The following is a 115,343-nucleotide window of genomic DNA, read 5'->3' as shown; positions in this document are numbered from 1 at the left end:
CGTGAGTATCATGGGAGCATCAGGTTCAGGGAAAACGACATTGCTCAATGTTCTCTCCTCGATTGATAAGATTAGCAACGGGAGCATTATAATCGATGGAAAAGAAATTTCCGGTATGAAAGAAAAGAAACTGGCCGAATTTCGAAAGAACCATTTAGGCTTCATCTTCCAGGAATATAACTTATTGGACACACTGACTGTCAAAGAAAATATCCTTTTGCCCTTATCCATTACAAAAACACCCAATAATGAAGCCGCACAAAAGTTTGATACCGTGGCGAAGGAACTGGGCATATATGAAGTGAAGGATAAATACCCAAATGAAATTTCCGGTGGTCAAAAACAGCGTACGTCTGCAGCACGGGCTTTCATCCATGATCCAAGCATCATTTTTGCGGATGAACCGACTGGGGCGCTAGACTCCAAATCAGCTTCCGATTTACTGAACAAACTGAGCGAAATGAATAAAAAGCGCAAAGCGACGATCATCATGGTAACCCATGATCCAGTGGCGGCCAGTTATTGCAGCCGAGTCATTTTCATTAAAGATGGACAAATCTATACGCAATTGAATAAAGGTGAAGAATCCAGACAAACCTTCTTCAAGGACATCATGAAAACACAAGGTGTTTTGGGAGGGGTTCAAAATGAGCATTAATCAACTCATCTTTCGAAATCTGAAAAAGAATCTGAAGAACTATTACCTGTATGTGTTTGCCCTAGTCTTCAGCGCTTCCCTTTATTTTGCCTTTGTCACCTTGCAATATGACCCATCGATGGATAAAACGGAGGGTACAGTGAAAGGGGCCGCCTCCATCAAGGCTGCATCGATCCTGCTTGTTGCGATTGTTTCCATATTCCTTTTATATGCCAATAGCATTTTCATAAAAAGACGCAGTAAAGAAATTGGCTTATTCCAATTGATAGGCATGACCAAGAACAGGATATTCCGTATCCTGAGTGTGGAAAACCTGATTTTGTATTTCTGTTCCGTATTCCTGGGAATCTTTGTAGGGTTTGCGGCTTCAAAATTAATCATCATGATTTTATTTAAAATTACTGGTGTCCAGGCGATCGCGACCCTTCAATTTTCTTTTCAGCCGCTTGTTCAAACCGTGCTCGTTTTTAGCGCCATCTATCTTTTCATCATGTTAATGAATTATGCCTTCATTAAAAGGCAGACCATTTTATCATTATTTAGAGTGACTTCAATGACGGAAGGAAAAGTGAAAAAGGTTTCGATTTTCGAAATGATCATCGGGATATTCGGGATCATCCTGATCATTGCTGGCTATGTCGTTTCATCCAAATTATTCGATGGAGCTTTTTCAGAGATGACCGAGCTTTTTATGGCCATGGTCTTCATTCTGGCATCCGTCATCATCGGGACCTACCTATTTTATAAAGGTTCCGTAAGCTTTATTTTTAATATCGTCCGTAAAAAGAAAAATGGATATTTGAACATCAATGAAGTATTGTCCCTTTCATCCATCATGTTCCGGATGAAATCGAATGCGGTATTATTGACGATCATCACGACCGTTTCCGCTTTGGCGATTGGATTATTATCATTAAGCTATATCTCCTACTACTCAGCAGAGAAGAGTGCACAAAGCAGTATCCCTACCGATTTTTCCATGACGAATATGAAAGATGCGGATGCATTCAAAGAAGCTTTATCAGACAGTAAAATCGATTATAACGAAAAGGTGATTGATGTCATTCAAGTGGATGTCAATGTAAAGGAAATAATGGAGACCAGCCTGGAAGCTGTAAACTTTGATCCAGACATCATGACTGTCCCCGTCATCAGTGATGAATCCGTTAAAGGAATCAACCTTGCTGAAGATGAGACCCTTTTCAGCGGATACAGTAATATGATGGAGAAGGTCATGTCCTTGAAGGATTCCGGAAAGATTGAACTGAAAGGAAAACACGAAGTCATTCCGCAAACATATATGGGATTGAATGATGATACCTTCTTGTCCTACTATTTTACGAGTGGCGGTTTGCCCGTTGCCATTGTAGACCAAACGATATTCGACCGTTTGAAAAAGGATATCAACCCGAAAATCCAAAAAGTATCATCGGTGAATATCGGGATTGATGTGAAGGATGAAGCTGAACTTGAAAAGGCGAATGATATTTTCAATAAAATGAGTTTCAGAGAAGAATATGGAAATGGTTCCCAATTAGAAATGTTCAACACCCAGAAGAAGAATATGGGCCTTATCATGTTCATAGTCGGCTTCTTGGGATTAACCTTCCTCGTCACATCCGGTTGTATCCTATATTTCAAACAAATGGATGAAAGTGAAGGCGAAAAATCCAATTATACAATCTTAAGAAAACTGGGATTCACTCGAGGTGACTTACTAAGAGGAATCCAAGCAAAACAAGTTTTCAATTTCGGTATTCCTTTAGTCGTCGGGTTGCTTCACAGTTATTTCGCAGTCCAATCAGGATGGTTCTTATTCGGGACCGAAGTTTGGACACCGATGATCATCGTCATGGCATTATACACGGCATTGTATTCGATTTTCGGAATCCTATCCGTTTTTCATTACAAAAAGGTTATTAAAGAATCACTATAAAAAGAAGTTAATAAAGCTCCATGCCAAAAAGGGCACTGGAGCTTTTATTAACAGTTAAAGAATTTTAGATGGTTTCATCATTTGTTTAACTAATTCTCTATTGCGCTTTTTAAAGATTTCATTATGTGACGAGACCATTCCAATTTCATTAGCGTCAGGCTGGATAAATTGTTTTGCCTTGTTTACAGCATTTGCTGCATCTTGGAAGGTACCTGCTATTAAATTTAACTTCCCATCGTGCTTTAGAATATCCCCAGCGGCGTAAATTCCATCTATCGAAGATTCACTAGTAGCATTACCTGCAATAAAGTAATTATCTGCTTTAGCAATACTCACTTTACTATTTTCAAGTAGAGAAGTATCACGCTCATATCCATGATTTATAATCACTTCATCAATGGGCAAGTACGAAACCTCTCCAGTTTCATGATTTGTCAATTCAACATGTTCAATTAATTCATGATTAGCACAGGCTACTAGTTTTGTAATCGAAGTATTTAAAATACAAACTGCGGAACTGTTCATTAATTGTGTTGCTTGTGATTCATGACCTGCTAAACTATCTTTTCTGTATGTTAAATAAACTTTTTTGGCGATAGGCTCTAATTCATTTGCCCAATCTATTGCAGAATTTCCACCACCGGAAATGATCACTGTTTTATCTTTAAATCGTTTAAATGACTTCACTGTGTAGTTCAAATTAGAGACTTCAAACCTTTCGGCCCCATCTATCTCTAGCTTTTGAGGATTCAATATTCCACCGCCTACAGCCACAATTATTGTTTTTGAAAAGTGCTTTTGGCCTGAAGCAGTAAGTAATACAAAAATACCTTCTTCATTACGCGTGATTGACTCCACTTTTTCATTCAACACTACTTCTGGGTTAAATGTTAAGCCTTGCTCTACTAGCTGTTCAATTAATTTTGCTCCCGTAATTGGTGTCAGCCCTCCCACGTCCCAAATCATTTTCTCTGGATATACATGAATTTTCCCGCCTAATTGTGGTTGATATTCAATAAGCTTTGTCTTCATTTCTCTTAATCCACTATAGAAAGTGGAGTAAAGGCCTGCTGGCCCTCCTCCAATAACAGTTACATCGAATAAATCTTGCTGTTCCATTTACACTCACTCCTCGGTAACCAATTGTGATTGATTATCATTCTCATTTAATGGTACACTCTTTTCTTACTTTTTACAATAAGGCTTTGTTAAATAACTCTGTTCATTTTAAAAATCAACAGAGTTGTTTATTTCCAATTACTGAAACTTATCATTCATTAAGAGTGTATGAATGATAAATGGCGTATTACCATTAGAATGAAAAATTAGGTTAAATGGAGTAGGTGGTATGGGACGTCAATGAATATTATTGCTAAATTGTTTTTAATCCTCGGAGTCTTAATATTATTATAGAAAGTATTCCCAATAGGTTCGAAATCTTATTTTTTATAATATGGAAATAAAACTTGAAAATGATGGGTGCTACGACATACTCCTACATGTAAATATCATTATGCTTTTATCTCAAAATAACGTATTAGATTTACTTCTGTAGGTGTAATGTTAAAGTTAACCTGCCATATTCATAGATACAGCAGTTTAACAGGATAGGTCTCTCTATTCGTATCATTACTCTTAGAAAGTAGATAAGAGATATTGCGGAACACAATGTTGCCTATGCGCCCTTTGGTTGGACAATGACAATCATATACTCCCCCCTCAACTTCTACTTCCATAATAAATCGTTTTAGAATCCCCCCTCTATGAGACATAAAAATCATATTATTAGCTTGGTGAATATGTAGCGTTACCTCTTTAATATTTTTCCTGTAACAGTAAGTTGATGTCAAGCCATTTCAAGATGGTCACTTTGTTAGCATTCTTAGAGCCATCTTTACATTTAATAACATTTACTTTGCGGTTGATAACTACTTCGTAGGTACTCCCCCTTGTTGTATAAGTTGATATGCTTTCAAAGCCATTTCAACGTTTAATCTGTTCTCCGGCATATCAAAATCAAAATCAAGAATCTTTTTTATTTTTTCCATCCGATGATAGAGTGTTTGTCTTACAATATGCAATTTTTGAGCCGTAAGCTTCTTTGAGCGATCAAACTCAAAGTATTTCGTTAAAGTCAGAAGCAATTCCGTTCCATATTCCTTATCATAGTTTATTAAAGGAGAGAGATAGTCCTCAATAAAATGTGCTGTATCTTGATCATGCTGAATTAATTGAATTAGCCGAAATATGCCAAGGTCTTCGTAAAAGGCACTTGTTGAAAATGAACGATAATTTAAAGCTAACTGCGCTTCTCGATAACCAGTATGAGCATCCAAAAGTAACTGGTATTGTCGCCCAACGCCTATACGGATTTGGCTAGATTCACCTTCTCTAACATATAGCAAGGTATCGATCACTTTCAAGAAGCGTTCCTTAGAGGAATCGGCAGTTCCCAGATCAATAGCTAATACAATAATTTGATTTCTTATTGAAGTGATATAGGGTGTAAAAGAATATTTTCCGAACCCAGATCGAATTTTTAAAGAATAATGATAAATAGCAGATTCATTTTCTTCATCCGATAAACTTAATGAAGACGGATGAAAAACATCTTCGATATCTATGATTGCAATTCGATAACGTATACAAGAGTGTTTAGATTTTAACGAAATAAATCCCCTTGCTTGTTCCTCATTATTGATGCGTCTATAAAGTAAATCATTTAACCATGTGGATTCTAGACGCAATCGTTTTTCATCCAAATAATGTTTGCGCAATAAGTCTTGTGAGATTGCTAGGGAAGCGCGATCAAGGATTAGGAAATCAAATTCATCCGATTCACGATCTAAAGCCATAACAAGGTACGCCCAGATTTGATCCATTGCCCCGATCGGTTGGAGAAGAATAGTATGGTTTAATGCCTTCCATTCAACGGGCGAATCATTTGTAATTCGGTCGTGCCAGTGTTCTTTATCTTCGTAAATGGTTTGGAGTAGCTGTTCCATAAAGTCATTTTTCAATCCTGGAATCGAAAAAGGTGTTCCATCTATAGGAAGATAGATAATTGGTGCTTCTGTCTTCTGTTGCAACAACTTTAGAATATTTGATAACCCATGAGTAGTGAGTGACAATGAATGGAACTCTCTTGAAATCGAATCTAATGTAACCAACTTCTCATGATGAGCATTAATGAAAAACGAATGTAGATCCTGTGCTATTTCGACGAAGTTTATGAATTCTTTGAAAATAATAATCGGAAAGTCATACTCATTTGCCATCTCGATCATTTCTTTAGGAATATTTTCGAAGTAATGTCCAAGTTCTATACATAAACATGAGGCGTTGCGTTCGATAAGATTTAACAAAAATGAAGTATTAGAGGAGTCTTTCCATTCAAACCCAAACCCGGTAGAGAGTATCAGTTCCCCTCCCTGAAAGATGGTATCATCAAAAAACGGAATTTCAAGGACATGTGTCCATTTGACTTGACGGTGCAGCCCGTTTTCCCCTGCAACTACCTCCGTCTTTGAAAAGAGTGAGCGCTTAAGAACATCTTGTACTGTAAGCATATGTACCTCCTCATTTTATAATTGTTAGCTGTATCATATTATAACTATACTAGAAAGTCTAAGCCCATAAAATATGGATCCCTTTCTCTGTTTACCCCCAAGTAATACGATCAGTGTCTATAAGTACGTTCTTTTACGTGCTTTGATGAAATAACTTAATCAACCTGAGAATCTTTCATAATAGTATCCATTTATACCTTTTTTCATCTATTATAGGTGCGCATGAATCTATTCTATAGAATAACAGTGGAGTACTGAAACTGAAAACAACCAAAACACTAGATGAAAAATGTAAAAATTATCACCTTTTACCAATTTTGCATTCTTGAAAGTCCAGATGATCTGTCCTAAGGGATATAAATAAACGTGCTTGGTTAAAAAAAAACTAATATAAATTTAACCTCGTGTCTAATGTAAGGGTTATCATTTTCCTGTAAGATTTTAGAATGTTCAATTAATTAAATGCAAATAAAAAGGAGAATGAACAATGATAGTAGGAGTTCCTAAAGAATTAAAAACTGCAGAGACTAGAGTGGGATTAAATCCAACATGGGTAAAAAAATTAACAGCTTCCGGTCATGAAGTACTAATACAAAGCATGGCAGGGGAAGCTAGTGGTTTTTGTGACGAGGAATATGTTTTGGCTGGAGCAAAAATAGTAAACACGATTGACGACATTTATGAGAAGGCAGAATTTGTTGTTAAAGTGAAGGAACTTCAACCCTATGAATACGGTCTTCTTAGAGAAAATCAAATGATAATGGCATGGTTTCATTTGGCGGAAGATGTTAATCATGAAATGACACAGGCATTACTAGATACAAAAGCAATTTCATTATCAATGGAATTAATCGTTTTACCTGATGGGACAAGACCTACTATTAAACCAATGAGTGAAATTGCAGGAACATTAGCAATGCTCGAAGCAGTCAAATATGCACAATATGGTTATGGTGGAAAGGGAATACTTCTCCGGAAACTGGCCGGTTTGCCGTCGAGCAAAGTATTCATACTTGGTGGTGGCAATGCTGGACTCAATACTGCGCAAGTTGCTGTGGGTCTCGGATTGAATGTAACAATCATGGAAGCATCAATGAAACGCATTGATTATTTGAACAATCAGTTGCCACAGGTGGACATTTTGTGTTGGGATAAAGATACGATGTTCGAAGAACTTATTCAAAGTGATGTTTTAATTAATACAATTTATCCGATGCCAGGGGTAACCGAACCTCTCATAACACGAGAGATGGTCAGTAAGATGAAACCTAATTCTATTATTATTGATATTGCAGGAACGGGTATAATTGAAACCTCACGTTATACGACTTTAGAGGAACCAGTATATTATGAACAAGAAGTCCTACATTACTGTGTCCCGAATATGCCGGCTCTATGTCCACAAACCTCGACAAACATGATGTTGATGACAACCGGCCCATATATTATGAATATTGCGAATAATGGATTGAAGGACGTTATAGTAAATGATGTAATCGTAAGAAATTGTATCAGCACTTTGAACGGTGAAATTGTTCATCACGAAGTTGGGATCAATCATAACATGCCTTATACAGATATAAATACAGAGTTACTATTGTCCAAATAATAAAACGTCCTTAGAGTCATCTCATATTTCTACGTTTCATTTCTATGAATAGAAATCAGTATACAAGATATTGAACGAGTCGCTACTAAAGAAATTCCAGGAGTCAGTAAAGATGCTAGCGAGAAGATTTTTCCAGGAATTATATAAGATATAATATACATTCCAATGAATTATCCATTCTGCAGCCGGAATTCTTTACGAGGAATGGGGAGATAAGTTCTACACAACAAATTCATGGATAATTCAAATTAGGCTCCCTAGCATCTTACTGACTTTTTTATGATTTCTAGAAAACCACGTATTAAAAAAGCTACGGAAGTAACAATATAGATCCCATTTCTTGTAAAAGGTTAAATCAGGTAAAGGAGGAGAGTATTTTACATGTCAAATTTAAGGAAAACAGATAGAACACTTACACTCATTCCAGTTGTGTTGTTTGGTTTTTCATTTATGGGGTTAACCACAGCTTTTACTACGTATGGTATTGCGGCTAATATTTCCCACGGTATGGTTCCGGGGGCAATGATAGTTGCTCTAGTGGTAATGATGTTTACTGCTTACAGTTATGGGAAAATGGCAATTGCGTTTCCATCTTCCGGTTCTGCTTATGTTTATACGCAAAAATCGATCAATCCCTCTGTTGGATTTCTTGTCGGATGGGTGATCTTAATGGATTATTTATTTATGCCAATGGTAAATTATTTAGTATTTGGTATTTTTTTCTCAGCAGCCTTTCCTACAATTCCAAGTTACATCTGGATTGCAGGTATGTTGATGCTCGTCACTTATATTAATATTAAAGGATTGAAGTTTGCTACAAATGTAAACGCATTCATAACGATTTTTGCTTTTCTTTTTATCCTTATCTTTATAGGTTTTTCTATTAAGGAAATTTTTATGGGAGAAAGCACGGCCACTCTTTTATCTCTTGAGCCATTCTATAATTCGAAAGAACCCTTTTCTTATACAATAGCTGGAGCAGCATTATTATGCTTTTGTTTCCTTGGGTTTGAATCAGTTACAGCGTTTGCGGAAGAGACAGTGAACCCTAAGAAAACAATTCCCCGAGCTGTTATTTTAATTACTCTTGGTGGTGGTTTAATCTTTACAAGTGTTTCATATTTCTCGTTTCTTGTATGGCCAGAGTATAACACATTTAATAATCCTGATTCGGCTGCCTACGAAATTATTAAACTTGTTGGTGGAAAGGCGATGTACTCAGTATATCTTGCGCTTTACGCATTAGCTGTATTAGGTAGTGCCATGTCGTCCCAGGCAAGTGCATCACGAGTCCTCTATACGATGGGGCGAGATGGACAGTTCCCTGAAAGGTTCTTTGGCACCCTGCATCCGAGATATAGAACACCCGTAAATAATATACTGATCATTAGTTCTGTCTCTTTGCTTGCTTTATTTTTAAGTTTAGATCTTGTAGCATCATTTATTAATTTCGGGGCGTTTCTTGCGTATACTTGTGTTAATATTGCCGTAATTGCTCATTATTATATTAGAAATAGAGAACGTTCGGTAAAAGGAACTGTCTTATATTTAATTATTCCTATTATTGGAGCTCGCTCTTGATATTTTACTACTTGTGAATCTTGATGTGCACTCAAAAGTTCTTGGAGTAAGTTGGTTAATAATAGGCTTCATTTATTTACTTGTATTGACAAAAGGACTTAAAAAACAGCCACCAGTATTGAAAATTGAAGAAAATATAGTGTAGATTTAAAATAAAGTCACGATGTTTATAAGAAAGATGAAAAACGGCTTAGACACAACTATTATCGGTATGAGACCTACAGGTCGTCATAGATTAATCTAACGAAAAGATTGATGTCGTAGGTCAATCCTCACCTTGTAAAAAGAAATAAAGAGAATCGAGATAACACTCAGTCCAAAAGTGATAAAAAAGACGCTCTCGTGATTGCGGGTATGAAACAATCAATGGGATTGTTGTTACACTCTCGATTCTTCCCAATCAATCCGTTTTTGACGTTGGTGAGCACTACGGTTCTCTACAACTTCTCTGGAGGAAATCCAGTGGTAGAAAAGGATTTCTTGGCGCTTAATTACTCTTTCTCTTATTATGATAAAATTAAGAGAAAGGAACCTTTTGTTATCACCAGAGGAAGAGAAATCAAAAAAAGTGCAGTCATATCTCATTTCCATCAAGAATAGAGTATATGCTACACTTTTTTTACTGTCATTAATGTTTAATTTGTATGAGGTCTCTTACCATCTGAAATAAGACTATTAATTCTTTCGATAATATCGGGAAGTTCACTCATCGTTTTAATTGTAAAATCAGCCCCATTTTGCATAAAGGAGTTTGCAGTTTTAGAGATTACATTTTCTTTATCAAATTCTGATAGATTAGTAAACTCATCTAAACTTAATCCCATCTCAGAGCTTCCAATAATGACTCCAACTGACCAAACTCCTGCATTTACTCCCTCTTTAATATCTGAAATGGTATCGCCTACTTTTACTACTTTCCATGATGCCGATAGCTTTAATTCTTCCATATTTCGATAGATCATATAAGGATATGGTCTTCCAATAGAATTTGTTTCATCAGGGGTAATATAAAAATCTGGCTTATACCCTTTTTTCAACGCATTAGGTACGACGACGTCCATCATCATATTTGTATACCCTGTTGTCGACCCTATCCTCAACCCTTGATTTCTTAATACTTCCAGTGTCTCGATAACTCCTGGAATTGGATCTGTATAATCCGACAATGATGCCATAAGTGCTGGCTCGAATTCAGCATACAAATTTTCAACATCTTGTTCATTAAATGATTTTCCGTATTTTTCTTCCCATAAGGCAGATACTCTAGGCATGGTCAGCATAGCACGGATATGGTCAATTTTCAGCATACCCATTGGAGCCCTTGCTTCTTCCATCGTAACTTCAATACCAGCATTTTTAAATATATCAACAAATACATTTACTGGCGCAAAACATCCAAAATCCACTGCTGTCCCAGCCCAATCCAAAATTACTCCTTCTACTTTGTTCATATTGTCACCACTTTCATATATTTTTCTACAATATTACATAATTTTTGGATATCTTCTTCATAGATTTCACCGATGTTGCCGATCCGGAATGTATCTATGTCAGTCAGCTTTCCCGGATAGATTACATAGCCTTCCTCTTTAATAAATGAATAGAAATCTTCAAAGTTAAACTGTTCATCTGGAAAAAGGAATGTTGTAATAATAGGAGATTGTTTTTCAGGTGTGATATATGGATGAATGCCCAATTTACCCATCAACTCTCTTAACCTATCATTATTATTTTTATATCGTGCAAATCTAGCTGAAATGCCGCCTTCTTCATTTAGCTCCTCTAACGCTTTAGCAAATGCAGCCACTACATGTGTTGGAGATGTGAATCGCCATTTCCCATCCTTATCCATCTCTTTCCACTGATCATATAGGTCCAGTGACAAACTGCGTGCTTTTCCTTCACACTCTAAAAGTTTATCAAGCTTCGCAATGGCAAATCCAAATCCCGGGATTCCTTGAATACATTTATTTGCACTACTAATTAAATAGTCAATTCCCAGTTCAGGTACATTGATGTCTATTCCGCCAAAGCTACTCATGGCATCTATAATTAATGTTTTTCCTTGTTCCTTCGATAGATTTGAAACCATTTCAATCGGATTTAAAATACCTGTTGTTGTTTCACAATGAACCATTGCAATGTGTGTAATTGCCTGATCTTCTTCTAAGATACTCCTGATCTCAGCTTCTTTTGGATATTCATTGTATTCCACGCTATATTCCGTATAATTCAGTCCAATACACTGTGCCATTTTCACAATACGTTTACCATACGCTCCATTCGTTACAATCAGCACTTTATCGCTTTTAGATATAGCAGTCGTCAACACCGATTCAACAACAAACGAACCACTTCCTTGCATAAGTACAACGGTATACTCCTCTTTTACAGCACATGCTAATTCGAGTAGCTGGGATCTGATTTTTTGTGTAATTTCTTTATAATCCTTCTCCCATGTGCAACGGTCAACAAGCATTTCTTGTTTCACCGTACTTGTAGTAGTCAATGGACCAGGTGTTAAAAGTTTATAGTTATTCATATTCCTTCACTCCTTACAGAATTATTTAGCTGATTTAAAGTAATCTTGATGCTGCTGTAATAGTTCAACTGTTAATGGTTGTTTATATTTCATTGGGTGGGCCGGTTTGTTCATATCTTTCACCGTTTCTCCTTCATAAAGAGCGACCGGATAATGTGTCAATAAATCTTGTCGTGCATCTTTAGTGATTGTTTCTGCCATTTTCATTGCTAAGCTCGACGTTGCATTGTCTTTATTCACGACAGCCACTGATTCTGTATAGGAAAAGTTCCCCTCAACCGGATCGACATACTTTATCGGTAAGCCTGACTCTTTTGCCATCACAGCTTGGTAGCGCAAACCAAAACCTGCAGCCACTTCCCCAGATTGCACTTTATTAATTGGACCCGAGCCTGAGCTTTCAAGATGCGGACCGCAATTTGCAATTAAATCATGGAGAACCTTTTTCCCCTCTTCCTCCCCGTATTGGCTAATAATTGCTTGAACTAACAGCCACCCTGTCGAAGAGTCCAATATGTTTGGAATCGAGACGGACCCTTTAAACTCTGGTTTTGTTAAATCTTTCACTGTGGCTGGCATAGGTAATCCCTTTTGTTTGAGTACTTCGGTATTTACGAAAATTGAACCTGTATTGGCTAAAATCGGCGTATAATAGGCTGGATTTTGCTCCAGTGGTTTTGTACTAAATGTTAGGTCTTCAAACATGGAGTGTTGCTGCTGAGCACTTTCGATGAAATAAGAGCTCATCGTCACTATATCAGCCTCAATTTTATCTCCCTCTGCCAACAGTTTCCCGCCTAATTCAGACGTACCAAACGATTGAAGAACATATTTCCCCTTGTATCCAGCTTCTTTCAATGATGTTTCTATAGCTTCAGTAGCTTCTTCATCACCATTTGTGTAGATGACCACTTTTCCTTCATCTGCTTTGCTACTGGTACGACCTACCAGTAAAAAAATTAATCCTATAGCAACTAGAGATAATAATGCTACTTTCATCGTTTTAAACATAATATCCTCCTCATTAATGTTTGAATTGTCTTTTTTGATAATGATCACAAAGCAACTTTACGATTAAATTTGTAAAAAAGATGAGTAAAGATAAAATGAATATTTCATTGAATTTGGAGAAATGCTGCAGCTCTTTAATCTTGCTCGCTACTAATGTGGTTTGAGCTGTGACTAAAAAGATAATCCCGCTAATGGTGACCATGCTATTGATAAAATAGTAGCTAAACATCTCAATCACCGTCGATGCTGAGTTTGGAAGAATGACCCGATAGACTGTCTTAATCCAGCTATCTCCTAACAACTCTCCAGTTGTTTCCCAACCAGGATTCATTTTAGATAAAGAGTTTTTCGCCATTAAATAGGGTGTCGTAAAGAAGTGGACAATGTTACAAAGAACAATGATTGTAAAGGTTCCCTTCCAACTGCTTCCGTTAAAAAGCAGTAAATACGATAAACCTAAGACCATGCCTGGAACCGTATTCGTCAACATTGAAATAACATCAATAGACGATTTCCACTTTAGAGGTGTACGGACATTTAATACGGCTGAGCAAAATGCGATTAACGTGCCAAATACTGCCGTCAAAATGGCAACAAATAAGGAGTTTTTGTAAACCGCTGTTAAATCGCTCGATTGGAATGTGTCAATAAAGTGCTTAAGTGTGAACGAAAGATCGTATGGAAAACTGTTTAAAAATGGTGCAATGAACATGACAGCAAAAACGGAAAGCATCCCTATTAAAACCAGTAATGAAACCATCCCAAAACATAAATCTCTACCTTTATGTTGAGACAATTCTATATCGCTAAACTTGTCATAATGAAAATTAAATTTTCCAAGATAGTTTAATAGTAAAACGCCAAATACTACTGGAATTAGCATCAGAACGGCAATGGCCGCACCATTATTAAAATCTGGGATGGAACCAAGCATCACTTGATACAGTTGAGTCGCAACTACGGTATACGTCCCGCCGACTGAAGCCGGTATTCCAAAATCCGTAAAGCTCAAAATAAAGGAAAGTACAAATGCTCCACCCAAGGTTCCCAATAACGGACGAACGATGGTATTCATGAAACTTCTTATTGTTCCGTCACCCATTAGCTTTGAAACGACCATAAACTTTTTATCAATATACTTGAAAGAATTATTAATAAGCAGAAAGGCTGATGGTAATGTATAAATCACATAGCCAATCAATAATCCGTTAAACCCATATATATCAAAGAGATTTCTACCGAAAATCTTTGTTATGATTCCTTGATTACCAAAGGAATAGATAATCGCAAACCCAAATGTGATTGTTGGAAGTAGCATTGGAACAAGGATCCCCGTTTTAATCGCACTTTTTATTGGCCTATATATTCTTGTACAATGGATGGAATAGGCAAGAGAAAATGCTAAAACAGTCGTAATAACAGCAGTAAGACTGGATATTTTAATGCTGTTCCCAATTGACTCCAACAGTTCTTTATTTGAAAGAATTGAAAGATAATTTGATAGATTGAATCCTTCGCTAGTTTCAAATGAACGAACAAATAAAATGCCAAGCGGAAGTAATAGAAAGGCGGTAAATAACAATAAGATAGGTATATAAATTACTCGCATTGCCGGTTTTACATCAGGCATACTTTTCACCAAATAAGTTAAGTATATTTTCTCTCTTGATCTGTAATTGCTTGAGTATAAATTCCTTTACAAAATCATTGGTGGGCTGATTTATAATTTCTTGAGGTGTTCCAAATTGAGAAATATTTCCCTTATTTATAATTAAAATTTTATCGGACATCGTTAAGGCCTCTTCTGGGTCATGTGTCACAATAATCGTCGTTAACTTAAATTCTCTCGCAATAGATTTAATACGTTGCTTTATGGATTCCTTAATAACACCGTCCAATGCACTCAATGGTTCATCTAGTAATAAAACTTTCGGTTTCATTACGAGTGTTCTTGCAAGCGCTACCCGCTGTTTTTGACCACCCGATAATTCACCCATTTTCTTTGTTAAATGAGGTTTTAGCTCTAAGAAATCAATATATTCCTGCAATTCTTTCTCAGACACTAACCCCTTCTTATTTCTTAAACCATATACAATATTTTCGTATGCATTTAAATGAGGGAAAAGTGCATAATCTTGGAAGACTATATTAAATCCCCGATCCTTCATCGGCACGTTACTCAAATCGGTATCATTAAAATTGATTTTTCCATGATTCATACTCGTTAATCCTAAGATAATATTCAATAAAGTAGTTTTACCGCTCCCACTTGGCCCTAGCAGTGAAACGATCTCTCCTGTTTTAATTTCAAGATTTATATTATCTAAAACTAATTTATCATCGAATTGCTTGCTAATATTTTGTAATTTTAGCAAACTGTTCACCTCCTTTAATACACCCTCAGTATAAAATCTATATGTAAATCGAATTTGAGATTCATGTAAATGCTTTGTAAATATTGAACACTTTATTACCAATTTGGTACTATATTTTGACCAACTAGTGATATAGTTATCATTAAGTCCCCTAGCGCATGTTGAATATGTTATGGGCAAACAGTAAACTAAAATCAATAGAGGGAAAAAGATTACGTTGAATAGGCGGGTGAATCCATGCTTCCACTTGAAAGGCAAAAGAAAATCATTGAATTATTAACGATAAAAAAAGTTATGAAGATAGCTGAGCTTACAGAAGAACTAAAAGTTTCTATTGAAACCCTTAGAAGAGATTTAAACTTTCTTACAAAACAAGGAAAAATCGAAAAAATTTATGGTGGAGTTAAGCTAGTTAAATCACAGTTTGGTGAATCGACAATAGATGAACGTATGTTTAGTCAATTAAAAGAAAAAGAAATGATCGCACAAAAATGCAGTGAGTATATCAACGATGGTGATTGTATTTATATCGATAGCGGTTCGACAACCTATCAAATAGCTAATTATATAAAACAGAAAAAGAAACTAACCGTGATAACCAGTTCGATCCCTGTTGTAAATGAGCTAATCAATAGTGATATCGAGTTATTGATTATCGGGGGAAAGGTAAGGCAGAATGAACAGTCTATTGTAGCTTTTGATTACTTATTTAATTTTAGCGAATTGAATATATCGAAAGCCTTTATATGTGCAAGTGGTATTACAATTGAAAAAGGTATTTCCGACTATAATTTAGATGAAGCAAACACTCGGAAAAAAATCATTGAATTATCTAAAGAAGTCTATGTTGCCGCTGACAGCACTAAATTTGGGAAAGACGTAACCATTGGGATTGCATCGCTGGATAAAATCGATTACATTATTACAGACCATCATTTACACAAAGATTTCATCAATACGTATAAAGAAACGAACACAAATTTAATTATTTCTTAAATGCATAAAAAAAAACGGAAATTATACTTTGTTGTATAATTTCCGTTTTTTATTTCCTTGTTTATTCCCCCTCATAGAAGCTGTAGCTTTCGGTGTGTATAAGGGAGATGTGGTGAAGTACTTATATCAGAATTTTCTGTTTTATTAACATCTGTTTGTTCTGATATTGCTTTTTCTTGATCCGCATTGGACTTATCATCTGTGTTTGCACATCCACTAAAGAATTCGGCTAAGGGGATCCCTAAATCGGTGTGCTAGCCTTCGGTAAGAGCTAAGTAATACTTTACTTTCCCGTTATATTCAACGATTAGCACGTCATCACGCTCTTTTGTTGAGTATATTTTTGCTCCTATGGGTAATTGATTGGCCATACCATCTTTTAACGATTTACTGAAACCATTTGAGAATACCTCTGTAATTTCTCCAACAGATTCGTTCTTAGTCAGTTTAAGCTCATTCACCCATTCAATATCCGTTTTATAAATTATTTTTTCCCATTGGAGAATGTCTGCATTTTTATCGAGTTTTAAAACTTCTTCTGCATCTGGATTTTTAGATGTCACGGTTTTGATTTCTGTATTAAAACAACCAGACAAATAAAAAATGCATACCATAAACATGAAAACCACTATGTTTTTCTTCATCAAACACCTCCATTCAATTAGACGTATGGATTTAACTTTCGTTACTGAATATAGAGCAATATATTGCGTTTGAAAGTTCCGGCTTATGGCAGCCATCTATTTTTTAGGTTATTCATTCATTTTTATCCGAAAAATGCAAATGCCCTTGTTACCAAGGGCATTCGCTCAATCAGATTTAATTAACAAATAGAAATAACTTCCTATGATATTCCTCAAACGTTTGTTGACTCTTTTCCGTATAGTCCATCCACTTCACCTTTTTACATCTTTCCTCTAATCTTTCATTCAGTTCTTCTTCAATTTCATGCATGAAACGAATGATTTCACCATACGGCATATTAAAATGACGAGCAGCGAGCCGGGGTGGGGAATGCTTTACCAGTAATCTCATAAAGTGATCGACCGTGTCCGCTTTTGAAGCGAGATAATCTTCTTCATTCACGATGAATTCATACACTTGTTTTTTCACGCCAGAAAGTTTGGTCACCTCGTCACGCAATAAAAACTCCATTAATCTTTCGTTCATATGACTCTACCTCGAATTTGATTATATTTAAACTCCTTGAGATTATGTATGAAAAAGCTATACTGCTCAACACCTCATTATGACATCGTAAACGTTACCCATCAAGTAAATCCTATCCTTAAACACAAAGCGTAATAATTACGATTTAAATTCTATATGTAAAGTAACATGTATACTCCCCTTAGTCAAGGTTACTCAATGGTTTAAGCTGAACAAGGTTCTAAGATTGATTAAATGATTGGCTTTTTCATGTAAAAAATAGCCCATACCATGTTTTATGTTCATTTAATTATGTAAAAATCTACTGAATGCATATTTTGCATTGTTTAATGTCAAAATATGAGTATGCAAAAGGTGATATGAAATAAAAAATTACCTCTATTATCATTTACTGTAATATTTTTGTTAAAATTTGATATAATAAATGTAATATTTAGTCAATTGTCATTTTTTTATAGAATTTAGTTTTGTAAAGGGGTAAAATATAGCTAATGACATCTTGTTTTTTCTAAATGTTTCCGAGGAGTTATAGGGTGGGTATAGCAAGTACATAGTGACAGCTGAAATGCTGTCCGACATATCGGTTGTTTTCATTTGTTCAGAATAACAATGAAAAGAATAAGGAGTGATTTTTTGAAACCTTCAACAAATCGCATGTTAACCCGTATTAAATCCGTTTATATGTTCATTAGTAATAACGGTACGGTTTCTACTCAAGAGCTTGTAGAAGAATTTGGCATCACTCCTCGAACTGTGCAGCGCGATTTAAATGTCTTAGCTTACAATGACCTTGTTCAAAGCCCAAGCCGCGGCCTTTGGACGACAACAAGTAAAAAGGTAAAGATGTCATCTTAAAAAGAACGACCACCCGAACGAAAATCGATATGTAAAATAAGTTTGAGGCGGACATAATTGTTCGCCTCATTTTTTCTTGCTTATTTATTATTCAGTCGGCTGGCCAGCTTTCAGTTGTTCGAGCTCTTCTGCTGTTAACTCCCTGTATTCGCCAAGTTCAAGTTCTTCATCAAGCTGCAGGCTTCCCATCGAGAGACGCTTTAGATACACGACCCGTTTCCCTACGGACTCAAACATCCGTTTCACTTGATGAAACTTCCCTTCCATAATCGTTAGCTCAATATCCGATGTAAGCCCTGATTTTAAAATATTTAATTCACCTGGTTTTGTTTCGTACCCATCATCTAGGGTAACGCCGTTGCGGAATGCAGCAATGTCTCGCTCCGTTACTTCGCCGTCAATGACCGCAAAATACGTTTTAGGGACGTGTTTTTTCGGGGAAAGTAGTTGGTGGGCAAGCTTTCCGTCATTCGTGATCAGCAATAGGCCTTCTGTGTCTTTATCCAAACGCCCGACTGGGAATGGTTCGAAAACCGAATCCTCTGGCTCTAAGATGTCAATGACCGTCTCCTGGTGTTTATCTTCAGTAGCCGACAACACACCTGGCGGCTTATTCATCATTAAATATATAAATTCTCTATATTCAACCCGTTCACCATGAACCGTTACGATTTCTGTATCAGGATCCACTTGTTCCTTCGGGTCCTTCAGTAGCCGTTCATTGACCTTCACGGCTCCAGATTTCAAGAGTTTTTTTACTTCTTTTCTGCTTCCGTAACCAATATTGGATAATATCTTATCAATTCTCATTATTTCCTCCTAAAGCCTATTCAGTAAAAAGCCTTGCCCACTTTTATGACAGGCAAGGCCAGTATATTTTAATCAGGGGATTACTCCATTCATAATACCCTTTTTTTTACATCGTAAACTTCTATCTTATAATCCCAATTTCTGCTTTAACCTGTCGATCCGGCTACCGAATAAACGATGTGCAAGCTTGCTTTTCAAGGAAAGCGCCGCATAAATGAGGGCTCCAAAAATCGCACTAACCGCACAAATCAAAATCGCCTGGAATCGCCCTTCCGTTGTAAGCCACAGTGATAATAAACTGAACATGCCCCATGCAGCCAGTCCCATTATAATTGAAAAAACAGTTATCAAAACAGATCTTCTGATGGTAAGGCTGTAACGATATCCAGTAAAGTAGGTAATGACATACAAATTCAGCAGCACAGCAGCCAAGTAGCCGAATGCCGTGGCATAAACGGATCCTTCCGTTTCAAACAACTTGATCATCGGGATATTCAAGCTCAATTTGATTAAAAAGCCAACAAGCAGGCTGAGCACCGTATATTTTTGCTGATTGATGCCTTGTAAAATGGCCGCCGAAACGGAAAAAAGCGCAAATAAGATGGAAACGGGCGCATATGCCTTCAGGACACTGATTCCAAGTGGATCATGGCTGTAAAAGGCGCTATAGATTGGATCCGCTAGCACCGACATACCAACAACCGCTGGAATCGTAATGAACAACAAAATTTGGAAGGCTTGGTTCAGCTGGCGGTTTAACTCTTCCGAATCCTCGCTTACATATGCCTTCGTCACCGAGGGAAGAAGCGCCATTGAAAACCCGGTTGCAAGCGTCATCGGAATCAAGACAAGCTTTTGGGCATATACATTCAAAACTCCAAGAGCATCTTCTGCGACATGCTGTAATCCGATGGATGCCATCGCTTTATTAAAAGACAACAAGTCTGCAAACTGAAACAATGGCATCGCGATTCCGACAAATATGAAAGGAATCGACGAAAGAAATATTTCTTTATAGATCTCCTTCAGGGAAATTTCCATCGTCCCCCGGTCTTTCTTCATCAAGCTGTCCAAATGGGGTTTTTGTTTTTTCCAATACCAAAATAACACCACTAAACCGCCGACAGCCCCTACCGTCGCCGCGAACGTAGCTACTTGGATGGCTCTCACTAACTCTCCATCTAGGACATTCAAAACAACATACACACCAGCCAAAAGGAACACGATGCGGACAATTTGTTCGATAACCTGAGATATGGCCGTTGGTTCCATCGCTTCATGACCTTGAAAAAAGCCGCGGATGATGCTCATGAACGGTACAAAAATCAAGGCGAAGCTGACTGCCCGTATGATCTCCGTGACATCCCTGACATCTTCCTGCCTGACCCCAAAGACTCCAGTAAACAGCGGGGCCATCGTATAGAGAATCAAAAAAGCGAGAAAACCGGTGACAACCATTAATTTCAGGCTCGATTTAAATAACTTCTCACCGACGGCGTACTCCTCGAGCGCATTATACTTCGAAATGAATTTAGAAACAGCAAGCGGCATGCCTGCCGTTGCAAAGCTAATGAAAATGGTATATGGAACGTACCCATATTGATAGAGGGTAGCCCCTTTATTCCCAACCATATGTTCAAATGGGATGACGTAAAATAAACCAAGTATCTTGGAAATGATCGCTCCCAGCGTTAATATAAAAGCCCCTTTTAAAAACTTAGATGACATCTAATCCCTTCCTGCCTCTGTCAGTTACGTTTCACACGCTCTTTATCTTATCATATTAAAGTATTTTTTCTATAGAAAACTACACTCAAGTTTATCGTTTTCGAAGATAATACACAAACAAATAATTCCTTTTTTTCTACATTCGCAATCTGACGGGCTCTTGCTATATAATGAAGGGACTGAAAATGATAAAGTGGTGATCAATTTGAAATATGATGTAGTGGTAATTGGCGGCGGTCCTTCCGGATTGATGGCAGCAATTGCAGCCGGAGAAAAAGGGTCACATGTATTGTTAGTGGATAAAGGCGAGAAGCTTGGAAGGAAACTTGCGATCTCTGGCGGCGGACGCTGCAACGTGACGAACAGGCTCTCGATCGATGAAATCATTCAGCATATCCCTGGAAACGGGCGATTTTTATACAGTGCTTTCTCAGAATTTAATAACGAAGACATTATTCAGTTCTTTGAAAAATTAGGTGTGGCTCTAAAAGAAGAGGATCATGGCCGGATGTTCCCGGTCAACGATAAGGCGCAAAGTGTCGTAGATGCACTTTTGACACGCCTTTCGAATTTGAAGGTGACCATTTACAAGAACTCTCCAGTTGCTGAGGTTCTCTATGAAAATGGAAAAACAAGCGGAGTTCGGTTAAAAGATGGACAGACATTTGACACAAATGCGGTCGTGATTGCAGTCGGTGGAAAATCAGTCCCTCACACCGGCTCAACTGGCGACGGCTACGCTTGGGCAAAAAAGGCGGGCCATACGATAACCGACCTCTTCCCGACTGAGGTACCTGTACTTAGCCATGAAACATTCATAAAAGATCGAACGCTTCAAGGGCTCGCACTTCGGGATGTTTCATTGAGTGTGCTGAACCCAAAAGGCAAGGCTCTGATTACACACAAGATGGATATGCTATTCACCCATTTTGGTGTCTCTGGTCCAGCGGTTCTAAGGTGCAGTCAATTTGTCGTGAAAGCGATGAAAAAATGGAACCTATCCGAAGTTACAATGAAACTCGATGCCCTTCCGGATCGAAACAAGGAAGAAGTCTTCCAGGACATCATGAAAGAAATCAAAGCTGAGCCGAAAAAAGCCATAAAGAATACATTAAAAGGCCTGGTTCCGGAACGCTATCTACACTTCTTACTTGAGCGGAGCGGCATCGACCTTCAGGAACAGGGAGCGACGATATCCAATGAAAAAATTCGCCGCTTTGCCGAACTATGTAAGGACTTCCAATTTGGAGTACATGGCACCCAGCCGCTTGAAAAAGCCTTCGTCACAGGCGGCGGCGTATCCGTGAAAGAAATCCATCCAAAGGAAATGGCCTCCAAACTAATGGACGGACTATATTTCTGCGGTGAAATTTTGGATATACACGGATACACAGGCGGCTATAACATCACATCAGCATTAGTAACCGGAAGACTAGCCGGCATGAATGCTGCCGTATATGCTCGTTCATAATTTAAGAAGAGGCCGATCCGTTGGGATCAGCCTCCTCTTTTTTGAGGAAATTCGGCCTTCACGTCGACTAATTCGACCTTCGCGGATTTATTCCGGCCTTCACGTCGACTAATTCGACCTTCGCGGATTTATTTCGTCCTTCACTTAGAGTAATTCGACCTTCGCGGATTTATTTCGTCCTTCACTTCGAGTAATTCGTCCTTCGCGGATTTATTTCGTCCTTCACGTCGACTAGTTCGACCTTCGCGGATTTATTTCGTCCTTCACTTCGAGTAATTCGTCCTTCGCGGATTTATTTCGTCCTTCACGTCGACTAATTCGACCTTCGCGGATTTATTCCGGCCTTCACGTCGACTAATTCGACCTTCGCGGATTTATTTCGTCCTTCACTTAGAGTAATTCGACCTTCGCGGAATTTTTCCGACCTTCACGTCGAATAATTCGACCTTCGCGGATTTATTTCGTCCTTCACTTCGAGTAATTCGTCCTTCGCGGAATTTTCCCGACCACAAACCCGATTATTCAATCCACCATTAAAAACTCTCAGGATGATAGCGATATACTTCTAAATCAATTGTGTCCCGCTCTGTGAATGTGACTCCTTCACTTTCTAGCATCCATTTCTGGTGGGACGCGGCGCCTTCTGCTTTTATACCAATCTCACCTTTGGCATTGATCACCCTATGCCAAGGAAGGTTATATTTTTCGCTGCTAGAATGAAGAATCCTAACAACCTGTCTTGCACCGCGCGGACTTCCAGCCAGCTGTCCAATCTGCCCATATGTCATCACTTTTCCGGCGGGAATATGTTGAATAATCGTAATCACTCGTTCAGTAAAACTCTCCAAATCCCTCTCCCCTTATTAGTAATTTCAGTTAGCCAAAATCGTAATTTTTTCATCGGTTATGAGAACTCTATGATATTTAATCAAGATTGATTTAAGCGCGGCAGGTACTCTGTAATCATCATAAGCACATACAGAAATCAAACCTCGTTCAGTAATCAATTTATCAATACCTTTTTCATATTCACCTATTGCATCCATAGCTTGGTCGTCATTTCCCCATTCAACATGGCCCCAGGTTCTGACGAAAATATTCCTTTCAGAATATGTATCGATATTTTCCAAGAAATAATTAACCATCGTTGAAGGATGGAAATCGCCATGAAAACAGTAAAAATCAAAATTATTAATATGATGCACTTTCGCCAATTGCTCCTCATTTAAATGAAGTTGCAATTTCTTATATACGAAAGGAAAGATTCGATCATTTTCGACGACCAAGATATGATCCCCCTGCTCAACACCGGAAATAATGAACATAGCCTCTTTCTCCATGTAGGTTTCCAGTTCATTAAAACAGTATAATATATGGGCCCCGTTCGATTGCTGTATATCTTTAATCAGTTGTTTCATATTGTTATCCAAAATGGATCTCCCCTTTTAATACATCAGTCACCACAGTGTATTATGTTTAACTTTACCTATTATTCGCGTGTTTGTAAAATTCATTGTATACTATAATCTGTTTTCACTAAAAAATATACAAAATTTATGTAGAAGCTAGTGTGAATATTTGCAATATAATAGTATAGCGAACTACCTCTGTCCGCTTGTCTACGAAGCAAAGGTAGCCTAATCCAGTATGATATATTGCTTAATGTACAAATTCCGATGTTAAGCGTCTCTCTTTAAACTACTAATTTATTTAGGCTGTGCACTATAATCACAATTTAAATCACAGGATAATAGGGTACATAACGTGGATTACAATAATAAGGCTGTCTAGGTCCTATGAGGGGCATTTCAAAAGTGTAGGAATCAGAATCGTATAACAACTCTACTTTTTCATCCGACTGTCCGACCAAGAGCAACTTCACTTCTTCACTAAAATAATATTGCATAATGATGCCTCCAAATCTTTTTTTTCTACCCTTCAGCATATTCAAATTGCACAGCAATGAGCCGGTACTTAAGCTGGTTTATTCGATTTTATCATGCACGGCAATAGCCTATTTGACATAAGGTAAACCGACTATATTCTTTTTAGGAGGATTCCTCATGTCACAAGACATTCAAAAGAAGTCATCCGATCAAGACTATCCCATGTATCCCAACTATGGAAAGATCACACGTTACCAAGACCTTCCTATCACGGTTCCGGAACAGCGCCAATATCGCCAACCCGGTGTAGAAAAACTAATGGTGCCCCAACCAATCATTGAAAACCTTAATTACTGCGGCAGCGGGAAATTAACAGGAAAGGTCGCACTTATAACAGGAGGTGACAGCGGAATTGGTGCAGCAGTAGCGATTGCTTTTGCAAAAGAAGGCGCAGATGTTTCTATTGCTTATTTGGATGAACATGAGGATGCCAATCGAACAAAATCGAGAATTGAAGAGCTTGGACAACATTGCTTATTATTGCCTGGTGACTTAAGAGAAAAACAGCAATGTATCCATATCGTGGAAGAAACCATCGAAACATTTGGAAAGCTAGATATTCTTTGTAACCACGTCGGTATTCAATTTCAGCAATTAAGCTTGCTAGAGATCACGGATGAGCAGTTCGATAATACCTTTAAAGTAAACATCTATTCACACTTTTACACAACTCGAGCAGCCCTTCCGTACTTAAAAGCAGGAAGTTCTATCATTAATACATCTTCCGTTGTGGCCTTTAAAGGGCATAAACAATTGATTGATTACACAGCAACTAAAGGGGCTAACATTGGTTTTACTCGTGCACTGGCAAACAGTCTAGTAGATAAAGGCATCCGGGTGAACGCTGTTGCTCCTGGACGGGTATGGACGCCCCTCATCCCCTCTAGTTTCTCCGCAGACGAAGTTACCCAAGTTGACAATCCAATGGAACGCCAAGGCCAGCCCTTTGAACTAGCCCCTACCTTTGTCTATCTCGCTTCCGATGATTCACGTTTTGTTACCGGACAAACACTTCATGTCAATGGCGGGGAAGTGACATCATCCTAACGGCTCTCTATAAATCTAGGATTTACGCAACTTAGACGACATGCCCCCCTTTTTCATTTGACTACTCCAATGATTATGTTAGTACCTTAGGAGTATATCTTTTGCGATTCCTTACAAGATCGCTTTCGGTTTTGAAGGTTGTAGAGCTACAAAATTAGACTACCTCAGTCCGCTCGGTTAAAAGCAAAGGGTAGTCTAATAATGGTTTTATTTATATGACTTAAAATGATAGGGCAGTTCAGCCTTTATCTTTTCTTATAAATAATCATCGCGCTAAAGCAGTAAATCTGTTTCTCTTCCTCTTCACCTGTAGTGGCGACATTGTATTTGATATCGACAATTTGATTATCACGGATGTCTTCAAGGAAGACATTCATTTCATCTTCTAAGTCCTGTTCATGCTCATAATCAAATAATTTCACTTGAATCATCGGCTCTCCCCTGCCCTTTTTACTATAATGATAGTTATTGAGCAGGATTCCCATTTTTCCTTAAAATTATACCTGACTGGTTTTCAAAGCGGATAATAAAGCCACTACTTCATTGCCGACTTCTTCTGTAGAAGACACCCCGCCCATATCAGGAGTCAGGGTCTTTTTATCAACCATTACCTGTTCGATCACATCTAATACTTTTGCGCCCCAATTTTCATGCCCAAAGAAATCAAGAATCTGACTCGCTGACCAAAGAGCAGCAAGTGGATTGGCAATGCCTTGATGAGCAATATCCGGCGCTGAACCATGAATCGGCTCAAACATCGAAGGATAGACTCGTTCCGGATTTAAATTGGCACCGGCCGCCAGACCCATCCCACCTGCAATGGCTGCACCTAAATCGGTGATGATATCACCAAACAAATTGGATGTGACAACGATTTGAAACCGTTCCGGCTGTTTAACAAAAAACATGCTTGCCGCATCAACCAAATAGGAGTGTGTTTCTACATCAGGATATTCCTGTCCGACTTCTTCAAAAACCTGATCCCAAAAAACCATCGAATAATTCAATGCGTTCGCCTTACTTATACTAGTTAGTGTTCTTCCTGTTTTGCGCGCCAGTTCATACGCATAGCGGATGATCCTCTCCGTTCCTTTTCGCGAAAAAACCCCCGTCTGCAGCACGACTTCTTCTGGCTTCCCTTTGAATAACCAATCACCAGCACCTGCATATTCGCCTTCGCTGTTCTCACGGATGACTACCATATCGATTTGATCACGCGTCACGTCTTTTAACGGACAAGGTGCTCCCTGAAGCAATTTAACAGGACGAACATTCACATATTGATCGAATTGCTTTCTGATTTTCAGCAGAAGTTCCCTTAGTGAGATATGGTCCGGAACTCCAGGATAACCGACAGCCCCAAGATACACGGCTTCATACTTCTTCAACTGCTCCATACCATCTTCGGGCAGCATCTTCCCATGCTCGAGATAATATTCGCAGCCCCAAGGAAAATATGTAAACTCGAACGAAAAATCCCCAGCTAATTCAGCCACCTTGTTTAGTACTTTCACGCCTTCATTGATCACTTCGGGACCAATTCCATCTCCCGCAATGACCGCTATTTTATAAACATTCATTCAGCGGACGCTCCTTTATCTATATTTTCAGATTTCAGCACCCTAATTTTAACATATATCACCATTTCCCTCTTTCAAACTCAGCCAAATATCCGTTTTCCGCTGCTTCACCTATAAAGCCGCAAATCTTCTATTTGAAACAGCCATGAGTTGGGTGAGAGAAAAAAATCTATCTCGGAACCACTACGCTATTTTTATGAAAAAGCATGGGTTTAAGAGTATCTGCGTTAAGGATTTTCCGGAGAATTCCCTAGTTATAACCTTGATAAAAGGTTATATAGATATAGGATTGACTAAAGACAAAAGAGCCCTTTCATGGTGAAAGGGCTCCTGCGTCATGCTTTTAAATATGCACGTCTTTCCGCATATTCCCGGCATTGTGAACAAACAGTAATCTTTTTTCTTTCTTTATTGTAATAAAACGTTACGTTCTTAGATTTCCGCTTACAAAAGTAACAAGTTTTTTTGAAAAAACCCATTACTTAACGATAACTTCGCCGTCCCATTCAAGCATTCCGCCAACCATGTTTGCCACTTTATAGCCTTGTTCCTGAAGATAATGGCACACATTTTCACTGCGGCGTCCTGAACGGCAGATAAAAATATATTCTTTTTCTTTATCAAAATAGTCAAGGTTGGCTGGGATATCATTCATACGAATATGTTTAGCGCCTTCAATCATGCCTTCTTGCACTTCTTCGTCTTCACGTACATCAACAAGCTCCATAGCTTCGCCTGCCTCAAGCTTAGCTTCCACTTCTTCTGTTGTAATGATTTTGATTTCTTCCATACTTAGCACCTCAAATTATTGTTTAATTTTTCTTATTTATTATAACAAATATTCCAGCCAAACATTACTTTATGGATTATGGACATTTAAGGTTCACATACAACCGACCAGCTAATTGAAAATGCATTTTCACTTTTTTCTACCATAGGCATTCCATTATGATCAAAACATTTATTACTGGCATCCATTATACCACGATGACTATAATAAGAATTAATAAAAAGCATGCACATTATCATAAGAAATGTTAAAAAACATGCTAATCCTAGAAATTGTTTTTTATTTTCCCCCATGTTACTCCTCCTTCCATTAACTAAAGTCCTTTCGCGAAGTACATGTCTAATAGTATGGTATATACCCTCGGATGTTCGGCCTTATTTGTAATATGTTCCCATATTTATACTACATGAAAAAAGTCCAGTCCTCCATCCATTTAGATGGTGAGGAACTGAACCCCTATTTTTAAAAACACTCATCTTTTTATTATGTCTATAAACCATTCTGATAAAAGCGCACCTAACAAGGCAGCTAATTTAAAAAATAAAACGCCAGCGAATATCATTTTCGCTAGCGTTTTATTTTGAACTAATGAATCATTCTTAATGTCTGAAACCTAACTCATATTGTTTAGGAATCTCAACTTGTTTATTCAAAGTTTTAGATGCTTCTAGAGACCAGTAAGGGTTGCGCAACATCCCTCTTCCTACGGCCACCAAGTCTGCTTCTTCATTTCCAATGATTGAGTTTGCAAGAATTGGATCATCTAATCTACCTACAGCAATCACTGGAATATCCAAAGCTTTTTTAATTTCCCTAGCCAATGGCGTTTGATAGCTAGCATGCGTGCCCGGTCTTCCGTCTGCTCCAATTGGGCCTTCTCCGCCAGAGCTGACATGGAACATATCCACACCGGCTTCTTTAAAGACTTTGGAAAACTCAATACTTTCTTCCAGACCGTATCCTCCTTCCACGTATTCTTTTGCAGAAATACGCATAATTAAAGGCATATCAGCTGGCATTTCGCTTTTCACTGCTTTAATTACTTCTACTCCAAATTTAGTTAAGTCTTTTCCGTATTCATCTTCACGTTTATTCGTAAGTGGCGATGTGAATTGGTGAATTAAATATCCGTGTGCCCCATGCAATTCAATAACGTCAAAGCCTGCTTGAACGGCTCTTCTAACTGAGTTACGGAATTTATCGACCATTTCCCTAACTTCTTCCGTCTCCAAAGCTTTTGGTGTCTTAAACGTTTCGTCAAACGCGATGGCTGATGGTGCTACCGGCGTTTCTGCATCCTGCGCTTTACGCCCTGCATGAGCAATTTGGATACCGATTTTTGCACCGTATTGATGAACTTCTTTAACAATTTTGGCGAAAGCTTCAACTTGATCGTCAGACCACAATCCAAGATCACCATTCGAAATACGTCCGTCCGGCTCTACATCGGTCATTTCCACTATAATTAATCCAGCTCCGCCAACTGCTCTGCTTACATAATGATGAAGATGCCAATTTGTAGGGATACCATCCTCAGCTTCGACAGAGTATTGGCACATTGGTGGCATAACAACCCTATTTTTAAGTTCAAGCTCTTTTATACGATAAGGTGAAAATAAATGAGTCATATTTTTTATATCTCCCTTACAGATTATTTTTTAATGCATGCACATGCATTTATATCATCTTGATAACTTTGTGTCAATTAATCAGATTCTCTTGAACACCAACTTCTGATGTTGTAAACGTTATCCTCTGTTGGTACATTTATTTTTATTTATGTTATATTTAAAATAAGTAAGCAGAGGTAGGCGAAAATAATTGTCCAGTGAACAAAACCTTATAAATACATGGCTATCCTTTACACGTATTCATGCCGAGCTCTCAAATGAGCTAGATCGAATATTGCAAGCAAGACACCAAACGACTTTAAAAGAGTTTTATGTTCTATTATTTTTATCGAAAACACCGGCAAAAAAACTGAGGCTATTAGAATTGCAGCAGTTAGTAGGCTTAAGCCAAAGTGCGATGTCCAGACTTTCTGTAAGAATGGAAAATAAAAGTTGTGGTGTCATTCAAAGGCTTGGATATGAAGATGATCGCCGTGGTGTATGTGCAACGATAACAGACCGGGGAGAGCTACGACTTCAAGAAATACTAGCAACGGTTAATGAAACGCTTGAAAAATCATTAAAGACCAGTGATATCGACACCGCACTGAAATTCTTTATTAATGTAAAGAACAGTCTTCAGGAGAATGAATGACTCATCTGGATAACGCTGTATAGGTTACATGAAATTTTGCGCCCCATTCATCAGAATGCGGGCTTATTTCCTATGTCCGACTTCCTAAATAAGGTTATGAGAAGAAATAATAACAGTTATTGAAAAGGAGATAGACGCACACTCTCGTCTATCTCCCTACATTAATTAAAAGTCGAAATTGTCAGGATCTGGACCAACCCGATGATTCTGATTCAATTCGCTGATTCGGTTCATATCTTCTTCAGTCAATTCGAAATCAAATACTGATGAGTTTTCTACTATACGGTGTTCTTTTGTTGATTTTGGAATCGTTACAATCCCATTTTGTAAATCCCAACGTAAAATGACTTGTGCAACAGATTTGCCATGCTTAGTCGCAATTTCTTGTAATACCTCATTATCCAGTAATTCACCTTGCATTAATGGAGACCAAGCTTCTAGCTGAATGCCTTGTTCCTTACAAAATGCTTGTACTTCTTTTTGAGTCAAGCGTGGATGACATTCGACTTGATTGACCATAGGCTTCACTTCTGCGTCCTTTATTACGTCTTTAAGATGATGAATCTGGAAATTACTTACTCCGATTGCTTTTACTTTTCCTTCTTTATAAAGAGTCTCTAATGCTTTCCAAGCTTCTTTATATTTTCCTTCGACAGGCCAATGTATAAGATATAAATCTAAATACTCCAAGCCAAGTTTCTTTAAGCTTGTTTCGTATGCTGCAATTGTGGATTCGTATCCTAAATCAGCATTCCAAACTTTTGAAGTTACAAATAAATCCTCTCTTGAGATTCCAGCTTCTTTTAGCCCCTCACGGATTCCTTGCCCAACTCCTTCTTCATTTCCGTAAATTGCTGCCGTATCAATGCTGCGATAGCCATGTTTAATCGCCACTTTGACCGCATTTACTAATTCAGGACCTTCTTCTACCTTAAATACGCCCAAGCCGAACCAAGGCATTTTAACACCGTTGTGCAACGTTGTTGTATCTTGTAAATTTTTCACCATAATCAATCTACCTCCAAATTTCTATTAATTGAAATCATATAATGCCCTAAAGGATCATTACATCCCTTCAAGGAATCTTCCGCATTCACTGAAGGGATGCAATGATCCCTTGACATATTATTTGACCGTGGAAATTATTAATAAGTTTCTTACCCTAACACGCTTCACCTTTCTTACTATTCCCTTCTTTCATTCCTTCCCGCTTTCTATCTTTACTTTCGAGAGCTCGACTCCAACCTGTTAAAATTACAGCTACAAACACCATCACTCCACCTATCCAAGCTGTATGGATGAGCCCGATAGAATCCGTAATGATTCCACCTAAGTAGGCACCAATAGCAATTCCTGCATTAAAGGCAGCAATATTGATAGCAGACGCCACGTCAACTGCACTCGGGACAAATCGCTCAGCTAACGTCACAACATAGACTTGAAGTCCTGGCACATTCATGAAGGCAAATAACCCCATTAAAATAATAGTAATTAAACCAGCTATCTTAAACGGAGCCGTGAAAGATAAAATCACAAGTACAATAGCCTGTATAAGAAACATATAGAATAGGGCATTAATAGGATTGCGATTAGCTAGCTTTCCGCCAATTGTGTTCCCTATAGCAATGGCCACTCCATATACTAGCAAAATTACGGCAACTGTTCCTTCTTTAAATCCTGTCACCTGCTGTAGCAAGGGAGATAAATAAGTAAAGACAACGAATGTACCTCCATATCCTAATGCTGTAATAATGAATACAAGCAATAAGCGACCATTTGTTACTAATTTGATTTGATCACGGAACGTGGTGCGAGTAGCTTTTTGTAAATCAGACGGAACAAGAATGCTGTTCCCAAGGAAAGCAATTATGCCGATTGCCACAATAATAATAAATGCAAATCTCCAACCAAAATGTTGACCTATAAAAGTCCCAAAAGGAACACCTGTCACAGTCGCTACCGTTAGCCCTGTAAACATAATGGCAATCGCGCTCGCCCTGCGATTTTCAGGCACTAAATCTGCTGCAATCGTAGCACCTATGGACATGAAAACACCATGAGCTAAGGCAGAGATGACACGGGCTGTCAGTAATACTCCGATGCTAGTAGCACTAGCCGCTAGCGTATTTCCGGCAATAAACACAACCATAATCCAAAGTAATAAAGATTTACGAGACATATTAGATGTTAGTGATGTCAGAATAGGTGCTCCAAACATGACCCCTAAAGCATATAAGGAAACTGTTAATCCTGCAGTTGTCACTGTAATGTGTAGATCTTTTGAAATTAGTGGTAACAGTCCCACACTAATAAACTCTGTTGTTCCAATTGCAAAGGCACTGATTGCTAATGCCAGCAATGCCAACGTACTTCTTTTTTTATCTATAATCATAATATCTTCTCCTCCTAATGATTTGTTCTATCATGAAATTGCTTAAAGCAATAAAATGTACCGTGTTAATCGGTGACAAATGTTATTATGATATATAATAGAATTAAAAAACAGTACGTACTTTAAAGTGATATAGGCACCTTAAAGTTCCTATAAAGTAAGGAGAGTTAATAAATTATGCAGAAAAAGAAGTACAATATATCAGTCGAAGCTACACTGGAGGTACTAGGTGGAAAATGGAAATGTGTGATTCTTTGCCATCTAACACATGGTAAAAAACGTACAAGCGAATTAAAACGCCTTATGCCAAACATTACGCAAAAAATGTTGACCCAACAATTACGTGAGTTAGAAAAAGACGGAGTGATCAATCGGATCGTTTACAACCAAGTTCCGCCCAAAGTTGAATATGAACTTAGTGAATATGGACAGAGTTTAGAAAGTATTTTAACCGCGCTATGTACGTGGGGAGAAAATCATATAACCAAAGTATATGGGGATAAATTTGCCGTTCTTGAGGAAAGTATATTAAATGATTAAAGTAATTCACTTAAATTAAAATTAAGAATCTAAAAACATCAAAAACGAAATCCACTATAGGGGGATTTCGTTTTTGGTTAGGGAAAAATGAGTGCCAAGTAAATGAGTCACTTCCTGATCAAATAAATAAAGCCACCCTAGATTGAATCAGCATATTCCATATTCCATATCGTATCAATCAAACTTTGCAACACACTGGATTGCCATTTTTCCATGGTCATGAGATTGCATAACATGCTTTTATTAGTTCTTTTTCTTTTGGTATAATAGCATGATCGTATAAAAACCAAATCAAAAATTAAAAGTCATAAATAAACTTATGGAGGAAATATGAGGGTCATTTTAGAGTTGATACGTATTTTATTCATATTAGGATTAGGCGGAGCGATTATTTCCACCGTACTAATCGCCATATATACAAGCATAGGCGTTAACATGAATCAGTATGGCTGGCTAGGTTCTATTGCGATACTTATCTTATTATTTGTTTGGTATAGAAACAAGTTGCAGTTCAGTGGATGGTACACTGGAAATGGGAGAGAAAAGCTGCCCAAAAAGGTCTCACTGTCACTGATCCTGTGTTCACTCTTATTGTTAGTTTCACCACCCCTTTTAAGCTTATCTATTTAACCAACAATAAACAGGAGAATAGTTCCTGAATTTCAAATAGAGCAGGAGTGAACGATTTGCGGAAACTGTTTAATATTGTTGTTCTCTTACTCCTACTCGGTGGATTTTGGTACGGTTATGGTAATGACATTCAGGAGTCTGGGTTTAAGGCCGGGGTTAGATCCTTTGCATCCGATGTTCGCTCCCTTATAAACGGACCAGAGGTTTCGACTGCCCTGGACAAGCTGAATACCGGAGTCAACTACCTGATAGGCGAGCTAACAGAAACGTTGGATAACGCTTCTAAAGAAGAACAACCTGAAACGGAACAAGTGAAAAAACCAACATTGGAAGCTCCCGCTGAGGCCTCCTTTTCAGTCCATAATATCGAAATTGGCGACACTAAGGCTGCTGTTGAAAAACTGGCTGGTGTAGCAAAGCGGCAAACCCGGAATGAATATGGCGTAGACTGGTTCGCTTATCACGAAAATTATCAAAATTTCTTCATGGTTGCCTACGATACTGACGATAAAGTTGTTGGATTATATACGAACCAAGATTTAATCTCCTCAAAACAAGGAATTAAACGCGGCACGCCTAAAGAAGCAGTGACTGAAAAATTAGGAGATCCTGTAACAAAACTCCTTAAAGGAAACGTCTATTACCAGATTCGAAGCGATGGCGAATACGATATGTTTGAAATGGATAAGAGCTATGTGACTATCTTCTATGACAAACATGAGAAAAATACAGTTACATCAATCCAAATTATCGACGCAGAATTGGAAAAACAAAAGAGTGCCTATTTTGCAGAAGCCAGTCCAGAGTTAAAGAACGGCTTTGAATATCAACTATTTGACCTGACTAATGCATCAAGGGTCAACCATCATCTCTCAGTCCTTTCTTGGGATAAACAAGTGAAAGTGACCGCTCAGGATCACAGTGCCGATATGGCAGTGAATCATTACTTCAACCATAATAACCTTGAAGGAGAATCCCCCTTTGACCGAATGGAAGATGACAAAATCACTTTTCGAATGGCTGGGGAAAACCTCGCAGCCGGTCAGAACAGCAGTATCTTTGCTCATGAAGGGTTAATGAACTCCATCGGACACAGGGAAAATAAATTACAAAAAGATTTTGAATCTCTCGGAGTCGGCGTCGCCTTTGAAGATAATGCAAAACCGTATTATACAGAAAATTATTTAACGAAGTAATATCAAAAAGCCGTTTCTGGAGAAATCCCGCACGGCTTTTTTTGATTCTATCCTCCTGATTTTAAAAGAATCTCAACACCGTCCTAGAGTTATCTTCTTTACTTTATAGTTGTTTTTTATTTTTATAATATTCAGTTTTTTCCTTGACTGGAACTTTAACACTATAAGATAATACTTAAGAGTAATATAATGACAAATTAAACTTTGGGGTAACGGATTTATGATGAAAAGAGGTAGAAAAAAGGGTGCCAACGGTGAACAGAGTCGAGCTTTACTACTCTTCATCGCGGCAGATGAGTTTGCTCGGAAGGGTTATTTTGAAACAAAAGTTAGTACAATCGTTCATAGAGCAAATTTAAGTCAGCCTACTTTTTATCTGTATTTTGAAAGTAAAGAGGCCATTTTTAAGGAGTTAGTTAAGAAATTCCGATATGAATTATTTAATCTTACTATACAGAGCCGGCTTGAAACTGGGCTTGATTTAAACGCTATTCCCCTCAAAATCACCCAAGGATTAGCCGCGATATTTCGTTTCTTTGCTGAAAATCAAAGTTTAACTCGAATTGGTTTTTTTCTCTCTCAAGAGGCTGAAGAAATAAAGAAGCAGTTAGCTGCACAAATAAAAGAAAACCTGATTTATGAACAACAAAATGGCTATTTCCATCCAGATGCTAACATGTTGATTATAGCTGAAAGCTTGGTCGGAATTATTGAACGTTTAACCATAACTCAAATTTTTGAAGAAAACATTCAGCCTGAAATATTAGCGAATGAAATTGTACACCTTTTGTTGGACGGATTGTTAGTTAAGACCTAATAATTCATTTTACTTTTCTAACTATTATTTAAAATATAGTTGATAGGGAGTATTATTATGAATTCTATAAAGCAATCGCAGCAGGAACCGCTCGAAAGAATGTGGATTGCACTTATCATTGAAGCGAAACAAAGCGGAATAACAAAAGAACAGGTCAGAAAATTTATTAGACAGCATCAAATGAATAATGCTTTCGAAACAGATTTACAGCCGCAAATGGAAGATTAGTTTGTAGGAATAATAATTTCAAAGCGAATAAAAGATGGACTCCATATGGAAGTCCATCTTTTATCTGAAAATCTAATTAATTTGTACTTCATCTATATTATTTTCTTGTGATAATCATTGGTCAAAAGCTCCATACTAAACCTTAAACCCCATTAAAAAAAGGATGTGAGTTTAGATGGACTTTTTTCACGGCCAAGAAGCACTTACTATAATTCAGTGGATCTTAAGGGCCATTGTGTCTTACTTCTTTTTACTATTTGCAGCTAAAATAATGGGGCAACGAGCTATTTCTCAGTTAAGATTACTTGATTTTTTAATAGCATTAATTATTGGAAACATCCTTGCCCATCCTTTATCTGATGAACAGTTAGGTTTAAAGGGACCATTGATAACGACAGCCGTATTAGTACTTTTATATATTTTTTGCGTTTTTTTGAGCCTAAAGTGGGGAAAACTTCGAAGTTTTTTTGAAAACTCTCCTTTTCCCCTTATAGAAAATGGGCAAATTGTTTATAAAAGCTTAGCCAAAGCAAGAATCTCTATCGATTTTTTATTATCTGAATTAAGAAAAGAAAAAATTGAAGATATTCAAAAAGTTGCGCTTGCATTATGGGAACCAGATGGTACAATTTCATTTTTTTAAACCCTCAATATGAAGCCGTAACCCCTGCCGATTTAGAACTAGTAACAAAAACCTTTTCTTTTCCTAGAACGATTATTAAAGAGGGAAAAATTGATTTTAGTGAATTAACCCGCATTGGTAAAGACGAAGAATGGCTTAAAAACCGAATAAAAACTGCATACAGTGAGGACGTATATGATATTTTATTAGCAACCATTGATAATAACGATACAGTGAAAATCTTTTTATACAAATAGATTTTGAAGCTAAACCATATAAAGTAAGTCCTCTTAGCTATGCCTCTATTTAATACGATTTACTTTTACTTAAGGAAGAGAGTAGTTTTATACCCTGAATGTTAAAGGCCATCAAATTGGTGGCCTTCTTAGGACAAGATTACCCCTGTTTATACATAGAGAAAACTTCCCTCTGCTTCTACCAAAGTAGTGTATTTAAGAACTTATACACATCCTCATAAACCTGCTCACGTTCTTTGCCTAATGTGATTATATGGCCAGAGTTTTCGTACCATATCAAGTGTTTATGCTGCGTATCGACTTCACTGAAAATCGCTGTAGCACTGTTCGTATAGTCGGGATCATCCAAGCGCCCTTGTAGAACAAGAGTTGGTGATGTGATTAAATCTAAATTTTCACCAGTCTCATTTATTATATTCACCACATCTTTCAGTTGAGTCATAGGCTCTTCTTCCAACAGCTTCACTTCGGCAGCAATTTGGTCTGCATCTTTGCCTTCAAACTTCTTATAAGCCTGTGCATAATTGAGCAAGCGGTTTTTTTGTCGATCGATACTTTTTCCTTGCGTCGGAGCACACATTGAAACCACCCCTATCACAGGAAGTTCAATTCCTACTTTTAATGAGAACACTCCTCCTAAAGAAATTCCTACAACAGCAATTTCCTCGTAGCCTTCATCTTTAAGGAATTGATAACCATCCACTACGTCTTTCCACCATTCCTTTGGACCTGTTTTAGCAAGTTCCTCGGCTGATACTCCGTGCCCTCTATAAAGAGGCCCGTGACAGGTATAGTCGCGATCATTCAGGTATTTTCCTAATTTTTTCATATCTCCTGTACTTCCGGTAAACCCGTGAAGTAAAAGAACAGCTCTATTTCCACCTCTGTATGTGAATGACTCAGGTGCTTTCACTTTCATCTATCTAGGACCTTCTTTCTGCTCTTGTTGATAAATAGAATCTAAATGATTTTCAAAAAAAAATCAATTAATACCCCTTGAGTGGGATTTCTTCTATCCTATTCCGTATTTTCATTAAAACAGTTAAATCAAGTATATAGTATCCTTACCACACTCTTTACAACTCATCCGTTCAGAAGCACATTTTACTATGATTGATTTTATTTAGCAATCGTCATTTAACCATTTTTTTTTAAAAAAGTAAAATATACCTTGTAATACGATGTACATCGTATTACACTAAAGCAAATGAAAAAAGAAGGTGATTTTTTGGATAAAGAATTGATGAAGGGAAGTATTGACCTCCTCCTGCTTTCACTTCTTTCACAAAAAGAGCTGTATGGCTATGAAATGACGAAGATTCTAAGGCAAATGAGCGAGGGGCAATACGAAATCAGTGAAGGCACCCTATATCCGGCTCTTAAGCGTTTAGAAAGAAAGGAATTTATAGAAGGGTATTGGAAAGAGTCCGAGTCCGGACGCAGGAAATATTATCGTATCACAGACAGCGGCCAAACCGAGCTTGAACGTAAACGCAGCAGCTTTACCTTCCTTGAAAATTTAGTTCGGAAAAGCGCAGAGGATTTCTGATGAAAACGACATTTGAAAGGTATGTAAAAAAAATAGTCAACCAAACCGATTGTACCAAGGAAGAAAAAGAAGATATGTTTGAAGAACTGCTTCTCCATCTGGAGTTGAGCCGGGATGATTTAATAAAGCAGGGGAAGACCCCAAAAGAAGCCGAGAAAATGGCATTAATCCTTTTTGGCGACGAATGGGAAATCGGCAGTCAAATTCAGCAGGCCATTTTTCCATACCGAAAAGAGCTTATGCTGACTTTATCCATCGTTTCAATTCTTTTTACGTTTTCGGTGTATGCGCTGCAACTATTCCAAGAAGGAGATGCTTACATCGGCTGGCTTCTTTTTTCGATACTGACTAGTGCAACTTTACTCTCACTTACACTTAACCTCCTAGTCTCTATCAACCGGAAAATCATGGTCAACACCGTGTTAGTGACCCATGCCCTTGTCTATATATATGGATGGGGAATTGCGTCCGCCCTTGACTTTACATTATTTCCTTTATTCAGCCTGATTATGGCAGCGATTCTCCTACTATCCCTTTACCTCATTTACAAAACAGCCTTGGTTCTTCCAGGATATAGTGGAAAGAATTTAAAAAAAGTAAAACTTCTGCACATTTCCAATATTACACTCGGCATCTTGATTTTGTCAGTTACCTTATTTTTCTTATATGCTTTTTTAATCTTCTCAAGTGAAGTCCAGCCGTTTATGCTATTATTTTTCATCCCGACTGTCTTATGGATTTCGTTATATATCCTACAGATTAAACTGTTAAAAAAGCATCCTACGGCATCAAATATATGTGCTGTTCTACAGGTATTACTTGTTCTAGCAATTATTTTTACGATGATGATACTCTACCGTTAAGGAGTCCTTCAAATGAAAAAGAAGCACATCTATCTCATTCTGATCACGCTTGCGATTGTGACTGTCTTGTTTGTCATCGCCGGCTTGATCTTTAAAAAAGAAGAAAATGAAAAGCAGCAGGGCTTAACCAATCAATACGACGTATCCACTCAGGGTACAATTGCATACGTCACACACTTTAAGGGAAAACCACAATTAAAACTCTATAATCCAACATTATCCGTTGAAGAAAAAGTCCTTGAATTGAGCAACGATGAACAAATCCTCGACCCGACTTATTCCTACGATGGAAATATGCTTGCCTTTATTGTAGCTAAAAAAAACCAAGAAGAAGATTCAACTAGTTCCATTCAGCTTCTTGATATGAAATCACAGAAAATCAGTGAATTATTCAAAGCAGACTTCCTGATCACAGAACTCGATTTCACAAAAAGCGGCCGCTCTCTCTTTTATATTGGAGCCGGTTCGTTTAAAAACTATTCGCCGATCACGGGTCCCCGCCCTCACGATCTCGATATTTATGAATTTGATATAGAAAAAAAGGAGTCCACCCAGCTGACCTCTTTTAAGAAATATGGTCTTAGTTCCCTAAATGTCACCACAGATGGAAAAGCCGCTTATTATCAAACCGATGATGATGCGGATGCTAAAACGGCTGATGAGATTTTCGAAACGCATCAACGGATTTTCAAAGTGAAATTTGACCAAACAGGTATCGAAACCGTCACAGACTCTAAACGTGATGTCGATATTTTTGATTTCACAATTGCCCCGGATGAAAAAACGATGATTTTCCAGTCCATCTCCAACGAGCAATCAGGTAGTACCTATATTTATGAGCTTTATAGCTATGACCTCAAAACCAAGACCGAAAAGCAGCTGACCCATCTTCAAGAATACACAGATCGCCCAGTCATCAGCAGCGATTCAAAAACGGTCTATTTTATGGTAGATAAGAAATTCGGCAAAAGCGACCCACAGTATCACCTATATAAAGTGGGGATTGATGGAGACAACCCGGAAGAAATTTTGTTACCTAATTAATAAAAAGGCTTCCGACACCAATTATTGACGGTGCCGGAAGCTTTTTTTATGGGGTTACTCGTGAATTTGGCTGATTTACTCGTGAATTTTCACGATTTACTCGTAAGTTTTCACGATTTACTTGTAAGTTTGGCTAATTTACTCGTGAGTTTTCACGATTTACTCGTGAGTTTCTGTTTTTCTCGTGAATTTTCACGATTTACTCGTGAGTTTGGCTGATTTACTCGTAAGTTTTCACGATTTACTTGTAAGTTTGGCTAATTTACTCGTGAGTTTCTGTTTTTCTCGTGAATTTTCACGATTTACTCGTAAGTTTCTGGTTTACTCGTGAATTTTCACGATTTACTCGTGAATTTGGCTGATTTACTCGTGAGTTTTCACGATTTACTCGCGAACCTATAATTCACACAAAAAAAAAGAACCAAATTTGGTCCTTCCTTCTCTACTTATACAGATCGTTTCCTATTTATATTAATGTTTACGTTTATCTTGATTGTCTATTCCCTTATGCTTCCGATAATTGGCGCAGGATAGCTTCATACAGTCTCCTTGGACATCCGGACCATATTTTTCACGAAAAGCTTCCAGGCAATAGCATCTATCTTCTTCCTTTTTGGGTCCATCCATTGAGTGCTTCCCTCCTACTATTTTAACCGGAGATAACGCGCTTCTCCAGTCTTACATTGATTCGGCCCAACAGCGCGGCACCGATTGACTGAATGACTGTTTTAACAATGATTTGGCCAAAAATCGCAGCGGGTACGGCTTCCCATGGCAGAACGTTGGCACCAAGTGGGCTAAGTCCAATCACAACAAATATCACCGAATCGAAAAATCCTCCGACAATCCCGCTGTAAAATACTCTCCAACTCATCGGAAGTTTTAACCGGGTATAAATTTCAGTATCAGCTGTTTCTGCCACCACGAACGATAGTGCGGAAGCAAACACAATTAAAAGGGTATCTCCTAATAAAAATGATACGCACGCTGATAATATTAGTGCCGTGACAATGCACACATACGTCTTCACTCTGCCAAATTTATTCTGAACTAGATCCCGAAAGATGAAGGTTCCCCCGATTAGTAATGTCCCCATCGGAATAATAAACACACCAAGCTGTAATGGTGCAAAAGCTGCTGTAACCACATTCGCGGTGACAATGGACACTAAATACAATATAATTCTTAACATTTCTTACATTCTCCTTATACAAAAAAAACAGCACCCTAAGAAAGAGTACTGTTCTTCTTAGTTTTTTTGAGAGGGTAGCTAGAACCTCTTCCGCATGAGCGGATTATCTTTTTCCTAATTTATCGTAGCTTGAAAACGAATGGAAATCAAGAAGTTTCCACATTACCTATTTCTAAAACGAATTCAGTAAATACTTTATTAATAATTAGACTTATGGCTGATGTTTCGAATTTTGTTACTACATATGTGGATTGGAGTAGCTCCTGTCAAATCATTTTATTCTAATATTTGACAATTGAAAAACACTGCTATATGATGTTATTAACCACTGGTCAATAAATATGGAGGTGATACTATGTCGCCAAGGAAATCAGAAGGAATAGAATTATCTAAGGAAATGGTATTGAATGAAGCCCGGAAACTTTTTGCATCCGTTGGGTATTCAAAAGTTTCAATGCGGCAATTAGCTAAAACATTAGATTGTAGTCATGGCGCCATTTATTATCATTTTAAAAATAAGGCCGAAATATTTTATAGTTTGGTAAAAACGGATTTTTCTCTATTGAATAATAAAATAGATGATATCATCCTAACTGAAAATAATGCTTCTCAAAAAATAGAGAAGATATTACTATGCTTTATAGAGTTTGGGTTAACCCAGCAAAATCATTATGCAATCATGTTTTTATCTAAAGAAAAAGAAATTCAACATTTACTTCAACTTGATTCTAATAAAACATATGAAAAACTAATCAGTTCTCTGACTGACCTTACAGAAAATAAACTAAACCCTGCATCAATATGGTCTATTTTCCTTTCGCTCCACGGCTTTATAACATTTTATATTAATACACAACTTTCATATCAAGATGTAAAAAGCTTAGCTAATTTTCACGTTAAAAATATTATGAAGAGTATTGTATAATTTTTTGCACATACATTGACCAATGGTTAATAAAGATTAGGAGGCTTAAATATGGTGAAAAAATTAATACATTCTGAAGGGCTTATAGTTCTTATAGCGATAATTTATATCTATTCAATAAATGAATTTAGCTGGTTGATTTTCCTTTTATTACTATTAACACCTGACATTTCTATGTTAGCCTATCTAATCAATAATCAAATTGGTGCCAAGGTTTATAACTTGTTTCATACTTATACAATATCAATACTCATCATTTTACTAGCTGTTTCTCTAAACCAGGATACAATTTTAATGGTAGGTTTAATTTGGACGGCTCATATTGGAATGGATCGTTTTTTAGGATATGGCCTTAAATACACAACGGCTTTCAAGGCTACACACATTCAGGAGGTATAATAGTGGTATTTAGTTTATTGTCCGCATAAAAAAAGCAGTGTGATTGATCTTGCGCATCACACTGCTTCTTACTCTCTTCCTTTACACTCCCCGCTTATTTCCCCATATATACGTATGCAGCTGCGGCAGCACTTTCACATTTCTAAGTTCATCATCAGCTATTACTTTATCAATTAGCTCTTCATATTTTTTCAAAAGTCCGCTAATCAGCTGCTGATCATTAGCCGTCCTGCTGTCATCATTGCCAACCTGCAAATAAAAAGGAATATCCGGGTACCGGAAATGTACGTTTTTCGCATACTGATAATCTTCATCATCAAAGATTACAACCTTCAACGAGACATGATTATCGGGATGTCGATTGGCAAGATTAGATATTATTCGATCAAGCACCTCAAAGTCCGTGTTCATCCTAGAACTCGGTGGCTTAGGTGAAATAGTCAGTTCATCAATATCGAGAAACCAATCCTGCCAACGGCTTCCCTGTGTTTCCACGCCGGTTTTCATTCCATTATCTTTTAAAATTGCTATCAATCCATCTAGATTTTTCAGCAGTGCTGGATTTCCACCTGATATTGTAACGAAGGAAAAGCCCTCACCGCCAATTCGCTTCAGCTCATCCCATATATCTTCGGCAGTCATTTGAACTGTATCTTCCTTACCAGTCCCGTCCCAAGTAAACGCGGAATCACACCAGGCACAAGAATAATCGCATCCTGCCGTCCGAACAAACATGGTCTTTTGTCCGATGACCATGCCCTCCCCTTGTATTGTCGGGCCGAAGATTTCCATAACAGGCAGCTTACTCACTTTCCATCCACTCCCGTCTAGCTTCAGCATAACTCGTCGGAGTTTCATATAGACGAACAAATTCGACTCTAGCACCCTCATAATTCTTGGTTAAAAGGGCTTCGGCCATTTTTTCATAAATCCAGACAACCATATTTTCAGCTGTTGTATTCATGAGCGGCAATGTTTCATTCAAATAACGATGATCAAGGTGTATTTCAATCTCATTTTTCCAAATTTCTTTGATGTCACCAAAATCTATCATTAAACCGCGTGAATCCGTATATCCGCTCAATCCGAAAATGACCCTATACGTGTGGCCATGCAAGTTCTTGCATTTGCCTTCATAGTCATGAAGATGGTGCGCGGCATCAAAGGTGAATTCCTTGCTTACCATGACCCGCTTACTTGAGTAGTTTAATTGATTCCGCTGAATATCTTTATCTATTTTTTGAAGCTTATCCACGATAGTAAAACCGTACATTATTTAAGCACCTGCCGTCTGCTTACATAGTCATCCAACCCTTTTTTCCGAAGCTTACATGCCGGACACTCGCCACAGCCGTCGGATATAATCCCGTTATAACAAGTCAGAGTCTTCTCACGGACGAAATCAAATGCGCCAAGCTGATCCGCAAGCTCCCATGTTTCCTCTTTATTCAGCCACATAAGTGGCGTATCAATCACAAATGACTGGTCCATCGACAAATTCAAGGTCACGTTCAACGATTTAATGAATACATCGCGACAGTCTGGATATCCGCTGAAATCCGTCTCGCAGACACCAGTGACAATATGCTTAGCCCCAATTTGGCTTGCCAATACACCGGCAAACGAAAGGAACAGCAAATTCCGCCCTGGTACAAACGTTGACGGTAGTTCCCCGTCTTCTCCGTCCTCTACTGCGATATCACTTCGCGTTAACGCATTCGGCGCTAGTTGGTTCAACAGCGACATATCCAGAATATGATGGGTAATGCCCAGTTCCTTAGCAATCTTTTGCGCGCATTCGATTTCCAAGCTGTGCCGCTGATTATAATCAAACGTAACCGCTTCTACTTTCTCAAATCGCTCCATTGCCCAGAACAAACACGTCGTACTATCCTGTCCCCCGCTAAACACAACCACTGCCTTTTCCTTCTTCATCATTTCTATAAAACTCCTTTTTACGGAAAAAAACAGCACCCTAAGAATAGAGTACTGTTTCTCCTTAGTTTTTTTGAGAGGGTAGCTAGAACCTCTTCCGCCTAGCGGAATATTATAATTTTCCAAATTAATAGTAACTTGAATATGAAAAGAAATCAAGAAGTTTATATCAAACTGATTATAAGACCGAATGGTAAAGTTTGTTATACAACATATCTTCCCTTACCTCCTTAAATATCCTATTATTTTTCCGATAAAAAAGGGTAAACAAAAAATATAGCAAAAGGGGTCCATTAACGTGAGAAGTATTAAAGGAAAGATATTGGTGGCATTTTCACTTATTATATCTTTGTGTATCATCTTAGGAGCATTTAATATCTATAGTAGCAATAAGTCACTTGTGCATTCCAAAGATATTATTGAACATGAATTACCGGTTCTTATTGATGAAGAACAACTACTCAATAATCTTGCACAAAGAAGCGCACTCGCGAGAGGCTATATTCTATTTGGCGACGAAAGTAATAAAGAGAGGTTCTTAAAATATACCGAAGAAAGCAAAGTCATTCAGGAGGATCTTTTATCCCTAAGTGATTCTGACAAAATGAAGGAATTGATTCAGAAAAGCGTGGATTGGAGAACGATTATTATTGACCGCGTATTTACACAATATGATCAAGGAAATGAAGAACGCGCTAAAGAAATACTAAAGGATGAAGTTGCACCAATAAGCAATGAATTGATGGATGGGTTTAGGGAGCTAGCTTCCGAACGCGAGAAATCAATTGTCGCTTCCGGAGAAATCGTCATCGCAAGTGGAGAATCAGTTAAAACGACTAGTATCATTATATCCATTGCCGCTGTCATCATAGGCCTTCTGCTTGCGCTTGTAACAGCCAATATTATTACAAAACCTCTCCTTAAAATAAGGGACAGAATGAAAGTAGTGGCGAAAGGTGAGCTGAACCATGAACCTTTAGAGCAAAAGTCAAATGATGAAATTGGAGAATTAACTCTGTCCTCCAACCAGATGCAGAAAAACCTTAGTGATACTATCGAAAAAATGCTAGTTGTATCTGAATCCGTTTCGAACCAAAGCGAAGACTTAACTCAATCAGCAAATGAGGTCCAACAAGGCAGCAGACAGATTGCGACTACCATGTTCGAGCTATCGGAAGGTTCAGAGTCTCAAGCCCACCGAGCAGCTGATATGGTCCATATGATGGAAGAGTTCACCAGAAAGATCCAGCAGGCCTATTCTTGCGGGGAAGAAGTTTCCCAAAGCTCCACCGAGATTCTATCCTTGACCAAGGAAGGAATCATATTAATGCGTAACTCGGTCCAACAAATGAAAATGATTGATGAGATTGTCAAAAATGCTGTCGAACAAGTGAAAGGACTTGACTCACAATCAAAGGAAATCTCACAGCTTGTACAGGTCATCAAGGATATTTCCAATCAAACCAATTTATTGGCCTTAAATGCGGCTATAGAAGCTGCACGAGCCGGCGAACATGGAAAGGGCTTCGCCGTCGTTGCAGAAGAAGTACGAAAACTCGCAGAAGAGGTCACACATTCAGTTGGGGATATCACAAATATTGTCACAGCTATCCAAACTGGTTCAAAAACCGTCGTCCACTCTTTAGAAGATGGATACACACAGGTAGATGCAGGTACGAGACAGATTACCCTCACCGGCCAAACATTTGAAACAATTAATAATTCAGTCGGGAACATGGGTACAAAAGTACAGCATATTACAAATGACTTAAACTATATCACTACCAATAGTATAAAAATCAATCAAGCTATCGAAGACATCGCAGCCGTGTCTGAAGAGTCTGCGGCAGGTATTGAACAAGTCTCCGCCTCCGCCCAGCAATCCAGCTCTTCGATGGATGAAATCACTAATCATGCCCGTGAGCTCGCCTCTGCTGCTGAGCAACTAACTGACCAGGTTAAAAAGTTCCAATTATGATACTAGCAATTTCCTGCGTGTTGCACGCGGGAAATTGCTTTTTTTCTTTTCTTTTCCCACCTTCTATTTCCCTAATGTCTCTTTTATAGATTGTGTTTCGTTTTCGTTAATTTGGGGAATATATTACTAGACACATTAATAAAAAACAAATGGATTCAGGCACGTATCAAAAAACATTTTGATTTATTTTCAGAATATTTAGTGTATAATATATATAACTACAGGAATATTTTTTTACCACTAAAATTAATAGTATCATCTACTTCCACTTCACCTACTTACTGGCAAGTTCCAGTATCAAACGCTCATGATCCAAGCATCCATTTCAACCAATTGCATAGGAACTTCTTCTCAAGAAGGTTCTTTAGTATTATTCTTTCAAGAGTGAATAAAACACAACCAAATAACTAATAAAACGTACTTTTCTCTCCATTATTGTAAAAAAGGGCTAAGTTTCACCAAACCTATGTTACTATTAAACTAAGACTTTTTTAACCCAAAAAGGAGGAATTCATATGAAACGTTTTTTCAAATTCATAACAGAGTTTAACGAACGGAAAGCCCTAGAACGAGAAACGGACGAGTTCTTTCGCAAAGAATACGAAAATTATATGAAGATGAATTCTGAAAAACAAGGAAAAAAAGCGAGATTAGCTCCTAAGCTTTATGTTATTGATGGTGGTAAAAAGGACTCCAATCCTGAGATTTCTGACAGAAAGAAATCCAGTTAACCTTAATTAATCCAGAATCAGCTACTTTCGTCGTGGCTCCTTTCCCACAAATTACGAATACTCCATAACTAGCGGAGATTTCTTACCCATTCTATTATTCTAAAAAATACAAACGGAAAGCTCAGATATCCTTCTGAGCTTTTTTTCTTTTCATTCTTCTATTTACACTATATTAATAGAAGAAACTAGGCATTTTTCCAAAAAAATTTGCTTGAATTTAGTTTATTTCATTTCAAAGAAAGAAGTCACGCTATAGCCCCATGGGTATTTCTCATCTAAAAAACCGAAAATCATAAAAAAAAGAGGGGTGTTCTTTTACTCATCTTTGTTCATATTCAAAAGAGTACAACTATTTGAGTCGATAGATGCAATCTCTTACATAGAATGACAAATGCATGATTATTGTTACGTAGAAGTCAAATAAATGGGTATAAACAATTATTAAACTGTAATAAACCTCACTTTCAGAAACAATTAATTATACAAATATAGCCATTAAGAATTGGGTTCAAATACTCACGAAACTATTTTTATGCTATTCAAAATGAGTATTTATTTACACTTTCCATATTTTAGTGTAAATAAACCAAGGTTTTACTGGATTTTCACCCATATCTTTGGTCTCATAAAACATTTAATCATTTAGATACTATTACACTTATATATACATTTATTTGTAAAATACAATAATAACTATATTGCGATAGAATTTTTGACCCTTGCTTCTTAAGTTTAAAATCATGTAGTGTGTATTCAGTAATTCAAATATTTGAAAAAAAGAGAGGTTAAAAAATGGCACCAATATTTATTTGTGCGATCTTTTTGCTTGGCTATGGCATTTTCGAACAAAAACGCCATCAGAAGCGTCTCGACTCCATCCCGGTCCGTGTGAATGTGAATGGGATTCGAGGGAAATCGACTGTAACGCGTCTAATTACAGGTGTGATTCAGGAAGCTAAGTACAAAACAGTAGGTAAAACAACCGGAACATCAGCAAGAATGATCTATTGGTTTACGGACAAAGAAAAACCGATTAAACGCCGTCCAGAGGGACCGAATATTGGAGAGCAACGCCGTGTAGTTAAAGAAGTTGCCGATTTAGGAACAGAAGCACTAGTTTGTGAATGTATGGCTGTACAGCCTGACTATCAACTAATCTTCCAAAATAAAATGATTCAAGCCAACATCGGAGTTATCGTAAATGTACTAGAGGATCATATGGATGTCATGGGACCAACATTGGATGAGGTTGCACAAGCCTTTACAGCAACTATTCCCTATAATGGGCATTTAATAACCATCGAAAGTGAATATTTGGAATTTTTCAAACAAATTGCAAAGAAACGTAATTCGAAAGTAATTGTTGCTGATAATTCAAAAATTTCGGAAGACTTTTTACGCGAATTCGACTATATGGTATTCCCGGATAACGCATCCCTTGCTTTGGCCGTTGCAGAAGCATTGGGCATTGATGAAAAAACGGCTTTCCGTGGCATGTTAAATGCACATCCGGATCCAGGTGCCATGCGTATCACTAAATTCGGAGACCCAATTCAGCCAACGTTCTTTGTAAATGGCTTTGCCGCAAATGACGCTTCGTCGACGTTAAACATCTGGGAACGTGTAAGTACCTTTGGATACAGCACAGAAGCTCCTATCGTCATAATGAACTGCCGTGCTGACCGTGTGGACCGTACAGAGCAGTTTGCAAGAGATGTATTGCCTTACATTAAATCTGAAATCGTCATTGCCATTGGTGAAACTACATCACCGATAACCCGGGTATTTGAGCAAGGTAAATTAGATACAAAAGAGTATTGGGATTTAGAAAACTGGTCAACTGAAGAAATCGTAGCCCGTCTCCGCCCATTAATGAAAAACCGAATCGTATACGGTGTCGGTAACATTCATGGTGCAGCAGAACCATTAATTGAAGCATTTATGAAATCTAAAACGAAGCAAAAAGCGAGTTAAGTAGGAGGAACCTTAATGTTTGGATCGGATTTATATGTAGCCCTAGTACTAGGGGTAACGCTTAGCCTTATTTTTTCAGAAAAAACGGGTGTCGTACCCGCAGGACTTATTGTGCCAGGTTATTTGGCATTAGTATTTGATCAATGGGAAATCATGCTGGTCATCTTGATCATTAGTGTAGTAACTTATTTAATCGTCACTCACGGCCTTTCAAGATGGGTGATTTTATATGGAAGAAGAAAATTTGCAGCTATGATGGTAACCGGAATTTGTTTAAAGCTCCTATTAGATTTCGTCTACCCTGTCATGCCATTTGAAATTTTCGAGTTTCGAGGAATCGGTATAATCGTACCAGGTTTAATAGCGAATACCATTCAAAGACAAGGAATGCCATTAACACTTGGCAGCACACTTCTATTATCCGGTTTAACTTTCGGCTTAATGAACGTGTACTACCTATTCTGAGGTGCATAAAATGAAACGAACTTTAAATGCAAAAGAAAAAACACTTATCTTTATTAAACATACGAAGACAAAGAATCTTAAGTATGCTGGAATCATTCTCCCTATTTTACTAATAGCATTAGTCATTACCACTTGGATGGGACGGGCTGAAGAAGTGAACACAGTCGCTTCAAAATCGGATCAAACATTAACGATGACAATGGTCGGTGATGTGATGATGGGACGATATGTTGAAAAAGTGACAGATAAACACGGGTATGATTACCTCTTCCGTTACATGAAGCCCTATTTTACTGCTTCAGATTATGTTAGCGGAAACTATGAACACCCTGCTTTAAAAGAAGATGTATCTAAATACAAAGAAGCAGACACAGCGATTCGATTAAACTCATATCAAAGTGGTGTAGAAGCTGTAAAAAATGCTGGCTTCTCTGTAATGACCTTAGCCAACAACCATATGATGGACTTTGAAGAACAAGGCCTGCTTGATACAATTGATGAATTCAAAAGTGTGGATATGGATTACGTCGGTGTTGGATCAAATACTACAGATGCTAAAGCAAGTATCAATTATTCAGATGTTAATGGCGTACGTGTGGCCACTCTTGGCTTCACCGATGTCTATGGCAAGGATGCAGTATCCAAAAATAATCAAGCTGGTTTATTAAACTCTAATCCGGATTTATTATTTGAAATGATTGGTAAAGCTAGAGATGCTAAGCAAGGAAACGCAGACTTAGTTGTGGTAAATATGCACTGGGGACAAGAATACTCTACATCTGCTACATCACGTCAAACAGAATTGGCTAAAGCAGTCATTGATGCTGGTGCGGACGTTATCATCGGTCATCACCCCCATGTCCTTCAATCGTTTGATGTATATAATGACGGAATAATCTTTTATAGTTTAGGAAACTTTGTATTTGACCAAGGTTGGACACGCACAAAAGATTCAGCCATGGTTCAATACCATTTAGCAGAAGACGGACAAGCTACCATTGATGTCGTTCCCCTCCAAATTGAGGAAGCAACACCAAGACCAGCTACCTCTTCGATTGACCAATCACGAGTTTACCGTCAGTTGACGAAGGAAACTAGTGAAAAAGTTCAATGGTCTAAAAAAGAGAATCATATTGAGATTACCATGAATCATAAGAAGGTAATCGACCATAAGACACAACGTGAACAAGAAGAAAAAGCAGCGCAAGAAAAGAAAGCTGCACAACAAAAAAAAGCTGAACAAGAAAAGAAAGCAGCGCAAGCAGAGAAAACTGCTGTACAACAAGATATCCAACCAATACAGTAAATAACTATAAACAAACACGTGAATAAGAATCTTATTAGAGACGCACAACTTAGATGCTCACCGAAAAGAGGGGATCAATTAGTGATTAATCGTATGACGAGGAAAGTACTTCTTTCCCTATGTTTGCTTATATATTTAGCAGGATGTTCGGAGCCATCCCCTCTTTCTGACACGAATAAACCGATAGACAGTAAGTCAGCCAATCAATCGTATGGAGTTAGTTCTTCCAGCCCTATCGCAATAGATGTTGGAATGGAGATTTTGGATAACGGCGGAACAGCTGCAGATGCCGCGATTGCCGTATCTTATGTATTAGGTGTAACTGAACCTTATGGATCAGGAATTGGTGGCGGCGGTGGTATGCTGATTGTACCCGAATCCCAAGATCCCAATTTTATCGATTATCGTGAAACGTCACCTGAAGACCCAAGTTCAAAACACAATACGGGTATTCCTGGCTTAGTAGCCGGCATGCAGGTTGTTCACGATAAGTATGGAAGCGTACCGATGGAAGATCTTCTTCAGCCGGCGATTGACCTGGCTGAAGAAGGATTTACAGTCAATGAAATGTTAACATCACGCTTAATCGCATCACAATCAAGGGTTTCTTCTGAAGAGACCCAAATATTTTATCCTGATGGTGATGCCATTAAACCAGGCAAAACTCTTACTCAAGAAAAGCTTGCTGAAACATTGAAACTGATACAGCAGAAAGGCCCTGACGGTTTTTATAAACAGGACATCGCACGCGATATAAAAAGAAAAACAGACATCGACTTGATGGATTTAAAGCACTATGAGGTGAAAGAACGGGAGCCGGTTCAAGGAACATTTGCTGGGTATGACATTTTGTCAGCCCCTCCTCCCTTTTCTGGAATTACAGTTCTTGAAATGTTAATGCTTGCTGAGAAAACAAACCTTGGTGATTCTTCCGGCAAATCAGATTACATGAAGGAGCTAGGGGCCATCACAAACACTGCCTATCAAGACCGAGTTACTCATACTGGGGATGGAATCAGTGCCTCTAAGGCTGAACAACTACTATCCCCCATTCACCTAAGCAACCTGAAAAATAAGATCCAAGAGGGAGAATGGAAAAATATAGAGTCTGGAGATTCCGAAGAACATGAAAGTACGACTCACTTTGTGATTATGGACAAATATGGTACTGTCGTTTCTGCAACAAATACGCTCAGTAACTTCTTCGGTTCAGGTGATTATACGAATGGTTTCTTCCTTAACGATCAATTGAAAAATTTCCGATCCGGTTTGAATTCTCAAGATGCGTATAAACGGTCAAGAACCTTTACAGCACCGACGGTTCTCAAAAAACAAGGGGAAGAAACGATTGGAATCGGTTCACCCGGTGGTGACAGAATACCTCAAGTACTGATGCAAGTCCTTTATTCATATACACAGAATGAAGGCTCATTTCAGGATATTATTGACCGCTATCGGTTTGTCTTTGATGGAAAGACCATCTATACGGAATCTCGGCTTTCAAATGAAATAATCTCATCATTAGAAGATTCAGGGTATAACGTCGTTCAAAAGGTTTCCCCCATGTATTATGGCGGAGTTCAAGTTCTAGTTAAAAACGAGAAGAACGGCCGGTTATCCGGAGCTGGAGATCAAAGAAGAAATGGTAGCTGGAAAGCACAGCAATAAAAAGAGCATCCGGCGTACCAGTTCATCTTTAAACATATAAATTTTTAAAGATCTATAAGGGGACGAGAATATGAATATTGTAAAAAAAGTAGCAGGCTGGGTTATCCCTGTTATTCTTATAGCAGGCCTGCTTGTAACCATGAATACGTTTAAACGGTCGGAAACATTAACACCGGATGAGCAAAAGAAAATAGAACAATATACTAATATCCAAGAATAAAAAAAGCCGGGATTTCTCCCCTGCTTTTTTTATTTTTGATTTCAAGGGGTAATAATCTACAAATTGGGAGTGGAAATCATGCTGAAAAATAGCTATACAAATTTTGCTGAACTGCAACAGAAAGAACAAGAAAAAATTGATTACAGCATCACCGCTTATTACAGAAATCCTGATATAGCAGTCCTAGCCATACATGGAGGAAATATCGAACCAGGCACAAGCGAAATTGCTGTAGCTCTTGGAGAAAAACTGAATGCTAGCACCTATCTATTTGAAGGTCTGAAACAAAGAAATAACCAAATCCTCCATATAACATCCAACTTATTCGATGAACCAATCGGTGTTAGAATAGCATCTAACGCAATGACCAATCTCTCCATCCATGGTCATTATGACATTCATAATGCGCTAATCTATATTGGCGGGAGAGATGAAGCCTACAAGAGCTTGATTGAACATTCCCTAAATCAAGCCGGATTTCAAACGGATGACGCACCTAGGCACCTTTCAGGCATGGGTGAAAGGAACCTCACAAATTTAAGTAAAACTGGGGAAGGCGTTCAATTAGAGCTCTCGACTAAACTACGAAAAAAATTTTTCAAAGAAGATAACTTCACCAGAAAAAACAGGAAAAACCAATCGGAACTTTTCGACCGATTTGTCAACGCATTAGAAAAGGCGACTATAAGTTATAAACAAAACTTTTATTCATAACATTTTTTATAATGTAAAATTAATTCAAAAAAAGACTACCCAGAAACATCTAAGTTAGTCTTGTGATCACTCGTATATATCATTAGTTCATAAGGTTGTCGACTTGACCAAAGCTTTCGAACTTCTCGGCAAAATAAACTGACTCAAGATTGGATATATGAACGCCAGCGTTTTCTGTTGTATTGATAAAACGGCCATCCCCTAGATATATACCTACGTGGGTCACGCCTAGTCTTGTGCCCGTATCCCTAAAAAACACTAAATCCCCTGCCTTTGGATTTTCGATTTTCGGCAACAAGGAAAAGTAGTCCTCTGCTGAACCGCGTTTTACTGAAAGGCCCTGCTCCTTCATGACCCAATAGATGAAACCGCTGCAATCCATTCCAATCATCGGATCATCTTCTCCGAAAACATAGTTAAATCCACGTAGAGTGTAGGCATACTTAATGACATCATAAGCTTTATCATAGGAAGCCTCTTGATTTTCATAAAACGGATACAAAGTATTGCTGTATACTTGAAGATACTGCCCCTGCATCAAGCTATCAGTTGGTAAAGCGTTACGCTTTTTGATTGTCTTAATCGAAATACCGTAATTAACCGATATGCTATTAAGTGTTTCCCCATTTTGGACGATATGCTCTCCCTTAGGTGTATACGTTTTATACACGGCTTGGTATTTTGCAAAATATTCTTCTGTGGTCGATCTCACCTGAACTGTTTCTGCTCCATATCCAGAATTGACAAATTGATCTTTCCCTAAATAGATACCAGCGGTCACGACTTTTGAACTGCCTCTTTCTAGAAAAAATATAATATCTCCAACCTTAGGTGTATCTGTATCCATTCCTTGCTTATAATAACCTTCTACTGTCAAACGGTCGATGGGCACATTTTGTTGGGAGAGTACCCAATGAATCAATCCGCTAGAGTCAAACCCTTTTTTAGGCGTCTCTTCTCCAGCTGTTTTTTTAAATCCTGTAAAAGTTCTCGCATAGTTTGCAATTTGCTTTCCTCTCTCCGCCCATTGATAGTTTGTAGGAGTATAAACCGTTTTAATGATTCGTAAATTCTGCCCCTCATATAACTTAGTATCCGGTAAACCATTCGTCTTCATTAATTGTTCCGTCGATATATCATAAGTCAATGCAATCGATTCTACCGTGTCTTGAGAGGATACAGAATGAACTCGATCAGCCGCTTCAACTTTTACACCAGGGGAAAAAGTAAAACTAAACATGGCTAGTGCTAAAAGCAAAATACTTCCTAATGTTCTTTTACCCATTTTAACCCTTCCTTTATAACCAGAAATATTTATTAAAACATGCAGTCATCTAGTCAAAACACTTGATTATAAAGATGTTTTTTTAAAATAAATCAGGTATATATAACTTTTATCTCAATACCTTATTCAACATTACACTTTATACTCATCCTCTTTTATAATATCGGTAATTAGCCTATGCCTTTTATCCTGTTATCAACAAATATATATTTGTTTAGTTTTTTAACAAATTCCCACACCATTAATAGTTTTTTATACTCATATCACATGATAATAAATCAACATCTAGTCGATAAAATTCCCATTCTAAGATTTCAATTAAACATAAAAAAGGAGCCTCTTCTTCTGAAATTCAAGAGACCCCTTCTCTTACCTTATCAGAACACTTCTTATGGAAAACGGATATAATTTAATGGGGAGGGATTTAGTTGAACAAAAATTCATTAAAACAAAAGGCTATCGAAATAGGGAAGGTACATAGTGGATATACATTAGAAATTGAAGATTTTCATAAAAAAAGTGGGACATTGATGTTCGCCTGGAAATCAGCTTGCGGATCTAAGGAGATAATCGTAGAGCTGGATGTATTCGGCAATCTGCTAGATTTTCATCTTGATAAGGAGTCTGTATCTAAAGTGGTATTAGCGGAAAAATCACTTCATGAAAGAGCCTTACAATATGTCATGGTCTACTATCCCGAAGCACTGGATAATTTTATCCTGGAAAAAATAAGCGTGAACAATGATAAGAAATCTATGCAATTTACATATGTTCAGCAGCAATTAAATTTACCGCTTCCTCGCACTGGATTTTTCGTGGAAACTGCTCTAGACGGCGAGGTTATCCACTTCCATTATTATGGAGCTGCAAAAGAAATCACCGTGCCAGAAAACCTTCTTGCTAAAGAGCTAGTGATGGAAAAATGCCTGAAAGATCTCGATATGAAGCTTTCTATTGCTATGATTAACTCGGAAGTCCATGAAAACGGCAAAGACTTGCCTCGTCTAGTATATGAACCGGTTCTCCCCTTTTATAGCCACCCTGCCGACCCTTCATCTGTAATGAAAAGGGATGAACAAGAGGATGAAAATGAAGAGGACTCATTATTATTGCCGCTTCCTCAACAGGAAATGCCATTACCGGATATTAATAAAGCTATCGGTTTTGACCTCGATGCCTATACGAAAGTACGGGAAGTCGATTTAGGTGATGAACTTGTTACGGTTTGGAGACAGGGAGAACCGCCAAAAGTTCAAGATTTAAGTGTAGACAGCTATTTCATTACTCAGAATGACCAGGCCTTCAAAATCAAGACAAACAAAGAAACTAGCATGGTATCATCGTTTGCCAATTTTGAAGACACGAGAGGCCCCCTGTCCTTATCCATCACAGAATGTAAAAAAATCGCCAGTCAATTTCTTTACAAGCTATATCCTTATGCTAACCGTTACTTTTATATTAATGAGGTTATATCGGATACAGAGAATCATAAGGTCGCTTTTCACTTTACGCTGATATATGAAGGAATACCTTTTGGGCTCGCTTATCTATCAGTTAATGAAACAACCGGTAACATTGGTTCCTTCTTCGGACCTGATCTTGATCCAGTTACCCTGTCGCAAATCCAAACGCTGCCTGCAATTTCCCCTGAACAGGCCAGGAAACGATTCATTTCGGCTTTCGAGCTAGAACTACTCTGGGATAATAACTACAAAGAGAAAAGCGATGAATATTATGAACTTGTCTATAAACAATCCTCTAGGAGAATATCATACATTGATGCACAGACTGGTGAAATCATATGGTCGAAGTTACATTAGAGTCATTCCTTATCTAAAGAAATCACTACTATCGCATTTATTTAAAGATTTCAAAGGAGTAAAAAATGCATACCACTTATTGAACTATTGTCATGGATTATATCCTCAAAAATTCAAATTTTTTAAGAGGTTCTAAAAATCGGTTGAGTAAAGAGTAAATGGTATCGATTGTAATGTTTATCATGATAAAGTGAGCCTAATGTATTGGAGTGAACATCTTGATAACAATAACAGTTAAAGCCCAGGAAATAATTAAAGGCATGCAGCAAAGTATGGAAGAGGAAACATTTTTGAGATTTGGTGTAAGTAGAGCATGTTGTAACCAGATGAACTATTCATTAAGTTTGACAAGATTTAAAACAGAACAAGAAGAAGAACTAGTTTTACATGGTATTAAAATTTTAATCGATCCATCAGATGCCCGTTTTACGGAACAAACAGAAATTGATTATGAAGGCGATGGTTTTTTGATAAATAACCCTAATCCGTTAGTTTCACCATTAATCTATTAGAAGAAAAAAGGGGAACCACATTTGTAGCTTCCCCCTTTTCTCTAAATCTATGTCAGTACCCTGCTTAAATCTAAGCACATGTAACATCGGAAAATATAGAAACTGTTGTCCATTAAATAACACAAGAATATCTGAACTCAGATCAATAAGAATTCCTCTATAAGATTTACTTCCTGAGAGTTGAGCATCAATCTGTTCACCTAGTAATGCGCCCTCAACACTAATTACTAATTCCTCTTAGGGTATTATTAGCTAAATACCATTTGCACCCAATAGTATAATAAAAGCAGCGTCACCACGGTAGCTAAGGGTATGACTATTAAGGATACGTTTAAATAATCTTTCCAACTTATTTTCATTTTATTTTGTTTCAAGATATGCATCCAGATAAGGGAGGCAAGCGTACCAATAGGTAATAACAATGAGCCCATGTCACTCCCAATTATATTCGCGAGATAGATCGTTTTTAACGTGATTGGATCAAGTCCCATTTCTGTTAAGGTAATGGTACCAATCATTAAGGCTGGATGATTATTAAAAATGTTTGATAGAATCGAAACTAATCCTCCCATGACAAAACTCGCACTTAATAACCCCTGGTTTACAATTGGTTCACATATTTGCACGAGTATTGCTGTAAGTCCTACATTATGGAGGCCATAAATAATGACATACATAGAGAATGCAAATATCAGAATATGCCATGGTGTCTTTTTTAAGATATCAACAGGATTGGTTCGCAAATGATACCATCTCCACACCAGTAAAGATAAAGACCCAAGTACAGCAACAAATTCAATTGGTATGGAAAGATACGAAGCAACAAAGAGTAAACAGCGCACCACAAAGACATAGAGCAATACCTTTAACATAAATTTAGTACGTTGACGTTTTGTTTTAACCGACATTTTTCCCTTTAAAGGATGGAAATTCTTAGTGAAAAAACTATCCTCAATGTCATATGAAAGATCGGGCAACTTTTTGGGCAATTTTTTCTTTACCACTACGAACATCAACCATGACATAAAGATTAAACCCAATGTTGCAGGTACAAACATCATGGCTGTATGCATATAAAGTGTCATATGCACAATTTGCAATGCGATTAAATTGACAATGTTACTAACCCCAATAGGAGCGCTAGAAGCAGTCGCAATCAGTGCTCCGCTCAAAAGATATGGAACGGCTTCATGCGGTTTCAGTCTAAGATTTTTCAGAAGCAATATCAATATGGGTGTCGTAATCATGATGCTACCATCGTTATTAAATAACAGGGTCATTAAAAAACATAATAATTGAATGTACCAATATAGGCGATATCCTGAACCTCTAGCAAGGGTAGCAAGTTTTGCTGCCGCCCAATGAAAAAAACCAAAACTTTCTAGTATGACAGCCATGACAATCGTTGCCATGATGGTGATCGATGCGCCCCCGATTTTATTGATAATATCCAAAATATCTCCACGTGATACTATGCCAGTTAGTAAAATAATACCCGCACCTATTGAAGCTGGCCACGCTTCATTTATACCTCCTGGCCTCCATAATATGACTATCATTGTCATGACGAACACAAAGATAGTCATTCCAATTTCGATATGCATGTTATTCTCCCCTTTTCGGGCCTTGAGCCATTGGACCCTACTTGTCCGATCCATATATATATATTCCTCCTTATTAAAAAAGCACAAGATAGTAAACCACTTCTTCTAAATTGTACCTTTGTCCTTCTAGTAAAAATGTCCACTAAAGAGAGAAGTCTAGACCTTTGAATCATGGTTAGGTACCTACTACATTTCACATATCTTCTAATAAGATTTATAGATTCCACTATTCCGGTTTGAAAAAGGAGAAACCACTATAGTGCTTTCCCCCCTTTTCAAACCCTATATGGCCATCTGCTTAACCTATTTCTTCATCTAAAATTCTCCCAACATATGCTCTAAGTCATTTATTAATTGTGTAAGCTAATTCGTATATTGAGCAAATTCAATGGCTGATGCCGCTTGTTCCTCAATCGACGATGCAATCTCTTTTGATGAAGTAGTTGTTTGCCGAAATACAGCTGTTATTTCTTCTATCATTCTTACCCCTAATGGAAAAACCCTTGAATTCTATAGAATCCAAGGGTTTCACATGGGGAATAATATGATTTATGTTGCTGTAAGCAAAAGATTTAGCGTAATGCTGCAGCTAAGCTTTCACCAAATTCTTTAGCTCCATCTGGGCCGTCACCTGTGATAATATCATCATGTGCAACAACATGTTGTTCTACATATTCAACATGATTAGCTTTCAATTCGTCAATTTGGACATCAACTGGGTAACATGCTGCTTTTCGTCCAGAAAGTAAACCCGTTTTAGCCACAGTTACAGATCCTGCACAAATTCCTGTGACAAGAACCTTTTGCTCATGAGCTTGTTTCAAGTAGCTTTGTAATTCTTGATTGCCCCATAGATGATCGTTCGTACCAGATCCTCCAATTACAGCTATAGCATCAAAATCACTAGCTGAAACGTCAGAAAAGATCACTTCAGCATTTGCCTTACCTTGATAGTCACCAGTAATCTCACCTGTCTTTGTACTTGCAATCGTTACTGTAACGCCTGTATTTTCTAATACTTCTTTTGGTTGAAATAATTCATCTTCATTAAAACGTTCTGGTGGTATAATAAGTAATGCTTTTTTACTCATATATGTCTTCCTCCTAATAATTGAAATAGATTGTCTGTCTGACTACTCATATTGTAGCGCTGGTTATATCCCCTGTGAAGAACGCACTTTTATGTGCGGAGGTTACCTATAAGTTACTGGTAAAATAAAAAAGGAGCTAAATATCCATGTCAGAAACATTAAGAGATGAAATCAAAGAAAAAATCTTAAATGGCTATTATAATTGCGAAAAAGAACTTACTTTATCAATTTTCAGCGGCAAATGGAAAATCGTTATTTTATGGCATTTAGGTGTAGAAGGCACACACCGATTCAGTGACTTACAAAGACTTTTCCCAAAAATATCTCATAAAATCTTAACGAATCAATTGCGTGAACTTATAGAAGATGGTGTTGTTCACCGAGAAGTTTATCCTGAAGTTCCTCCAAAAGTTGAATATTCCATGACTGAACTTGGAATGACTTTACTGCCAATTGTTGAAATGATGTATGAGTGGGGAAAAAACAGAATGAATGAAATCAAACAAGAAATGGATTCTGAAAATGATAAGAACAATTAATGCGTACGTTTAATTACATAAATTAGACCGACAATGAGATATGTGTCGGTCTTTTTTTAACACTATGAAATTGGATATTTCCGAAAGTTGTTAAAAAAATTAATAATATGTAGAGTTAGAAGACTTCAAAATGGAGAAAATCTCTTTCAATTTGGTATCTAGAGGACTGAGTGGACTGCACATACTGTTTCTCCCACATAGAATCCTCCCTGGAATATTTCTTTTTCTAAACTACGACTTCTAAAAAGCCGCTTCTAACAAAAGCTCTGTCTACTTCATCGTAGAAAGAACACTATCCTGTATCATTATCACTTCGGTTTTTAAATCAACAGGTCGAAATTCATTATCTATACATTCTTCCCAGTATTCTAAGTGCTTCTTATCAATTTCGTGATTCGAATCTTGAACCTCGATTCCACCATCACCTTGGACAGAGTACCAATAAAGATATTCAATCCCTTCAATCTCCTCTCGAAAAATGGTCTCTACATACATTTTTTCCTCATTAAGTGTTAATAAAACACTACTCATATTATCATTTAATAGCTTCATCCATTGGTCAACAACCGCCGTTTTCCCAGGTTTAACCTTAAATCTCGTAAGTTCCACTTTAAGTGACATACATAAACCCTCTCCCTTTACATATATTTTTCAACTGTAGGAATGACTTCAAATTCGATATCACATTCTTTTTATCCTTCAATCTGATTGACTACGATAATATACTTCTCATGCCATTTTTCCCATTCATCCTTAGGAAAGTCCATATAATGACCATTCAATAATGTACTCAGCATATCGAGGCATACATGCCATCCTGCCAAATCTTTTGATGTATGGTCACTTATTGTGTGGATAGATTCTTTTAATACTAATAAACAACCCTCAGTTTTAGGGGATAACTCGAAACGAACCCAACCGTCACCCCATTCGAATTCTAGGACGGAATGTTTTTGGAAGTCTCTTATCTTCATATCAATAGATGAGCCCGTCCCATCATTCATATTAAATTTTATGGTCCCTTCTTTACGAAGTTCCACAATTTCAAGATTCGACATCCATTTTTCCAACTTATCATTTTCTGTTAAAACAGCCCAGACCTGTTCTACAGAATGCTTTAGTAGACGTTCAAAGCGAGCGATATTTCCACCTTCAACTTTTTCTATTACTGCTAGCATATGTAATTCCTCCTCATTCAAATTGTTTAAGCATGCAGATCAATATTTGTGGTTGGACTCTACCCGATGTGTTTTTATCACAGAAAACAGTAGATGACTCTTTACTTTCCAACAGATCCATTTACCATCCCTGACGCTTTGATAACGAAGTAATATGAGCAAGGTGATGTCGACCATGCCACGAGTAAATACCTATATTTTCACCTACTGAAACTTCTCCTGAATCCGGATGGATAAATGTTTTTTTCAGGTCAGCTGAATTAAGACTATATAAAAGTTTGGCCCAGCGCATATGTACCGCTTCAAGTAGGGATAGCGAAATATCAACCGGCAATTTATTATCAGGAAGCTCTGCCCACTTCCCTTCATCATAAGGCTTAATAACAGGATTATCTTCCGTAAGAGCCAATTTAAAGCGAATATAAGCATTCATATGACTATCCCCAAGATGATGCACGACTTGGCGAACAGTCCATCCGTCTGTACGATAAGCCGTATCAAGCTGTTCTTCATCCATGTTTCGTACTGCCTCTCGCAGCAATCCAGGCAAAGCTTCAATTTCCTTAATCCAGCACTCAGTCACACTTTTCGTTATCTCCCCTTCAAACTGAGACTTCCCTATTGGGTATCTTGCTTCCATCTTTATTTCCTCCTGGTGTTTTTATAGTACCTTTATTTATTACATTCTTTATCCTTACCATTAAATCCTTTATGCCTACATATCTTCTCTGACTACCTTTTCTTTTCGAATCCAAACCAAAAAGGATGGCGCAATGACCTTGATATTGCAGGTATACTATTTAGAACTACTTCATAGACCCGGCAATTTTATTTATGCTATCTCACTGCTTACATGCTTAAAAAGTTCTTCATAAGTAAAATGAAACCTAATCATTGAGCAGTCGTATATGTATTTATATGTAAAAAGGCAGGTGTTATTTTGAAAATATTACTCTTTTTAATCGGAGGTATTGGACTATCTCTATGTTTGATTCTAGGAATTGGGATGTGGATGTTTAAGAAGGATATCAACAAAGAGGATCCAGAATATATAGTTCAGTTTATCAAGGAGAATGCAGAGAATAAGAACGTTTCTTTATCCATCCATCTTAATGATGAGAAATGGGTAAATGTTAATGCCAACACGTTGCTTCCTTTAGCAAGCACCGTCAAAATCATCGTAGCCATTGAATATGCACAACAGGCGGCAGTGGGGCAAATCAATCCAGAGCAAGAAGTGAAATTAGCCGACCTAGACAGATTTTATGTTCCTAAAACAGACGGGGGAGCACATGAGGCATGGATTACTCAGGTCAAAAAGGATAAAGAGATAGATAGAGTTCCTTTAAGTGAAGTAGTAGATGGAATGATTGCTTACAGTTCTAATGCGAATACAGATTACTTAATAACTATGCTTGGCCTTCAAAACATCAATCATGTTCCAGAGAGCTTAGGCATTACCAGTCATGAGCCAATGTATCCCATTGTAAGTTCGCTGTTCATACCTGACCAATTAATGAAAGAAAAAAAATTAACTAAACAAGATACCCTAAAGGCCTTGAAAAATATGGACAAAGGTGAATACCGTGATCGGGCGATTGCTATTCACAATAAGTGGCAGACTCACCCCCCAACAGATCAGGAAAAGAAACAAGCAATGAAAATGATGGGTAGTGATTTTCAAAAAAATTGGTCTGATCGTTTGCCCCGAGCAACTACAGAAGACTATGTTTCCATAATGAAAAAACTAAATAGCAAGACGCACTTTGATAAAAACGTTTATCTGTATCTCGATCCGGTATTAGAACAGTTAATGAAAAGTCCAAGCAATCGTGAATGGCTTGTTCATGCAGGTCAAAAGGGAGGCTCTACTGCCTTTGTTCTTACGATTTCGATGTATGCGAAGGATAAAGATAATAACCAAACAGAGCTTGCATTTTTTGCAAACGATTTAACCTCTATTGAACAAGCAAAGCTATCCAAAAATATGAATGCGTTTCAGCTTAAATTTCTAACAGATACGAAATTTCGAACATACGTCAAAAAAGAAGTATCCAATCTATGAAGCATTAGGCAATGAATCGAACAGTTTATTCACAGTCACTTATCAATAAATGGTAAATTAAGAGTATTCTATAAAATAAACACTGGAGGTTCGTTACATATGGGTATTCAAAAAGCTACTTTAAATGAGCTTGATTCCTTAACAGAACTTTTTGATTTATACAGAGTGTTCTATGAGCAAACGTCAAATCTTGAGGGTGCAAGGGAGTTTTTAAAGGAAAGGTTAACGAACGAAGAGTCGGTCATTTTTATGGCCTTTGATGGGGATAACCCTATTGGTTTTGTTCAATTATATCCTTCATTTTCATCAGTGAGCATGATGCGCTCATGGGTGTTAAACGATTTATTTGTGAAGGGAAATGCTCGCAAAAAGGGATTTGGTGAGAAGTTATTAAAAGCCGCTATTGCTTTTGCAAAAGAAACTGGTGCAAAAGGAGTGTCGCTTGAGACAGATAAGGATAATAGCAATGCACAAAAACTTTACGAAAAAATTGGTTTTATTCGAGAATCTAATTATTTTTATTACTTCTCCATTTAAAATGAAAAAAGTGTAGAGAAAATTCCTTCCTCTACACTTTTTTCATTTTATTTTCAATTAATTATTTAGCAGTTTCATAGCTTGCTTGAATTTCTTTAATTAGAAGTTCAGCACCTTCACGGCTAAGTATTAATTTACCGTTTGCAAGTTTCATATTGTCATCAGATATATCGCCCGTTACCTGACAAGTCATGTTTGCTTTGTATTTTTGAAGGATTATACGCTCTTGTTCTACGTAGATTTCCAAAGCATCTTTCTCTTTAATTCCTAGAGTACGGCGTAATTCGATAGGAATTACTACCCGTCCTAATTCGTCAACTTTACGTACAATACCTGTAGATTTCATTTTTATTTACCTCACTAATTTTCTTTCAAATTTTACATCTATACTTTTCGTCAACATTCGACATAATTTGCACTCTATAAATATACCACTCCCTCCCAAATTCGTCAATTCTCGTATCTTCGTATATTATCTACCTCTATATGATTATTATCTTATATCTCAATAAAGCCTCTATAAATAGCGCTATTATGCTATTTTAAAAGTTTTAATAAGGTATTTTTTGTACACTAAACATAAAATTGGTATATTAATTTTTTCCATATCCAAACGTCAATACTCTTATTTAAAGATATAATTTATGTCGAATATTGCAGAAGACATATTCACAGTCTTAAAGAATGCAGTTGATTTTTTTGTATAACTGAAGGACAATTTAGTATGATTGTTAGATTTAATATTTAGAATATTCACCTTATCTTTCCGTAACAAAGCTCCTCATTAGCTCTTGAAGGGAAAGTACGTTAAAACATGACAACCTGGTTCGTTACTCCAACCCTAAACTTTTATGGTTTGAATCTCGTAAAAGGTATGTTCTAAATTCTTTTCTAATCATAAGAAAGCCGAAACGATTGCCATACTTCAGAGGCTTGGCTAATTATTGGCTCATAAAACAGATTGAGGTGAGTCGATTGCGACCAATTATATTAGGTATTTGCTCTGCTTTCTTTTTTGCATTTACGTTTGTGTTAAATCAGTCAATGGAATTATCTGGTGGAAGTTGGATATGGAGTGCTTCGCTTCGATATATCTTTATGGTTCCTTTTCTAGTATGTATCGTCCTAAGTAGAAAAAACCTCCGACCACTCTTACAGGTGATGAGAGAACGACCAGGGCCTTGGTTGCTTTGGAGTTTTGTAGGCTTTGGATTGTTCTATGCTCCCTTATGCTTTGCATCTGCCTACTCACCCGGTTGGCTAATCGCCGGTACTTGGCAAATCACGATTATCTCAGGTGCTTTACTTGCTCCGTTATTTTTTGAAAATGTTCAAACACAAGATGGACTCGTAAGGAAAAGAGGAGAGATTTCTTTGAAAGGTCTTCTCATGTCCCTTATCATTCTCTTGGGGATCATACTTATGCAACTAGAACACACTAAGCATATTTCTATGGCAAATCTCTGGTTGGGCGTAATCCCAATCGTCATCGCCTCATTTGCATACCCTTTAGGGAACCGTAAAATGATGGAAGTGTCCCAAGGACGTTTAGATGCATATCAGCGTGTGTTAGGGATGACTTTAGCGAGTCTGCCATTCTGGTTCTTACTTTCGTTGTATGGTTTTTTTACGGTAGGAGCACCAACGAAAATGCAGAGTTTTCAATCCCTTTTGGTAGCACTATTTTCTGGAGTTATTGCAACGGTCCTTTTTTTCAAAGCGACCGATTTGGTAAGGGGAAATATGCAGAAGTTAGCTTCCGTTGAAGCCACACAATCAATGGAAGTCCTTTTTGCTCTTGCCGGGGAATTACTATTTTTATCTTTACAATCCCCTTCTCCTTTATCGTGGTTCGGCATCTTTATCGTTATTATTGGGATGATTTTGCATAGTTATGTTTCTCATATAAAAGAAGTCAATCCTCGAAATCAGTCAGTGAGTGACTAATATAAGAGTAAAGCAGGACTATAAATGCATCTGATAAGACCAATGTGTTGGTACTTATCAGATGCATTTTTATTGGAACACTTGAGAAAGTATGTAATTTTCAATCTTAATTAGCGGTAATTTATTGAGGTTTCATTCGAGCATTTTTATTTGTCCTCATCCTGCTATCGTAATTATAGAAGGCTGGAAAGGATTTGGATGCCTTTTCGAATAGATTCATACATTCATTGGAAAAAGTAAATAGCCCATTAACCTTGAGTAAATTTAAAATGTATGTATAATATAATTTAATTGTATATGTTAAATGTTTTCTAGGGTTCCGTAGCAAGTGTCTGTGCTAGTCTGGTCCGAGAGAAAACTCACAGCTTTGCTGTGTCACGGAAGGATAAAAGCCTGGGAGAAACTGTTTTACAGTTATCTCTTAGGCTTTTTTTGTTTTTTGGTAAGAATAAAGTTGGAGGTGTTATTTTTAATGAGTACAAACTGGATTAAAGTATTTATTGCTGCTTTTTTTGAAGTATTTTGGGTTATTGGTTTAAAACACTCAAATGACTTTTGGACTTGGACTGGAACTGTTATTTCTATCATCATCAGCTTCTATTTAATGATAATGGCTGGACGAAAACTTCCCGTTGGAACCGTATATGCAGTATTTGTAGGAATGGGGACAGCAGGAACCGTTTTTTCCGAAATCATATTCTTTGGAGAATCATTTAAATTGAGTAAAACACTTTTGATTTTACTGTTATTAGCAGGGGTAATCGGCTTGAAACTAGTGACTAAGGATAATGTTGAAAAAGGAGATGAATCCTAATGGCTTGGGTCTCTTTAATCTTAGCTGGGCTATTTGAAATGTTTGGTGTTGCGATGATAAATAAATTGCACAAAGACCGTAATTGGCAATCCTTGGCGCTGTTGTTTTTCGGATTTGGGGCAAGTTTTCTATTTCTTGCTTATGCCATGAAAACACTACCTATGGGGACGGCTTATGCAATCTGGACAGGAATTGGTGCGTCTGGTGGAGCAATAATCGGCATGCTTTTATATGGTGAATCAAAAGACTGGAGAAGAGTCGTTTTTATTGCAATGGTGTTAGGTGCAGCAATAGGATTAAAACTTGTTTCATAAGAGGTTCTCACTCCTTCTTTGTATAAAAAGTTCTATATCAATTTAGAACAAATCGATTTGGGTTTTATCACTACCTACCTACTGCTATAAAAATTTGGTATGATAAATTAGTTAAATAAAATAGTGAAGGTGATTTTACTTTGTCTGAAGAAATTCCAGAAGAAAAAAAGGAATATGACACCACAATTATTTATGACTACGAAGATTACCCTGACATCGTTAGTGGTCGCTGTGACAATTGCGGTAAAGCTCAATTTGAAAGTTCGGTTAAGAACTATGTATATATTCGTAAATGCAGAGAGTGCGGCATGAAGAAATCGATTTGACCCTATATAGTTATAGGGTTTTTATTATTTTTTACTTTTTGTTCGTTTGGATTTATCACATATACTCTTTCCTTTCTTCGGAGATCAAAATCAGAAAAGGTTATAGCAATAAGTGAATTCCTTCAGCGAATCATGGTATATGACAGATTTCCCTCGCAGTATGACCTGATCTGATTGTTTTCTTCTTAATCGGCTTTCTTCTTTCATAGTGGCGCCCGGAGCCCTCTCTAATTTCATGTTACCCTTCAATAGGTAAAACATAAAAGGCCGCCAATTGGAGGGCGGCCTTCTTGGGCTAACACTATAATTGACTAGGAACGCCGTTAAAAACCCTACTACATTTTGTATAGTTGGAATGCTATATATAGAGCGACAATCCATATCATAATTGCAGATACTTTGTTGATTACGTTTATAAATCTCCCATCGGTATCGATATCTGCTACCTTTTTTCCCACGATAGCCAGACTGAAAAACCAAATCCAAGAAATTAATATAGTTGCAGCGGTAAACGTCATTTTCTCTATCCCGGTATAGCTAAGAGAACTGATTCCAATAACCCCAACGGTAGCAAGTATCGCGTGGGGGTTTAGTAATGAAACGGACATAGCAAACATAATCTGTTTTTTAGAACTTTGCTGCTAACATTCTGTAATTGCCCTCGCTTTCTATATCATCAATATTTCCCGAATGTCCTCTTCAGTAAGAGCAGATGACGATTTCTCCTCAGGGTCGATGATTTCTTCAATCAGATGCCTCTTTTTCTCTTGCAGTTCATTCATTTTTTCTTCGATTGTGCCACGGGCAACAAGTTTGATGACCTGAACAACATTTTTCTGTCCCATACGATGAGCACGGTCTGTTGCTTGTTCCTCGACTGCTGGATTCCACCAAAGATCATATAAAATGACAGTATCGGCACCCGTCAGGTTAAGACCTGTACCGCCTGCTTTCAATGAAATGAGGAATATATCACGTTCGCCTGCATTAAATCGATTACAGATTTCAACGCGTTCTTTTGATGGTGTTTGTCCATCCAAGTAGAAAAAGGGCTGCCCTTGATTCGCTAAATCTCTACCAATGATCTGAAGCATTTTCGTAAACTGTGAGAAAATCAGTACCCTTCTTCCAGAAAGCTTTGATTCCTCAACAATCTGCATTAGTTGCTCATATTTAGCTGAGCTTCCTTTATAACCGTCCACAAACAAGGCGGGGTGACAACAAATCTGTCGTAACCGAGTCAAGCCAGCGAGGATTCGAATACGATTTTTCCGAAGTGTATTTTTATCCAGATGTTTCAATGTGTCTTGTCGCAGCTTTGCTAAATAAGCAGCATACAGTTTCTTCTGATCAGGTAGCAGTTCCATCGATTCCATCGACTCGATTTTTTCTGGAAGCTCCGATAATACATCTTCTTTCAACCTCCGAAGTAAAAATGGCCGGATCCTACGAGCAATTTTTTCCCTTGAGAGGTTACTGTATTCCTTTAACCCCATGAATAGTTCAGGAAAGACAACGTGAAAAAGGGACCACAGCTCTTCTAGTGAATTCTCAACCGGGGTACCAGTGAGGGCGAAGCGATGATCCGCTTGTATCTTCTTCACCGCTCGTGCCGTTTGTGTCCCTGGATTCTTAAATGCCTGTGCCTCATCAAAAAATACCGTGTGAAAATCTTGTTTCTCAAACCACATAATGTCCTTACGTAATAACGGATATGAGGTAATGACAACATCTATGCCCGTTATTTCCTTCTGTATCTTTGACCTTTCTGTTTTATTGCCATCCACGACGATGGCTTGTATATCAGGGGAAAATTTCATGAATTCACTCAGCCAGTTATATGTCAAAGATGATGGACAAACAATAAGAGCGGGGAGCTTCTTCTTACGGATGTCTGGAAGCTCGGATAAAATGAATGCGATGCTTTGCAGTGTTTTACCCAGTCCCATATCATCTGCGAGAATTCCTCCAAAGCCATAGCCAGCAAGTATTTTCATCCATTTGTAGCCGCTTTTTTGATAGTCCCGTAATATTGGCTCTAAACTCTTTGGCACCGCGAACTCCAGGTTACTTGGATTGCGGATGTTTTCCAAGAACTTCCGGAATGACTCCTCTATTGTAAATGTATTGCTGTCATTTACAGAATCAAGAAGCTGAAGCCCTCTTACGATTGGTACATTTAAGCGACTTTCCAAATCTTCATTCTGGACCGGAAGTGTATTCAGAAAACGATTGATTTCTTCAAACTCCCTTGTCTCAAGGGAAAGCAACGATCCATTCCTCAAACGATAATACTTCCTTTTTTCCTCTAGAGCTTCTAGAACTTCTCGTATTTGTTTTTCAGGAATGCCATCCATTTCAAATTTGAATTCCAGCCAATTAGTCCGTTCTTTTTTGATTTTCACCCTAATTTGCGGAGCAGCATTCCCTCGGGAAATCCGATTTCTTACAGCAGTCGTGGCATATATTTGAACAAGCTTTTGAAGTTTCGGAACGACATGGTACAAAAATTCATACTCCAACTCTTCATTATGTAAAAAATATCCACCGTCTGTCTTGGCAAACATGCTATCATCCATCAGTTGCAGGATCTCTTCCTCTTTATCCACATCTCTTATAAGCTTGGAAACTGACTTGAGTTCCTGATTTTCCAAAGGATTAATCACAATATTTTCATAGTGAAACTCCAAACCTGCAAGCAGCCTATTTTTCACGCGATCTAAGTATAGCTTAGCAATCAATGGTGTCTTCTCGAACTGCTCAGAAATGGCCCCTGAGAAATGAACCTCACCTAGTTTTTTCAAACCTGGTACCACTTTTTCCAGGAATAACTCTAATTGCTCCTGATGAATTGGAATTTTATTCATTCCTGAATCTTCCAACATCTGTTTTAAATCTGAGAGACGTTGGCAGTCTTCACTTTCGAGGGGAACCAATTTCCCTTCAGATAAAACAGAGCTGTATGCATTCATCACAATTATTTCATTCAACCCTTTAATATTCAGTTTATATCCTTTGCCCTCACTTTCGGCAAATTCAAACTGTAAAGGAAGCGGTTCGCCGGATATCTGAAAACTATTAAACGTATTCCCGTCATACGCAAGCTTCACCAATGGTGCGATTGTAAGGATAGGGACAAGCCTTTCAAAAGAAGTTGGCGGAATGAGTAACAGGTGATTGCTCATTGTATAGTCAGATTTGTACGGAAGCGCGTCAAGATAGACCTGTTCATCATAAGTCACTTGGATAAGCTGCTGAATCACTGCATCTGTTTCACGCTGAAAACAATGGAGATCAGGATCATACAGAAATGAAAGGGACACTTGGGCAGATTTTCCTTCTTTTACCTGCTTCAGAAAATCCCTGAGATTTGGTACATTTGCCGAACCAATCTTCACTTCAATTCCGAACATGTATCTGCCCTGGCCTATCGTGATGGGCTTACATGTAAACTCCGCATCAAGCACCTGCCTGTTTTCAAAGTGGAGCTGATGGCCACTTGAGCGTACAGGCTGATTATTGAAAAGCGTAAGCAAACCATCTGTCAGCTTCATATTTGCTGAAGCGTCAGACTGAGGTTCGTTTAGACCTTTAGGAATAGTTCCTTGACGCTGGTGTTCGTATACCGACAGTAATACGGCCGCAATATGCTGACAATCCCGTTGAAAAGAAGCAAGCGTTGGGCAGCTGCATTTCGTGCGAAAGCCTCCGGCAGCATCCACTTCAATAGAGACATGGAAATCTTCTATTCCTTTAACAGTTGCTTCACAACCATCAGGACGGTAACTTTCAAATGTCACTTTATTAGCACGATAAAAAGCATCTCCCCTTTTGAAGGAGACTGTCCCGCACATATCTTTAATGATTTTTTGATTTAATTTGATATTCAAAATGCCGTTCTCCCTCCTAAGGACCTCTGTGCTATTGTTATTTATGTAAAGGTGGTTTTCCATTCTATTTGAAAAATAAGCTCATTTTATCATCATACTATGAAATGGGAATCCGAGGTGGTAAAAAAGCAAAAAGACAAACACCCTTATTCAAATCAAGATTTGAAATGGAGTTCATCTATAGTTCAGCAACGGGAATATGTAAATCTTTATTGTTGTCCTTTGGCTTTGTTGCCTTTCTTTTTTCTTCGATAAAAGAAACTAAACAAAAGGAGGAAAAGAAGAACGAGAAAAAGGATAAGTTCAGCGGGGTCCTTCACCAGAAAAGGGTTAAAGGCATGTTTAATGGAATTATCCAAATCAAACCCTAAAAGAATATCCATGCCTAAAGAAAAGGCCACTAAAGGAATCAGCATCAAAACCGTAATACCGAAGATTTTCATTTTTCATCAACTCCACCTTTTAGGAACTTATTTTGGTGTTAGCCTTGCTTTTTTTTCGATTCTTAAAAAAAGCAAGGGTCAAGAGAAGCAATGGGATGATCACTTGAAATGGAAGGTGGATATAAATCGGCACGGCGCCTAGCCCTTCATGGATATGTTCCGAATAGCTACTTGCAATCACAATGGATATTAGTAAAATGACAAAACCAACTGGATAGGCCAGCCGAGAAGGTTCTTTAAAGTTGAAAACATTTGCCGTACCCGTTACAGCTACATAGGTAAACACACTTATTTTGATGAACCCTCCAATCATGAGTTTAACCAAAAAATAAACATCGAGTCGTTCCAAAAAGCCAGCGATCTCAATTGACTGAATGAGGGAAAGAAAAGGATATTGCGAACGTGTTGTAAGATCCACTCCAAGCACAGCTACATTCAAAGCCATTATAAACGCAAGAAAAATACCGCTTGCAGCCAAACTCCCTATACCAATTTTTTTTAGCCTCTGAGGTTCGTTCAAATAAGGAAAAATCATTAAAAAGACAATGATTTCGCCAAATGGAAAAAATAAGGTTTCAGTAAAGGACATTTTCATCATCTCTACCCCACTGATTTCAAAAACAGGTTTTAAGTTGTTTATATGGATCATTCCTGAAACAACAATCAGAAGAATGAACGTCATGAAAAGTAAATTCTCTAACACAAAGAAAAGTTCTCCCGTCCTTGCCAGTACCTCTATCCCTTTACGAACCGTATACACCACCACCAAAATAAATACTGCGTTCGCAAAAAATAACGGAACATGAGGATAGGCAAAGGTAAGTAGCGTCTCTCCGAAATCCCTCAGCACTCTTGCTGCAAGATACATGAAATATAGGATGTATAGAAAAGCTACTATCCTTCCTAAAAAATTCCCCATTATATGTCTTACATATTCAGTTAGCAGCTGATCAGGATAGTATTGAAAAAGGCCATAATAAACGAAAAATAACAAAAATCCGCCTATCATCGCAATGAGAATGACTAGCCATGCGCCCTGTTTGGCTTCACCTGCAAGCGGAACCAAAAGTGCACTGCCTATTTCAAACAGGAAAATAAGGACGAATAGCTGGTAACCGCTGATTTTTGCCTTTTCCACGAGGATGCCACTTCCTTTCCATTATTGATCGCTCTTTTTTAAATTTGAAAGATACGGCTTATTACGTAATCCTGTACGGCGAATGAAAGTCTCTACCTGCACATCTACTTCCAGCTTAGCAAAAGAAACATCGTCCCAGTCCTTTTCGATTTTTTTCCATTCTTTCGGATGGGATTCGTGCATGATTTCACCAAAGCCAAAAATATCGGATTTATTTTTTTGGGCACGAACGATCGCATCTTCCATCTCCTTCTTTAAGTCTTTTGCTAACTTCTTTTCAATGTCTATCAGAACGTGCGGACTGTTTAGATTCACAGGCACATTTGCCTCGCGGATATCTCCTTCAACAAGGACCTTTATCAACATTTTAGGTTTGCCATTTTTCATTTTTGCCGCGACGTTGGTTTTTTGGCGTTTCACTTGATAGGTGATTGCGTCTTTTTTATCATTCCAATCAATGTTTAAATTGGTATGTGCAATCCTATCTAACACCCACATCGAGCCTATTGCCTTATTACCATCCAGCCAGTCAATCAATTTACCATCTTTAAAAACACCTATTCCAGCGGTAGTTGGGTTAGCCTCAATATCAGAGGTCTGAGTATTCTCCATTTTATCCTCTTTATCTGTGTTACCCTTCACGGTAAAACCACTAATTATCGGTTCTTTTCCGGTACTCACAAGGTTTTTAATCACTTCTTGAAGATTGACACTGATACTTCTCCCCTGCTGTTTTTCCGAAGATTCAATCGTCCTAATGACTTTTTCAGCTGATACTTTATCGATTGCCGTTAATGTTTCGACTATATCCCTGGCTTTTACACCTCGGGCTATCACGATCCTCGAAGTTGCCCTAAATTCAGGGGAGCGCTCAAAGGCATCGAAAATAGCGTAAATGCCCTCTTCTTTTGCTATTTCCTCACCTATGACGATCAGGTTTGCATGAGCGAAATACATATCTCTTGAAATTTTAGTTGAAGCAATACTATCTAGTCCAAGCACATTATTTCCAGTGGCCCTATAAACGGATATAGCGGGATTTGTCCCGCCGCCGCCCTGAAGAGCCCCCGCAACATTGCCTGGGTTAATGATTTGAAACGTTCCCACTAACTTTCCTTCTTTATCTTTATCGATTCCCATTGCCGAGACGATGGCTATCTCGTTTAACTCTTTTTTATCCCAGCAGCCAGAGGTGAACGTGGTACCGATCATCATCAATAACAGAACTAGCCATTTACGATTCATTGCCTTCACCTTTTTTCTTGTCAGAAGTTTTCATTCCCCGCGATGCAGGAGGAAGGGGTCTTTGATTATCGCCTTCTCGTATCAGATTATTATTGGAGCTTAATAACTTTGGTCTTTCTTTGAACGCCCACATAGGTCTTCTGAAGAATGTGTCACCTAATCCTTCCGGGTTCAGAGGGGCGAGCGGTGACATATAAGGAACTCCAAGTGAACGAAGGCTGCATAAATGGACAATAAGGACGATAAAGGCTAAAATCATGCCATAAAAACCTAAAACACCGGCACAAATGATAAACCCGAAACGCACTATACGGGCGGAAATGGCTATCGCATAAGATGGGGTAGCAAAACTGGCAATCGCCGTGATCGAAACGATGATGACCATTGCCGGCGATACGATGCCAGCCTGGACTGCCGCCTGCCCAATCACCAATGCCCCTACAATGGACATGGTCGAACCAACCGCCTTTGGCATCCGAAGGCTTGCTTCCCTTAAAATTTCAAAAGTCATTTCCATGAGAAGCGCTTCAATGACGGCCGGCAAAGGAACCGTTTCCCTTTGGGCCGCAACGATGACCAGCAACTTCGTTGGGATCATTTCCTGATGAAAAGTCGTGGCTGCGACATAGACAGCTGGCCCGATTATAGAGATTATAAAAACGATGATCCGTAAAAAGCGTGTGGCTGAAGCAATATCGAAGCGATTATAGTAGTCTTCGACAGATTGGAAAAACTGTACGAATAAGGCCGGGGCCACCAAGACAAAAGGCGTTCCGTTAACAAATATCGCCACTCTTCCTTCAAGAAGATTACCCGCAACCATATCAGGTCTTTCTGTATTATTAAGGGTGGGGAACGGCGTCATGACCTGGTCTTCTATCAATTGCTCAATATATCCTGATTCAAGAATGCTATCGATGTTAATTCGGTTTAAGCGCTTCTTGACCTCTTCGACGATCCCTTCCTTGGCAATCCCATTTATATACATGATAGAAACATCCGTCTTTGTCACAGTGCCTATTTTCATAGACTCTATCCATAAATCCGGACTGTTAATAATGCGGCGTAACATGGCAATGTTTGTTGCATTCGATTCAGTAAATCCTTCTCTTGAACCGCGGACCGTCAAATGTGTGCTTGGTTCCTGAATGGAACGCCGTTCTCCCCCTCTTGTACTGGCAACCAGGGCTTTGTTTACGCCGTCAACAAAAATGATGCTATCCCCTGATAATAATGACAATAATAATTTTTCCCAGTCCGTAACAGTTTCTACACCACCGAGAGAAACTACTTCTTCAGAAATCACGTCCAGTGCTTCTTTAGGAAGTAGTTTTTCTTTTAGATGAGGGTTTTTCATGATTGATTCAATTAAAAAGTCCGTAACGCTTGGATTATCTATCAAACCCTGCACATACAAGATAGTCGTTTTAATTTCAGGGTTTTGACTGATTTTCAACGTTCGGACAATAATGTCCGGGCTGTTACCCGTTTTCTTTTTCATATTGTCTAGATTGGCTGAAATAGAGCTGTCAATATATTCAAGTTTTTTACTTTTAGATTGATCTTTATCATCTATCTTTTGCTTCTCACGTTTCTTCATTTGTCCTTTATTTTTGAAAAAAGAAACCATCGCGCCGAACCTCATTCCTTTTTCGTTTCACTCATTTTGTCCAAAGCACATTCCCTTTATTCTACGTTCAAAGCTCATCCTCTCCGCTTTCCCGTTTGAGATGACATAAGAAAAAGGCTGTCATAATGACAGCCTCTGATGTTTATATAAGATTATGTAATAGCAGTTCGGACTTGAACGGCCCTTTTATCATTTTTTATATCTACTATAATCACTTTCTTTTTCCCTTATTTCTTCTAAAAATTAAAACAACGAAAAGAATAAACAGTAATACAAGTATTGCATAAACGATGTTTGAATAGATGTCCATATACCCTACGATGTCTTCCCATGAAGATCCTACAGCGGCTCCAACATTCACCAGAATCACGTTCCAAATCAATGTTCCGGTTGTTGTGTATAGTAAAAAAAGCCAAAAACTCATATGAGACATGCCTGCGGGAATGGAAATTAAGCTTCTAATCAACGGAACGAGTCTACAGAAAAAAACAGTCCACGCTCCATATTTATCAAACCAAGAATTTGCCTTATGGACGTCAGTTACTGTTAACCGAAAAATATGCCCCCATCTACCCACAAACTTCTCTATCCTTTTCACATCAATCAGTAAACCAATCCCGTAAAGTACCACAGCCCCTGCCACTGATCCAAGAGTTGATGCAATCACGACTCCGAATATAGTCAAATTTGTTGATACCGTGGTCATAAAACCTCCAAAGGTTAGAATGACCTCTGACGGAATAGGCGGAAAAATATTTTCCAATGCTATTAATAGAAAGATTCCAATATACCCAAAATTATTCATAAACTCCGTAATCCAGTTTTCCATTTAAAAGCTCCTAACTATTTCAATCATTTGATATAATCAGCAGCTAACTAGTTTAGTCCCTAGCTGCTTTCTTACTGAATTGCCTGTCCTAACTTTAGTTAATCTCTTTATTTTTCTGGCTTTCTTTATACTTTTGGAAAACCCAAATAGAAATGGCAAGCCAACAGCCACTCGCTAAATATCCTCCAATAATATCACTAGGATAATGGACTCCCAAGTATATTCTACTTATTCCTATTGTAAGGATCATCATCACGCTGAACAAAATCAACAGAGTTCTCCCCCACATAGTCGAAATATGCCGCCATAGTAGAAATGTGAGAATACCATATAAAGTGAATGCATTCATCGCATGTCCACTTGGAAAACTGTATCCCCCTATCTCAATGAGTCGATGTAAATCAGGTCGGGCTCGTTGAAAGAAAAGTTTCAATATCAAATTGAGGAGAGTTGAGCCAACCACGACAGCACTAAATAAGACTAGCTCCAAACGATGTTTCAATACCTTATACAAGTAAAATAAAACAAGTAAGGAAAGTATAATTATGGAACTAGATGAACCAATAAACGTAAAGACCTTCATGATGGTTGTTAAAAACGGAGACTCTAAGCCTTGAACGAAGGAAATCACCGCTCTATCAAAATTCAAGAATTCATATGCACTTATTGTGAATGCCATTATACTAAATCCAATTAAAAAAATTACACTTAATACAAAGGCAATAGACAACTGAAACTTTAATTTCATAATAACATCCTTTCACTTTTTAAAACCGGTGTTCCATGATTGAAGTAAGATCTCATTATAGAGTTTTAACTTCATCCTATATGATCTAAACCATAACAAGGAATGAAAGGAACTTGCATTTCTTTCTGTTTATCCAGTGTATATACTAATAATTCATTAGTTAACCCATTTATTCTATCTGTTTCATTTATGATTGTATGTATCGAGCTTTATAAAACGTCTTTTTGATTTCCCCCATCTATTTAATAGAGAAAGATTTCTATGAATAATAAGAAGTGGAATCGGAAGGACATATGAGGCATCTTCAGCGTATCCATTATTAGAATATACAAACTGAATGAAGAAGAAATAAGATTTTGATTAGATTTTGATTAGATTTTCATTAAAATTTGCTAATCTTTCTACAAAAAAATAAACAGGTCGGTTATCTTCCTCAATTAACTCCACAATTTATTCAAATAATAGGTAAAGAACCACTCATGAATGAAAATCCTTGCTCCCGCTAAATAATTTAAAATCATTCTATCTTTTAATACTACTCTATACAGCTTAACCAACTCAACTTAAGGTTACGGTAAATATATCTCCTTATCCAACTTCAACTTGCTGGATTCTACACCAACATGGTCTTAACCTTAATGATGAAAGTAATATCTATATCGAATAACCCTTATGTGTTAAGAATATATTTTGCTAAAGAATTTTTATATATAGGTATTTCAAATTAAAAAGGTTCCTAAATTTCAGGTACGATAAGGCAAAGAACGCCTCTTTTTGTCTTGTGAAAATTAGAAACACTTAACTTAAACAAATACCTTTCTCCTAAAAGTTATTGCTCATTTGGAGATTATCTACCTTTCCTTCTATATCGATAACATCAAATTTACTAATTGACTCCCCAAATAAACAAGTAGTAACAGCCATTATTATAAATAAAACCTCAAGTATTTTTTTCAACTTAAACTCCTTCTTAACTTTGGTGCTATCTAAAATACCCCTATTACATTTACATAATTACCCATTATGGTACAATCAAAGATATACATATTCTGTCATCCGTATTTGAAAGGTAATTATTATGGGGGATTTTCTTTCTAGCTTTCTACTTATTACTGGTTTGAAATATTTGTTAATGTGACTTTTTATATGGTTAATAAAGCTTGATAAACACATAATTGCTTGTTTCTTTATAGCTCAATCCTATCATTTTAGATCACCTGAGTCTGAGCAAAAAAAAAAAAAAATAGAAGGTGGAAAATGAATGAAAGTGAATTTCGGAAAAGTAGCTAAAGATTATGCTAAATGGAGAAATGATTTACCTGGTGAATTAATAGAGAGCTTAAAAATCAGAGGAATAAACTTTGCTAATGTTCCGGTTGCAGACTTAGGTTCTGGGACTGGCGTTTTGAGTAGAGCTTTATTTAAGGAGAGAGCTAAGGTGGTTGGCGTTGAACCATCAAAGGAATTGATAGAAGAAGCGCATAATATTGATAGACAAGAAAATAGTAGAATAAAATATGTTAATCGATATTCAGAGGATACAACTTTAGAAAGTGATACTTTTGACTTTGTAACCGTTTTAAGGGCTTGGCACTGGTTTGATCGAGAAGCAGCCTTGAATGAAATAAAGCGGATTATTAAAGAAAATGGCACGTTAATAGTGATGGATTCAGGATTCGTTTCTAAAAGTAACGTAATAAAAGAAACGCTTCAAATCATTAAAGGTCATATGCCGGATGGCAAACTAACCTCTGCAGGATCTAAAGCGAATGTCCAACAATTTATTAACGGCTTTCCGGTTGAGTGGTTTAAAGAATGGCAGGAACATCAATTTGATTTAACAGATACATATAAATTCTATTACGATGTGACATTTAAAAACGAAGAATGGTGCGGAAGAGTGGGGTCATTATCCTGGCTTTCAAGTTTTTCCGAAGATAAGCGGGTACAAATCCTCGATGAAATCCACTCACATTTGGTAAAAGAGTTTGGGAACATTCAGCATACCATTCAACATGTATGCAATGTAGTAATTTTAAAACGAAAAAAACCTTATGCTGGTTAATGGCATAAGGTTTTTCTTTTTAATGTTTACTGAATGCCTTAAGTGGTAAGCTAGTTAGAGTTTGCCCGGTCGCTGAATCGGTCAGATTCTCTTCCAACTGAAACGAATCCACTGATTCAATATGTGAGTATTTCTCTAGAAATGTGGTAAGGGCAATTTTTGCTTCCAGTCGTGCTAGCGGAGCACCTAAGCAGAAATGCGGCCCATTTCCAAAGGCTAGATGTTTCTTATTATTAGGACGGTGTATATTAAGAGTGAATGCGTCTTCAAACATCTCCTCATCCATGTTTGCTGCACTCATCCAGGCAACCACGACATCCCCTTTCTTCAAATCTACTCCTAATAAATCGTTATCTTCCTTTACTGTACGATCTAATTTGGTTAAATTGAATCGGTAACGCAGCATTTCCTCAACGGCTTGTGGAACTAAATCCAGGTTATTACGTAACTCTTCATAGACTTTATTGTCATCATATAATAGTGAATAAAAGGTATTGGCAAGTAAATGACTGGTTGTCTCGACTCCCGCTCCTAAAATCAACATGGTCGTACGCACAACTTCATCATCTGTAAAGGTTTCACCATCTACTTCGGCCTTCAATAGATCGGATATGATATCATCCGCTGGATGTAACCGTTTCTGTACAACAATTGGATATAAATACTCATAATATTCTCTTGCTGCCACTTGCTTCATTTCATTTACTTTTTCTTGTTTTTCTTTGTCAAAGGGAAGGAATAAGATATCTACCCATTTTTTAAACAGTAAACGATCTTTTGAGGGAACGCCCATTAAGTCTGACATGACAATAATCGGAAGCGGACTTGCCAATGATTGTACAATATCAATTTCCTTGTCTGTCCCCATCTGTTCGACTAATTCATCTGCAATTTCCTGAATGCGAGGTTCCCAGTTTTGGAGACTTCTAGGTGTGAATGCTGCGGCCAACAGTGAACGGCGTTTTCTATGCACAGGTGGATCCGCTTCAGTGATCTTGATTTTCTCAGGTGCTGAACCTTCCTTACTATCCGTTCCAACAGATATAGTGGTTCGTTGGCGTTCACTCGTAAAATGTTTATAATCACTAAGAACACGCTTAACATCTTCATATTTAAAGACATTCCACGTATCTGTTCCTTCGTGATAGCTCACTGGGTCATTTTCTAACATGTGTTTACACCAGGCGTATGGACTAAATTCCTCTGCACGGGACTTAAACTGAGTGACTTCTTTAATAGCAATAATTTCTTTCATGATACCGACTCCTCCTACTTCTCAAAGATACCTAACAAAAGGATTGAATGTTTAGCATTCTTCATCTCCGACACTTAGTTATAGGGTCATCATTCATGTACGTAAATTTTTGATGGTTTGTTTGTATTTTCTTTATTTCCCTTAAATATCTAACCCACTCCATTATAAGATAAGAAGCCATCACAAACCATGCATCATCTATACCAACTCCTTAGCAGGCAGTTTGCCCAACAAATGTCATGTATTCCATCATCTCGCCATGTAAAACTGCTTATTTTTAACAAATCCTATTTCTTTTTATGATTCGTTATGTCTTTCAAAAGATGAAAAAAACCTATCTTCTTTTCAAATTCTGAGACAGGGGTTTTTCATTAGCTATTTTAATAGATGATTTCCCTGACTAACCTTCACAACCATCAAAGCGGTAATTAGACTGTACCCAATGACTCTTTTGCATAGAAAAAACGGCCACAGAATGTAGCCGTCAATCGCTGTCCTTTTTAATTAGTTCATATAAATCATCCATTTTCTTTTCCATGATATCCAGTCTAGTTTTGCGTTGCTTGACGGAACGGAAAAGCGATACGATACCTACTATGATCAGGATTAGAAATACAAAGCAAAACAATTGGTATATCATATCCGCCATATTAAAACTACTCACTATGTAATCCCCCTAAATAGCATTCTAAGTTTTCTATTATACACCTTAAAATTAACAATTTAACCTTTAAAGGGGAATTAAGAATTAAAATCCATTTTTTCTTTCCTGATCTTTTTTATGTTCCAAAAACTCCATCGTATATTGAATGAAGCTCTTTACAATATCATTACATGGCCGGCTTTTATGCCAAACCAACCCAACTGTTCTGGAGCAGGGAGGCTCAATGATCTTCAATTTTGCCGTTTGTAAATCATGTAATCTTTCATTTGATAGCAATGATGGAAATAAGGCAACGCCGAGGCCTTTTTCTACGAGCTCATGAGTGATTCCCGTTTCGTCTCCTTCAAAAGCAAAATCAGGATAGAAACCTGCTTCTCTGCAAAAGCGTTCCGTCATATCGCGAAAATCATAACCTAATGGCATAACGATGAAAGGAGCATTCTCCACTTCTTTTAGATAGATGCTCTTTCTATTGGCCAAAGGGTGGGAAAGGGGCACGGCTAGAAGTATTTCTTCTTCTAGGATGGGAACCCACTCAATATGTTCCCCTATCACAGGTACTGTTGAGATACCGACGTCTATTTCCCCTATTTCAATCTGTTTTTTGATTCGTTCGAAGGAAGCCTGATGTTGTCTAAATCGGGCATTGGGATGTTTCTTTAGAAAACCGCCTAATAACTCTGGCAGAATACTCGGAATGGTAACAGCTATGGAGATTAATTTATCCTGCTTATCTGCCAGGTAGGCTAATTCCTTTTCCCCTTCTTTTAATTGTAAAAAGACCTGTTCGACAGTTCGCAAATAGGATTCACCGAGTTTATTTAATTGGATTTGCCTGCCTCTTCGATCAAATAATTCATAACCAAGACTATTTTCCAATTTACCAATCATTTTACTAAGGGCTGGCTGAGTGATGTTCAATGCTTCCGCTGCTTTTGTTAAATGTTGATGTTTTGCAACGATTTGAAAGTATCTCATTTGTAAAAGATCGATCGGGGACGCCCTCTTTCTACGTATTTAAAAAACCCATTATATACTATAAGACTTTTCATCACTTTTTTGGATTTTCTTCAAAACAGGTTTCCTTTGACCAACAAAGGCACCGGATATAATCAATAATACAGTAATGAAAATCAGGATCAGTTTTGGTAATGCCCAACTATGAGTAAGATCATGAATCAAGCCAATCAAGATTGGTCCGATCGCAGCAAGTAAGTATCCAATAGATTGTGCCATTCCTGAAAGATCAGCTGCTTGTTGTGCACTTTCCGTACGTAATCCGAATGTGATCATGGCAAAGCTGATGGCCATACCGTTCCCTAAACCTATCAAAACCATACAAATTGGTATCAGCGAAAGCTGACCGAAACCCACACCCACCATACCGATGGTCATTAATATCCCTGATATGATTCCAAGAATACTCCTGTTTGAGATACGCATCGCGACAATCGGGGTAATGATGGTCGCCGGCAGCGAAGTGAATTGATTAATACTTAGCATCCAGCCGCTTTTAGCCTGATCCATGCCTTGAGCCATCAACATATCAGGAAGCCATGCTGACAAAATATAAAACGGTAATGATTGTAAGCCCATGAAGAGTGTGATGCTCCAAGCTGTCGGCGATTTCCACATTTCAAAAGAAAAAATCGATGTTGTTGATTTTGAAGCGCGATTCATTCTTTCTCCCCGCTTGCCCTTCACTTGGGGCAACCAAAGAATCAATGTGGCAATAGCCAGAATTGCCCAACATAATAAAGACCCTTGCCATCCTAAGCCTGCTTCTTTGGCTAATGGAATACTGATTCCAAAACCGATGGCTGATGAAAGGTTCATGCTCGCTATATAGGCACCAGTCAAGATGCCTGCTTTCTCTGGATGTTTCTGTTTGATGATACCTGGAAGTAGAACATTCCCAACTGCAATGGCAATTCCCATAAAAGCCATTCCGGTCATTAAAGCCGTAACTGATGAAATCGATCGAAGGAATAATCCCACTATGAGTAGCAGTAATGAGTATAGTAAAGTCCATTCCATTCCAATTCGCTTTGCAATCAATGGGGCCGCAGGGGAAACCAAGGTAAAGGCTATCAGCGGAATCGTCGTCACCATCCCTGCGACTGCATTATTGATTCCTGTATCATCACGAATCAGGCTAATTAATGGACCTATTGACGTAATAGGTGCACGAAGATTGGCCGCTATGAACAGAATTCCGATTACCCAAATGATGCTGATCTTTGCTTTATTGTCTTTGATTCCTATGGTTTTTCTCATTTTTCCGTTTCTCTCCTGAGCGCATAGAGCCATTATTTTTCGATTCAATCTCATTATACTCCCGCTCTCGTGAGGAAAATAATAGAAATTCAATCATCACTTCATAACCAAATGGTTATGAATGACCATAAAATAAGATATGCGGCAGGTTATGAGTAAAAGCCAAAGTCCTCCCTTGGATTCGTTCCATCCTTTATCAAAACAAAGCAATAGTCTACAATACTGTCATTCTCATATTTGACTAATACGAGATACTAACAATAAAAAAACCGATAGCAATTTTGCTATCGGCCAAGCGTTTATGCTTCTATTTGATCGTTGTCAGAATCATCTTGAGGTACAATTAATTCATTATAGAATGCTGCCATTGTTGTTCCCGCATAAGGGGCCAACCATAAAAGTCCAATCCCTAAGGTGAATATACATAGTATTCCCCATCCTATGAAGCTTAAGTGCATTAGAAAATACTTCCATTTCAACCCTTTCATTCGTTTCTTACTTTCTGAAAATGCTTCAAGCACTGTTAATTGAGGGTGATCTTTTAATAAGAAAAATAGTTGGGAATATGACAGACTTTTGATGATTCCTGGAATAATAAATAATAATGACCATAAAAATATGAAAATACCTTGTAAAATTGATGCACCGATAATCTTAAAAGAGGTTTTTCCTTCTTTATAGATAGCGAATACCTCTGGAATATCAGGGTTTCCTTTCCTGACTATATTCAGGTAAAACCAAGTTGTTGCTATAGTCAGCGGGATTAAGGCTATAGATAGTACGGTTCCGAAGATATCCGACCATACCGGTGTTTCTTCTTGCGCGAACCACTGTGTAAACCCACCGCTTCCGATCACTTCAACAATTATAGGTAAAATGACATTGATCAAGAACAAGAGCAACATAAGTGAAACGGCTACTCCCCATTTACCTTTCAAAGAAAGTAGGGCTTCTCTTTTTAATTCTGAGATTCTCATACGTTAATTAACCTCTCCTTTTTTAAATAGAAGAAATCTGAAAATACACTCACTTAGCAAGTATGGGTAAATTCAGAAAAACTACTATTTATTTGATGTTTAAATCTCCTGTTGTTTTCTAACATAATATTTCTAACTATAGGCTTAAATTCCTATAAACTTCTCTCAGAAAAATATCCCTACGATAATAACCCGACTTTTCTAGAAAAAAGAGAGAGAGAATCTGTTTCGAATAATCCTTTATCACCTCCCAAATTGCACTCAAAAAGTATAGTACAAATCTTTTTAAAATTTCCTGCCTTGTCTTTTATGTTTATGAAAGGGAATATAACAATATTCCATCTATTACTTCAGGCACAACGAAAGCCTCGAACTTCAGCAAGCCATATGGTGTTTAATAGAACAATTGCTCACATAATGTGAACTCCGCGGATAAACGTGCTATAAACTAAGTCGGATTCCTTTCAAATGAAAAACACCTTCGTTGAATGTACAATGAAGAAAAGTACATGCAGCAAAGGTGTTTTTATTTATAATGCAAGGAATCCTCAGTGCTTTAGGAATTCTCTATATTTAACTATGATATCTGTTTGAACAACAACAAAAAAGAGCATCCCAAAAGTCGAATTGCCTACACCTTTGGAACACTCTCTTTTCTATAATTAATCAGAGCCTGTTATAACAAAATCGTCTTGGAGCAAAGCTAAAGGAAGCTTTCTATTAATAGGATCCCCTGCCGTGACATTAATTTCAGTAATGTGACCACTGGCACCTATTGAAACATCAATCAATTTCCCATCTTCTGTTTTCACTAAAAAGAGCCTTTCCCATTCATAAACATAGGAATTCTTTTGAACATAAACTTGTTCGATGGTCCCATTCTGAGCACACTCAATTGTGTAAATCGGTTTTAACAAGGAATCACCCCTCCACTATCTATCATAATATTCAGCTTATACCCAACCCCGGAATATCGAGGCTTCTGCCATTTTTCTGACACCCACCATATATGCAGCTAATCTCATATTCACTTTTCTTGTCTCAGCCATATCATATATTTGATTAAATGAGTTGACCAATAACTCTTTTAATTTTTTTTGAACTTCTTCATCTTCCCAGTAGTAACCCTGATTATTTTGAACCCATTCAAAGTAAGAAACAGTTACACCGCCTGAACTTGCTAATACATCAGGTACAAGAAGCACATTGCGTTCTGTTAAGATTTTAGTGGCCTCCAAAGTGGTTGGACCATTCGCTGCCTCTACGACAATTTGCGCTTTTATAAGATGTGCATTTTCATTCGTGATTTGATTAGAAATAGCAGCTGGCACTAAAATATCACAATCTTGTTCTAGAAGCTCTTGATTGGTAATTTTATTTTCGAATAATGTTGTTACCGTTCCAAAGCTATCCCTTTTATCAAGTAAGTAATCGATATCGAGGCCATCTGGGTTATATATGGCACCATATGCGTCAGAAATACCAATCACTTTCGCACCTGCATCATGCATGAATTTTGCTAAAAAGCTTCCCGCATTCCCAAATCCTTGGACAATAATGCGTGCACCTTTCAGTTCTATGCCCTTACGCTTTGCTGCTTCCTCGATACAAATCGTGACACCTTGTGCAGTTGCCTTTTCCCTACCGTGTGAACCGCCCAGCACTAGTGGTTTACCTGTAATGAATCCAGGAGAATCGTGTTCTCTTATTCTACTGTATTCATCCATCATCCATGCCATGATTTGAGAATTTGTATAAACATCCGGGGCCGGAATATCTTTAGTCGGCCCCACTATTTGGCTAATCGCTCGAACATACCCGCGGCTAAGCCTTTCTAATTCACCCATAGACATTTGGCGCGGGTCACAGATAATGCCACCTTTTCCTCCGCCGTATGGCAGATTCACAATCCCGCATTTTAAACTCATCCACATCGAAAGTGCCTTTACTTCTTCCTCATCAACTTCAGGATGAAAACGGATTCCACCTTTTGTAGGACCAACAGCATCGTTGTGCTGGGCACGGTATCCAGTGAATATCTTTGTTGAATTGTCATCCATCTTAATTGGAATTCGGACGGTCAGCATACGAAGAGGCTCCTTTAAAAGCTCAAACACTTCTTCCGAATAACCAAGCTTACCCAGCGCCTCCTTGATTACGACCTGTGTGGATTCAAGCAAGCTGGCAGTTTCTTTTTCTTCTTTGATCGTTGTACTCAATGGAATTCACCTCATAGGGATATTAGGATAAAACTCTTTTAATACGTTCAATTGCCCAATCTAGCTCTTCTTTAGTGATCACTAGCGGCGGAGCAAAGCGGATAACTGTATCATGTGTTTCTTTACACAGTAATTTTTCTTCTTTTAGTTTTTCACAATAAGGTCTTGCCGCTTCAGTTAATTCCAATCCAATAAATAAGCCTCTTCCACGAATATCTTTAATCATAGGATTATTGATTTCTTTTAAACTATCCATGAAATATTTCCCTAGCTCTAATGAACGTTCTGCCAGTTTTTCATCTTCAAGAACTTCTAATGAAGCGATAGAAACTGCACATGCTAATGGATTACCACCGAATGTAGAACCATGTGAACCAGGATTAAATACGCCAAGAATTTCACGGTTTGCTGCGACACATGAGATTGGAAATACTCCGCCACCAAGTGCTTTTCCTAAAATATACATATCAGGAATCACTTCATCCCAATCGGAGGCAAACATTTTTCCTGAACGGCCAAGTCCTGATTGAATTTCATCCGAAACGAATAGTACATTATTTTCTTTACATAGTTCGTAAGCTTCTTTTAAGAATCCTTGTGGAGGAATGATAATTCCCGCTTCACCTTGGATCGGTTCAATTAAAAATCCAGCTGTTTGAGGAGTAATCGCTTCTTTCAATGCTGCAAGATCTCCATAAGGAATAAGCTTGACTCCTGGTAGCATTGGTCCAAAGCCTCTTCTGTATTCTTCATCTGAAGACAATGATACGGCTGCCATTGTACGGCCATGGAAATTGCCTATACAAGCAATAATCTCCGCTTGATTTTCAGCGATTCCTTTCACGTCGTAGCCCCAGCGTCTAACAGCCTTGATAGCTGTTTCAACTGCTTCAGCACCAGTATTCATAGGCAGCGCCATATCTTTTTGTGTAAGACGAGCAACCTTTTCATACCAAGGGCCTAATTTATCACTATGAAATGCACGAGAAGTTAACGTTACACGATCTGCTTGTTTTTTTAGTTCATCGATAATTTTTGGATGTCTGTGGCCTTGATTCACTGCAGAATAGGCACTTAGCATATCCATATATTTGTTTCCTTCAGGATCTTCCACCCAAACTCCTTCTGCCTTTGAAATGACAATTGGAAGTGGATTGTAATTGTTTGCACCATATTGCTCTGTTTGTTCAATTAATTTTTCTGTTACTGTTGTCATGTTGATTCCCCCCTATGATTTATAACGTTTCTGCTGTTGTTTTTCCTTGTAGATGAAGAACTAAATAATCTGGTCCACCTGCTTTTGAATCTGTACCTGACATATTGAATCCGCCAAATGGTTGGTATCCAACGATAGCTCCTGTACAGCCACGATTGAAATACAAGTTCCCAACATGGAAATCCTCACGTGCTTGCTCGATATGTTCACTGTTAGTTGTGATAACTGCACCTGTTAACCCATAATCTGTGTTATTAGCAATCTCAATCGCATGATTGAAATCTTTTGCTTTACAGAACGCTACTACTGGTCCAAAAATTTCTTCCTTCATGACACGAGCATTTTCATCCACATCTGCAATAATTGTTGGTTGGATAAAGAAACCTTTTGAATTGTCTCCTTCTCCTCCTGCAACTAACTTCCCTTCTGTTTTACCGATCTCTACGTAGCTCATGACTTTGTCGTAAGCAGCTTGATCGATAACTGGACCCATAAAGTTATTTACATCTGTTGGTTCTCCAACTGTTTTTTCTTTTGTTAATTCAATAACACGATTTAATACTTGATCATACACATCTTCCACAATGACTGTACGTGAACATGCAGAACATTTTTGACCTGAGAATCCGAATGCAGAAGCAACGATGGATTGTGCTGCAAGTTCCAAATCCGCCTCTTTATCAACAACGATCGTATCTTTACCGCCCATTTCAGCGATGACACGTTTCAACCAAATTTGACCTTCGTGAACTTTTGACGCACGCTCATAAATACGAATTCCAACATCACGAGATCCAGTAAAGCTGATGAACCGCGTACGAGGATGATCCACTAAATAATCGCCTACTTCAGCACCGCTTCCTGGAATGAAGTTCACAACTCCTGCAGGTAAGCCGGCTTCTTCCAATACTTCGATAAATTTAGCCGCAATGACCGGTGTTGTACTTGCTGGTTTCAATAAAACGGTATTTCCTGAAACAAGAGCTGCTGTCGTCATGCCTGCCATAATCGCAAAAGGGAAATTCCAAGGTGAGATAATGACACCTACACCAAGTGGCACATAACTAAATGTATTTAGTTCAATTGGGCGGCTTTCCACTGGCATACCGTCTTTAAGCTTCAACATTTGACGTGCGTAGTATTCCATAAAGTCGATTGCTTCCGCTGTATCAGCATCCGCTTCATTCCAGGGCTTCCCTGCCTCTTTAACCAATAGAGCTGAGAAGTAGTGTTTTCTTCTCCGAACAATGGCTGCTGCTCTGAATAAAATATTTGCACGCATTTCTGCTTTTGTTTTTCTCCAAGTTTGGAATGTCTTATCTGCCGCTTGCATTGCTTGCTCTGCAAGGTCTTTGTTTGCTTTTGATACAATCCCGATTACTTCTTTTTTGTCTGCTGGGTTTACAGAGGTAATGACTTCATCTGTAAAGATTTTTTCACCGTTAATAACTAATGGATATTTATTTCCTAATTCTTTAGCTACATCATTCAAAGCTACCTGAAATGCTTTATTGTTTGCCTCATTATTAAAATCAGTAAATGGTTCGTGTTTGTATGGTTGGACCATTATGTCTCATCTCCCTAAGATTTATGTTTTTGCTTCTCCCTTTATAACTAGCAAGTTCCGTGCCAACTTTTCAACTTTTTTGAAAAATATAGATTTTTCTAAAGGAAATGCAAAGAAATTCAGCACTTTTGGTGAAAAATAGCATAGTGTGCCATTATTTTTTGCTTTAATTCTTATATTTGTGCCTTGAACACTATAGTTTTTATTAATGCAAGATTTGCGCCAACTTGTTTTTTCACGAAAAACAAGGAATTTTTATCTTTTGTGCAAAAAAAATTTGCACTTTAATGCAAAATAATCTTGCTGTGCAAATTTTTATTGCGCCTTTTCTGCAAATCCTCTACAATAATCTCTAAGAAATGAATAAAAGTAGGAGGCATTAATGAATTTAGATCAGATCATAAAAATAGAAGGTTTTCAATCTATCCTGTATTCACTCGTAGATGTAATTGATATCGGGATACATATAATAGATACAGAAGGTCTAACCATTGTTTATAACAAGAAAATGGCTGAAATTGAAGGAATGGATTCAGAAGATGTATTAGGGAAAAAGATCCCTGATATTTTTAAGTTCCAAGAGGAAACTGAGAGTACGCTAATACGGGCTCTTCATTCCGGAAAAGCAACTGAAAACTCAAAACAGACCTACTTTAATAATCTCGGACAGGAAATTACAACAATCAATAATACGTTTCCAATTTTAGATCAGAAGCAAAATATTATCGGTGCTATTGAAGTAGCAAAGGATATAACAAATCTTGAAAGAATTATTAAAGACAATATTTTAAATAAGGGCGATACCAAATATACGTTTGACAGCATCATTGGAACTAGTGAGAATTTCTTAGACGTCATTGAAAAGAGCAAGCGCTCCACAAGAACCACATCCTCCATCTTGATAGTCGGGGAAACAGGTACCGGAAAAGAACTCTTTGCCCAAAGTATCCATAATGGAAGTAACCGTTCGACACATCCTTTTATTAGTCAAAACTGTGCTGCACTGCCAGATAGTTTAATTGAGGGAATTCTCTTTGGAACGAAGAAAGGGGCTTTCACAGGATCCATTGAAAGGCCTGGGTTATTTGAACAAGCTCAAGGCGGAACCATCCTTCTTGATGAAATCAATTCTTTAAACCCGAATTTGCAAGCAAAATTATTACGGGCCCTTCAAGAAAGAACGATTCGCCGAGTAGGAGATACAAAAGACAAAAAAATTGATGTTCGAGTCATTGCAACGATAAATGAAGATCCAATAGATGCGATTTCAAATGATCATTTACGAAAGGATTTATATTATCGATTAAGCGTTGTATCCTTATTTATCCCTCCACTTCGTGAGCGGAAAGAAGATATACCATTGCTGGCTCAATCCTTTATTGAAAAGTTCAATGCGTTGTTTGAATTGGATATTGAAGGAATCAGCGATGAGGTCTACTCTCTTTTTTATGATTACGAATGGCCAGGAAATGTAAGAGAACTTGAGCATATTATTGAAGGGGCTATGAATTTACTAGAACCCGGGGATACAAAAATTGAGATCCCGCATCTTCCAACTTTATTTAAAAAGAAAGCTCATATGGAAGAAACTCAGCTGGATATAAAAAATGACCTTATTCAAAATGAAGAATTACAAGACACAATCCTATCTCTTGATGATTATATTGCTAATACAGAAAAGATTTATTTAGAGAAGATATTAAAAGAGCATGGCATGAATATCTCTCAAGCAGCTAAAGCCTTGAATATAAGTCGCCAAAGTCTTCAATACCGCTTGAAAAAGCATCAGGTTAAATAACATCATTCCCGCACAAAGAAGGCCCCCATTGATTGAACTGTGCCCCATTTTAGGGACAGTATAAAAAAGTGCCTAAGCGGCTAATAAGTGGTCCCGGTATTGTACCGGGGCCATTTTCTTTAGCCCCCATTGATAACGATGTTCATTATATTCTTCAATAACTCGATCAATTTCTTCCTTCACATCCGTTAAATTAGTACATGTTTTATATTCTGCCAAATCCTTAAAGTGGCCAAAGAAACTTTCCATTGGCGCATTATCCCAACAGTTTCCCTTGCGGGACATGGATTGGGTTATCCCAAGTTCTTTCACTTTGCGTTGAAATAGCGGATGGGTGAAATGGAACCCCTGGTCAGAATGAAGGATTGCACTCGGATGGAACTCGTGACACACAGCCTGCTTTAGCTTATTTAATGTCTCGTAAACGATATCCATTTCTAATGAAGTAGATAAATGGTACGTAACGATTTCTTTTGTTGCGGCATCTTTTACGCAGGATAAATACGCTTTTTGGCCTTTCCCATAATAAAGATAGGTAATGTCAGTAAGCAGGACCTTCCCTGGCACCTCCTGATTGAATTCACGATTAAGGAGGTTTGGACAAGTAAGGTGCTCCTTGGTTGCCTTGGCCATCTTCCGATACGGGTTGGCCCTTCTGATTTTCGCTAGGAGATTATATTTTGTCATCAACCGTCTGATTTTCTTATGATTCATTACGGCCGAGTAGTCATTCTCCATAATCATTTTGATTTGGAGGGCGCCTACTTTTTCCTTTTTACTGATGAAAATATTTCTGATTAATTCTATGTCCAATTCATCCTGTTCTTCACGAAGCTCACGGTAAGGAGCTGCCTTTAACCAATCATAGTAGCCACTTCGACTTACACCAGCCAATTTGCATAGATAAGAAACAGCCTTTTTTAATTGGTGTATTCTGATCGTCCTTTCAATCAGATAGAACTTCTCAACAGCAGTTAGAATCATTTCTTTTTCAGAGCCTGCCTTTCTAGCTCTTCCAGCTTTTTTAGGAAGTCATTTTCTGCTTCAAGGAATTTGATTCTCGCCTCGGCCTTCCTAAGTTGATCCTCTACAGACTGTGGCTTGGAAGTGGGGCGTCCTGTACTTCCTTTTCCACGGCGTTCCGTAAGGAAGCCTTCCTCACCAAACCTTTCAAAGGTATCACGCCAGCGCTGTAGACAACGCTTAGGTTTTTCCTTACCAATTATTTCGAGATTAAATCCATGTTCTATGAAAATTTGAGAGGGGGATTTCCCCTTTTTATATTCCTTAACAGCTTTTGTTTTAAATTCAGGATTATAGGAAATAGAACGCTCTGAAGCACTTATGATATTTGGATTCTTTTCAAGTTCTTTAATCTGAAATTCAGTATATATATTCTTACTCATAGAAACCCTCCGTCCATACTCATTACACCTATTGAAACATAAAAAACCCCGGATAAGGGACACTTTTTTATGTGTGTCCGTTATCCGGGGTATAGTTCAGATATGGAGGGCCTTTTGTTTATCGACAAAAGGGAGTTTGGAATAGTCACATCCCGAACCGTGATTTTAAAAAATGGTTTAATTCTGCTTTATGGAATCCTCAATGGATGGAAGAAATTTGCGGCACTCCTGCCGAATAACTGGCTAGCCGAGACCCCCAGACGCTTGCGGCGAGGAGGCTTGGCAGACAGTCGGCGGAAAGGGTGCGGATTTCTGAAATCAACTGAAACGTTTTTCAATAAAAAAACTGCAGGCAAACTCGCTTTCTACGAATTTGTCTACAGTCTGAAGGCCCCGATTGATAGTGAGGACCTTCCATTGCCTGCTATTCTTTTCACTTCACAATCAGAATGTTTCAGCTGCTTTTGCAACGTTTTCCAAACCATCCGCAATGATTTTTTGCGTGCGATCAGGATACTGATTATGTCCTTCAATAACCACTTCTTCTGGATTTTTGATGCCCCATAGGCTAATGATGGTTTTTACTAAGTTTACAGCCATTTCAGCAGAAGCCATTCCTTCTAAGGAATAATCTGAGCCACGAGCGTTTAAAAGCATGACTTTTTTATCACCAGCATATCCAACAGGACCTTCCGCTGTATAATTAAACATTTTACCAGCTTGAGCCAAATAAGAAAGGTACGTGATTAGCGGAGCAGGTACCGTTGAATTCCATAAAGGGAAAGCAAATACTACTTTATCCACAGCAAGGAATTGATTTAAATATTGATCAACTAAACTAGCTGCTTTTTCTTCTTCAGGTGTCAGTTCAAAACCTTGGTTTCGTTTATACATCCCAGTTATCGCTGTATTACCATAGTACGGTAGCTCTTCTTTAAATAAATCTAACTCAATCACTTCATCCGTACCATTCGCTTCTTTATAAGTTTTTACAAATGTATCATACATTTTTGAGCTTATTGCCTGGTCTGCTGGACGATCGTTTGCTTTGATAAATAATACTTTTGTCATTTTTTTATTCTCCTCTGCACTTGTATCTTTATTTCCAAATAACTTACTGAAAAATCCCATTTTTTCTCACCAATGCTTTCTGAATATACTATAGTTCCAACCCTAAAGGCTTTAGATAACTAAATGAATCTCATTTCCTGACGGATCTGTGATGACATAAAAACCGTCTTCTTTTGTAGCTTCAGCACCAATTTTGTTTAGTTTTTCAATCACTTTGTTTCTCGCTTCTTCATCTGCAAAAACAAGTGAATACCAGTTGAGCCCTACACTGTTTTTCTTTGGAGCAGGAGCGCCAACGCCATTCCATGTGTTTAATCCGATATGATGATGATATCCGCCGGTTGAAGTAAAGAGAGCCCCTCCGAATCGATTCACAATAGTAAACCCAAGACCCAACATGTAAAACTCTTCTGTTTTTCGTAGATCCGCTACATGTAAATGAATGTGTCCCATTAACGTACCAGCAGGCAGTCCGTTCCACTCGGCGTCACTTTCTGCCAGGAGGCTGTTTCCATCTAACGGGTCCGTTCCCATCGCAACTTCTCCATTTGACCATTTCCAGTCAGAAGATGGACGGTCCCAGTAGACTTCAATGCCATTTCCATCCGGATCAGTAATGTACAGCGCTTCACTTACATCATGATCCGAAGCTCCAAACCGGTATTCTGTTTGAAGTAAATGGCGTAAAAAGATCGACAAGTCAGCACGGGTTGGTAGCAAAAGAGCAAAGTGATATAAGCCTGTTGTTCTTCCTTCTTTTGGAATTACATCAGCGGGCTGCTCAAGCGTAAGCAACGGGGTTTTACCATCTGTTGTTAAAACAGCTTTGCGATCCGTTTTTTTCAATAATTGGAGACCTATGATATCTTGATAAAACCTGATGGCATTATCCAGATGCATGACATTAATACTAACTTCCCTAACAAACGTAACGGGCTTTTGATGAAATTCCCCCATCATATTGTTACTTCCCTTCTTTATTTAAGAGTTTTTTATCTAAAGAAAAAAGCGAGCGATTTGCACATGCAAGATAAACGGACATAGCAAGCAGTGCTAAGTCCAGCTCGTATCCTGCCATTTGTCCATTGCCAAGAAATCCAGCAGGTAATTTAGCCGTGAAAATGGCACCCAGCATAATAACGACAAACAAGATAGAAACGACTCGTGTTCCAAAGCCAACTATTACTGCAAGACCTCCGACTAATTCGATAAATGCTACCACATAAGCCATGAACCCAGGAATTCCGAGGCTATCAAAGAAGCCTGCCGTGTTACCTATTCCACCTTGAAACTTTGAAACTCCGTGAATGAAAAAAGTAAGACCTAAAATTATCCGTAAAAAAACTTGACCAGCTTCATTTCTATTCATGTTATTTATTCTCCTTTTTTGTTGGTTACTTTATGTAAGTAATTATATTTTCATAAGCTTATATTGTCAAGTAAGTTTTATAGACTTACATTAAACTTAACAAATCCCCCTATGTATCTTTCAATATTTCGAAGGACTATCTTGTCTAGAACAGCTGAATTAGTTGGGATCTTATTGGAGATAATAAGTGTCAGTACATATGAAGGAAGGAATAGTAGAAGTAAATAAACTTATTCCTTAGAAAAAGTCATAAGGGTTTTTAGGAGCTGAACTCATAAATCATGAAAAAAATAAAAAAACCTGAATACCTCAAAAAAAAGTGAGGGATTCAGGTTTTAAGGTTAATTTTTCTTTGATAATTGTAATGCATTTTTGATGCTTTTTAGTGATTTTGAGCTTCCATACATCAGGACTCCACCACGATAGATTTTCGCTCCGATAATACCAAGTAAAATAATTGTTAAAATCAATACAGCAATGCTTATTGCGATTTCCCAGAAAGGGACATCAAGCATTCCTACGCGCAAAAACATAATCATTGGAGTGAAAAATGGAATGAATGATGTAATGGTGATATAACTAGCTGAAGGATTCCCTAGTCCAAACATCGCAATCATAAAGGCAATGACAACAAGCATGGTCATCGGTGAAATCATTTGCTGGACATCTTCAATTTTGCTGACAACTGACCCAAGACAAGCCGCAAGTGTCGCGTACAGAAGATAACCAAGCAATGCGAAGATGATCGCATAAATGATCGTTGAGATATTGATGCTGCCGAAACCAAAAAATGCGAAAAATCCTTCATTCATACCTGTCAAGTTTTGCTTAATTGATAAATAACCCAATCCAAAAAATAAAATCATTTGTGTAAGACTAAGCAAAGCTACCCCCATTATTTTGGCAAACATCTGCGTGACTGGCGGGACACTTGAAATCAGGATTTCCATGACCCTTGATGTTTTTTCAGTGGCTACTTCCATTGCAATCATCGTTGCATACATCAACACACCGAAGTAAATGACGAATAAAAGCACATACACGAGACCACGGGCTTGATTGAGGTCTTCTTCTGTTTTTGCATTCTCCTGAAGTGCAATCGTTTCAAAGGCTGGTGGCGTCTTCAATTTAGTGATTTGCTGCTCTGTCAATTTCAATTCATTCGCTGTGATTTGGCTTTTCAATTGGGTAAGTGCGAGAAGCAAATCATTACTTACCATTGAATCTGAAATTTGATTCGCTTTATACGTTCCCTTAAAACCTAGTCTGTCATCCTTTTCGATCAAAAGATACCCAACGATTTCTTCTGCGTTAACCATTTCATCCGCTTCCTTTTCATCTTGGGCGGATATTATCGAGAGCTCATCGTTCACACCTGCTACCGCAGTCTTATAAGAATCAAATAAGCTATCTTCAGTCAGATCGATAACGGCAACCTTTTCCTGATCCTCACTATCGAATGTATCAATAAGCTTCGAAATATTTGTAAGAACAAGAATCAATGCCATCATAATGACTGTAGAAATGATAAAGGATTTCGTTTTTAATTTTGATAGATATGTATGGGAAAGAACAATCCAAAATTTATTCATAGACTGCACCTACTTTTTCAATGAAAATATCCGTCAGCGATGGTTCTTCCAATTCAAATTTTCGAACGAACCCTTTTGGAACAAGATCACGAATCATGCTCTCAGCTACATCTTCACCAGTGACTTGAAGAATTTTCCCTTCCATCGTGTTCTTAACTTTTGTTACACCAGGATAAGTATCCAAGAAAGATAAATCAAAATCAGCTTTAATTGACACATTCTTTTTGCCAAAAGAACGCTTAATTTCTTTCAATTTCCCAGCCACTACGGGGGATCCTTTATGCATAATGCAAAGATGCTCACACATCTCTTCAACATGCTCCATACGATGACTTGAGAAAACAATCGTCGTGCCGCTGTCCCTCAAGTCGATGACCGCCTTCTTCAGCATTTCCACATTAACAGGATCTAGTCCGCTAAAGGGTTCGTCAAGAATAAGCAATTCCGGTTTATGAATCATGGAAGCGATCAACTGAATTTTTTGCTGATTTCCCTTTGAAAGCTCTTCAACACGCTTATCGATGTACTCTGGCACCATAAAACGGTCAAGCCAATATTCTAACTCTTTCAATGCATCTCCTTTTCTCATGCCTCTTAATCTAGCTAAATATACAATCTGATCACGTACCTTCAGCTTTGGATATAGTCCGCGTTCCTCAGGAAGGTAACCAATTAATGAACTGGTCGTATAATCGATTTTCTTACCATCCCAAACTATTTCTCCTTCGGTTGGGTCAAGCAAGCCAAGTATCATACGAAACGTGGTTGTTTTCCCTGCACCATTCCCTCCTAAAAAACCAAACATTTCTTTCTCGGGGATAGTGAAATTTAGATTATTAACAGCTGTGAAATCTCCAAATTTCTTTGTGATTTCTTTGATTTGTAAAGCCAATGTACAACCTCCTATCACATTATTCATATTCCATATTAATAGAAAACTTTTCCAATTACAACCACCCTTGAGGAGCAAGAACATCTCTCCGCCACCATACCGTTTGTAATTATATGCAAATATCCATAAATAAAGTTCCAATATTTAGCCCCAAACGACTGCCGCATAGACAACCTTTTGACACTTCCCTTTTTTTTCTATGAATCTTAAGAAAAAATTCCTTTCCTCTTCTTGCTACAGATTAGGCCAATGATAATGAATTCATGGAAATGCAAAGGCGATTTTCACATCGATATATAATAGACTCTCAATTCAAGTATTACTTGTAAATATCGCAAATCAAAATAAACTAGTCATGCAGGCGTGCCTTATTCTTATTCTAATTGCCTGTTCACACCTGCTGGGGGTAAATGCTCCCTCCCGAACCTTTTAGTTTAATAACTTACTCATATAAAAAACGAATTGCCGAAGCAACTCGTTTGATGGGTTTACTGTTTGTATGTGTATAATATTGTTGAATTAATGATGAAAGAATCTGCAATAGTTCTGCCGACTTCTTCACATGCCACTTTGTGAAACTTTGTTGCATCGACTTGTTCATATAATAATTGATGTATGCCATCCACCGATCGAATGGCCACTATAGCCTTTGGATTCGTCTCAAATATTTGTTTTAAAATATCCTCTTTATTAGGAACAAGGCTGGCAATCCAGATAAGATCATATCCACTATAATCATGTAGAGCACCATCTTTTAAAATATAGCTTGAGTTCCTATCAATATCTAAATCTTGTATGAAACCCTGGCCATATGTATAAGCCTGCTTATCAATATCGAGACAGGTCATTTTTGAACCCAATTCTTGTTTAAGCAGTAAAGGGCTTAAAGGTAAAGGACCCGCTCCTATAAATGCGAACGAATGAAAATCATTTTTTACTTTTTTCAGTTCATGTATTTCTGTTTTGATCAGTTCTTTGTAGTTATCCCAATAAATAAATGAACGAAAGTCATCTAAGGAATTCACCTTGCCAATAAATAATTTGGCATAGTAATCCTCCATTAAGGTTTCTGCAATCGTCAGCTTTTCAAGCATGGTTCCCCTAATTGATTTAATCTCCTTATCGTTAAGAATATCTTCTGCTACGGATTGATCTATTGGTTTAGAAAGAGTGGCAACTAGTTCAGATAAAACGTGATTAATTATCTCATTATTTGGTGTTAAATCTTGTTCTGCTAGTAAGATTTTATATGTTTCTGTATATGTATTAATGATTTTTTCTTGTTTTCTAGCTAATTCGATTGTCTTCATGTCTAACACTCCTCTTAGGAAATAATTTATGACTTAACTGTGGTATATACAGTGCTAAAAATACTGAACGCCCTAAGCTAAATACAGTAAAGGCCAACCATAACGCATGGTTTTGAAACGAAGGCACAAAGATATATAAGGTTATTAAAAAAACAATTAAGGAGTAAATCATTGAGTTCCGAATAGGCGCAGCTTCTGTAGCCCCTGTAAAAACACCATAGAAAACGATGCCTACACTTGCCGAAAGAGGAAACAAAATAAGCCAGATTCCATAATCATTTGCCAAATCAATGACACTAGGTATGCGTGTAAATAGTGAAATGATGTAATCACTAAATAGAAAGTAACTGGCAGCAATCATTAGAGAGGATAGGCCCCCCCACTGCCAGGACAACATAAGGGTCTTCTTATACAAGTGCTTATCCTTCGAACCAATGGCTTTTCCAACAAGAATGCTAGAGGCATTTGCGAACCCATCAAAGAAATAAGCCATTATATAGTGAATTTGAATAAGGACGGCATTGGCTGCCAATATCTCCGTTCCATATGACGCGCCCTTTGCCGCAAAGATATTAAAAACAGTTAGCAAACAGAGCGTTCTGATAAATAAGTCTCGATTCACCGCCATCATTTTTTTAAAAGATAAAGGGTCAATCATCTCTTTAAAGGGAGGCATTTTAATTCGATAGGGCGTCGCTTTCCAAATAATAAATAGCCCAATGAAAAAGGCTGTTACCTCTGATAGAAGAGTCGCTATAGCTACTCCAGATACACCCCATGCGAAAACATGGACAAACAACAAATCAAGAACAATGTTCATGAGGTTCATAAACACTTGTAGCACTAACGAAACCTTGATTTTGGACATCCCCATTAGCCATCCTAAGATGACGTAATTCATTAAAGTAAATGGAATTCCCCAGATTCGAATCCTGAAGTATTCAGAGGCATATAAGTGAACGTCAGTGTCCGGGTTTATCAAGGTTAATGAAACATGTTCTATCGGACCTTGAAGCAAAATAAAAATTATTCCTACAGCAATCGCTATTAATAACGGCCTGATAAAGGCTAACATTCCTTGCTGTTCATTCTTTGCACCAAGTGCTTGTGCAGCAAATCCAGATGTACTCACTCGCAAAAAGCCGAACAGCCAATACATGGTGTTAAAAATAATCGTACCTACAGCTACACCTCCCAAATAAGCCGGATTGGGTAACTGACCCACTACTGCCGTGTCCACCGCACCTATTAGAGGTGTCGTTATCGTCGAAATGGTCAGAGGAATGGCTAAGGCTAGATATGATCGGTGATTCACCGCATTTCCCCCCTTATGGTTCAAAACCTTATCTGTCATTAATCGAAATCATTACGATTTATATTTTAAACAGATAGAGCGGTTCTCCTGATGTTCTTCATCATTCAAACATTGTTAATAATTCTTGTGTGTATGAATGACGGTCCATAGAAAAGAGGTTTTCCTTCTCGAATGAATCAACAATGACACCCTCTTTCATCACCATGATTTTTTGACTCATCTCATGCACAGCCGACAGGTCATGAGAAATAAAAAGATATGAAATATCCAACGTAACTCGTAGTTCATCTAACAAACGCAATACGGCTGCTTGTGATAGCACATCAAGACTTGAAGCCGGTTCGTCTAAAATTATAAGCGCTGGTTCAATACTAATAGCGCGTGCAATGGTCACCCGCTGCTTCTGTCCTCCACTTAGTTCATGCGGAAATCGTTCAGCAAGCCCCGTTGGAAGTTCTACAGCTTCTAATAGCTGTGCGACAAAGTTTTCTTCACTTGTATACTGAAATTGTTTCATCTTAGCTTGACTGCTGTATTGCAGGTAAGGATCTATTAGCGAATCTTTTATCCTTAGTTTTGGATTCAACGCTGAAGCAGGATTTTGTAAAACCGCTTGGATGTTTTTTCGGTACGGCTTTAAATTGCGCTCGCTTTTGTTTTGCAGAGGCGTCCCCTCGAACATGATCATACCTTTATTAATAGATTCAATCTGTAAAATGCAGCGAGCAAGCGTGCTCTTCCCGCACCCACTCTCTCCTACTAAACCTAGGCACTCTTTCCTCTCCATGCTAAAATTCACGTTCTTAAGAACTTCCACACCGTTATCGTACGTTTTATGGACATTTTTCACTTCTAATAAACTCATCCTGACACTCCTTCAAGTGTTAATGGACTTCTGCTTCTAAGTGATGGCGATGATTGAATCAGTTTATCTGTATAAGCGTGCTGCGGATGATTCAGCACCTGATTTTTATCACCGGTTTCTATGATTACTCCTTCTTTCATAACAGCAATTCGGTTCGCATATTTCTTCACATGGCGCAAATCATGGGTAATGAACAAAATTGCACAGCCGGTCTCTACTTGCAGCCGGGATAACAATTGCAAAACCTTAAAAGAAGATACACTGTCCAAAGCAGTAGTCGGTTCATCTGCTATCAATATATCTGGTTTAAGCAGCAGGGCTATCGAAATGGACACACGTTGAAGCTGCCCCCCGCTTAATTGAAACGGATATCTTCTATAGATATCTTCATAAAGGCCAACGGAAATAAGCGCTTCCACAGCTTGCTGCCGTCTTGCTTTTTTAGACAGTTTAAGGTGCGTCCGCTGATACTCCTCGAAGTGTTGTCCAATGGTAAGAAACGGAGTAAATGAACCTTGGTAATCTTGAAAAATATAAGCTAGGTGCTTTCCGCGAAATTTCCGCATTTCAGAGGAAGACAGCGTTAATAAATTCTTTTCTTGATACCATACTTCTCCCTTTGCTTGGAGATTTGGCGATAGCAACTGTCCGATTGCCATGGCTGTCATGCTTTTGCCGCTACCACTTTGACCAACAAGTGCGAACCACTCTCCTTTATGGATGTCTAACGAAATATCTTTGACAATCCTATTTTGTTTTCCTATAACAGATAGATGATTAACGGTTAAAATACTCACGATTCCACCTCCTTTTTCACATCAAATTTATCACGCAAATAATCACCGAGTAAGTTTGATAAAAAAACGACAAATCCAATAGCAAGTCCGGGATAAATCATCAGAAACAGATTGGATTGAAAGTAAGGACGGGCGTCATTGAGCATCGCTCCCCATTCTGGTGCTGGAGGCTGCGCACCGAGTCCAATATAAGACAGGGAAGATATGAGTAAGATGATTTTCCCTAAATCGAGACTTGCCAGTACGAGTACATTCCCAATAAGGTGCGGAAATAGATGTTTTCGCATAATTCGGAAGGAACTAACTCCATTAATTTTAGCTACCGTCACATAATCTTTCTGACGCTCAGTAATCACCGTACTGCGCACAAGCCGAGCATAGTTCACCCATTTCACTACAACAATGGCCAACAGCAGGTTCTCAATTCCCGGACCTAATAGACCACTCAACACAATAGCTACGATCGTATCTGGAAATGATAAAAAAGCATCTGCAATACGCATGAAAATTCGATCGATCAGACCTCCTTTGAATCCAGAAATTACCCCAAACGGGACGCCGATTATAACAGCAACTAACAAGGATAAGAGCCCATAGCCAACCGTCAGCTTTGTACCAAGCAGCAGACGCGTTAATACGTCACGCCCTAAGTGGTCCGTGCCGAGCGGATGTTCTAAGCTTGCTGGCAATAATCTTTCAGCCAGATTGACTAGTAGCGGATCATGCTTCAGGCCAAGAAAGGTGTACGCTGCAACAGCAAACACAAAAGCCATCGTTGTATAAATAGCGGCAGCTTTCCATCGTCTTTTGATTTGTTTTCTGAACACTAATTCCATCAACTATTATTCCTTTCCTTTAGTCTTAGCTCAGGATTCAAATATCGGTAAGTTAAATCCACTGCGCTATTTACCATAAATACAATAATAGCCATAATTAAAATGTATCCTTGGATGACTGGATAATCACGAGATCGAATAGAGTCAACGACCATCTTCCCAATACCAGGATAAGCAAAAATCACTTCAACCACGACGACCCCGCCGATCAAGCTGCCAAGGCTAACACCGAATACGGTAATGACCGGCGGTAAACTATAGCGAAATGCGTGGGCAAAGAAGATACGTATTTCTGAAATCCCCCTTGACCGGGCGGCTCTGATAAATTCATGACTAAGCGAGTCAATCAAACTCGAACGCAGCAAGCGGACGTATACACTTGTAATGGCAAGGCCCAAAGTAACCGACGGCAAGACCATTGAAATGAATCCGTCCCTCCCCATTGTTGGAAATACCCCCCATCTCACCGCGAATAAATCAATCAAAAGTAGTCCCAGCCAAAAGCTAGGGATAGCTGCGCCAAATAATGAGACTCCACGACTTATCTGGTCAATCCAACTGCCTCTATATAAAGCAGCAAGCGATCCTAAAGGAATAGCTATACTAAGCATGACAAGTAAAGCACCCATTGACAGTTCAAGTGTCGCTGGCAGACCGCTTATAATCATTTTCATCACAGGCTGATTCGTAATATAGGAATTTCCGAAATCTAATTGAACAAAGTCCGCAAACCAATGACCATACTGTACAAGCAACGGATCGTTGAATCCCAATTCTTCACGAAGCTCATAGACTTGCCCGTTTGTGATCGATACATCATCCACTTGAAGAATTGATAGTACCGGATCACCTGGAGCGAGCCGCACAAAAAGAAAGCTGATAAATGTAATAACAAGGATAAAAATCACAACCTCGATAAATCGCCGGCCTAGAATGCGGAACATTTACTTCACATCCAGTTTATTCGTCAGCATGTAGTATTCACTTCGCGAAGTGATCCAGTTTTCAACTTTATTAGAGTTATATGCAACAAGTGTGTTGGGATGTAAAATAAATGAGTTATATACTTGTTCATCCACATACATCGCAATTTCTTCAGCTAAATCTGAACGTTTTTTCTGCCCAACCGTTACGTTTAACTTGTCAATAAGTGCCTTCAAGTGATCGTCATCCGCACCACTGAAGTTTAAGGCGCCATTTGGATGATACGTTGCATTTAAATAGTAACCGGCATCTCCGCGCGGTGCCGTTAAATTACTGTACGTTGTTAAATCCCAATCCCGATTGGCAGCCATATACTCTTCCGGGATTTCAATCTGTTTGATTTTCACATCAATTCCTAACTGCGCAGCATCCGATTGAAATACTTGAGCGATTAACGGTAAATCGGCACGTGAACTGTAAGTAAGAAGCGTAAACGAAAGCGGTTTGCCGTCTTTTTGCATAACATCATGTACTTTCTTATATCCTGCTTTTTCAAGATATTCTCTAGCCGCTTCCATTCCGTTCTCTTTTTTTGGATAGTCTGGAGCAAATGAGAACGTAGATGGAAAAGGTCCTGTGGCAACTTCTGCATGACCTTGTAAAATCGTATTCGCAATGGATGAACGATCTATCAAAGCATCTATAGCCTTACGAACGTGTATATCTTGCAGCGCTTTCCGTTCTAAGTTCATCGTCATTTGATGTACACGGAAAGTAGATGTGGACTCCACAGTTACCCCATCTATAGCTTCTAAATTTCCTAGGCTTTCAACTTCTGGACGGAAGACAATATCAGCATCTCCTGATTCAAGTGCAAGAGAGCGCGCGTTGGCATCTTCATTAAACGAAAATCTGGCTTTCTCCAGTTTCGCGGCTCCACCCCAGTAAGAATCGTACCGCTTAAGATCCACTGCAGTTCCTGGTGTGAATTTCGACACGGCAAATGGGCCTGTCCCAACTGGTTTGTTTATATAGTCACTTTCCTTTACGTCAATAATCGATGTGTTTGGATGAACTAATTCAGATGGGAACTCCGGAAAGGGACCTTCTGTTTTAATCATTAAGGTATTTCCTTTTGCTTCTATCGAATCAATGCGCAAGGCATTTTTAATCGCTAGACTATCTTTCATCGCCCTCTCTAAAGATGCCTTTACCGCCTCGCCATTCATAGGTTTTCCATTCTGAAACGTCACTCCCTCCCTTAGCTTGAACTCCCATAATTGTCCATCTTCACTATCCCAGCTCTTGGCAAGCCAAGGCTCAATAGTCAAGTCCTTATCATTGAGGTGTACCAAAGTTTCAGTAATTCCTGCACGCAGTGACACATAACTTGTATCAACATTTGGATCAAGCGAGCTAGTGGCAAAATTAAAAAGTAAATTCACTTCTTTTTTCTTTTTCTCTTGTTCTTTTGTAGTCTCGGAAGAACATGCTACCAAAAGAAAGACTGTTAGAAATAGAATAAATAATGATTTGTATTTCCTGAACATAAGATAATCCTCCATAAATTTTTTTAGTTTTATATCAGTTGTCGAAAATCGTATTGATTACGATTTAAATCACAGTTTTACTATCATGATTTGCCAGGCAATAATTGCCTGATATTACTGGTGAGAGATTTCTCCAATCAGAAATCATTCAAATTGTCCCTTGTTTATAGGTTTCTTACTATGTATGGATTGGATAATCTTCTACCTTCCTTCTGCTTCTCCCTTCTCCAAACTTACTCGTAAGAGGACTAAACTCGAGTTAAAGAACGAACCCATGAGTAAATGCACTCAATTCACGAGTAAAAGTACCAAATTCACGAGTAACTGCGCTAAACTCACGAGTAAATGCGCTAAATTCACGAGTAACTGCGCTAAACTCACGAGTAAATGCGCCAAACTCACGAGTAACTGCGCCAAACTCACGAGTAACTGCGCCAAACTCACGAGTAAATGCGCCAAGCTCACGAGAAACTGCACCAAATTCACGAGTAACTGCGCTAAACTCACGAGTAAAAGTACCAAATTCAAGTACGAGCTATATTCTCAACATAAAAAGACCCCTTCATCACACAAATCAAAATAATTACGATTTATATTATAAAAAAATCCTTTTTGTTCAAGAATTATCACTATAGATGTCTTGACTGTCTCTCATTATAAAACGTAATGATTACTATTTACAAGCGTTAAATTTATATTCCTAAGAAATATCCTTTTTCTTTTTCCTTAAAAACAACAAAAGCACCGTAGAGATTTCTCCACAGTGCCTTTGAAAAGTTAAAAGTATTTATTCTCCTTGGTTCTGATCAGTAACTATTTTTGCTTGTTCTTCCCCATTTAAAATTAGCCGGAATGAGATATCGGCTTTCAAAGAATCTGATACCGCACAGTATTTTTCTTTGCCCAGATTAATTGCCCTCCAGATTCGTTTACTGTCCACTTGCCCATCAATGATGAAAGTCACAACAATGGATGTGAATCCTTTTGGCAATTCTTCTTTTCTCGTGCCATCTGTTTCAATTTCAAGCTTGTCCACAGATGACAAATAAGGTTTCAGTATCATCGTGACATCAATTCCAATGCAACCAGCTAGAGAAGCCAGCAGCATTTCAGTTGGTGTACATCCTTTACCTTCGCCTCCATATGCAGGAGTTGCGTCCATACTTACTTCATAACCTGAATCTCCAACAGCTGTGAAAGCACGCTGGCCATTCCATTTTGTTACTACTTTCATATTAATTCCTCCAGCTCTCCTTATATTAACTACATTTTCTTCAAAAATTTCTTGGCTCGATCGGTTTGTGGTTGTGAAAAGAATTCCTCTGGGGGACCTTCTTCAACAATGACACCATCTGACATGAAGACGATTCGATCAGCAACTTCCTGAGCAAAAGTCATCTCATGTGTAACGATAGCCATGGTCATTCCATCTTGAGCAAGTTCTTTAATTACAGCCAACACCTCATCTACCAACTCTGGATCTAATGCAGACGTTGGTTCATCGAACAATAAGATATCCGGTTCCATGGCAAGTGCTCTTGCAATCGCAACCCTTTGTTGCTGACCTCCAGATAATCGGGAAGGATACACATCTTTTTTATCAATCAAACCTACTCTTTTTAACAGCGTTTCCCCTTTTATCTCTGCATCATTTTTCGACCATTTTTTCACAATTAACAGTGCTTCGATAACATTTTCCAATACCGTTTTATGCGGATATAAATTAAATTGTTGAAAAACCATTCCCGTATGAAGACGGACTTTTTTAATTTGTTTATTGCGCTCTTTATGACTTTTTTTCGCATCAACGACAATGTTGCTCACTTCAATAGTTCCACTCGTTAATTCTTCGAGACCATTTATACATCGAAGCAATGTACTTTTACCTGAACCACTCGGTCCAAGAATCACAACAACTTCGCCGCTGTTCACTTGTAAATTAATATCCTTCAACACTTCTAATGTTGAAAAACTCTTCGATAGGTTGTTGATGTTTATCATTCTACTTCACCATACTTAGTCATATATTGATAACCGTTTTTCAATTCTTTCCAAGACAAAGGAAAATCCTGTACTCATAATCCAATACATTAGCGCAATTGCTAAATAAAATGGCATGTACACATAGTATTGAGCGATTAATAATTGAGCTGAACGCAATAATTCGGTAACCGTTATAACGGAGACAAGTGATGTCTCTTTTAACATCCCAATAAATGTATTGCCTGCTGGCGGGATGGCCACCCGAATCGCTTGCGGGAAAATAATCCTGCGCATCGTTTGATATGGCGTCATTCCAGAAGCATATGCCGCTTCATATTGCCCTTTAGGGATAGATTGAATCGCCCCGCGTAATGTTTCAGACAGGTAAGCCCCGATACTAATACTTAACGCAATATAAGCCGCTGTTAGTGGTTGAAGATTTAATCCGTAATCAGCCAGTCCATAATACACAATAATAATTTGGACCAAAGTGGGAGTACCTCTTATGATGGAAACATATGCACGAGCCATCCACCTAATAAACTTATTACCTTTTAGTCTTGCTACCGCCACAACCACAGCAATAATCGATCCAAAAAACATTGAAATAATGGTGATAAGGAGCGTATAATACGCTCCCTTCAATAAAAATGGTAGGTTAACCCAAATAACATCCATAACTTTGCTTGTATCCTTTCTACTACTAAAGGTTTATTCTTTTGGCTCTTCCCCAAACCATTTCACAAAAATCTCATTATATGTGCCGTCTTCTTTCATATCAGCTAGATGTTTATTCAATTCTTTCAATAATGATTCATTGCCTTTACGAATCGCGATTCCTGCTTTATCAGATTTAACCGGTTCACCAACTGCTTTGATCTTAAATCCATTACTCTCTACAACTGGTTTCAACGCATACATATTATTAATGGTTGCATCGATTCTTCCAGAGTCCAAATCCTTTAATGATGTAATAACATCATCATATGTTTTAATTGTAAAATCCCCCACCTCTGGAAGCAGCTCTGTACGAAGATATGTTTCGTCATTAGTACCTAGCCCCACTCCAATGTTTTTGCCTTTGAAATCTTTTACAGACTTAATCGAGTTATTATCTTCTTGAACGATTACCTTCACATGGTTAGTGATATACGGTTCCGTAAAGTCCATTTGTTTTTTACGTTCATCAGTAATGGTCATTTGACTAATAACTGCATCAAATTTTTTTGTTTGTAATCCTGCCACCATACCTGAAAATTCTTGAGAAACAAATTCAACATCCACTCCAAGACGCTTGGCCATTTCTTTCGCGATATCAGCATCAAATCCATCCATCTCTTTCTTATCATTCAAGAAATTGTATGGCTGATATGTACCCATAAGCCCTACTTTAAGTGTTCCGCGATCTTTGATTTGTTGTAATAAATCTGCACTGCTTTCTTTATTTTCGCTTGCCTTATCATCTTTCGAACCACAAGCACTTAAAATCAAAGTAAATGCTAATAATAATACCAATGTAAGGTATGAATATTTTTTCTTCATAATAATCTGTCTCCTTTTTATGTTCCTAATAATCCAAAAAATTCGAATCTGACCATTTCTTTAGCCAGTTCCGCCGTTGTTTTGTTTCGTATATGCGAACCCTCTGAGAACGGTCCGAATAACCACCTAGATAGGATTCCTTCAAATAAACTCATTAATAATGCAGCTTGTAAACCAGGATCCCTTTCCGGTAGAATGTTTAGCTCCATCGCTCTTTTAATATTATTTTGAAAAGCTTCTTCCACCTTCAATCGAGTTTCAATAATCACTTGTTTAAGTGACTCTTCACCGTCAATTCCTTTGAATATCATTTCCATCATATATCGATTAGATGCGGAAAAATCAAACAACTCTTCAAATAACTTTTCAGAGGAACTCACAACATCCTTAACAGTTCCAGGAAATTTTCGATGTCCGTGCGCTACAACTTCCAGAAGTCCGTTCCGCCCTTGTTGAATAATTTCTAAAGCAATAGCTTCTTTACTTTTAAAATGCCAATAAAAAGTTCCCTGCGCAATACCCGCTTCTCGAACGATGTCAGAAATCTTCGTTTTATGATAACCAAGTGAAGCAAAAAGTTGTTGCGAAATCTCTAATATTTGCTCTCTTCTATCCACCTTTTCTGTAGAAATTCTTTCTCACCTCCCGATTGATTAGTCAGTCAGTATTATCATATAAAATTACTGTTCTGTAGTCAATTATCTTTAGTGGTTTAGTTGGTATTGAGAGAAATTTATTTTATCCTTTTGAGCATTGTATAGCGTAAAGCAATTGATCACGTAAGTACTTTGCATCCCTTCAGCAATATTCCTAAGTTAAAGAGCTCCTGAAAATTCATTTCAGGAGCTCTGGTCATAAACTATTTATTTCTTTAACTCATTGTAATGACTGACAACTTCTTTGGTAATTTCGCTATTTTCGTCTAGACCACTAACTTCTTTAAGAACAGAAGGTACACCGTTTTCTTTCACCATCGCTTGCAGCTTTAGTGCTTCTTCATCCTCGTTATAGTTAAAGAGTAAAGCTGCTGCTATTGCCTTCGCTAGATGTGTATAGGAAAGTCCAGCTTTCTTCGCTTCTACTGCAGGGCGTACAAGACGGTCGTTTGGTCCAAGCTTACGAAGAGGTGAACGGCCTACTCTATTTACTGAGTCATTTAAGTAAGAATTTTTAAATCGGTTAATAATCTTGTTAATATATTGCTGATGCTCGTCTGGGTTCAACTGGTATTCCTTTATTAAATAGGCTCCAGTTTCATCTAATGTTTTCTTGACCTGCTTTACAATGCCTTCGTCTTCCAATGACTGGTCAATCGTCAATTTGTTATCCTTAAGATAACCCAAGTAAGCAATGACAGCATGTCCTGTATTAACGGTAAAAAGTTTTCTTTCAATGAATGGAGCGAGTTCTTTTACAATGGTCATCCCCTCAACAGCAGGAATGTTTTCATTCGTTTCAACGACCCATTCATAATAAGGTTCTACCAAAACATCGAGGGAACCCTCGTTATTTTGAATCGGAACAATTCGATCAACAGCTGAATTAAAGAAGGATACTTTATCAGCTAATTTTGCCTTTGTATCTTGATCTAAGTTTTCTAGAATGTATCCTTCTAAAAGATCTGTTGCTGATATTTGGTTTTCGCAAGCAATCACATATAGTTTTTCATCGGTTTCCTTCACTCTTGAAGTTAACCCTTTTGCAATTAAAGGTGCGATGTGAGGCAAAATATTCGGACCGATTGCAGTCGTAAGGTATGTTGCTTCTTTAATTGCCTTGATGATTTCCTCTTCCTGCTTTAAGCTGTTTAAACCTGATACATTCTCTACTGTGACCGATTCTTGCTGATCAGTCGCCAACTTGACTTGGTATTGCTTTTTATCATTTAACTGGTCGATGATTTGATCAGCTATATCTACAAATGTTACATGATATCCAGATTGTGAAAAGAGTGCCCCAATAAATCCTCTTCCAATATTCCCTGCACCGAAATGTACTACTTGTTTCATTTCTATCATCCCTTTATCAAGTTAGTATATAAATAATCCAAAAATATGGCTTCCATTCTACTGCGAATTACTTCTTCGTCTGATGATGAAAAAATCATTATAGATTCATTGCTTTCAATTAAACTTGAACTGATTAAGCTGACGATTTCCTGCTGCTTCGCACTTAATTCTTCAGGTGCAAGCATCAGCAACAGGTTTTTCATATACACGTCTTTTCCGTCCATTCCTCTTACCATACAGAGTTCATCTAAGTGGGCCACCTGGAAAATCAGCTCTTTCACATTCTTATGTCTGGTATGAAAAAGGCCCATTCCAGTGCCTGGAATACCTAAACCACCTTTTTTTTCCCGTTCGTTAAGGGATCCAATCACATCATCCGCATCCATTAGCAGATCTTCCTTTTCAGCCATCCGAACCATTTCTTCGATGATTCGCGGATGTCCTTTCAGATGCGGCAGCCGATAAAACCGGAAATTATTGATAACAGCGTCTATTGCTTGTTGGACGTCTTTCAGTTCCTGCAATACTTCTTTCAATTCGCCATTCTCTTTTTTTGGCAGGGAATCCTTTTGGGCTGAATGACTGCTATAACGCTTATTTTTAGTGAAGTTTTCAATATTCTTCCTTAAATAATTCCTGATGTTCAATATATTCTCTTCACTCAAAAGAGGGGATACGAGGATATAATCCATATCGATATACGGAAGCCGAACCGTAGAAATGATTACATCATAGTTTTTCAGGCTGCCCTGCTGCTGGATATCTTTGATCGTCTTGATTTCTACAGTCTGGATTTCTATGATTTCTTTTTTGATCCGGCTTGCAAGCATCTTCGACGTACCTATACCTGTCGGACAAACAATGAGTGCCCTTATTGATATTTCTTCCTCCCGCATCACTAATGCAGATCCGAAATGAAGGACAATGAAGGCTATTTCATCTTCAGGAAAATCTTTAATTTCTTTGAACCCCTTTTCCAGACTGGTCTTTACTGCTAAAAAGAGAACCGGATACTTTCGTTTAATATCTTCCGTTAAGGGATTATATAATCCCATTTCCTGTTTGATCCGGAAAAGCGATGGTTCCATGTGAGCAAGGAGCCCTTGATACAATGGGAAATCCTTGGTCAAATCGATTTGCAATTGAGCAGAAACATCTTTTATCAAATTCCTTATCAGCTGGCCTAGCACCACACTGTCATATGGAACTGCATCCGCCGCATGAAGCTTGGAACCTTTAAGGATGGCGGCCAGGTAGCTTATATCATCGATAGTAAAAGAGACTTCCAGCATGGTGCTGAGTTCCTTGCCTATTTTATTCATAAGATTATTCTCATCCGAAAGTTCTCTTATTTTCTTGAAGTCCTTCTCCAAAAAAAATTGGCTTTCATTCCTTTGCAGGGTTACATAAATATGCACAATTAACCCTATATACCCGCTATCAGCCAAACGCGAATGGACACTGTTAAAGGTCGAGTTCAGCACCCCATCAATAGCCAGAAGATAATCGGGATCGAAATAGTCGAGGATTTTCCCTTCTGGGAATTTTCCTTCTTGCAACAAAAATAAACTTTCAATCAGCTCTTCATTAAAGAAGTGCAAGAAATAGGCAGCCTGAGCTTTCCGTTTATTTTCTTCAGTGCCGGTAAGCTCTATTCCGACTCCCCTTTTTCTGGTAATCACGATATTAAAATTTCTTATCCACTCAGTCAGTTCGTCTAAATAGGTTGAAAGAGTGGTTATGCTTATACCGAGATCCCCCGCTAGAGCTTGAGTTTTATATGATTCTTCCTGCAGTAAAGCTAAAAGAAGATGCAACTTTCTTTCTTGTGGCGTTTGATCAATCGGATGATTACCCATCAGATGCTGTACAAGCCTAAAGACTTGTTCATTCTTCCCATCGATGGACAGCCCTTCATGTGTATTGCGTGTTAAATGCAACTCAAAAGATTGCAGGATTTTTTCTATGGCCTTCAGATCACGTTGAACCGTCCGGACACTTACATTCAGTTGTGTTGCAATGGATATGGCCGTATGTTTTCCTGAAGTTTTTATGATCAATTCTATGATTGATTTTTCCCTTGAAGTAATATACATGCTACCAACTCATTTCAGGTGGAGTAACACGAGAAAATACTGAATAGAAAAGCGTAAAACGCTTTTCTATTCTTGGTTAAGAGTATTTAATTATTTTTAACGTTTATAATATCCATCAATTCCCTGGCTGATGTGGCTTTAACCATCTTTTCAATATTCTCCATCTCCGAGCAAGTAACCGCAATGCCAGATAGAATTTCAAGATGCGTGCCATCCTTGCCGGCTATTCCGAATATTAACCGAGCCTTTTGACCGTCAAAATCGACACCGTTTGGTATCTGTAAAACGGTAAATCCAGATTTAAGGACATCTTTCTTAGCTTCCTCAGTTCCGTGTGGAATGGCTACATCATTTCCCATATAGGTTGAAGTCATTTCATCACGTGCAATCATCGCTTCAATGTAGCTTTCCTTAACGTATCCTGCATTTACCAAAGCTCTTCCCGCAAAGCGGATCGCTTCTTCCTTATTGTCAAAATGCTGATTAAGGAAGACATTTTCTTCGCGAAGCAGATCATTATCATCCGGTGCACCTTCTTCACCTGCATCGATGCCAGGTTCAATTGAATGTTCACGAACACCTGGAACTTCCTCTTCAGCATCTTCGACAATCTCATGAAGCTCGTCAGTACCATCATCCTGAAGCCGCGCTAGCAATGAATCGTATTCAGGACTTGATAAGAAGTTATCGACAGATACATGAAAAGCATTCGGCACTTTATTTTGTGCTCTTGGAGTTAACTCTTCCTGTGTAATAACAATTTGTGCGTCAGAAGGAATGTTGCTGATTGCTGTATTTGTAACATCAATATTCAAACCAGCTTCCTTTACCTTTTTGCGCAGGAGGGAAGCACCCATTGCACTTGAACCCATACCAGCATCGCAAGCAAAAATAATTTTACTGACGTTTGTTGGCATAGTGCCCGGATCTGAAGCAAATACATCAGCAACAGAACTTTTCTTCCCTTTCATTTCTTGCATTTTTTTCGCAGCATCTTCGATATTTTCCTCCGTCTGTTTGCCTGTTTTCAAGACGAATGCAGCTACGATGAATGATACAATTGCAGCTACGATCACACCTGCAAAGTTAGCAATATATGCGCCCATATTATGCGGAGTTACCGCTGTAATGGCAAGAATACTGCCTGGCGAAGCGGGAGCGAACAATCCGCCGCCTAAAAGAACTAAAGTGAAAACTCCGCTCATGCCTCCAAGAATGACCGCTAAAAATAACATCGGTTTCATTAGAATATAAGGGAAATATATTTCATGGATACCACCGAAGAAATGAATGATGGCAGCTCCAGGCGCCGATCTCTTCGCAGTACCTTTTCCGAAGAAGCAATAAGCAAGCAGAATACCAATACCGGGTCCAGGATTTGCTTCAAGCAGAAACAGAATGGAAGATCCAGTTTGTTTAACTTGCTCTACACCGATTGGTGAAAGGACGCCATGATTAATTGCATTGTTTAAGAACAATACTTTGGCAGGTTCGATTAGAATACTTGTTAATGGCAGTAAACCTGTACCTACAAGCCAATCAACACCTGCTACAAGCCATCCTGTAAACACGTCAACAGCAGGACCTATCGCTAAGAAAGATAGAATGGACAGCAAGCCGCCAAGAATCCCAGCTGAGAAATTGTTAACAAGCATTTCAAAACCGGCTTTTATTTTTCCTTCAATAAATTGATCGAATTTCTTGATAACATATCCGCCAAACGGCCCCATGATCATTGCACCAAGGAACATTGGAATATCAGATCCAACAATAACACCCATAGTCGCAATAGCACCAACTACGCCCCCTCGGTGATCATGAACTAACTTACCACCTGTATACCCAATTAAAAGCGGAAGTAAGAAAGTAACCATTGGGCCAACCATTTTGGCAAGGCTTTCATTTGGGAGAAAACCAGAAGGAATGAATAGTGCAGTGATTAACCCCCAAGCTATGAAAGCTGATATATTCGGCATGACCATTGAACTTAGAAAGTTACCGAACTTTTGAACAGCAACCTTTATATTAAAGTGAGCCATTTTGCTCTCTTCCCTTCTTAATATAGTTTCACCTAATGTTAAGGTACTGTACATCCACATTCAATAAAAGAAAAAGCTAACTTTGTCGCGAGAGAGAAGACAAACATAATGTTTCTCTTAATTCTAGTTTTACCATTTCCCGCCAGAATACTCCCTCTTCAAGCGTGTGA

General features: G+C 38.1%; 111 protein-coding genes, 2 pseudogenes and 3 riboswitches (1 of these 116 cut by a window edge). Of the genes and pseudogenes, 40 read left to right on the top strand and 73 right to left on the bottom strand.

What is annotated here, in order from left to right:
* Together JFU24_RS22790 and JFU24_RS22785 are read left to right on the top strand one after the other, a co-directional pair.
* On the top strand, positions 1-658 hold the 3' portion of the coding sequence (locus JFU24_RS22790) for an ABC transporter ATP-binding protein (protein ID WP_201186282.1). 104 nt of this gene lie to the left of the window's left edge; 658 of the gene's 762 nt are visible here — the last part of the coding sequence; its start codon lies off the left edge, out of view; its stop codon occupies positions 656-658.
* A complete protein-coding gene (locus tag JFU24_RS22785) occupies positions 648-2,594 on the top strand; it encodes an FtsX-like permease family protein (protein ID WP_201250542.1) in 1,947 nt (648 codons plus the stop codon). The genes JFU24_RS22790 and JFU24_RS22785 overlap by 11 nt, the downstream gene beginning before the upstream one ends.
* Positions 2,595-2,648: 54 nt before the next feature.
* Here the strand turns inward: JFU24_RS22785 and JFU24_RS22780 are convergent, their stop codons facing one another.
* The 3 genes from JFU24_RS22780 to JFU24_RS22770 form a co-directional block, all read right to left on the bottom strand.
* A complete protein-coding gene (locus tag JFU24_RS22780) occupies positions 2,649-3,713 on the bottom strand; it encodes an NAD(P)/FAD-dependent oxidoreductase (RefSeq protein ID WP_201186285.1) in 1,065 nt (354 codons plus the stop codon).
* A 464-nt stretch (positions 3,714-4,177) separates the two neighbouring features.
* Entirely contained in the window at positions 4,178-4,330 is a 153-nt protein-coding gene (locus JFU24_RS31410) for a hypothetical protein (RefSeq protein WP_201253845.1), read from the bottom strand.
* A gap of 192 nt (positions 4,331-4,522) precedes the next feature.
* Complete coding sequence (locus JFU24_RS22770; protein ID WP_201223344.1) at positions 4,523-6,163, bottom strand: PucR family transcriptional regulator; 1,641 nt, start codon at positions 6,161-6,163, stop codon at positions 4,523-4,525.
* Between the two features lie 487 nt (positions 6,164-6,650).
* Between JFU24_RS22770 and JFU24_RS22765 the strand changes: the two genes are divergently transcribed.
* The 3 genes from JFU24_RS22765 to JFU24_RS22755 all read left to right on the top strand — a co-directional run bounded on the left by JFU24_RS22765 (position 6,651) and on the right by JFU24_RS22755 (position 9,953).
* Positions 6,651-7,772, top strand: coding sequence for an alanine dehydrogenase (locus tag JFU24_RS22765; protein ID WP_201250540.1), 1,122 nt, complete (start codon positions 6,651-6,653; stop codon positions 7,770-7,772).
* Between the two features lie 381 nt (positions 7,773-8,153).
* Entirely contained in the window at positions 8,154-9,353 is a 1,200-nt protein-coding gene (locus tag JFU24_RS22760) for an APC family permease (RefSeq protein ID WP_242485386.1), read from the top strand.
* Positions 9,354-9,815: 462 nt separating this feature from the next.
* Positions 9,816-9,953 carry a hypothetical protein gene (locus tag JFU24_RS22755; RefSeq protein ID WP_201250539.1) on the top strand — a complete coding sequence of 46 codons (138 nt, stop codon included), beginning with the start codon at positions 9,816-9,818 and terminating at the stop codon, positions 9,951-9,953.
* A gap of 35 nt (positions 9,954-9,988) precedes the next feature.
* Here JFU24_RS22755 and phnX read toward each other — a convergent pair whose 3' ends face one another.
* Genes phnX through JFU24_RS22730 form a run of 5 tightly spaced genes read right to left on the bottom strand, consistent with a single transcriptional unit; the run spans position 9,989 to position 15,281 of the window.
* Positions 9,989-10,804 (bottom strand): phosphonoacetaldehyde hydrolase, encoded by an 816-nt coding sequence (phnX, locus tag JFU24_RS22750; RefSeq protein WP_201223343.1) that lies wholly within the window; start codon positions 10,802-10,804, stop codon positions 9,989-9,991.
* The gene (phnW, locus tag JFU24_RS22745) at positions 10,801-11,895 is read right to left on the bottom strand and encodes a 2-aminoethylphosphonate--pyruvate transaminase (protein WP_201223341.1); all 1,095 of its coding nucleotides are present in this window, start codon (positions 11,893-11,895) and stop codon (positions 10,801-10,803) included. The genes phnX and phnW overlap by 4 nt, the downstream gene beginning before the upstream one ends.
* A gap of 21 nt (positions 11,896-11,916) precedes the next feature.
* Positions 11,917-12,906: an extracellular solute-binding protein gene (locus tag JFU24_RS22740; protein WP_201223339.1), complete on the bottom strand. Its 990-nt coding sequence runs from the start codon at positions 12,904-12,906 to the stop codon at positions 11,917-11,919.
* A gap of 13 nt (positions 12,907-12,919) precedes the next feature.
* A complete protein-coding gene (locus JFU24_RS22735; protein ID WP_201223337.1) occupies positions 12,920-14,536 on the bottom strand; it encodes an ABC transporter permease subunit in 1,617 nt (538 codons plus the stop codon).
* Positions 14,529-15,281, bottom strand: coding sequence for an ABC transporter ATP-binding protein (locus JFU24_RS22730; RefSeq protein WP_201223335.1), 753 nt, complete (start codon positions 15,279-15,281; stop codon positions 14,529-14,531). The genes JFU24_RS22735 and JFU24_RS22730 overlap by 8 nt, the downstream gene beginning before the upstream one ends.
* 237 nt (positions 15,282-15,518) lie before the next feature.
* Between JFU24_RS22730 and JFU24_RS22725 the strand changes: the two genes are divergently transcribed.
* Positions 15,519-16,277, top strand: a complete 759-nt coding sequence (locus tag JFU24_RS22725) for a DeoR/GlpR family DNA-binding transcription regulator (protein ID WP_201186298.1) — start codon at positions 15,519-15,521, stop codon at positions 16,275-16,277.
* A 254-nt stretch (positions 16,278-16,531) separates the two neighbouring features.
* Here the strand turns inward: JFU24_RS22725 and JFU24_RS22720 are convergent, their stop codons facing one another.
* Positions 16,532-16,921, bottom strand: a complete 390-nt coding sequence (locus JFU24_RS22720) for a hypothetical protein (RefSeq protein WP_201186300.1) — start codon at positions 16,919-16,921, stop codon at positions 16,532-16,534.
* Positions 16,922-17,096: 175 nt separating this feature from the next.
* Positions 17,097-17,447, bottom strand: coding sequence for a hypothetical protein (locus JFU24_RS22715; RefSeq protein ID WP_053347388.1), 351 nt, complete (start codon positions 17,445-17,447; stop codon positions 17,097-17,099).
* A gap of 633 nt (positions 17,448-18,080) precedes the next feature.
* Here JFU24_RS22715 and JFU24_RS22710 point away from each other — a divergent pair.
* Positions 18,081-18,302, top strand: a complete 222-nt coding sequence (locus JFU24_RS22710) for a DeoR family transcriptional regulator (protein ID WP_034309346.1) — start codon at positions 18,081-18,083, stop codon at positions 18,300-18,302.
* An 87-nt stretch (positions 18,303-18,389) separates the two neighbouring features.
* Here JFU24_RS22710 and JFU24_RS22705 read toward each other — a convergent pair whose 3' ends face one another.
* Complete coding sequence (locus JFU24_RS22705; RefSeq protein ID WP_057214741.1) at positions 18,390-19,112, bottom strand: pseudouridine synthase; 723 nt, start codon at positions 19,110-19,112, stop codon at positions 18,390-18,392.
* A 126-nt stretch (positions 19,113-19,238) separates the two neighbouring features.
* Positions 19,239-20,840: a putative polysaccharide biosynthesis protein gene (locus JFU24_RS22700; protein ID WP_201186302.1), complete on the bottom strand. Its 1,602-nt coding sequence runs from the start codon at positions 20,838-20,840 to the stop codon at positions 19,239-19,241.
* A gap of 205 nt (positions 20,841-21,045) precedes the next feature.
* Between JFU24_RS22700 and JFU24_RS22695 the strand changes: the two genes are divergently transcribed.
* A complete protein-coding gene (locus JFU24_RS22695; RefSeq protein WP_057214735.1) occupies positions 21,046-22,311 on the top strand; it encodes an NAD(P)/FAD-dependent oxidoreductase in 1,266 nt (421 codons plus the stop codon).
* 533 nt (positions 22,312-22,844) lie between these two features.
* On the opposite strand, the gene JFU24_RS22690 is transcribed toward JFU24_RS22695, so the two are convergent.
* The 3 genes from JFU24_RS22690 to JFU24_RS22680 form a co-directional block, all read right to left on the bottom strand.
* A complete protein-coding gene (locus tag JFU24_RS22690; RefSeq protein ID WP_201186304.1) occupies positions 22,845-23,159 on the bottom strand; it encodes an MGMT family protein in 315 nt (104 codons plus the stop codon).
* A gap of 24 nt (positions 23,160-23,183) precedes the next feature.
* Entirely contained in the window at positions 23,184-23,741 is a 558-nt protein-coding gene (locus JFU24_RS22685) for an MEDS domain-containing protein (RefSeq protein ID WP_098175714.1), read from the bottom strand.
* Positions 23,742-24,046: 305 nt separating this feature from the next.
* Positions 24,047-24,217, bottom strand: a complete 171-nt coding sequence (locus JFU24_RS22680) for a hypothetical protein (RefSeq protein ID WP_201250538.1) — start codon at positions 24,215-24,217, stop codon at positions 24,047-24,049.
* A 157-nt stretch (positions 24,218-24,374) separates the two neighbouring features.
* On the opposite strand from JFU24_RS22680, the gene JFU24_RS22675 reads away from it, so the two are divergent.
* On the top strand, positions 24,375-25,304 hold the full coding sequence (locus JFU24_RS22675) for an SDR family oxidoreductase (protein WP_201250537.1): 930 nt from the start codon (positions 24,375-24,377) through the stop codon (positions 25,302-25,304).
* A gap of 245 nt (positions 25,305-25,549) precedes the next feature.
* On the opposite strand, the gene JFU24_RS22670 is transcribed toward JFU24_RS22675, so the two are convergent.
* The 5 genes from JFU24_RS22670 to JFU24_RS22650 form a co-directional block, all read right to left on the bottom strand.
* Positions 25,550-25,735 carry a sporulation protein Cse60 gene (locus JFU24_RS22670; protein WP_053347393.1) on the bottom strand — a complete coding sequence of 62 codons (186 nt, stop codon included), beginning with the start codon at positions 25,733-25,735 and terminating at the stop codon, positions 25,550-25,552.
* A 66-nt stretch (positions 25,736-25,801) separates the two neighbouring features.
* Complete coding sequence (locus JFU24_RS22665; protein WP_201250536.1) at positions 25,802-26,884, bottom strand: tartrate dehydrogenase; 1,083 nt, start codon at positions 26,882-26,884, stop codon at positions 25,802-25,804.
* Between the two features lie 478 nt (positions 26,885-27,362).
* Positions 27,363-27,674, bottom strand: a complete 312-nt coding sequence (locus JFU24_RS22660; RefSeq protein WP_034309364.1) for a rhodanese-like domain-containing protein — start codon at positions 27,672-27,674, stop codon at positions 27,363-27,365.
* 86 nt (positions 27,675-27,760) lie between these two features.
* Complete coding sequence (locus JFU24_RS22655; RefSeq protein ID WP_056521723.1) at positions 27,761-27,967, bottom strand: hypothetical protein; 207 nt, start codon at positions 27,965-27,967, stop codon at positions 27,761-27,763.
* A 306-nt stretch (positions 27,968-28,273) separates the two neighbouring features.
* Positions 28,274-29,302, bottom strand: a complete 1,029-nt coding sequence (locus JFU24_RS22650) for an NADH:flavin oxidoreductase/NADH oxidase (RefSeq protein WP_201250535.1) — start codon at positions 29,300-29,302, stop codon at positions 28,274-28,276.
* Between the two features lie 193 nt (positions 29,303-29,495).
* On the opposite strand from JFU24_RS22650, the gene JFU24_RS22645 reads away from it, so the two are divergent.
* Positions 29,496-29,939, top strand: a complete 444-nt coding sequence (locus JFU24_RS22645; RefSeq protein WP_201250534.1) for a MarR family winged helix-turn-helix transcriptional regulator — start codon at positions 29,496-29,498, stop codon at positions 29,937-29,939.
* 165 nt (positions 29,940-30,104) lie between these two features.
* Here the strand turns inward: JFU24_RS22645 and JFU24_RS22640 are convergent, their stop codons facing one another.
* Positions 30,105-30,947 (bottom strand): aldo/keto reductase, encoded by an 843-nt coding sequence (locus JFU24_RS22640; RefSeq protein WP_201250533.1) that lies wholly within the window; start codon positions 30,945-30,947, stop codon positions 30,105-30,107.
* A gap of 154 nt (positions 30,948-31,101) precedes the next feature.
* Entirely contained in the window at positions 31,102-32,331 is a 1,230-nt protein-coding gene (locus JFU24_RS22635) for an MFS transporter (protein WP_201250532.1), read from the bottom strand.
* A gap of 177 nt (positions 32,332-32,508) precedes the next feature.
* Here JFU24_RS22635 and JFU24_RS22630 point away from each other — a divergent pair, with 177 nt between their 5' ends.
* The 6 genes and pseudogenes from JFU24_RS22630 (at position 32,509) to JFU24_RS22605 (ending at position 36,621) form a co-directional block, all read left to right on the top strand.
* Positions 32,509-32,871 (top strand): winged helix-turn-helix transcriptional regulator, encoded by a 363-nt coding sequence (locus tag JFU24_RS22630; RefSeq protein WP_053347398.1) that lies wholly within the window; start codon positions 32,509-32,511, stop codon positions 32,869-32,871.
* A gap of 330 nt (positions 32,872-33,201) precedes the next feature.
* Positions 33,202-33,501, top strand: coding sequence for a hypothetical protein (locus JFU24_RS22625; RefSeq protein ID WP_201250531.1), 300 nt, complete (start codon positions 33,202-33,204; stop codon positions 33,499-33,501).
* A 56-nt stretch (positions 33,502-33,557) separates the two neighbouring features.
* On the top strand, positions 33,558-34,697 hold the full coding sequence (locus JFU24_RS22620) for a CAP domain-containing protein (protein WP_201250530.1): 1,140 nt from the start codon (positions 33,558-33,560) through the stop codon (positions 34,695-34,697).
* Positions 34,698-34,917: 220 nt separating this feature from the next.
* Complete coding sequence (locus tag JFU24_RS22615) at positions 34,918-35,514, top strand: TetR/AcrR family transcriptional regulator (RefSeq protein WP_201223325.1); 597 nt, start codon at positions 34,918-34,920, stop codon at positions 35,512-35,514.
* A gap of 57 nt (positions 35,515-35,571) precedes the next feature.
* Positions 35,572-35,742 (top strand): anti-repressor SinI family protein, encoded by a 171-nt coding sequence (locus tag JFU24_RS22610; protein WP_201186317.1) that lies wholly within the window; start codon positions 35,572-35,574, stop codon positions 35,740-35,742.
* A gap of 175 nt (positions 35,743-35,917) precedes the next feature.
* Positions 35,918-36,621 (top strand): annotated as a pseudogene (locus JFU24_RS22605) (DUF421 domain-containing protein).
* Positions 36,622-36,799: 178 nt separating this feature from the next.
* Here the strand turns inward: JFU24_RS22605 and JFU24_RS22600 are convergent.
* Positions 36,800-37,540, bottom strand: coding sequence for an alpha/beta hydrolase (locus JFU24_RS22600; protein ID WP_053347403.1), 741 nt, complete (start codon positions 37,538-37,540; stop codon positions 36,800-36,802).
* Positions 37,541-37,849: 309 nt separating this feature from the next.
* Here JFU24_RS22600 and JFU24_RS22595 point away from each other — a divergent pair, with 309 nt between their 5' ends.
* The 3 genes from JFU24_RS22595 to JFU24_RS22585 are packed head-to-tail and all read left to right on the top strand — an operon-like array spanning position 37,850 to position 40,077.
* Entirely contained in the window at positions 37,850-38,170 is a 321-nt protein-coding gene (locus JFU24_RS22595; RefSeq protein ID WP_053347404.1) for a PadR family transcriptional regulator, read from the top strand.
* Positions 38,170-39,033, top strand: a complete 864-nt coding sequence (locus JFU24_RS22590; RefSeq protein ID WP_201250529.1) for a permease prefix domain 1-containing protein — start codon at positions 38,170-38,172, stop codon at positions 39,031-39,033. The genes JFU24_RS22595 and JFU24_RS22590 overlap by 1 nt, the downstream gene beginning before the upstream one ends.
* Positions 39,034-39,045: 12 nt before the next feature.
* The gene (locus tag JFU24_RS22585; protein WP_201223322.1) at positions 39,046-40,077 is read left to right on the top strand and encodes a hypothetical protein; all 1,032 of its coding nucleotides are present in this window, start codon (positions 39,046-39,048) and stop codon (positions 40,075-40,077) included.
* A gap of 471 nt (positions 40,078-40,548) precedes the next feature.
* Here JFU24_RS22585 and JFU24_RS22580 read toward each other — a convergent pair whose 3' ends face one another.
* Positions 40,549-40,704 (bottom strand): hypothetical protein, encoded by a 156-nt coding sequence (locus JFU24_RS22580; protein WP_201186322.1) that lies wholly within the window; start codon positions 40,702-40,704, stop codon positions 40,549-40,551.
* Positions 40,705-40,726: 22 nt separating this feature from the next.
* A complete protein-coding gene (locus JFU24_RS22575; protein ID WP_053347407.1) occupies positions 40,727-41,269 on the bottom strand; it encodes a VUT family protein in 543 nt (180 codons plus the stop codon).
* 51 nt (positions 41,270-41,320) lie between these two features.
* Positions 41,321-41,363, bottom strand: a riboswitch (PreQ1 riboswitch).
* Positions 41,364-41,624: 261 nt separating this feature from the next.
* On the opposite strand from JFU24_RS22575, the gene JFU24_RS22570 reads away from it, so the two are divergent.
* Both JFU24_RS22570 and JFU24_RS22565 read left to right on the top strand, forming a co-directional pair.
* A complete protein-coding gene (locus tag JFU24_RS22570) occupies positions 41,625-42,194 on the top strand; it encodes a TetR/AcrR family transcriptional regulator (RefSeq protein ID WP_201186324.1) in 570 nt (189 codons plus the stop codon).
* 51 nt (positions 42,195-42,245) lie between these two features.
* Positions 42,246-42,593, top strand: coding sequence for a DUF4260 domain-containing protein (locus JFU24_RS22565; RefSeq protein WP_201186326.1), 348 nt, complete (start codon positions 42,246-42,248; stop codon positions 42,591-42,593).
* Between the two features lie 81 nt (positions 42,594-42,674).
* Here the strand turns inward: JFU24_RS22565 and queE are convergent, their stop codons facing one another.
* Genes queE through queC form a run of 3 tightly spaced genes read right to left on the bottom strand, consistent with a single transcriptional unit; the run spans position 42,675 to position 44,528 of the window.
* Positions 42,675-43,403 (bottom strand): 7-carboxy-7-deazaguanine synthase QueE, encoded by a 729-nt coding sequence (gene queE, locus JFU24_RS22560; RefSeq protein ID WP_201188000.1) that lies wholly within the window; start codon positions 43,401-43,403, stop codon positions 42,675-42,677.
* Positions 43,396-43,866 carry a 6-carboxytetrahydropterin synthase QueD gene (queD, locus tag JFU24_RS22555; protein ID WP_053347411.1) on the bottom strand — a complete coding sequence of 157 codons (471 nt, stop codon included), beginning with the start codon at positions 43,864-43,866 and terminating at the stop codon, positions 43,396-43,398. The genes queE and queD overlap by 8 nt, the downstream gene beginning before the upstream one ends.
* On the bottom strand, positions 43,866-44,528 hold the full coding sequence (gene queC, locus JFU24_RS22550) for a 7-cyano-7-deazaguanine synthase QueC (RefSeq protein ID WP_056521783.1): 663 nt from the start codon (positions 44,526-44,528) through the stop codon (positions 43,866-43,868). Before queC ends, queD begins: the two co-directional genes overlap by 1 nt.
* A gap of 58 nt (positions 44,529-44,586) precedes the next feature.
* Positions 44,587-44,629: riboswitch (PreQ1 riboswitch) on the bottom strand.
* 197 nt (positions 44,630-44,826) lie between these two features.
* On the opposite strand from queC, the gene JFU24_RS22545 reads away from it, so the two are divergent.
* From JFU24_RS22545 to JFU24_RS22510, 8 genes are all read left to right on the top strand, one after another.
* On the top strand, positions 44,827-46,506 hold the full coding sequence (locus JFU24_RS22545; protein ID WP_201223319.1) for a methyl-accepting chemotaxis protein: 1,680 nt from the start codon (positions 44,827-44,829) through the stop codon (positions 46,504-46,506).
* 515 nt (positions 46,507-47,021) lie between these two features.
* Positions 47,022-47,237, top strand: a complete 216-nt coding sequence (locus JFU24_RS22540; RefSeq protein ID WP_201250528.1) for a hypothetical protein — start codon at positions 47,022-47,024, stop codon at positions 47,235-47,237.
* A gap of 792 nt (positions 47,238-48,029) precedes the next feature.
* Positions 48,030-49,211 carry a poly-gamma-glutamate synthase PgsB gene (gene pgsB, locus JFU24_RS22535; protein WP_201223318.1) on the top strand — a complete coding sequence of 394 codons (1,182 nt, stop codon included), beginning with the start codon at positions 48,030-48,032 and terminating at the stop codon, positions 49,209-49,211.
* Between the two features lie 15 nt (positions 49,212-49,226).
* Complete coding sequence (gene pgsC / locus JFU24_RS22530) at positions 49,227-49,676, top strand: poly-gamma-glutamate biosynthesis protein PgsC (protein WP_053347415.1); 450 nt, start codon at positions 49,227-49,229, stop codon at positions 49,674-49,676.
* 10 nt (positions 49,677-49,686) lie between these two features.
* The gene (locus tag JFU24_RS22525; RefSeq protein ID WP_201186334.1) at positions 49,687-50,982 is read left to right on the top strand and encodes a CapA family protein; all 1,296 of its coding nucleotides are present in this window, start codon (positions 49,687-49,689) and stop codon (positions 50,980-50,982) included.
* 81 nt (positions 50,983-51,063) lie between these two features.
* Positions 51,064-52,650, top strand: a complete 1,587-nt coding sequence (locus JFU24_RS22520) for a gamma-glutamyltransferase family protein (RefSeq protein WP_342214700.1) — start codon at positions 51,064-51,066, stop codon at positions 52,648-52,650.
* 70 nt (positions 52,651-52,720) lie between these two features.
* A complete protein-coding gene (locus JFU24_RS22515; protein WP_157443839.1) occupies positions 52,721-52,870 on the top strand; it encodes a CapE family protein in 150 nt (49 codons plus the stop codon).
* A 78-nt stretch (positions 52,871-52,948) separates the two neighbouring features.
* Entirely contained in the window at positions 52,949-53,584 is a 636-nt protein-coding gene (locus JFU24_RS22510; protein WP_201250527.1) for a poly-gamma-glutamate hydrolase family protein, read from the top strand.
* 82 nt (positions 53,585-53,666) lie between these two features.
* Here JFU24_RS22510 and JFU24_RS22505 read toward each other — a convergent pair whose 3' ends face one another.
* On the bottom strand, positions 53,667-54,869 hold the full coding sequence (locus tag JFU24_RS22505) for a C40 family peptidase (protein ID WP_201223315.1): 1,203 nt from the start codon (positions 54,867-54,869) through the stop codon (positions 53,667-53,669).
* Between the two features lie 428 nt (positions 54,870-55,297).
* On the opposite strand from JFU24_RS22505, the gene JFU24_RS22500 reads away from it, so the two are divergent.
* Together JFU24_RS22500 and JFU24_RS22495 are read left to right on the top strand one after the other, a co-directional pair.
* Positions 55,298-56,689 carry a YcdB/YcdC domain-containing protein gene (locus tag JFU24_RS22500; protein ID WP_201250526.1) on the top strand — a complete coding sequence of 464 codons (1,392 nt, stop codon included), beginning with the start codon at positions 55,298-55,300 and terminating at the stop codon, positions 56,687-56,689.
* 218 nt (positions 56,690-56,907) lie between these two features.
* Entirely contained in the window at positions 56,908-57,201 is a 294-nt protein-coding gene (locus JFU24_RS22495) for a HesB/IscA family protein (protein WP_201186341.1), read from the top strand.
* Positions 57,202-57,449: 248 nt separating this feature from the next.
* Here the strand turns inward: JFU24_RS22495 and JFU24_RS22490 are convergent, their stop codons facing one another.
* Together JFU24_RS22490 and JFU24_RS22485 are read right to left on the bottom strand one after the other, a co-directional pair.
* A complete protein-coding gene (locus JFU24_RS22490; protein WP_201250962.1) occupies positions 57,450-58,805 on the bottom strand; it encodes an arsenic transporter in 1,356 nt (451 codons plus the stop codon).
* Positions 58,806-59,377: 572 nt separating this feature from the next.
* Positions 59,378-59,896 (bottom strand): DJ-1/PfpI family protein, encoded by a 519-nt coding sequence (locus JFU24_RS22485; protein ID WP_201250525.1) that lies wholly within the window; start codon positions 59,894-59,896, stop codon positions 59,378-59,380.
* Between the two features lie 146 nt (positions 59,897-60,042).
* On the opposite strand from JFU24_RS22485, the gene JFU24_RS22480 reads away from it, so the two are divergent.
* Positions 60,043-60,435 (top strand): winged helix-turn-helix transcriptional regulator, encoded by a 393-nt coding sequence (locus JFU24_RS22480; RefSeq protein ID WP_201250524.1) that lies wholly within the window; start codon positions 60,043-60,045, stop codon positions 60,433-60,435.
* Between the two features lie 270 nt (positions 60,436-60,705).
* Here the strand turns inward: JFU24_RS22480 and JFU24_RS22475 are convergent, their stop codons facing one another.
* The 3 genes from JFU24_RS22475 to JFU24_RS22465 form a co-directional block, all read right to left on the bottom strand.
* Positions 60,706-61,056 (bottom strand): DUF6176 family protein, encoded by a 351-nt coding sequence (locus tag JFU24_RS22475; protein WP_201250523.1) that lies wholly within the window; start codon positions 61,054-61,056, stop codon positions 60,706-60,708.
* Positions 61,057-61,127: 71 nt separating this feature from the next.
* The gene (locus JFU24_RS22470; RefSeq protein ID WP_201250522.1) at positions 61,128-61,613 is read right to left on the bottom strand and encodes an SRPBCC family protein; all 486 of its coding nucleotides are present in this window, start codon (positions 61,611-61,613) and stop codon (positions 61,128-61,130) included.
* Between the two features lie 121 nt (positions 61,614-61,734).
* Complete coding sequence (locus JFU24_RS22465) at positions 61,735-62,253, bottom strand: YfiT family bacillithiol transferase (protein WP_201250521.1); 519 nt, start codon at positions 62,251-62,253, stop codon at positions 61,735-61,737.
* 300 nt (positions 62,254-62,553) lie between these two features.
* On the opposite strand from JFU24_RS22465, the gene JFU24_RS22460 reads away from it, so the two are divergent.
* The gene (locus JFU24_RS22460; protein ID WP_201223309.1) at positions 62,554-63,678 is read left to right on the top strand and encodes a serine hydrolase; all 1,125 of its coding nucleotides are present in this window, start codon (positions 62,554-62,556) and stop codon (positions 63,676-63,678) included.
* Between the two features lie 99 nt (positions 63,679-63,777).
* On the top strand, positions 63,778-64,215 hold the full coding sequence (locus tag JFU24_RS22455) for a GNAT family N-acetyltransferase (RefSeq protein WP_201223308.1): 438 nt from the start codon (positions 63,778-63,780) through the stop codon (positions 64,213-64,215).
* A 61-nt stretch (positions 64,216-64,276) separates the two neighbouring features.
* On the opposite strand, the gene JFU24_RS22450 is transcribed toward JFU24_RS22455, so the two are convergent.
* A complete protein-coding gene (locus JFU24_RS22450) occupies positions 64,277-64,561 on the bottom strand; it encodes an AbrB/MazE/SpoVT family DNA-binding domain-containing protein (protein ID WP_053347441.1) in 285 nt (94 codons plus the stop codon).
* Positions 64,562-65,190: 629 nt separating this feature from the next.
* On the opposite strand from JFU24_RS22450, the gene JFU24_RS22445 reads away from it, so the two are divergent.
* The 4 genes from JFU24_RS22445 (at position 65,191) to JFU24_RS22430 (ending at position 67,616) form a co-directional block, all read left to right on the top strand.
* Positions 65,191-66,162 (top strand): DMT family transporter, encoded by a 972-nt coding sequence (locus JFU24_RS22445; protein WP_053347442.1) that lies wholly within the window; start codon positions 65,191-65,193, stop codon positions 66,160-66,162.
* A 300-nt stretch (positions 66,163-66,462) separates the two neighbouring features.
* Positions 66,463-66,564, top strand: a riboswitch (guanidine-I (ykkC/yxkD leader).
* 70 nt (positions 66,565-66,634) lie between these two features.
* Complete coding sequence (locus tag JFU24_RS22440; protein ID WP_057214620.1) at positions 66,635-66,976, top strand: DMT family transporter; 342 nt, start codon at positions 66,635-66,637, stop codon at positions 66,974-66,976.
* The gene (locus tag JFU24_RS22435) at positions 66,976-67,290 is read left to right on the top strand and encodes a DMT family transporter (RefSeq protein ID WP_053347444.1); all 315 of its coding nucleotides are present in this window, start codon (positions 66,976-66,978) and stop codon (positions 67,288-67,290) included. Before JFU24_RS22440 ends, JFU24_RS22435 begins: the two co-directional genes overlap by 1 nt.
* 140 nt (positions 67,291-67,430) lie before the next feature.
* Positions 67,431-67,616, top strand: a complete 186-nt coding sequence (locus JFU24_RS22430; protein WP_063577886.1) for a hypothetical protein — start codon at positions 67,431-67,433, stop codon at positions 67,614-67,616.
* A gap of 335 nt (positions 67,617-67,951) precedes the next feature.
* Here the strand turns inward: JFU24_RS22430 and JFU24_RS22425 are convergent.
* The 8 genes and pseudogenes from JFU24_RS22425 to JFU24_RS22390 all read right to left on the bottom strand — a co-directional run.
* Positions 67,952-68,248 (bottom strand): annotated as a pseudogene (locus JFU24_RS22425) (LysE/ArgO family amino acid transporter); the annotation flags it as partial.
* 36 nt (positions 68,249-68,284) lie between these two features.
* Positions 68,285-71,506, bottom strand: a complete 3,222-nt coding sequence (locus tag JFU24_RS22420) for a DEAD/DEAH box helicase (protein WP_201223305.1) — start codon at positions 71,504-71,506, stop codon at positions 68,285-68,287.
* A gap of 209 nt (positions 71,507-71,715) precedes the next feature.
* The gene (locus tag JFU24_RS22415; RefSeq protein ID WP_201223304.1) at positions 71,716-71,949 is read right to left on the bottom strand and encodes a hypothetical protein; all 234 of its coding nucleotides are present in this window, start codon (positions 71,947-71,949) and stop codon (positions 71,716-71,718) included.
* A 19-nt stretch (positions 71,950-71,968) separates the two neighbouring features.
* Positions 71,969-73,087, bottom strand: a complete 1,119-nt coding sequence (locus JFU24_RS22410) for a GerAB/ArcD/ProY family transporter (RefSeq protein WP_201250520.1) — start codon at positions 73,085-73,087, stop codon at positions 71,969-71,971.
* 21 nt (positions 73,088-73,108) lie between these two features.
* The gene (locus JFU24_RS22405) at positions 73,109-74,332 is read right to left on the bottom strand and encodes a Ger(x)C family spore germination protein (RefSeq protein ID WP_056521624.1); all 1,224 of its coding nucleotides are present in this window, start codon (positions 74,330-74,332) and stop codon (positions 73,109-73,111) included.
* Positions 74,322-75,962: a spore germination protein gene (locus JFU24_RS22400; protein ID WP_201250519.1), complete on the bottom strand. Its 1,641-nt coding sequence runs from the start codon at positions 75,960-75,962 to the stop codon at positions 74,322-74,324. The genes JFU24_RS22405 and JFU24_RS22400 overlap by 11 nt, the downstream gene beginning before the upstream one ends.
* A gap of 211 nt (positions 75,963-76,173) precedes the next feature.
* Positions 76,174-76,791 carry a DedA family protein gene (locus JFU24_RS22395; RefSeq protein WP_201186363.1) on the bottom strand — a complete coding sequence of 206 codons (618 nt, stop codon included), beginning with the start codon at positions 76,789-76,791 and terminating at the stop codon, positions 76,174-76,176.
* A gap of 94 nt (positions 76,792-76,885) precedes the next feature.
* A complete protein-coding gene (locus tag JFU24_RS22390) occupies positions 76,886-77,539 on the bottom strand; it encodes a phosphatase PAP2 family protein (protein WP_201223297.1) in 654 nt (217 codons plus the stop codon).
* A gap of 1,261 nt (positions 77,540-78,800) precedes the next feature.
* Here JFU24_RS22390 and JFU24_RS22385 point away from each other — a divergent pair.
* Positions 78,801-79,604 (top strand): class I SAM-dependent methyltransferase, encoded by an 804-nt coding sequence (locus JFU24_RS22385; protein WP_201223296.1) that lies wholly within the window; start codon positions 78,801-78,803, stop codon positions 79,602-79,604.
* A 19-nt stretch (positions 79,605-79,623) separates the two neighbouring features.
* Here JFU24_RS22385 and JFU24_RS22380 read toward each other — a convergent pair whose 3' ends face one another.
* From JFU24_RS22380 to pruA, 9 genes are all read right to left on the bottom strand, one after another.
* Positions 79,624-80,862: a cytochrome P450 gene (locus JFU24_RS22380; RefSeq protein WP_201225103.1), complete on the bottom strand. Its 1,239-nt coding sequence runs from the start codon at positions 80,860-80,862 to the stop codon at positions 79,624-79,626.
* 481 nt (positions 80,863-81,343) lie between these two features.
* A complete protein-coding gene (locus JFU24_RS22375) occupies positions 81,344-81,523 on the bottom strand; it encodes a DUF4083 family protein (RefSeq protein WP_313888853.1) in 180 nt (59 codons plus the stop codon).
* A gap of 84 nt (positions 81,524-81,607) precedes the next feature.
* The gene (locus JFU24_RS22370) at positions 81,608-82,516 is read right to left on the bottom strand and encodes a LysR family transcriptional regulator (protein ID WP_201188010.1); all 909 of its coding nucleotides are present in this window, start codon (positions 82,514-82,516) and stop codon (positions 81,608-81,610) included.
* Between the two features lie 36 nt (positions 82,517-82,552).
* Positions 82,553-83,800, bottom strand: a complete 1,248-nt coding sequence (locus JFU24_RS22365) for a CynX/NimT family MFS transporter (RefSeq protein WP_201250518.1) — start codon at positions 83,798-83,800, stop codon at positions 82,553-82,555.
* Between the two features lie 299 nt (positions 83,801-84,099).
* On the bottom strand, positions 84,100-84,777 hold the full coding sequence (locus JFU24_RS22360; RefSeq protein WP_201186369.1) for a DUF975 family protein: 678 nt from the start codon (positions 84,775-84,777) through the stop codon (positions 84,100-84,102).
* Between the two features lie 662 nt (positions 84,778-85,439).
* Positions 85,440-85,694: a hypothetical protein gene (locus tag JFU24_RS22355; protein WP_056521602.1), complete on the bottom strand. Its 255-nt coding sequence runs from the start codon at positions 85,692-85,694 to the stop codon at positions 85,440-85,442.
* 36 nt (positions 85,695-85,730) lie between these two features.
* Positions 85,731-86,996: a Glu/Leu/Phe/Val family dehydrogenase gene (locus tag JFU24_RS22350; protein WP_207196172.1), complete on the bottom strand. Its 1,266-nt coding sequence runs from the start codon at positions 86,994-86,996 to the stop codon at positions 85,731-85,733.
* A gap of 22 nt (positions 86,997-87,018) precedes the next feature.
* Positions 87,019-88,212 (bottom strand): ornithine--oxo-acid transaminase, encoded by a 1,194-nt coding sequence (locus JFU24_RS22345; RefSeq protein ID WP_083450848.1) that lies wholly within the window; start codon positions 88,210-88,212, stop codon positions 87,019-87,021.
* 19 nt (positions 88,213-88,231) lie between these two features.
* Positions 88,232-89,779, bottom strand: coding sequence for an L-glutamate gamma-semialdehyde dehydrogenase (gene pruA, locus JFU24_RS22340; RefSeq protein ID WP_201186371.1), 1,548 nt, complete (start codon positions 89,777-89,779; stop codon positions 88,232-88,234).
* Positions 89,780-90,161: 382 nt separating this feature from the next.
* Between pruA and JFU24_RS22335 the strand changes: the two genes are divergently transcribed.
* On the top strand, positions 90,162-91,577 hold the full coding sequence (locus JFU24_RS22335) for a sigma-54 interaction domain-containing protein (RefSeq protein ID WP_201250517.1): 1,416 nt from the start codon (positions 90,162-90,164) through the stop codon (positions 91,575-91,577).
* 72 nt (positions 91,578-91,649) lie between these two features.
* Here JFU24_RS22335 and JFU24_RS22330 read toward each other — a convergent pair.
* The 21 genes from JFU24_RS22330 to JFU24_RS22230 all read right to left on the bottom strand — a co-directional run bounded on the left by JFU24_RS22330 (position 91,650) and on the right by JFU24_RS22230 (position 115,173).
* A protein-coding gene (locus tag JFU24_RS22330) for an IS3 family transposase (RefSeq protein WP_201250516.1) occupies positions 91,650-92,983 on the bottom strand; the annotation gives its coding sequence in 2 pieces (ribosomal slippage) (positions 91,650-92,611 and positions 92,611-92,983; 1,335 coding nt in all).
* Between the two features lie 444 nt (positions 92,984-93,427).
* On the bottom strand, positions 93,428-94,114 hold the full coding sequence (locus JFU24_RS22325) for an FMN-dependent NADH-azoreductase (protein ID WP_057214588.1): 687 nt from the start codon (positions 94,112-94,114) through the stop codon (positions 93,428-93,430).
* 51 nt (positions 94,115-94,165) lie between these two features.
* The gene (locus tag JFU24_RS22320) at positions 94,166-95,011 is read right to left on the bottom strand and encodes a VOC family protein (RefSeq protein ID WP_116822248.1); all 846 of its coding nucleotides are present in this window, start codon (positions 95,009-95,011) and stop codon (positions 94,166-94,168) included.
* Between the two features lie 7 nt (positions 95,012-95,018).
* Positions 95,019-95,423 (bottom strand): DoxX family protein, encoded by a 405-nt coding sequence (locus tag JFU24_RS22315; RefSeq protein ID WP_201250515.1) that lies wholly within the window; start codon positions 95,421-95,423, stop codon positions 95,019-95,021.
* 341 nt (positions 95,424-95,764) lie between these two features.
* Positions 95,765-97,015: an ABC transporter permease gene (locus tag JFU24_RS22310; protein WP_201250514.1), complete on the bottom strand. Its 1,251-nt coding sequence runs from the start codon at positions 97,013-97,015 to the stop codon at positions 95,765-95,767.
* Entirely contained in the window at positions 97,008-97,907 is a 900-nt protein-coding gene (locus tag JFU24_RS22305) for an ABC transporter ATP-binding protein (RefSeq protein ID WP_201186376.1), read from the bottom strand. The genes JFU24_RS22310 and JFU24_RS22305 overlap by 8 nt, the downstream gene beginning before the upstream one ends.
* A gap of 488 nt (positions 97,908-98,395) precedes the next feature.
* A complete protein-coding gene (locus JFU24_RS22300) occupies positions 98,396-99,217 on the bottom strand; it encodes a nicotianamine synthase family protein (RefSeq protein ID WP_201223291.1) in 822 nt (273 codons plus the stop codon).
* Complete coding sequence (locus JFU24_RS22295) at positions 99,195-100,532, bottom strand: MATE family efflux transporter (RefSeq protein WP_201250513.1); 1,338 nt, start codon at positions 100,530-100,532, stop codon at positions 99,195-99,197. The genes JFU24_RS22300 and JFU24_RS22295 overlap by 23 nt, the downstream gene beginning before the upstream one ends.
* A gap of 100 nt (positions 100,533-100,632) precedes the next feature.
* Positions 100,633-101,397 (bottom strand): ABC transporter ATP-binding protein, encoded by a 765-nt coding sequence (locus JFU24_RS22290; RefSeq protein WP_116820900.1) that lies wholly within the window; start codon positions 101,395-101,397, stop codon positions 100,633-100,635.
* Positions 101,394-102,194, bottom strand: coding sequence for an ABC transporter ATP-binding protein (locus JFU24_RS22285; protein WP_313888854.1), 801 nt, complete (start codon positions 102,192-102,194; stop codon positions 101,394-101,396). The genes JFU24_RS22290 and JFU24_RS22285 overlap by 4 nt, the downstream gene beginning before the upstream one ends.
* Positions 102,191-102,967, bottom strand: a complete 777-nt coding sequence (nikC, locus tag JFU24_RS22280) for a nickel transporter permease (protein ID WP_242485490.1) — start codon at positions 102,965-102,967, stop codon at positions 102,191-102,193. Before nikC ends, JFU24_RS22285 begins: the two co-directional genes overlap by 4 nt.
* Before the next feature lie 62 nt (positions 102,968-103,029).
* The gene (gene nikB, locus JFU24_RS22275) at positions 103,030-103,974 is read right to left on the bottom strand and encodes a nickel ABC transporter permease (RefSeq protein ID WP_201250511.1); all 945 of its coding nucleotides are present in this window, start codon (positions 103,972-103,974) and stop codon (positions 103,030-103,032) included.
* Positions 103,975-105,504: a nickel ABC transporter substrate-binding protein gene (nikA, locus tag JFU24_RS22270; protein WP_201250510.1), complete on the bottom strand. Its 1,530-nt coding sequence runs from the start codon at positions 105,502-105,504 to the stop codon at positions 103,975-103,977.
* Between the two features lie 787 nt (positions 105,505-106,291).
* Entirely contained in the window at positions 106,292-106,738 is a 447-nt protein-coding gene (locus tag JFU24_RS22265; protein ID WP_053347480.1) for an OsmC family protein, read from the bottom strand.
* A gap of 29 nt (positions 106,739-106,767) precedes the next feature.
* On the bottom strand, positions 106,768-107,505 hold the full coding sequence (locus JFU24_RS22260; RefSeq protein WP_053347481.1) for an amino acid ABC transporter ATP-binding protein: 738 nt from the start codon (positions 107,503-107,505) through the stop codon (positions 106,768-106,770).
* Positions 107,506-107,520: 15 nt separating this feature from the next.
* Positions 107,521-108,165, bottom strand: a complete 645-nt coding sequence (locus JFU24_RS22255; protein WP_201186391.1) for an amino acid ABC transporter permease — start codon at positions 108,163-108,165, stop codon at positions 107,521-107,523.
* Positions 108,166-108,198: 33 nt separating this feature from the next.
* Positions 108,199-109,029, bottom strand: a complete 831-nt coding sequence (locus tag JFU24_RS22250; protein ID WP_201223285.1) for a transporter substrate-binding domain-containing protein — start codon at positions 109,027-109,029, stop codon at positions 108,199-108,201.
* 17 nt (positions 109,030-109,046) lie between these two features.
* Positions 109,047-109,646, bottom strand: coding sequence for a TetR/AcrR family transcriptional regulator (locus JFU24_RS22245; protein WP_313888855.1), 600 nt, complete (start codon positions 109,644-109,646; stop codon positions 109,047-109,049).
* Between the two features lie 246 nt (positions 109,647-109,892).
* Positions 109,893-111,038, bottom strand: coding sequence for a mannitol-1-phosphate 5-dehydrogenase (locus JFU24_RS22240; protein ID WP_201250509.1), 1,146 nt, complete (start codon positions 111,036-111,038; stop codon positions 109,893-109,895).
* Between the two features lie 5 nt (positions 111,039-111,043).
* The gene (locus JFU24_RS22235) at positions 111,044-113,134 is read right to left on the bottom strand and encodes a BglG family transcription antiterminator (protein WP_201250508.1); all 2,091 of its coding nucleotides are present in this window, start codon (positions 113,132-113,134) and stop codon (positions 111,044-111,046) included.
* An 86-nt stretch (positions 113,135-113,220) separates the two neighbouring features.
* Positions 113,221-115,173: a PTS mannitol transporter subunit IICBA gene (locus JFU24_RS22230; protein WP_201250507.1), complete on the bottom strand. Its 1,953-nt coding sequence runs from the start codon at positions 115,171-115,173 to the stop codon at positions 113,221-113,223.
* Between the last annotated feature and the right edge of the window lie 170 nt (positions 115,174-115,343).

Origin of the sequence: Peribacillus sp. TH27, assembly GCF_016650915.1 — a bacterium.
Classification (GTDB): domain Bacteria; phylum Bacillota; class Bacilli; order Bacillales; family DSM-1321; genus Peribacillus; species Peribacillus butanolivorans.
The sequence above is the reverse complement of the archived record's forward strand: the minus strand, read 5'-3'. Positions and strand labels throughout refer to the sequence as shown.

Coding starts and splice junctions, on each gene's coding strand:
- JFU24_RS22785 (WP_201250542.1), top strand. CDS start 648: ATGAGCATTAATCAACTCATCTTTCGAAATCTGAAAAAGAATCTGAAG.
- JFU24_RS22780 (WP_201186285.1), bottom strand. CDS start 3,713: ATGGAACAGCAAGATTTATTCGATGTAACTGTTATTGGAGGAGGGCCA.
- JFU24_RS31410 (WP_201253845.1), bottom strand. CDS start 4,330: ATGGAAGTAGAAGTTGAGGGGGGAGTATATGATTGTCATTGTCCAACC.
- JFU24_RS22770 (WP_201223344.1), bottom strand. CDS start 6,163: ATGCTTACAGTACAAGATGTTCTTAAGCGCTCACTCTTTTCAAAGACG.
- JFU24_RS22765 (WP_201250540.1), top strand. CDS start 6,651: ATGATAGTAGGAGTTCCTAAAGAATTAAAAACTGCAGAGACTAGAGTG.
- JFU24_RS22760 (WP_242485386.1), top strand. CDS start 8,154: ATGTCAAATTTAAGGAAAACAGATAGAACACTTACACTCATTCCAGTT.
- phnX (WP_201223343.1), bottom strand. CDS start 10,804: ATGAACAAAGTAGAAGGAGTAATTTTGGATTGGGCTGGGACAGCAGTG.
- phnW (WP_201223341.1), bottom strand. CDS start 11,895: ATGAATAACTATAAACTTTTAACACCTGGTCCATTGACTACTACAAGT.
- JFU24_RS22740 (WP_201223339.1), bottom strand. CDS start 12,906: ATGTTTAAAACGATGAAAGTAGCATTATTATCTCTAGTTGCTATAGGA.
- JFU24_RS22735 (WP_201223337.1), bottom strand. CDS start 14,536: ATGCCTGATGTAAAACCGGCAATGCGAGTAATTTATATACCTATCTTA.
- JFU24_RS22725 (WP_201186298.1), top strand. CDS start 15,519: ATGCTTCCACTTGAAAGGCAAAAGAAAATCATTGAATTATTAACGATA.
- JFU24_RS22720 (WP_201186300.1), bottom strand. CDS start 16,921: ATGAAGAAAAACATAGTGGTTTTCATGTTTATGGTATGCATTTTTTAT.
- JFU24_RS22715 (WP_053347388.1), bottom strand. CDS start 17,447: ATGAACGAAAGATTAATGGAGTTTTTATTGCGTGACGAGGTGACCAAA.
- JFU24_RS22705 (WP_057214741.1), bottom strand. CDS start 19,112: ATGAGAATTGATAAGATATTATCCAATATTGGTTACGGAAGCAGAAAA.
- JFU24_RS22700 (WP_201186302.1), bottom strand. CDS start 20,840: ATGTCATCTAAGTTTTTAAAAGGGGCTTTTATATTAACGCTGGGAGCG.
- JFU24_RS22680 (WP_201250538.1), bottom strand. CDS start 24,217: ATGCAATATTATTTTAGTGAAGAAGTGAAGTTGCTCTTGGTCGGACAG.
- JFU24_RS22675 (WP_201250537.1), top strand. CDS start 24,375: ATGTCACAAGACATTCAAAAGAAGTCATCCGATCAAGACTATCCCATG.
- JFU24_RS22670 (WP_053347393.1), bottom strand. CDS start 25,735: ATGATTCAAGTGAAATTATTTGATTATGAGCATGAACAGGACTTAGAA.
- JFU24_RS22665 (WP_201250536.1), bottom strand. CDS start 26,884: ATGAATGTTTATAAAATAGCGGTCATTGCGGGAGATGGAATTGGTCCC.
- JFU24_RS22660 (WP_034309364.1), bottom strand. CDS start 27,674: ATGGAAGAAATCAAAATCATTACAACAGAAGAAGTGGAAGCTAAGCTT.
- JFU24_RS22655 (WP_056521723.1), bottom strand. CDS start 27,967: ATGGGGGAAAATAAAAAACAATTTCTAGGATTAGCATGTTTTTTAACA.
- JFU24_RS22650 (WP_201250535.1), bottom strand. CDS start 29,302: ATGACTCATTTATTTTCACCTTATCGTATAAAAGAGCTTGAACTTAAA.
- JFU24_RS22640 (WP_201250533.1), bottom strand. CDS start 30,947: ATGGTGAAAAATTTACAAGATACAACAACGTTGCACAACGGTGTTAAA.
- JFU24_RS22635 (WP_201250532.1), bottom strand. CDS start 32,331: ATGATTATAGATAAAAAAAGAAGTACGTTGGCATTGCTGGCATTAGCA.
- JFU24_RS22630 (WP_053347398.1), top strand. CDS start 32,509: ATGCAGAAAAAGAAGTACAATATATCAGTCGAAGCTACACTGGAGGTA.
- JFU24_RS22625 (WP_201250531.1), top strand. CDS start 33,202: ATGAGGGTCATTTTAGAGTTGATACGTATTTTATTCATATTAGGATTA.
- JFU24_RS22615 (WP_201223325.1), top strand. CDS start 34,918: ATGATGAAAAGAGGTAGAAAAAAGGGTGCCAACGGTGAACAGAGTCGA.
- JFU24_RS22610 (WP_201186317.1), top strand. CDS start 35,572: ATGAATTCTATAAAGCAATCGCAGCAGGAACCGCTCGAAAGAATGTGG.
- JFU24_RS22600 (WP_053347403.1), bottom strand. CDS start 37,540: ATGAAAGTGAAAGCACCTGAGTCATTCACATACAGAGGTGGAAATAGA.
- JFU24_RS22590 (WP_201250529.1), top strand. CDS start 38,170: ATGAAAACGACATTTGAAAGGTATGTAAAAAAAATAGTCAACCAAACC.
- JFU24_RS22585 (WP_201223322.1), top strand. CDS start 39,046: ATGAAAAAGAAGCACATCTATCTCATTCTGATCACGCTTGCGATTGTG.
- JFU24_RS22580 (WP_201186322.1), bottom strand. CDS start 40,704: ATGGATGGACCCAAAAAGGAAGAAGATAGATGCTATTGCCTGGAAGCT.
- JFU24_RS22575 (WP_053347407.1), bottom strand. CDS start 41,269: ATGTTAAGAATTATATTGTATTTAGTGTCCATTGTCACCGCGAATGTG.
- JFU24_RS22570 (WP_201186324.1), top strand. CDS start 41,625: ATGTCGCCAAGGAAATCAGAAGGAATAGAATTATCTAAGGAAATGGTA.
- JFU24_RS22565 (WP_201186326.1), top strand. CDS start 42,246: ATGGTGAAAAAATTAATACATTCTGAAGGGCTTATAGTTCTTATAGCG.
- queD (WP_053347411.1), bottom strand. CDS start 43,866: ATGTACGGTTTTACTATCGTGGATAAGCTTCAAAAAATAGATAAAGAT.
- queC (WP_056521783.1), bottom strand. CDS start 44,528: ATGAAGAAGGAAAAGGCAGTGGTTGTGTTTAGCGGGGGACAGGATAGT.
- JFU24_RS22540 (WP_201250528.1), top strand. CDS start 47,022: ATGAAACGTTTTTTCAAATTCATAACAGAGTTTAACGAACGGAAAGCC.
- pgsB (WP_201223318.1), top strand. CDS start 48,030: ATGGCACCAATATTTATTTGTGCGATCTTTTTGCTTGGCTATGGCATT.
- pgsC (WP_053347415.1), top strand. CDS start 49,227: ATGTTTGGATCGGATTTATATGTAGCCCTAGTACTAGGGGTAACGCTT.
- JFU24_RS22525 (WP_201186334.1), top strand. CDS start 49,687: ATGAAACGAACTTTAAATGCAAAAGAAAAAACACTTATCTTTATTAAA.
- JFU24_RS22515 (WP_157443839.1), top strand. CDS start 52,721: ATGAATATTGTAAAAAAAGTAGCAGGCTGGGTTATCCCTGTTATTCTT.
- JFU24_RS22510 (WP_201250527.1), top strand. CDS start 52,949: ATGCTGAAAAATAGCTATACAAATTTTGCTGAACTGCAACAGAAAGAA.
- JFU24_RS22505 (WP_201223315.1), bottom strand. CDS start 54,869: ATGGGTAAAAGAACATTAGGAAGTATTTTGCTTTTAGCACTAGCCATG.
- JFU24_RS22490 (WP_201250962.1), bottom strand. CDS start 58,805: ATGCATATCGAAATTGGAATGACTATCTTTGTGTTCGTCATGACAATG.
- JFU24_RS22485 (WP_201250525.1), bottom strand. CDS start 59,896: ATGAGTAAAAAAGCATTACTTATTATACCACCAGAACGTTTTAATGAA.
- JFU24_RS22480 (WP_201250524.1), top strand. CDS start 60,043: ATGTCAGAAACATTAAGAGATGAAATCAAAGAAAAAATCTTAAATGGC.
- JFU24_RS22475 (WP_201250523.1), bottom strand. CDS start 61,056: ATGTCACTTAAAGTGGAACTTACGAGATTTAAGGTTAAACCTGGGAAA.
- JFU24_RS22470 (WP_201250522.1), bottom strand. CDS start 61,613: ATGCTAGCAGTAATAGAAAAAGTTGAAGGTGGAAATATCGCTCGCTTT.
- JFU24_RS22465 (WP_201250521.1), bottom strand. CDS start 62,253: ATGGAAGCAAGATACCCAATAGGGAAGTCTCAGTTTGAAGGGGAGATA.
- JFU24_RS22455 (WP_201223308.1), top strand. CDS start 63,778: ATGGGTATTCAAAAAGCTACTTTAAATGAGCTTGATTCCTTAACAGAA.
- JFU24_RS22450 (WP_053347441.1), bottom strand. CDS start 64,561: ATGAAATCTACAGGTATTGTACGTAAAGTTGACGAATTAGGACGGGTA.
- JFU24_RS22440 (WP_057214620.1), top strand. CDS start 66,635: ATGAGTACAAACTGGATTAAAGTATTTATTGCTGCTTTTTTTGAAGTA.
- JFU24_RS22435 (WP_053347444.1), top strand. CDS start 66,976: ATGGCTTGGGTCTCTTTAATCTTAGCTGGGCTATTTGAAATGTTTGGT.
- JFU24_RS22415 (WP_201223304.1), bottom strand. CDS start 71,949: ATGAAAATCTTCGGTATTACGGTTTTGATGCTGATTCCTTTAGTGGCC.
- JFU24_RS22405 (WP_056521624.1), bottom strand. CDS start 74,332: ATGAATCGTAAATGGCTAGTTCTGTTATTGATGATGATCGGTACCACG.
- JFU24_RS22400 (WP_201250519.1), bottom strand. CDS start 75,962: ATGGTTTCTTTTTTCAAAAATAAAGGACAAATGAAGAAACGTGAGAAG.
- JFU24_RS22395 (WP_201186363.1), bottom strand. CDS start 76,791: ATGGAAAACTGGATTACGGAGTTTATGAATAATTTTGGGTATATTGGA.
- JFU24_RS22390 (WP_201223297.1), bottom strand. CDS start 77,539: ATGAAATTAAAGTTTCAGTTGTCTATTGCCTTTGTATTAAGTGTAATT.
- JFU24_RS22385 (WP_201223296.1), top strand. CDS start 78,801: ATGAAAGTGAATTTCGGAAAAGTAGCTAAAGATTATGCTAAATGGAGA.
- JFU24_RS22365 (WP_201250518.1), bottom strand. CDS start 83,800: ATGAGAAAAACCATAGGAATCAAAGACAATAAAGCAAAGATCAGCATC.
- JFU24_RS22360 (WP_201186369.1), bottom strand. CDS start 84,777: ATGAGAATCTCAGAATTAAAAAGAGAAGCCCTACTTTCTTTGAAAGGT.
- JFU24_RS22345 (WP_083450848.1), bottom strand. CDS start 88,212: ATGACAACAGTAACAGAAAAATTAATTGAACAAACAGAGCAATATGGT.
- pruA (WP_201186371.1), bottom strand. CDS start 89,779: ATGGTCCAACCATACAAACACGAACCATTTACTGATTTTAATAATGAG.
- JFU24_RS22335 (WP_201250517.1), top strand. CDS start 90,162: ATGAATTTAGATCAGATCATAAAAATAGAAGGTTTTCAATCTATCCTG.
- JFU24_RS22325 (WP_057214588.1), bottom strand. CDS start 94,114: ATGGGATTTTTCAGTAAGTTATTTGGAAATAAAGATACAAGTGCAGAG.
- JFU24_RS22320 (WP_116822248.1), bottom strand. CDS start 95,011: ATGGGGGAATTTCATCAAAAGCCCGTTACGTTTGTTAGGGAAGTTAGT.
- JFU24_RS22315 (WP_201250515.1), bottom strand. CDS start 95,423: ATGAATAGAAATGAAGCTGGTCAAGTTTTTTTACGGATAATTTTAGGT.
- JFU24_RS22310 (WP_201250514.1), bottom strand. CDS start 97,015: ATGAATAAATTTTGGATTGTTCTTTCCCATACATATCTATCAAAATTA.
- JFU24_RS22300 (WP_201223291.1), bottom strand. CDS start 99,217: ATGAAGACAATCGAATTAGCTAGAAAACAAGAAAAAATCATTAATACA.
- JFU24_RS22290 (WP_116820900.1), bottom strand. CDS start 101,397: ATGAGTTTATTAGAAGTGAAAAATGTCCATAAAACGTACGATAACGGT.
- nikC (WP_242485490.1), bottom strand. CDS start 102,967: ATGGCTTTTGTGTTTGCTGTTGCAGCGTACACCTTTCTTGGCCTGAAG.
- nikB (WP_201250511.1), bottom strand. CDS start 103,974: ATGTTCCGCATTCTAGGCCGGCGATTTATCGAGGTTGTGATTTTTATC.
- nikA (WP_201250510.1), bottom strand. CDS start 105,504: ATGTTCAGGAAATACAAATCATTATTTATTCTATTTCTAACAGTCTTT.
- JFU24_RS22265 (WP_053347480.1), bottom strand. CDS start 106,738: ATGAAAGTAGTAACAAAATGGAATGGCCAGCGTGCTTTCACAGCTGTT.
- JFU24_RS22260 (WP_053347481.1), bottom strand. CDS start 107,505: ATGATAAACATCAACAACCTATCGAAGAGTTTTTCAACATTAGAAGTG.
- JFU24_RS22255 (WP_201186391.1), bottom strand. CDS start 108,165: ATGGATGTTATTTGGGTTAACCTACCATTTTTATTGAAGGGAGCGTAT.
- JFU24_RS22250 (WP_201223285.1), bottom strand. CDS start 109,029: ATGAAGAAAAAATATTCATACCTTACATTGGTATTATTATTAGCATTT.
- JFU24_RS22240 (WP_201250509.1), bottom strand. CDS start 111,038: ATGAAACAAGTAGTACATTTCGGTGCAGGGAATATTGGAAGAGGATTT.
- JFU24_RS22235 (WP_201250508.1), bottom strand. CDS start 113,134: ATGTATATTACTTCAAGGGAAAAATCAATCATAGAATTGATCATAAAA.
- JFU24_RS22230 (WP_201250507.1), bottom strand. CDS start 115,173: ATGGCTCACTTTAATATAAAGGTTGCTGTTCAAAAGTTCGGTAACTTT.